Genomic DNA, 112,669 nt, shown 5'->3' on the forward strand with positions numbered 1-112,669 from the left:
TGACGAGTTGGCTTGGGAACTGACCTGGGAGCCGGTCGCAACCATCCCGCTAGCTGGCGGCTCCGACGACGCCCAGCCGTCGCAGCCTGCTCGCTGACACCGCGTTCGCCGTCTCGCCCGTCGCACGCACGGCTGGGCGGGGACAACCTTCCAGCAGGCCCCGCATCGCAACCCGTTCCCAGGAGGAAACGCATGTCTGATCCCACCGTCCCCACCCCGGACCTCACCACCGCCAGCCCCGCCGCCATCGACTGGCCAAGCCTTCTCCGGGAGGGAACCGGACCGACCCAGGCCGAGTTCCGGCGGCTCGTCGAGCACACCACGCACTACCACGGCTACAGCCCCGACCTCGTCTGGGGGAACCTGCAGACTCGCGCCTACGCCGAGGAGGTCCTGCGGCTGGTCGTCGACCTGCATGGCATTCCGCGGGACATCGAGGCCGGCGCCGCCGAGCGCGTCGCCCGCGCCCAGTACTTCGGCGTCGGCGGGCGCAGCTTCCACGTCCTGCTCGGTGAGCAGGCGCTGCTCACCGGCATCGGCGGCCCCGAGGTCATGCGCGCCCAGCTCGAACACCTCCTGGAGGCCCTGAAGTTGCCCGGCCTCACCCTCGGCATCATCCCCGCCCGGGCCCGGCTCACCGTCTATCCCGGCGACGGATTCGGGATCTTCGACGGCGCCCGCGTCGAGGTCGAGGGCTACCGAGGGGGCGAGACGATCACCGACGACCGTGTCCAGATCTTCCACCGGGCCTTCGACCGGCTCCACGAGTCCGCCGTGTACGGCGACGACGCCCGGGCCATCATCACCACGGCCCTGCACTCCTCCTGACCTCCGACCGCCGCTTCTACACCCGCGAAGGACCCCGCCGATGTCGACCACCTCCACCGTGCCCGTCGTCCGCACGGGCGAGCGCGCCGGACAGGACAACCGCCCCACCGAGGACCGGATCGTGGTGCTCGACCACGCCCTGGTCGTTCTGGACGGCGTCAGTACCGTCACCGACGAGCAGCCGCGCGGCGGCTGGTACGCCAGCGCCCTCGGTGAGCGGATCGCCAACCTGCTGACCCGCACACCCCGATCCGATCTTCGCGAGGTCCTCACCGCCGCCATCGGCGGCCTCGCCCGCGACCACCACCTGATCCCCGGGCGCTCCCCAGCCGCGACCGTCGCCATCGCCCGCCTCGCCGACCACCAGATCGACGTCGCCGTCCTCGGCGACAGCCCGATCACCGCCATCCACCGCGACGGCACCCTCCTGCAACTCCGGGACGACCGTCTCGCGCACCTCGTCGACGCCCAGCCCCAGGCGGCCCTCTACCGCTCCCGGCTCCGCGCCGGCCACGGCTTCGACCAGCAGCACCGCGAAATCCTGCGCGAACTGCGGGACTTCCAGAACACCCAGGTCAACCGCCCCGGCGGGTACTGGATCGCCGAAGCCGACCCCGACGCTGGCCAGAACGCCTTCGCCGCGACCTGGCCGGCCGAGGGGCTCACCGACCTGCTCCTGGCCACCGATGGCATCACCGAAGCCGTCGACGCCTACCGCCTCCTCACCTGGCCAGAGGTCGCCGCCCTCTCTCGCACAGTCGGGCCGGACGCCGTCATCGACACCATTCGCGACTTCGAAGCCCAGGACCCGGACGCCCGCCACCACCCCCGGTACAAGCCCTCCGACGACGCCGCCCTCGCCCACTGGCTACTCGCCGCCCCGCACCCCGACCGCCCGTGATCCGAGCAAGCCAGAATCGGAAACAGCTATGCAGCCAACCAGGGCAATCGAGGACAACAACGCAACTATGGTGGGGCAGTGACCTGGAACTTCACCACGAGCCACATCGGCCACGACGGCGCCGGCAACCTCACGATGGAGGTCTGCCACCGTCGCGCGGACTACGGCAACCGGTTCGGCGGAGTGTTCTGGCTCGGCACCCCGCCGCTGCCGGACGGAACACGAGAGCTGGACGTGTGCTGCCCGCTGTGCATGGCAGACCGCGGCCTGACCGTCTCCGGGGTCTGGGGCGGCCCCGCCCGGCTGACCTGCGTGTGCGCTCACTCCTGGACGCCCCTGCTGCCCGGCCTCTCGCCCGAGGACCTTCTGCGGAAGCTCGTGCGCCTGGCCCTCACATCAGATCCCGGTCCCGGTATGCCGTTGTGGCGGATGCGAGCCGACCACGACGCCAAGCCTCCCACGCCGCTCCAGCAGGCCGTCTACCCGTACGTCGCCGACGCCTCTCGCGCCCTCAACCGTCGGGAGTGGCAGTTCAACGACCGCGAGTGCTCCGTGGCCTCCGACCTGCTCACGCGGGCCGGCTGCCGCGTGTACTGGAGCCCCGAAGCACTGGAGGCTCTGGCGCAGGAGAGGCGGACAGCCGAGGACCACCTCAAGTGGGTCCGTGAGAACCTCCAGACGCTGGAGGGTCACAGCAGGACAACCCGCGGCCGTCTCGGGCAGTTCCTGTCGGACTGTGCCGCAGCGCTGCGACCGGCCGCCCTACTGACCATGGACGACCTGGAGCCCGGCAATACGTGGTCCCACATGCCGCCCGTGCTCGAGGACGCCCAAGGTGCCCTCGGCAGCGTCCACGTCGTACTGACCGCGGGCGCCACCGGCGACGTCGATTACTGACGCCGGCCACAACCTGCGGCACCACCCCCTGCCCCACGAGGTGTTCGGCCAGTCCTCGGCGGGCCCACCGCCTAGGATCGACGCATGGTCAGCAACGGTGGACGAGGTTGGGAGGACGCCCGGACCAAGGCCCGTGAGTTCCAGCACTTTGATCGCAACGTCCGGGATGCCCTCGCCCTCATCTACTACCTGATCGCGGCTCAGGACGGCGGCGCCATGGACCAGGTCTCCCTGCGGTCCGTCCGCTACCGCCTGGCCGATCCGCAGCGCCTGCACCGAGACCTCACCGAACTGCTGCCCGGCCCAGCACGTGAAGAGGATCGGACCAGGCCGGTCGAGACTGGCCTGGCCGACCTGACACAAGCGCGGCTGCTCGAGCACGCCCAGGACTACGGCCCGTTCACCGGCCCGCCCCCGGTGGAGGGGACGATCTGGAAGCTCTGGCACGCGCTGAACGCCCAGCACGGCGTGCCGCTGGAGGACACCCTGCCGTCCGACATGGTCACCGAGGACGTGTACGGCAGGTACCGGTCGAGCGGGATGACAGTCTTCGAGCACGCCGTAGGCGAGCTGACCAGCCACGTCGACCAGCTTCTCCTACCGGCCAGCGGAGCGTTGAGCCTTCAGGCCCACGTCCAGGTCACCGGAGGCGTCCACGCCGGACGGACCGGCCACCTCCGCGCAGTCACCTGGGGCACCGACGACGAGCAGCGCACCTGCACCGACACCCCCACGGTCTTCCGGGTCGACTTCGACGACCGCCACGAAAGTGCCGACATCGCCCCCGGCGACGTGGAGAAGCTGCCCGACTGGGACCGCCGGTTCGTCGTCGTCCACGCGGGCGAGCCGCTACCCACCGAGTGGGCTGCCGCCGTACTGCTGGCCTCCACCGGTCCCTCGCCCGCCTGGCACAACGAAGCCGTGGAACGCCTTCAGCAGTGGCAGGGCAGCGGACGCATGGTCGTCCTCGTGGCCCAGCCGCGGCACGGCCAGGCGCTGAGCGCCAAGGAAGAGCGGTGGATTGACTCGGCCGCCGCCTGGGCCGACGAGATCATCGCCCTCGAACCTGACGACTGTTCCTCCCCGCCTCGGCTTACGCCCGACCGGCCAGCCGACGCCGTCCACCACTCGGCGCGCCTGACCCTCGTAGCCTCCCCCAAACGCGCGCCGGCCCGCGTGGACGCACTCTCCTGGGCCCGGACCCACCGCGTCGGCGTTGCGCCCACGATCACCGGGGCGGTCGAGGCCGCGCTGAGCCGGATCGGCCGAGGACACCAACGGGCCGCCGGGCGTCGCCAGGTGCCGCTTCTCGTCGCCAACTCCGCAGCGTTTATCGGCTGGTCCGTGGAACAGCTGACGGCCGGCACGGTGTTGGAGGAAGCCCGGGTGGAGTGGGTGTCCCGCGAGGAGGACGCCGGTGAGCCGATCTCCTGGTGGATCCTACGCGCCCGCCTCCGGCACCAGGACGGGTCGCGCAGCGAGGAGACCGTGCTCGCGCACCCTGGCTCGCTGAGCGTGGTCGTCTACCACCCGCGGAAGCCGTGGACGGACACCGAGGTCATCCTCGTCCCCAGCCCCGCTGCCGCACGGGGGAAAACGCGCGAGTTCCTCCGCCTTCCCACCGTCATCAACAACGTGCGCACCGGCGGAGGCAACACCGACCGCGCCTGGTCGTTCCTCGTGGAAGGGCTCAGCCTGTTCCTCGACTCCGATCGCCTGCGCGGGAGCGCGTTCCGCAACGACAGCCACCTCGCCACGGCCCGCCGCAGCGTCGTCCGGGTGGCGTTGACCGATGGGGAGTTCGACGATCTCCAGGACCGACTGGAGCTGAGCCCGGCCGGCGGGCCGGAGGTGCACCGGTTGGCTGACCTCATGGCGAACCCGGTATGCGACTGGGCCACCCTGGGCGCCATCACCACCGCCGTGCAGCCCAACCCGCCGACCGCGTCCCTTGACCCGTGGGCCGCACGCCAGCGGATGCTGCAGTGGCGCGAGGCCGTTCGCCGGGCCACCACCCTCGCCGCTCCCCACCACGAGGGGTCGGACGTTGCCGCGGTCCGGGACGTCATCGCGATGACCCTCTATGCCCTCCACCTGCGCGAACGACAGCCAGTCGCCGAAGTGTCGTGGTGGACCGTGCTGTTCCACCTCCAGGACGACCAGCACGTCATCGACCTGGTGGAGCAAACGCTCCAGGACACCGGCCACGACGTGATCCCACGACTCAGCTTCAGATCGCCCGACCAGAGGAGAGCCGACCCCATCACCCGGCGGTGGGACCGGCTGAACCGCCCCCAGGACCCGCCTGCGGCCGGACCACACGACGGCCCCGCTCGCAGCCCCGATCCCGCGCCCGACGTACAGGGCAGCCACCGCAGCCACCGGCCCGACCCGATCATCAACGCGTGCGTCCCTCGCGCCGCAGCCGCCGTCCACGCAGTCCTGGAGAGCGGTTTCACCGAGCATCAGCGCATCCGCGTCACGGCCGGCCCGTACGAGGGCCGTGCCGGCTTTGCACGACGCCCCGCCTGGAGGCTGGACCGCGAGACCTTGCAGATCGTGGTGCCCCCTGCCGCATACGTCGTCGACCTCGACGGCCTCGACGGCGCGGTGGAGATCGACGCCAGCCAGCTCACTGGCCACACGGACGGGCACACCTGGCCCGGCTCCCCACCTGCCACCCCGAACGACCCGGCTGGCGACCCGACCGCGCGATAGGGTCAGACTTCGGCGTTGGCCCGACCTGGCCCGCCGGACGCCGTTCTCCGGGGTCGTCGGCTCCCAGCAGCTCGGCCGGACATCACGGCGCCACCGAAGGCTACGGGAGGGAAATACGGTGAACGATCTAATGAGCCAGCTGCCCCGTCCGCTTGTTGAGCGGATGGGCCGGATGAGCGGCATGGCGCTGCGCGGCGTCATCGCCCTGGTCGACGAGGAGCCGGACACCTTCGCCGCGCTGGTGGACCGGATCGGCACCTGGGACGACGATCCAGGACGTTCGCCGTATCCAATGCCGCGCTACAAGTTCGCGGTCACCGAGGCGCTACGCGTCGTCAACAACGGCTTCACGGCTATCCAAGAGCACGGCCCCCTCCTCAATGAGGCGGTGGTGGAAGGCGCTCGGCCGCTGATCGAGTCGTTCGCGCCCGCGGAGTTCCGCGACGCCGCCCTGCAGAAGCTGGCGACCTTCCCTCCCGGCAGGGAGCCGATGGACCTCTCCGGCGGCGATGAAGTCGGGCCGGTGGATTACGTCATCGCCGCGGCAGCGGCGGCGTGGATTGCCGGCGGCGCGGGCGGGCGCGTGGCGATGCAGCAGAACCTGCGGCTGGCCTTGTTGAAGGAGGTCCGCCGCGCGGAGAGCGTGGCCACCGGCGCGCCGGAACGCGAACAGGTCAACGACGTCAGCGACGCAGACGCGCTTTCTCTGCTCGCCACCCTGTATGGCGAGGACTATGTCCGGCTGATCCCAGGTCCCCGTGACCGGGGCCCGTGGGAGTGGGACATGCTGGCCGTCCTCAAGGCGCACCTGCTGGAGACCCCTGCCGACGCCACCACCCCCGAACAGGCCCAGGCGCTCAAGGACAAGCTCGTGACCATCCTGCAGGCCGCCGTAGCCACGGTCGAAAAGCCGAAGGCACCCATGGTGCGCCCGGTCGGCAAGCGGGCCCAGCCCAAGCGCCAGCCGAAGAGCAGGCGGAAGGGCAAGTAGCAGCCACCGGCGCAAGACAGTTGACCGCCCCGAATCCAGTGGTGACCCCTGGGGTGGCCGCCAGTCAGTCCGACCCGCTGCACGCCTACGCCGAAGGCGGTCGCGTGTCGCGAGTCCTGTCATGCTGCGCCGGCGGACCTGTACCCGATACCTGGATGTTCCCGATGCCGCGGCTCGTGGTGTCAGGAACGGGCCGAGACGTAGGAATCGCGGATCTCTGCAATCGGAACACGTCCGCTGTTGACCTCGATTTTCCAGAACTGCCAACCACTGCTGGCCTCGGCTCCCGCTGCTGCAGCGGCCGACTCGGGGCTGGCGTACGACCTGACACCGAGGACACCGACCTGAATCCGCCCGTCTGGGAGCAACGTTGCGACAACTTCACCAAGCGCCGCTTCACCGATCAGCTCCACACCAGGGCGCAAGAAGCCCGATTCGATCAAGAGGCTCAGGTTGACGTCGGTGTCGACAATAGGCTGGCCACCCGTTCGCGCATCGTCGTCAACTGCGAGTTCGTCACCGAACTTCTCGGCAATGACGGGCAGGTCCCGAGTAGTGCGAAGCGCAGCAAGGGCAGCACTGCTGTACTCCGACTCGATGGATATCAGCTCACGGATCTTTTCAGCAAATTCCGACAACCCCCGGTTTAGATATTCAGCGTTCCATACGACCGCATCCATGACCTTCTTGCGCCCGTCATCGAGGCCAGGTCGATCGAGGCTGTAGATCCGGATGCTCTCCGCGACACGATCCACGCTCTCGAGTGGCGATCGGGGCTTTCCTCGCCTTGCAGTCCCATCGGTGCTGAATGACAGCAGCTCACAGTCGGCCAAGAGGAAAGGGTCAAGCAGCACCGGCATCTCACGACTGATGTCAAGGTCGGGAGATGCCACCCTCGCCAGCTCGTTTAGCAGCGGGAAGTGATTGTGCTTGGAATTCCGTTTTCCACTTGGGTCGTCGTCTGTAGACGAGTTGCAGAATTCACACGCAAGGCGGAAGTTCAACGGGCTGTAGGCGAGCCAGTAGTACCCGGCGTGAGAGGTGCCGGCAACCTTGCCCTTTGGCCTGAAATGATCAACGGGCAGTCGACTGTGCTTGACTACTCCCTCACAGTACCAGCACTTGCGCCCGCAAAGCTTGACGAGCTGCGGACGTAGCTTGGTCCAGTGCGATTCCTTGTCGAGAATCTTTTTGATCTCGATTACGTCTCCCGCGCAGTCCTCGATTCTCTTCCTGATCTTCGCGGCTTTTTCTTCCCACTGCGTGGTGACGATCAAACCATTGGCGTCAATATGGCGCATACGTCACAGCCCCTCAGTGAGGAGCCGATCGAAGAGCTGGGAAGCTAGAGCGGAGAGCTCTTCAGAGGTCGGAGGATTGTCTCCGTCCGCCCGCATCAAGAGTTCTTTGCGGCGCCGGTCCAGTTCCGCAAGGAATAGCTCAACCGGCTTTTCTCTCCTATACGTTGAGATGCCTAGGGCCTCAAGCTCTTCCCGAAGTTCCCGAAGCCTCTTCCGATCTTCCGAGGTTAGACTAGGCCTCCTAGAGAGTTCGTACTGCTCATCAATCCGCTGCTGAGTGTGTGTATCGAGCTGGCTGGTCAGGCCATATAGTTCCGAGGTTAGAATTCCCCCGACTCCACGGCCGCGGGGATCGTCTGCTGGAGTCTCTGCACGCGTCGCACCACCCTCCGTGCGCCGCAGAATTCTGAGCTGCTCGCGGGGAATGTTGGATACCAGGGCAGGGTCATGCGTAGTGGCGATAAACTGCGACCTCTGCCCGTCTTCCAACATCTCCCGCACGGAGTCGTACCAACGTTGGCTCCATCCCGGATGGAAGTGCGAGGCAGGCTCGTCGAGGAGGAATAGGGACTCCTCTCCCCGTTGAAGGCGGAGCATTCCGAGGATCGTGAGCATTTGCTGCTCGCCTGCGCTCAGATCCTGGGGGCGAATCTGATCGCCATCTCTCGTGATCAGCCTAATATCAGCCGTCAGGATCTCTGCGGCCTGGAGGCGCTCCAGAGTTGCAAACATCGTAATATCCGATGAGAAAAGACTAAGGAAGCTCGCGAGGTCGTCAGGCGTGGCGATGGCGATTCGGAACTCGCGATATTGGCTGGGGATTGAGGCGTCGGGTATAGCGCCGAATCTTCCCATGGTTGCTACTCGGTCAAATAGGACCGGCGCATATCCCTGGAGTCCCCAGTAGGGTTGAGCGATGGCATTCGGCGAGCGCCTGAACCACTTAGGTTGCCGGATAGTCAGGTCAGCCGAAGCGAATCCCTTAACTCCGACATGAGCCTCGGCGTACCGGCGGAATCTCTCCGACCAATCGGGGAGAAGCGCAAGGAAGATCAAGGGAAGCTGTCGCACGTTGCATTGGAACAGCGGCCTCAGACCCGACTGATTGTCCAGGCGATCCACTTCCTGTCTCCGCGCGGCGTCGAGGTCGGCCTCAGCGTGGCGTCTAAATTCCTCATCCCACGCGGACTCACTGATTGCCTGGTATCCGAAGACATGGTCCGGAAGATGGTGATGCCAGTCAGAGCGATGCACCAGCTCTGAGTCTCGGCCAGCGGCCGAGACTCTCATTGTCGGCTGTGATCGCGCTGTCTTTTGGACGACATGGACGGCGAGATCGCCGCGCATGTATCTGACCTCATAGCTGAAACCGGCTGATTTGGTCCGCCAGAGGCTCCCGAAGATCTCTACCAGAGCTTGCAGGACCCTGGACTTGCCGCGCCCGTTTCGCCCGACGAGGACGCTGACGTCACGCGCGTCGCGGAGGTCGAGATGGAAGTCCCGTAGGCCGCGATAGTTCGGAAGTTCCAACTCGACCAACTGCATTGCTCACTCCCCCTATGACCAATAGCCTCGGCTCTCGCCGACGATGGAGACACCCACCGCTATCGCTTCACTCCACGTCCTGCATAGAGGGATCTGCAGGGCGCAGTGCATCAGCGAGGGACATCAGCTCCGCCAGGGCGGATTCAAGCTCCTGGGCGATCTCGTCAGCGATCACATGAGGTTCGAGCTGGTCGTCGTCACTGCTGGCTGACTCATCCTTGACGTCGGCCAAGAGTTGGAGATCCGTCAGCTCGCGCTTCAGCAACTCATCGATGTCGTAGGGCTTGAAGCGCTCAGAGCGCTGCCGTGCCTCGCGGCTCTCTCCCGGACGGTACTTCGAGACGAAGTCGTTCAGGTCTTCCTGCAGGAGGCGCTTCTGCTTCAGCGTGAAGTGCTGGTTGGTCCGGAAGTCGTAGACCCAGAGCTTCTTGGTCTGAGGCTTGCCGTCAGCCCTCGGCGGGAGCTTGTCGAAGAAGAGCACGTTGGCCTTGACGCCGCCGGCGTAGAAGATGCCCGCGGGCAGCCTCAGCAATGTGTGTACATCACACTGCTGGAGGAGGCGCCGGCGCAGGGTCACGCCAGGGCCGCCCTCGAAGAGCACGTTGTCTGGGATGACGACGGCGGCCCGGCCTCCGGTCTGGAGCAGCGTGTAGATGTGCTGGACGAAGTTCAGCTGCTTGTTGGTGGTGGTGACCCAGAAGTCGAGGCGGTGGTAGGCAAGATCCTTGCGCTCGATCTCGTCGTCCTCCCCGACGACCATGATCGAGGACTTCTTCCCGAAGGGAGGGTTGGCCAGGACCAGAGAGGCGTGCCGGGTCGGCGGCTTAGCCAGTGCGTCGCCCACGTCGATCAGCGATTCACCGTTCGGCTGTCCAATGCCGTGCAGTAGCAGGTTCATGGCTGCGAGGCGGGCGGTGCCGTCGACCAATTCGTTCCCGCGAATCGCGCCAGCGCTCAGGCGCTCGCGCTGCTCGGGTGTGAGGCCCCTGTCGTAGTGGTTCTGGATGTACTCGGATGCGCTGAGGAGGAAACCGCCGGTTCCGCAGGCCGGATCGATGATCGTGTCGTCGGGCGTCGGCTGCATGCAGTCCACGATCGCGCGGATCAGGTCGCGCGGTGTGAAGTACTGTCCAGCCCCGGACTTGACGTCCTCGGCACCCTTGGCGAGCAGCGCCTCGTAGGCATCGCCCTTGATGTCGACGCCTGTGCCCGACCAGTTCTCCTTGCCGATGAGTTCCCGGATCAGTCGCTTCAGCTTCGCCGGATCCTGGATGCGGTTCTGTGCCTTCTGGAAGATCCGGCCGAGCGTTCCATCCTTGCGGGCGAGCTGCAGCAGGATCCGCGTGTACGCCTCCTCGAGCTCCCGGCCCTCTGCGTCGAGAAGGATCTGCCACGCATCGATCCCGTCGAGGATGTCGACCGGGTTGAGCCGCCGCGTCTTCTGCTCGTGGGCCATCTTGAGGAAGAGCAGATAGGTCAGTTGCTCAACGTAGTCCGTCACCGAGACGCCGTCATCCCGGAGGACGTTGCAGTAGCTCCAGAGCTTGTTGACGAGAGCGTCGGCCTCCGCCACCCGGGGCGATACAACTGGCGTGGTCACAGCAGGGTCTCCTGAGTTACGTTCTTCGGCGTACGCCTGCTGGCAACGCGCTTAGGGGCTCGGTCCGGTGCCGTCCCAACGTCTGCCCTGGCTTTGTCCAAGAGGACAGACGCCGGCTCGTCGTCCGGATCCTGCGGCACGAGCTTGCCGGAGAGTGCGGTGTGCAGCACTGCCTTGCGCAGGGCTGAAACGCGTTCCAGACCCGCTCGTGCCGAGCTTAGGACCACGTCCGCCATCTTGAGGCGCTCCTCGATCCGGCTCACCAGCTGCTGCTGGACATCCTTCGGCGGGATAGCCACTGGCAGCATCCGGATCTTGCTCAGACTGATGGACGCAAGGTTGACGCTCTGCTTCCCGTTCCTCTCGCACCAGCGCTTACCAAAGCCGTTGGCGTGCCAGGCGAGCAGTTTGGGGTGGAGGATCTCCTGGTCGACGCGCGCGCGGAAGACATGGTTCTGGTGGATGCACTGAGAGATCTGGTCCTCCCAGATCCATCCGCGTCCGAGCTTGTCGCGGTCTCCGCCCTCGTTGAGGAGCACGTCACCGTGCTCCAGGTAGAGCTGCTCTGCCTTCGTCACTGCGACCTTGATGGTGGAGACGTCCGAGAGGTCGAGGTGCCCGCGTTGGACGTTGGCCACACGCAAGTAGGGGACCTCGATGTAGGCCGGGTCGTTCTGCTTCTTCGTGTCCTTGGTGACGCCACCAACGACTGCTGCGATCTCACCGAGCCGGGCCCAGCGCCAGTTCTCCGGGAGGGGAGGCAGTTCACCGTCGTCGATTCCAGCGGGGGCCAGGTGGGCTGCCACCCTCTCTGCCGGCGCGACGCCTCCGGTGGTTGCGAAGTCCGTGATCCTGTCACGCAGCCGGGACATCCGGGCCGCCACTGTGTTCAGGCTGGAAGCCACCGCGTCCAGTTGGGACAGGCGATCCTCCAGCTCTGCGACCAGACGCTGCTGCTCGGCGAGGGGCGGGATGTTGATCGGCCACCGTGCCAGGCGAGATGCCCCGAGGTGGTGGATTCCAACGCCGCGGGCGTCCGCAGCGAAGGCCCGACGAAGGGCCTCATACCGCAAGTAGTGCAGGAGATAGCGGGGTTCGACGCCCCGAGCCCTTACTCGGATCAGAGTGTTCTGCAGGCAGCAGTCCTCGATCTCTTCGTTCCACAGGGCTGGCTTACCAACTTCACCAGCGCTGCCCGACGCCTCGCCCACTACGATGTCGCCGCGGCGCAGGCGATAGGTCTCCGCCTCATCGTCGGTGAAGTGCATGGTCTTCACGTCATCAAGAAGGAGGCCGTGCCAGCCGACGTTGGCTGCACGGAGGTAGGGGCGCATGTTGCTGCCGGAGTGGTTCTTTGGTGATCGTTGCCGGCCGAGGCGCACCTCCGCGAAATCTGCAAGCGGTGCTCGCAGCCAGCCAGGCGGCAGTTCGCTCATGCGGTGAGTTCCTGATCCAGCTCGTCTAGGACTGCCTCGGCGCGATCGTCGCCGAAGACGCGAAGGAATCCGTCAGTGCCTCCACGCTCGGTGAAGGGTACGCGGTCGAGGTCCGCAACATCGAACCGGACACTCGTGGCCATGGTGTCGACAATCCGCTCGAGCCACCAGAGCTCGTCCCGGGTGAACACCACGCCGGCCTGGGCCTGCCGTGCGACCCAGTTAGCGAACCGCTCCTCGACGGTCTCCCTGTACGGCCGTACTTCCGTGTCCAGTCCCAGCTCGAACCGGATCAACGAGACGAGGTCTGGTGGCCCGTGCTTGACACCCGGAGTGCTCACCGCCTTACCCAGTCGCTCATACGCCTGCCAGAGGCGTTCGACAGTCCACTGATGCGGCGGCCTGGCAATTCGCGCCGCCAGGTCGCGGAGCCGCTGATACGCCTCCCTGGCCGGCACCTTCTGGCCCCCGTGGCCAGTCAACGCGACCTGAAGCGCGGCGATCTCATCGCGGTGGTCAGTGACGTACTCGCGCCAACTTGCAACGGTGGCTGGCGCATTCTCGACCGGTTCAGCAGACAGCAGCTGATCCGAGCTGACCTCGTCGTAGACGATGCGCTGATTAGTCCGAATGTAGATCAGCAGGTCTCGTAGCGCCTTGTTCTCGGCCAGCGGCCGAACTGCCGTCTGCACCGCCTCGTGCACGCCCTTTGGGCCCTTGGTACGTCGGACCTCGTCGAGGTGGTCGATGTCGACCGCTTTCATGATCCGTCCGACGATGGCGTCGAGAGGCTCACCGGCGAGGCGGCTGATCTCGCCGTGGTCGTCGGGGGTGAGCGTACGCGCGAGCCGCGACAGTCGAAGCGCCAGTTCTTCGGCCTCGTCCTCACCGATCGTGGCGCCTGCTGTCTTGCTCAGCAGCTTCCGGAGCGCGGTGCGCTTCGCGTCGTCCTTCTCGACGGCCGGGGTCTCCCGCTTGTGGCTTTCCGTGACCCCAATCGCGTCGATGACAATGAACCTCGTCTTCTGCTCAACGTCGGGGGTCACTGCACGCAACTCTGTAGGGTCGATGGTCCGCGATCCACGACCGCGCATCTGCTCGAAGTACGCCCAGCTCTTGACATCGCGCAGGAAAAGGACACATTCGATCGGGCGCACGTCAGTGCCCGTGGCAATCATGTCGACTGTCACCGCTATCCGAAGCTCCGGGGTGTTGCGGAACTCCGATAGCAGTATGTCTGGCTTGGCGACCGAACCAGTGATCTTCTTACAGAAGTCGTTTCCCTTGCCAAATACGTCGCGGACCATTTCCACGACCTCATCCGCATGGGCTTCCCGTCGCGCGAAGATCAGCGTCTTGGGTACCATCCTCTGATCCTCCGGAACTGCCAGCCGCTCGGGAAAGATCACCGGGATGTTATCGCGGAACGTTGTAAGTACGGTGCGCAACTGCCCCGTGCTGATGACGTCAGAGCCCACCTGGTTCGCACCATAAGCGAAGTCTTCGTCCAGCTCCTCATAGCGTCGTTGTCGCGTGCGCCGATCCGCGATCGGCACATGGGTGTCGACGGGGATCACCGACCCTTCCTCCGTGATCTGAGTCCGGATCCGGTAGGTCGTGTAATCCACCGCGACGCCGTCCGCCACAGCCTGCTCATACGTGTACTCGCTGACCAGGCGATGGAAGAAGCCGAACGTCTGCGCGACCGGCGTTGCAGTCAACCCGACCAAGTGCGCGTCAAAGTACTCGATGACGGCGCGCCACTTTCCATAGATGGACCGGTGGCATTCATCGATGATGATCAGGTCAAAGGATTCTGGCGGGAGTTGAGAGCTATAGGCGACAGAAGCAGGCACTCCCGGATCCGCCACCCCCTCTTCCTCTTCAAAAGGCGACACGTCACTGTAGTCATCCGATGGCCCCGGGTCCTCACCCTTCAGAAGCTTTGCCACACGATGAATCGTTGAGATGACGACCTTGGACGATTCCAGCACGGTCGAGCCGGTCAACTGGTCAACATTGTAGAGCTCAGTGAATTTCCTCCCATCATCCGGCGTAGTGTAGTTAGTGAATTCCGCATGCGCCTGCGCACCGAGGTTGTTTCGATCTACCAGGAAGAGAATTCGCTGTGCCTTGACATGCTTGAGAAGCCGATAGGAGGCGGTGACCGCGGCGTAGGTCTTGCCGGCGCCGGTTGCCATCTGGATCAGCGATCTCCGGTCGCCCCTGCGCAATGCCGTCTCTAGGCCGTGAACCGCATCAAACTGTGCGGGACGCAGGCGGCCTGTGACGACTTCCTCGTAGTCGAGCTGCGGCAGTCGCTCTCGGAGTCGGGCTCGATACGTCGGGGCATCTGGGTCCGCGTCTGCCTCCCGCATCCAGCGCGCCAGAGTCTCGGGCCGGTGGAATGAGTACACATCACGGGTTCGGGAGTCCGGGTCGTAGACGTCTCGGAATCGAACAAGTCCACCATCGCTGACATACCGGTAGGGCAGCGGGTTCTTCCAGGCTTGCAGGTCTTGGCTTGCTGTCAGGCCTACGGCATAGCGGTCCGCCTGGCGCTCGGCGACTGCCAGATCGGCGCCCTCGTGCTTGGCCTCGATCACCCCGACGAGCTTGGTGTCCAGGTACAGCAGGTAATCCGCACGCCCCGCAGCAGTCGTGACCTCACGGACGGCAACGCCACGAGCCGCGTAGAGGTTCTGGCTTCCTTGACCGTCCTGTACCGCCCATCCGGCCTTCGCGAGCATGTCGTCAATCCGGTCTCGGACCCGTGCTTCGCTGAGAGGTTCTTGGGATGCCTTCCGCGCGCTGGAGGCGAGGGACTCGCGCTGACGTGCGGACGGCCGCTTCTCCGGCTGCTCCTCATCGAAGGCTTGCTGGAGAAGCGCAGTCTCGTCCGACAGGTCGGCGAGAAGGTCAGACAGCCCGCTCTGGGCCGCCGCCGCCCGGGCCATGTCGGCGGCTGCACTGGCACGAGCCCGCTCCAGGGCTTGCTCGGGCGCCATGTCACGGATGGCATACGTGATACGAGAGGTCTCAAGATCGCGACGAGCTTCGTCGGTCTCCTCACGGATGGCCTGAACTTCAGGGCTCGCGACCTCCCCTGCCAGCAATGCGGGAGGAAGCTGAGGCGGGATGAAGGAAATCTGTTCCCGGTCCCCAGTCAGCAGACGGTGGTACCAAACAGCCAGCCGGAAGCACCGCCGGACCGTTCGCAGGGCCGCCAGCTCCACGGCGAAGTGTGCGGGTACCGCTTCATGACCCGGCCTGCGGAGATCTTCGAACGCCTCTCGGATGGCCTGATCAAGGAAGCCAGCTCGCACCAGAGCATGCAGCCGACCTGCGTGATCATTCCGACGAGGCTTGATGCCAGAACGGCGGATGAGGTCGGTGGCCAGTACTTCGCCGAACTTGCGGGCCTTCAGGAGCGCCCTGTCCGGCTCGTCGAACGCACTCGCCTCAGCGCCGGCACCATAGAGGAGCAGCAACGGTTGGTGCGACAGCAGAAAGCCAAAGTTCGCAGATCGAGCGGCCAGTTCCTGCAAGCGCCAGTCGATACGGCTAGCCGCCTGATTCAAAGGATCCTCCCCGACAATCGCACCGCATCAGACCAGACCGCACAACGCTATCCAATCGGCCATGCCCGCGGCGACGATTGCCGTCCTGGCTTTGTAGACCATCGACAGCCGTCGCTGGACTGCCGCTCCCCGGTAGCTGAGTCGGCTGTCCGCCGCCATGCACGCTCGATGCTCCATTGTCCACCCAATGTCCACCAGAAGCGATCATGAAGCGGTTTCCGCTCACGCTGGCCCTCCGCGAAAGGTCACGGATCAGCAAAAGACCCAGATCAGGGACTGTCCGACCTGGGTCTCACCTGAGCCGCCCGCGGGATTCGAACCCGCGACCTACGCATTACGGGCACATCGACGCAAGGGGGCACCGAGCACCATCACGCTCGGCCCCGGATGCCGTTCATTCGAACACCGTCCGTCGCACGAGCCAACCACCGAGCGGGAGCAGGCCCGGGCGGCGGCCCAGGCCCGGGCGGCGGACACCACCCGACGCCCAAGATCATCTTCTGGGACTTTTCTGGGACTTTCAGCGCTGTCCGAGGGACGTTCGAGGGACTTTTCGCCGCGTAACACGGCAAGCGGCCGAAAGAGCGGAAAGGGCCTCCGACGCAGGTCAGAGGCCCTTCCGGGGGCAAAGCCCCTGGTACGGCGGATGGAGTCGGCCTGTACGCCGGGTTCTGTCGCCCGTGAGCGGCAACAACGGTGGTCGGCCGGAACGCCCCCCGTTCGAACTCGGAGAAGCAGTCGAGTCGAGCCGGGTCGCGGCAAGAGGCGGGCGGGGGCGCGGGGCGCGGGGCGCGGGGGCGCAGGGCGGGCTGGGTAGTGTGCGGGGGATGTGGAGAGAAACGGCTCTTGGGGCCTATTCCGAGGTGGGGTTCCGGGAACCCGTGCAGGTGGCGGCGCTGGCTGAGGCGGAGCGGCGGCTCGGGTTCGGGTTGCCCGGTGAGCTGGGGGAGTTGTTGCTGGAGAGCGACGGGGTCGTCGGGCGCACCTGGGTGGACACCGTCTGGTCGGTCGAGCAGATCGTCGAACAGAACCTGCTGTTCCGGTCCGACCGTTCTTTCGCCGAGTTGTACATGCCCTTCGACGCCCTGCTGTTCTTCGGGGACAACGGCGGCGGGGACCAGTTCGCCTTCGTGCGGACTCCGGTGCGTCCGGACATCTTCGTCTGGGAGCACGAGTCCGACAGCCGCCGGTGGGTGGCACGGGACTTGCGGGACTACCTGGGCCGCTCGCTCGCCCAGGGCGGCGACGACTGGTACCAGTAACGCCAACAGCGGTGCGGCACAGGAAGTCGGTAGGGCCGACTTCCTGTGCCGCGGGGTGCTGCCGCGATCGGGGTCACGGCTTGGGGATGGCGGTGGTGACGGCCTTGGTCCGGGTGAGGAAGGCGATCGGCAGGACCGCGAGAGCGGACAGGCCCTGGAGGACGGCGTACCAGGGCGGGCAGATCCCGGGGATCAGGTCCACGGCGATGACGGCGATCGGCATCACGGTGGCGACCGTCCGGATCCGGTCCAGAGCCTTGTAGTCGCCACCGGCGGCCCTGGCGGTGATCCGCAGCAGCACCGGGGCGAGGGCGGGGAAGAGGACCCCGCGGACCCACATGAACGGGGTGCTCGCGTGCCCGGTGAACGCCATCACGGCCACGGTCGCGAGGGTGATCACACCGATCGCACCGAAGAGCGTAAGGCACTTCTTCGCGAGCGAGAAAACCTCGTCGGTACGGGAGTTGGTGCCGGTCGCCGATGCCGTGGTCGCCATTGTTCTGTCCTCCGTGTCGTGGTGAGAACGAATCTACGGAGACGACGGAAGACCCAGAACCCGTCCAGCCCCACACCTGGGGTGGGCCCAGACCCACCCCAGGCGCCGGCGGAGCGGAAACCTTCCCCCACACGCACACACCGAGAAACGCATCAGCGCAGAAAGTCGGCGGGTCCGACTTCCTGCGCTGGGTGGGGTTTCCGAAGAGGGTCGGACGAGGGCCAGACGAAGGGTCAGGCGAGGGCGCGCTGCAACAGGACGGTGTCGATCCAGCGGCCGTGCTTGTGGCCGACGGCGGTGAGGCGGCCCGCGTCGGTGAAGCCGTGGCGGCGGTGCAGGGCGGCCGAGGCTTCGGAGCCGGAGTCCGCGATGACGGCGACGAGTTGGCACAGGTGGGTCTCGGCGCAGGCGTCGATCAGGGCGGCCAGCAGGGCTGTGCCGAGGCCTCGCCCGGTGTGGGCGGGGGCGAGGTAGATGGAGTTCTCGCCGGTGTGCCGGTAGGCGGCCTTGGGGCGGAAGGGCCCTGCGTACGCGTAGCCGGCGACCTCGCCGTCCACCTCCGCGACCAGGAAGGGCAGCCCCTGGGCGGTGAGGTCGTCCAGCCGTTGCTGCCAGGCGGCGAGGGGCGGCGGGGTCTCGTCGAAGGTGGCCACCGTGTGGTGGACGTAGTGGGCGTAGATCTCGGCCACCGCGCCCAGGTCGGCGGGGGTCGCCGGGCGGATCACTGGCTCCATGGCTGTCATGGCGGGGAGTGTAGGAGGCCGGGCTCCGGGGTGCTGCCGCGATCGGGGTCACGGCTTGGGGATCGCGGTGGTGACGGCCTTGGTGCGGGTGAGGAAGGCGATCGGCAGGACCGCCAGGGCGGAGAGGCCCTGGAGGACGGCGTACCAGGGCGGGCAGATCCCGGGGATCAGGTCCACGGCGATGACGGCGATCGGCATCACGGTGGCGACCGTCCGGATCCGGTCCAGGGCCTTGTAGTCGCCGCCCGCAGCCCGCGCGGTGATCCGCAGGAGCACCGGGGCCAGAGCGGGGAAGATGACCCCGCGGATCCACATGAACGGGGTGCTCGCGTGCCCGGTGAACGCCATCACGACCACGGTCGCGAGGGTGATCACACCGATCGCTCCGAAGAGCGTGAGGCACTTCTTCGCGAGAGAGAAGACCTCGTCGGTACGGGAGTTGGTGAGGGTCTCCGTCGCGGTGATCGCCATTGTTCTGTCCTCCGTGTCGTGGTGAGAACGAATCTACGGAGACGGCGGAGGACGGAACACGGGTCTGGCCCCACACCTGGGGTGGGGCCAGACCCACCCCGGATCAGTCGAGGGGGCTGAGCGGGATGTCGAGGTAGGACTCGGCGCCCACGGGGGAGGTGATCTCAAGGCTGGTCGGGACGGAGTTGGCGTCCGCGAAGAACTGGTCGTGGGTGCCGATGACCAGCTGGAGCACGCGGCCCTGGGCCAGGACGTAGTGGGCCGGCTGGAGCGGGAAGGTCACCGTGCTGGCCTGGCCGGCCTGCTGGTTGGTGACGGTGTACGGGGCGTTGGTGATGATGTGGGCCTTGCCGGTAGCCGGGTCGCAGTCCAGCAGGTAGGCCACGATCGTGGCGTCCATGGCCCGCGGCTTCACGGTCACCCGCAGCTCCAGTTCGCCCTGGACGCGCATGGGCTGGGTCAGCGGCGCAGTGGTCCAGATCGCGGCGAGCTCGCGGTCGATCCTGTCGGTCTTGTAGACGTGCGGCAGGCCCATCCGCTCGGCCAGGCCGGTCTGGACCAGCTTCGGGGCGACGACGACCTCGGTGTCCCGTCCGGTGGCCTTGACGGCGCGGGTCCAGCCCGACTGCGGCTCCCCCTCGACCAGTTGGGCGTCACGCTGGCCCGCGACCGGTCCGGCGAGGTGGAAGCGCTTGCGGGGCAGGGCGTAGTCCTCCCAGCTGTCGTGGAAGAGGTCGGAGAGGAGGTTGTGCATGTACTCCGAGCGGACGCCGAACCGCGGCTCGCGTCCGTCACCGGCGTTGCCGCCGAGGTGGTGGTCGAGCCAGCGGTAGGCCATCTCGGTGGGCTTGGAGAGGAGGCCCGCCAGACCGGCCAGTTCGCCGTTTCCGTGATCGCCGACCTGGACGAGCAGCGACTTGGGGCCCGCGAGGTTGGTGAAGAGGTCGATGACGGCGGGCACCGAGAAGATCGTCTCGTGCCAGGCCGTGGTCAGCATGATCGGCGTCGCGGCATCGTTGTAGGCACTCAGGTGCGTACGGGGCGAGCGCTCGGCCGCGAACTCCCGGACCTCGTCGTCGACGTTGTTGTTCCGGATCTTCTCGATGATCCCGCGGAACTCCTTCGAGCAGCGCTCCTCACCGAAGAGCTGCACGAGCGCCTCGAAGGCCTTGAGGTGGCGGGTGCCGTTCTCGTAGAGCGACGCGAAGAGGTCGCCCCACGCGCTGGTGCCGGCCACGACCTTGATCCGGCGGTCCTTGGCAGCAGCCAACAGGCTCGTCCCGGCGCCGTAGGAGGAGCCGAAGAACCCGATCCGTTCGGCGTCGACACCGTCGATCTGGACCAGCGAGTTGATGATCTCGGTGGCATCGGACACGTCCTGCGGCCCGGCGACGTGGATCTCACCACCGGAAGCGGCCAGACCCCGCTGGCTGTAGGCGAGGACGGCGTAGCCGCCCAGGGCCAGACGCGGGAACATGCCGAGGTAGGCCCGGTGTCCGATGTTGATCAGCGGGGCGGGCAGGACGACCGCCGGAACGGTCTGTCCCGGCGCGAGGTTGCGCGGGATGCTCAGGGACGCGTCGATCATCGTCCCGTCCGCCATGGCGATCGAGAGCTCCCGGTAAGTGGCGACCTCCGCGTTGGTCTCGTAGGTGTCGGCCAGACCCCACTGGTCCAGGCGCCCGATCCGGCGCGGCGACGGGTCGAGAAGTGCCTCGCGGATCGCGTCCAGCTTGGCGAGGTCGTCGGCGTTGACGACGAACGGGTTCTCCGGGAAATCGGAAACGGGCATGGGTGTAACCGCCTTTGGTGGCAAGGATGGTGACGAACTGTCGGAGCCATGCTCGCTTCGCGGCGATCATCCCGGGGCACGTTCGAGGATGGTCACTCGAATGGGTGAACGGCGCGGTTCAAACCCCCAGAGCCGAAGGAGGGCGGAGCCCGTCACACGCCGGCGGCCTCCTGCGGGGAGCAGGAGGCCGCCGGAACGATCCGCTCAGGGGTTGGTGATCAGGTGGTCGAACTCGCCCGCCTTGGCGCCTCGGAGGAGTGCAGCGAACTTCGGAGCGGTGGTGCGGACGATGACATCGCCCTCATCGGATTCGCGAAGTTCGATCAGCCCGTCGACAGTGCGAACCTCAACGCAGTCAGCACTGGAACCTGAGTAACTGGACTTCTGCCAAACAGAGTTAGACATACTTGCTTTCCATGTCTTTCTTGATGGATCGAATGAAATCTCGCGACTCGCCTACCGTGAGGGCAGCCGAGTCAATCTGGGCAAGTAGCGACCGGAACCGAGCTGTGTGAGCTGGTGCATCGAAGAGAAAGTTACCGACGCCCGAGTCATCCTGGACCGTATCGAGTTCCTGCACCGGTCCTTCGGCGTAGGTGAAGTTCTCATTCGGGAGCGGGATCGTATCGGCGTCGAACAGGACGACTCGAACTGAGATATTGGACTGACCGGAAACGTCCACCAGAGCACCGAGTTGCTCGGCATGGATCCTGGCTCCGCCGAACTGCATGCGCAGCGCCGCCTCATGGATGTACGCGGTGAACGGGGTCGCTTCGGACCGGACGATGTGCTGACGCCGCAGGCGGAAGGCCGCTCTCAGATCGACCTCATGACTCGGAAGCGGCGGATAGGAGCGGGCGAAGACGGCCGAGGCATAGTCGTTCGTCTGGAGCAGCCCGTGGATGAAGGCCATCGTGTAGGCCGAGAGCCCCCGAACCTCCCGGACGGCCGTGCCCGGCAGTGATTCGCCGAGATCCATGGTTCCGCCCGGCAGCGCGTACAGACCGTTGTCGGTGCGCCGCTGGAGCAGGATGCGCCCTTCGGCATCCGTCACGACGGCAGACGCCGCCACGACGAGCCGGTTCGGCTCGGGGGCGTCGGGATCGTCGTAGTACTCGGTCCGTGCCACGCGATCACCTCCCTTCAACTGGTACCAGCGGCGGCCACCAGGCAGGGCCCGGGCAGCACTTCGCCCCGCTGGATGGCTCCAGCGGGGCGAAGTGGCGTCCGGCGGTACCGGGTCAGCCGCCGGACGGGCTCTTGGGGGCGCCGCCGCCGAAGCCGCCTCCGGCACCGCCACCGCCGAATCCGCCCGCTCCGGCACCGGCGGCGCCCTCGACGAGCTGGGTGGCGTTGTAGCCGCCGCTGGAGTCCGGCGTGCCGACGACGGTCACGCTCTGGCCGGGCTGGAGGTCGGCGACCTTGCCCTGCTTGTTGAGCTGGACCTTGGTCGAGTCCCCCGTCGTCACCTTGATCGTGTTGCCGTTGGCGTCGGTCAGGTACACCGTCGAGCCGTCGACGGCCTTGACGGTGCCGCGCGCGAAGCCGCCCTGGCCACCGCCCTGACCGCCCTGGCCACCCTGACCCTGGCCGCCCCGGCGCCCGCCACCCTGACCCTGACCGCCCTGTCCGTACCCGCCCGCCGCCTGGCCGCCCGCCGCGGCGGCCCGAGCCGGCGCCTTGCCACCGGAGGAGGTCCCGCCCTGCCCCTGCTGGTACCAGACCCCGCCCGCGAACGCCCCGGTGGCGATCACGCCACCGGCCAGCACCAGCGACAGCCACGGCAGCTTCCGCCGCGGCGGCGCCGCCAGCTCCGCGCTCACGTCCCGCGCGTCGGGCGCGGTGGCCAGCAGGGCGACCTGTTCGTCGTGCTCCATCGAAGAAGTGCTCCTACTCGTGCCGGAGGGCGTCGATCGGCCGCAGCGAGGCGGCCCGGTTGGCGGGGTAGCTGCCGAAGAACAGTCCGATGGCGACGGCGATGCCGAAGGCGCCCACTACGGACTCGGGGATGACCACCGGCTTGATGCCGACGATGCTGAAGTGCGAGCCGACGATCCCCGCCGCCACGCCCAGCCCGGCCCCGATCACCGACAGCAGGGTCGATTCGGTCAGGAACTGCCCGAGGATGACGGCCCGGGGCGCGCCGAGCGCCTTGCGGATGCCGATCTCGCGCGTCCGCTCGGTGACCGTCACCAGCATGATGTTGGTGATCCCGATCCCGCCGACCAGCAGCGAGATCGCGGCCACCGCGCCGAGCAGCACGGTGAAGGTCTTGGTCGTGCTCTCCCGGGCCGTCAGCAGCGAGGCCTGGTTGGTGATCCGGAAGTCGGCCTTGGTCGGGTCGGTGATCGCGTGCGTCCCGAGCAGTACCCGGGTGATCTCCGACTGCGCGGCCGTGGTCGTGTCGGCGGACGACGCCTGGACCAGGATCTGGTTGACCGCCCCGAAGCCGGTGAAGGCGTTCTGCACGGTCGGCAGCGGCGCGATCACCACGTCGTCCGGGTCGGTGAACCCGCTGCCGCCCTTGGCGGCCAGCACGCCCACCACCGTGAACGGCGTCCCGCCGAGCACGATCTTCTTCCCGACCGGGTCCTCGGCGTCGAACAGCTGCTTGGCCGTCGTGGCGCCGAGCACCGCGACCTTGCGCGAGCCGAGCACGTCGTCCTCGGTGAAGTAGTCGCCGTGGGCGACCTTCTGGTTGGAGGTCTCGAAGTACGCGGGGTAGGTGCCCACGACCGAGCCGGGGCTGTACGAGATGTTCCCGTACAGCGCCGTCGCGCTCGTCGTGACCACCGGCGCGACGGACTTGATCGCCGACGAGTCGGTGTCGCTCGCCAGCGCCTTGGCGTCGGCGACCGTCAGCTTCTTCACCGAGGAGGTGGCCCGCGAGCCACCGGCCGCCGAACCGGCACTGACGGTGAGGGAGTTGGTGCCGAGCGAGGTGATCGAGTCCTTCACCGCCTGGGAGGAGCCGTTGCCGACCGCCAGCAGCAGGATCACCGAAGCGACACCGATCAGCACCCCGAGCATGGTGAGCGCGGAGCGCACCTTGTTGGCGGCCAGGCCGCCGACCGCGAAGCGGAGCGTCTGCCAGAGGATCACGCCGACACCCCCTGTCGGCGCAGGGCGGGCGGGGGCCCGTCGACCGGCGCCTGCCGGACGTCGCTGACGATCTGCCCGTCGACCAGGCGCAGCACCCGCTTGGCGTGCAGGGCGACCTCGTCCTCGTGGGTGATCAGCACGACGGTGCGGCCGGTGGCGTTGAGCCCGTCGATCAGGCCCAGCACCTCCTCCGTCGAGCGGCTGTCCAGGTTGCCGGTCGGTTCGTCGGCGAGCAGCATCGCGGGCGCCGTGACCAGCGCCCGGGCCACCGCGACGCGCTGCTGCTGGCCGCCGGAGAGCTGGTTGGGCTTGTGCCCGGCCCGCTCGCCGAGGCCGACCAGGGACAGCGCGGCCATCGCCCGCCGCCGGCGCTCCGCCGACCGGACGCCCGCGTAGGCGAGCGGCAGCTCGACCTGGGCGAGGGCGGTGGTGCGCGGCACCAGGTTGAAGGACTGGAAGACGAAGCCGATCTTGCGGTTGCGGACCAGGGCGAGCTGCTGCTCGTCGAGGTGGCCGACGTCGGTGCCGTCCAGCAGGTAGCGGCCGGAGGTGGGGATGTCGAGGCAGCCGAGGATGTTCATCAGGGTGGACTTGCCGGAGCCCGAACTGCCCATCACGGCGACGTAGTCGCCCTGTTCGATGTCCAGGTCGACGCCGGCCGGTTCGTCCGTCCCGGGCCGGGACGGGCCGCGCAGGGCGTGCACGGTGGCGTCGCCGTGCCCGTACGACTTGGTGAGCCGGCTGATCCGGATCACCGGCACGGGTTGCGCGGGGACGCGTTTGTCGATGACGTGCTGCATGCTCAGCCCTTACCGCCGCGGCCGCCGCCACCGGCGCCACCGGCACCGCCGCCGGTACCGCCCGGGATGCCGACCGCGCCGCCGTTGCCGCCCCGGCCACCGCCGCCGCCACCGCCGCCCAGGCCCGGGAAGGAGCCGTTCGGGAAGCCGTTGGTGCCGCTGGTGGTGGGGAGTTGGACCTTGTCGCCCTCCTTGAGACCGGAGGTCACCTGCACGGTGCTGTCGCCCTCGACGCCCACGCCGACGTCGACCCGCTCGGTGGCCCCGCCCTCGTGCACCACCGTGGCGGTCCGCGAGGTGCCGGTGCCGGACAGCGCCGAGGTCGGCAGCGAGAGCGCGTTGTCCGCCTCGCCGGTGATCACCTGGACGGTCGCGCTGAGGCCGGTGCGCAGCGTGCTGGTGTCCCCGCTGAGCTGCAGGGTGGCCGCGTACTGGACGGCGGAGGAGCCGGCCGCGCCGCTGCCGCTGCTCGACGGCAGCGAACTGACGGACAGCACGGTCGCGTTGAGCTTGGTGTCGGACTGGGCGTTCAGCGTGACGGTGGCGGCCTCGCCCTTCTTCAACTTGAGCGAGTCCAGCTCGGAGAAGTTGGCGGTGACCTGCATCCCGGTCGGGTTGGTCAGCACGATGAAGCCGCTGGGCGATCCCGAACTCGCGCTGCTACCAGTGGACTTGGTGGCCGAGGAGGAGGACGCGCCGGAGGTCGTGGCGCCCACCGTGTCCCCGACCTTCGCCGAGACCGAGGCGACCGTGCCGTCCACCGAGGCGGTGAGCGTCGTCCCGGCAAGCGCCGCCTGGGCGTTGGTGAGGGTGGTCTGCGCGGTGGCGACCTGCTGCTGGGCCTGGGCGACGGCCGCGTCGTCGACCTTGGTGGTGGTGATGGTGGTGGTCTGCGGGGCGGGCGTACTGCTCCCGCCCGCCCCGCGACCCCCACCGGAGCCGCTGCCGCCGCTCGCCGGGGGTGTGGCCCCGGGCAGCGGCTCGGTGGTCGTGGTGGTGACGCCTGCCTGCGCCTTGGTGAGGTTGGCGTTCGCCGTGGTGAGCGCGGACTGGGCGGCGTCCACCTGCTGCTGGGCCGCCGTGGTGTCGACCGTCGCCAGCACCTGGCCCTTCTTGACGGCGTCGCCGACCGCGACCTTGACCGCGGTGAGCCGCCCGCCCGTGGCGAAGTCCTGGGCGGCGTCGGTCGGGGAGGCCAGGGTGCCGGTTCCGGACACCGTGGCCAGGACCGTTCCCTTGGTGACGGTCGCGGTACGGGCGACCGGCTTGGCGGCGGCCGTGCCGCCGCTGCCGTCGAGCGTGGCGTACACCAGGGCCGCACCGCCCAGCAGGGCCACGCCGAGCGCGGAGTTGACGAGGACGGCACCGCGCCGCCGTGGGAGCACCTTCATGGCGGACAGCTTCGCCGGGCGCTCTTGCGCTGCCCTGGGCGGCGGCTGGGAGAAGACTGACCGGCCGGATCCGGACATCCCTCCTATATCCACCGGCCCGCGCGGGCGGCTTGGGCGGGGCAAGGGCGATCGTTGGCCGAACTCCCAGCGCTCTCCCAGCAATCTCCGGCCATCCGGGAGGGCTTCCTCAGACGGCCCTCAGACACGCCTTGCCCCCCAGCCGGCCCCGCGCGCCCGCCCCGCGCGCCCCCGCGCCCCGGGACGCCGCAGGGGCGCACCCCGACCGGAGTGCGCCCCTGCGGGCGGAAAGGCGACCGGCCTCAGCCGTCGATCTCCTTGCGGAAGCCCTCCGCCACCGCCAGGAAGATCGAGTTGCCCTCGGTCTCGCCGATCGAGATCCGCACGCCCTCCGGGAACGGCCGGACCATCACCCCGGCCGCCGCGCAGGCCGCCGCGAAGTCCTGCGAGCGCTCGCCGAGCCCGAGCCAGACGAAGTTGGCCTGCGAGTCCGGGACGTCCCAGCCCTGGGCGCGCAGCCCGGCGACGACCCGGGTGCGCTCGGCGACCAGCGCCTCGACCCGCTCCAGCAGCGCCTCCTCGGCGCGCAGCGAGGCGACGGCGGCGTCCTGGGCGAGCTGGCTGACGCCGAACGGGACGGCGGTCTTGCGCAGCGCGTTCGCGACCGGCTCGTGGGCGATCGCGAAGCCGACCCGCAGGCCCGCCAGGCCGTACGCCTTGGAGAAGGTGCGCAGCACGCAGACGTTGGGGCGGTCGCGGTAGAGGTCGATGCCGTTGGGCACCTCGGCGTCGCGGATGAACTCGATGTACGCCTCGTCGACGACGACCAGGACGTCACCGGGGACGGCGTCCAGGAAGCGCTCCAGCTCGGCGCGGTGGATCACGTTGCCGGTGGGGTTGTTGGGGTTGCAGACGAAGACCAGCCGGGTGGCCGGGGTGACGGCGGCGAGCATCGCGTCCAGGTCGTGGTCGCCGTTGTCCTTGAGCGGGACCGGGACGGGCGTGGCGCCGGCGATCTGGGTGATGATCGGGTAGGCCTCGAAGGAGCGCCAGGCGAAGATCACCTCGTCGCCCGGGCCGGCGGTGGCGAGCACCAGCGACTGGGCGACGCCGACCGAGCCGGTGCCGAGGGCGATGTGCTCGGCGGGCACGCCGAAGCGCTCGGCGAGGACGGCGGTCAGCTCGCTGACACCCATGTCCGGGTAGCGGTTGAAGGAGCCGGCCGCCGCGACCGCCGCCTCCAGGACGCCGGGCAGCGGGTCGTTCGGGTTCTCGTTCGAGGACAGCTTGTAGGCGTCGGCGCCGGCCGGCTTGCCGGGCTTGTAGGTGGGGATGCCGTCCAGGCTCGGGCGCAGGCGCGGGCCCGGCGCTGAGGTACCACTGCTCACGGTCGTACTCCTTCGTCTTCTCTGCCGGTCCGCCCGCCCTCGCACGGCCGGGATCGCCGCCGTGCCGCGGTACCTGGCCACGTCCCCGGGAATCCCGGAACGCGCCCGGACCAACCCCGGTCGGGTGCCTTGCACGATACCGACCGCCCTCACCCGTAGGAGTGAGATGCCCGGACGGGTGACAGGCGCAGATCAGCCATTCTGCCCGGTTCCTTTGGCACATGTCAGAGGTAAGACGGCTGGATTCGGGAGGGGATCGAAGGGGTGCACCCCGGCTCACTCATGGAGAAACGTATCTCCAAAGGCTCCCGATGCGCCGGTCACAGACCCTTGTCAGGAGCCATACGATCGGTCCGCCATGACAGCAGCAGCCAACCAGAGCGGTCGGCGTCCCACCACCTCACGGCGTCTGGAGCGGGCCGGCATCCGGGATGTGGCAGCAGCCGCCGGAGTGTCGATCACCACCGTCTCCGATGCGCTGAACGGAAAGGGCCGCCTGCCCGACGAGACCCGCAGCCGGGTGCGCGAGGTCGCCGAGCGCCTCGGCTACCGCCCCTCGGCCGCAGCCCGCACCCTGCGCACCGGACGGTCCGGCCTGATCGGGCTGACCGTCACGACGTACGGCGAAGAACCCTTCACCTTCACCGAGTTCGCCTACTTCGCCGAGATGGCCCGGGCCGCCACCAGCGCCGCCCTCGGCCGCGGCTACGCGCTGGTCGTGCTGCCCGCCTCCTCCCGCCACGACGTCTGGGGCAACATCGCCCTGGACGGCACCGTGGTGATCGACCCGCCCGACCAGGACCCGCTGGTCAGCGAGCTGTACCGGTCCGGCGTGCCGGTGGTCAGCGACGGCAAGCCCGGCAACTGCCCGGTCACCGCCTGGGTCGACAACGACCACGAGGCCGCCGTGCTCGGCATCCTCGACCACCTCTCCGAGGCCGGCGCCCGCCGGATCGGCCTGCTCACCGGCACCAGCACCGACACCTACACCCGGCTCTCCACCGAGGCCTACCTCGGCTGGTGCGCCAAGGTCGGCCAGGAGCCGGTGTACGAGGCCTACCCCGCGCACGACCCGGCGGCCGGCGCCGTCGCCGCCGACCGGCTGCTCGCCCGCCCGGACCGCCCGGACGCGGTGTACGGCCTGTTCGACCCCAACGGCACCGACCTGCTGGCCGCCGCCCGCCGGTACGGCCTGCGGGTCCCGGACGACCTGCTGCTGGTCACCTGCAGCGAGAGCGACGTCTACGCGGCCACCGAACCGCCGATCACCACCCTCTCGCTCAAACCGCGCAAGATCGGCACCACCGTGGTCAACCTCCTCATCGACGCCATCGAGGGGGTCGACTCCGGGACGGGCGTGGACATCGCCCGGCTCTTCCCGCCCCGCTTCCGCACCGCCGGCAACGGCCCGCCCCCCGGCACCCTGATGCCGACCGAACTGATCGTCCGCGCCTCCTCCCAGCGCCGCAGCCCGCGCACCACCGTCAGCCCGCCGCGCCCCCCGGGCGAGGTGTAGCGCAGCGGGCGGGAAGGCGGCGAACAGCCGCCGGTACGCCCACGAAAAACCCACGAGACCCTACCGAGCCGGGGCAAAACGGACCCTGCGGGACCGCCCGGCTGACGCTCCGGAGGATTGGATACCCACCAGGTGACGACGGCGGGAGAGTGGTCTTCCTATGATGGGCGAATGACACCCGAGGACCGCTTCCCCGGACCTGAGCACCCCCACTCAGGCCCCCGCCACCAGCCGGACCTCGACGTGCTGCCGTACGGCACCTACTACGAACCCGAACCCGCCCAGGGCTACCAGGACACCCCGTACGAAGCGGAGACCTACAGCGGCTACGGCGGCGCCCGCTACCTGGAACAGCACTGGCACGACGGCCAGGGGCAGGGGCAGGGGCACACCGTGCACGCCCAGGTCGGCTACGAAGGCGGTTACGAACCCCAGGAGCGCGGCGGCTACGGGCAGCAGGACCACACCGGCTACGAGCCCACCCTGCCCGACCAGCCCTCCCCGGCCCTCCAGCTCGCGGACCAGCTCGGCGACCAGCTGACCGACCAGCTCGGCGACCAGCTCACCGACCGCGACGACCCGCCGACCATCGAGCTCGGCCCGCCGCTGCCCGACCCCTCCGCGCCGACCTACCCGTACCCGGCCCCCGGCCCCGGCGAGCCCCCCGGCCCGGTCTACGTCGTCGGCGACGTGCACGGCTACCTGGAGGAGCTGCGCGCCGAACTCCACCACCAGGGCCTGATCGACGACGGCGGCCACTGGTCCGCCGGCCGCGCCCGGATCTGGTTCCTCGGCGACTTCACCGACCGCGGCCCGGACGGCATCGGCGTCATCGACCTGGTCATGCAGCTCGCCGCGGAGGCCGCCGCGGCCGGCGGCTACTGCCGCGCCCTGATGGGCAATCACGAACTGCTCTTCCTCGGTGCCGCCAAGTACGGCGACGAGCCCGTCCAGTCCACCGCCGGCACCGCCTCCTTCCTCGCCGCCTGGCGGCTCAACGGCGGCCAGCAGAACGACCTGGACCGGCTGGAGGCCCACCACATCAGCTGGCTCTCCCGGCTGCCCGCCATGGGCCTGGAGGACGGCCACCTGCTGCTGCATTCCGACACCACGGCGTACCTGGAGTACGGCGAGTCCATCCCGGACGTCAACGACGCGGTGCACAGCCTGCTCGCCGACGGCGGCGTGGACGAGTGGTGGGACTGCTTCCGCCGCTTCACCAAGCGCTTCGCCTTCCGCGGCGACGCCGGGCCGATGGCCGTCCACGAGCTGCTCGACACCTTCGGCGGCAGCCGGGTCGTGCACGGGCACAGCCCGATCCCGTACCTCACCGGCGCCGTGCACGCGGACGACGGGCAGCCGCCGCACATCCCGGGGCCGTACGTGTACGCGGACGACCTGGCGGTGGCGATGGACGGCGGGGTCACCATGGAGGGCCGGCTGCTGGTCGCGCGGCTGCCGATCTGACGACCTGTCGACCTTCTGACCTGACGGCCTGACAGTCATCGGCATCACTGGAACAGTTGTTCCCGGCGCTCGCGCCCCCACGCGCGCGCGGGCCGGGGCGCGAAATTCCGGAAACCGACTGTCAGCACGGGCGCACCCGCCCCTACCATGAGGCACACCACACCCGGCCGCCCGTCCGGCGGCCCGCCTCCGCGCCCGCCCCGGTGCCCTGAGGATGTCCCGCGTCCTCGATGCGGTCCCGCGTCCTCGCCGCCGGGCCGGGGGTCCGCATGAACGGGGTCCCCATGTCCAACCCCCCGCCGCTGCTAGCCGAGGACCGCCCGGAGTACGAGCGCCTCCTCGCCGAAGCCCTGCGCGACCGCACCGTCCTCACCGCCCTGCGCGCCCCCGGCGCGCTCGGCACCGACCAGCTCCGCGCCCTCGCCCTGCGCGACGCCGACGCCGTCAACACCGCCGCCGCCACCGAGTACGCCCACTACACCGCGCTGCGCGAGACCCTGCGGGCCACGCCCCCGCCGCCGGCCGACGTCGAACCGTACGCCCCCGGCCTGCTCAGCCAGCTGCGCTCCGCCGACGGCGGCGCCGGGCTGTTCCCCGTCCTCACCGTGCTCACCCCGATCCTCGCCTGGGCCGCCGCCCTCGTCCTGCTGCTGGTCGGCTACCTGATGCGCGCCGCCGGCTCCGGCCTCGCGCTCGCCCGCGCGATGGTCACCGCCGGCTGGGTGGCGCTCGCCGCCGGGGTCGCCGCCATGGCCGTCGGTGTCATAGGCCTGCTGCTCACCGCCCTACGGGACGGCGCCGCCGCCGTCCCGGCCGGCACCGACCCCGAGCTGGCCGCCGAACTCGGCGCCGCCCGCGCGGAGTGGCGCACCGCCCTGCGCGAACGCGGCCTGCTGCCCTACCTCCACGGCCACCTGCCCGCCGTCGCCGGCCGCCCGGCCCCCGGCTACACCAGCCCGGACTTCTCCAGCCCGGACTTCACCGGCCCCGACGCCACCGGCCCCGACGCCACCGGCGCGGAACCCACCCGCCCCGACTTCGCCCGCCCCGACTTCTCCAGCCCCGGCTACAGCCCGCCGGCCTTCACCAGCCCCGGCCCCGACGGCATCACCGACCCCCAGGGCCGCAGCCCCCGCCCGGCCGCCTTCACCCCGCCCGACTTCACCGGCCCGGGTTACACCCCGCCGGACTTCACCGGCCCGGACGAGGTCGGCTGACCACGCCCGGAAGCCCGTCGGCAGCCGCGCCGGGCGCCCTACCTCCCTGCCGCGGCGGCCACCTCGGCTGCCGCCCGGACGAACGCGCGCACGCGCTCGGTGGTGTTGCCCGGGAGCCAGACCGGGCCGCGTTCGATCGGCGGGGCGTCGTGGATGGGGACGTAGGCGAGGTCGGGGCGCGGGTAGTAGCGGCGGCAGTGCTCGCCGACCGGCAGGACGCCCCGGCCCAGGGCGACCAGGCTGAGCATCTCGGAGAAGGTACTGCCCGACGGGCCCTTGGGCACGGCACGGCCGGACGGCGTGCGGTCGGGGGTGCGGTCCCGCTTGAAGCCGACCGAGGTGACCGCCGGGTACTGCACCACCGGGTGGTCCCCGAGGACTTCGAGCGACACCGAGGCCTCGGCGGCCAACGGGTGCCCGGCCGGCACCGCCAGGAGCCGCCGCTCGCTGAGCAGGACCGGACCGACGGCCATGCCGCCGAAGGGGTAGGAGGCCAGCAGGATGTCGATCGAGCCGTCCTCCAGGCTGGCCCGGGAGTTGGAGAGCTGCACCTCCCGCACGTCCACCCGGCACTCGGGGTGCCGCTCGCCGAACAGCGCCACCGCCCTGAACAGCACCGGCGCCGTCCACTCGCCCAGGAACGCGACCTTCAGCCCACCCGTCACCCCGCGCCCGGCGTCCACCGCCCGGCGCACCGCCTCCTCCATCGCGGCCACCACCGGGGCGAGGTCCGCGGCCAGTTGCCGCCCGACCGGGGTGAGCCGGACGGACCGGCTGGAGCGGTCGAACAACGGGACGCCGATCCGGCGTTCCAGCGCCTTGACCACCTGGCTGACCCGCCCGGTGCTGAGCCGCAGCCGCTCGGCGGTCCGCCCGAAGTGCAGCTCCTCGGTCAGGGCGAGGAAGACCTCGGTCTCCAGCCGTTCCAGCATGCCGCCCCACCCCTTCGACCCGGCATCGTTTAACCGGGCTCAACGATCGTACGGTGATCCGCCATTGATGACCGCCCCCGGGCCGGAGGATCGTTGACCCCGTCACCGCACGAGACACCACACCACCGGAGCCGATCACCATGCGCGTCGTCGCCCTCGACCACCTGGTCCTCAACGTCGCCGACATCGAGCGGTCGCTCGCCTTCTACACCGGCCTGCTCGGCCTGGCTCCCGTCCGGGTCGACGAATGGCGCGCCGGGAAGGTCTCCTTCCCCTCCGTCCGGGTCAGCGGCGAGACGATCATCGACCTCTTCCACCGCCCCCGCCACGAGTCCAACGTCGACCACATCTGCCTCACCGTCGAGCCCCTCGACTGGCAGGAGGTCGTCGACTCCGGCGTCTTCACCGTCCTCGACGGCCCCGGCCCCCGCTACGGCGCCCGCGGCACCGCCACCTCCCTCTACGTCCAGGACCCGGACGGCAACACCGTCGAACTCCGCTGGTACCCGCAGGACACCACCGGCTGAAAGAGCAGGGTGCCGCCCCGGACCCTCGGGGGAGGACCGGGTCGGCACCCGCAGTACGCCTCAGGGCCGCTCGTCCGGACCGTTGGTCCCGGGCCGCTCGTCCGGGCCGCTCGTCCGGGCCGCTCAGACGATCTTCAGATGGGGCAGCCAGTCCACCTGGACGATGACGCACACCACGCCCCCGGACCCGTCGAGGCCCAGCCACACCGGGTGGGTGCCGTCGCTGTCGGTGGCGAACGCGAGCAGGTCCGCGCCCGACTCCTCGTCCACGGTACGCAGGAAGAACCCGGAGCCGGAGTCGAGGTCCTCACCGGCCTCCTCGTCCCGGTCCACCAGGGCGCGCCGGAACCGCTTCTGGAGGACCGGCCAGGCCCCGGCGTCCGCAAAACACCCCGTCGCGCCGTCCGTGCTGAACCCGTACGCCTCGCCGTCCCGCAGCAGCCTGAGGTCGTCCCCCTCCCCGAGGGCCATCGTCCAGGAGTCGACGGGTCCGTCGCCCACCCGCAGCCGGAGCGCTGGTGTCCCAGTGCGCTCGACCCAGGCACCCTCGAACTCGCAGTGGTACCCGAACCCGATCGTCGCCACCTCCGTCGGGTAGCTGCCGGGCAGCACCTCGACCGTGATGTCCGGCCGCCCGGTGTCGAGCGGATCGGCCACCGCCAGCCGGCCGCTGGGGACCCGCAGGCGTGGGCCGGCCTTCGGCTCCAGCACCACCATGTTCTCCCGGTGATCGCTGGTGGTGAGCCGGGTGCCGGGCACGAACAGGGCGGGGAGGTCCCCCGGCCCGCCCGGGCGCGGCGGGAGCCACGGCTCCGCCGCGGCTGCGGACACCGGCTCCGTGAGCGGCGCCGCGGTGGGCCGGACCGTGCCGTCGAGCCCCCACCGGTCGGCCGAGAGGAGCGGCCAGTCGTCGAAGTCCGGCCGCCGGAGCCAACGTTCCTCCTCGGAGGCACTCGGCACGGTCACCGTCCTGGGCCCGGCGTCCCCTCGGGGCCGGTGCGACACCCGGCCCCGTCCGCCCGGGAACAGCTCGACCGCCATCCGGTCGGCGACCCGGTCGAACTCCGGTGCCTCCGGGCCCGAGTAGCCCCAGCGCTCGTGGTACCTCCGCAGCAGCCGGCCCTCCTCCAGCAGCCGCAGCTCCAGGTGCTCCACCCGTCGCCCGTGCTCGTCGTACACCCACACACCCGCGTAGTGGTCCCGCCACGACACCAGGCGCACTTCGAGCGGCACCGAACGCCCCGCGCTCCGGTACACCACGACGTACGGCAGGCCCGCCGCGTCCCGGGCCCGCGCCTCCTGCGGCCGCAACGCGCCCACCGCGGCACCCGCCGCGAAGTCCCACCCCTCGGCATGGCCCAACTCGACCACCGGACCGCTCACCCGCACGCCTCCTCGCTCATCGGTCCGAGCAAGGTACCGGAGCCCGCCGACAGCCCGGTTCAGTGCAGCAGTTCCGCGGCCGGGGTGTGGTTCCCGGTCGCCGAGGCGCCGGCCATCGCGGCGGCCGCCGTCGCCGGGGCGGTGCCGGGCGGCACCACCAGCAGCAGGAAGTGGTCCTGGAAGCCCCGGGTGATGCTGATCGTCGCATCGCTGCCGGGGAACCAGTTGATCTTGACGGTCAGGCCGTTCGCCGCGACCGACCTGGGCACGCCGTCCCAGGCCGAGGTGTCGAGGCCGACCCGGACGATCCGTCCGAAGTGGGCGCCGAGTGCGGTGATCAGGTCCGGCAGTTCGGCGAGGACACGGTCCGAACGGGGCCACCAGGCCCCGTCGAAGACGCCGTCCCGCGTCATCGTCGGCTCCAGTTCCAGCCGCGGGAGCAACGGGACGCCCGGGACCGGCCACGGCCCGGAGGGGAACGAGCTGGGGAGAGGAATCGGCATCATACGGAGCCGCCCGTCCGGTCCACGCGGGACCCATCACCACCCAGGGCGACGTCGGCGCTGCTGCCGGTGTTCGGAATGTCCTCGGTTACCCCCACGCTACTCCGCCGCAGCCTCCCCCGGAGCCCGGCCGACCGGCGCCGGCCCGCGTCCTCCCCTCCGGGACGCGGGCCGGCGCCGGTCAGCGCGTCAGTCGACCAGGGGGAGGTAGACCTTGTTGCCCTGGGCGGCGAACTCGGCGGACTTCTCGGCCATGCCGGCCAGCGCCTCGGCGTCGAAGTCCGTCGTGACGGCGGTGGAACCGTCACCGTGCTCGTCGCGGATCTTCTGGGAGATCTTCATCGAGCAGAACTTCGGGCCGCACATGGAGCAGAAGTGCGCGGTCTTGGCCGGCTCGGCGGGGAGGGTCTCGTCGTGGAAGTCGCGGGCGGTCTCCGGGTCGAGGGCCAGGTTGAACTGGTCCTCCCAGCGGAACTCGAAGCGGGCGTCGGAGAGGGCGTCGTCCCAGGCCTGGGCGCCGGGGTGGCCCTTGGCGAGGTCGGCGGCGTGGGCGGCGATCTTGTAGGTGATCACGCCGGTCTTGACGTCGTCCCGGTTCGGCAGGCCCAGGTGCTCCTTGGGCGTGACGTAGCAGAGCATCGCGGTGCCCCACCAGGCGATCATCGCGGCGCCGATGCCCGAGGTGATGTGGTCGTAGCCGGGGGCGACGTCGGTGGTGAGGGGGCCGAGGGTGTAGAACGGCGCCTCGTCGCAGATCTCCTTCTGGAGATCCATGTTCTCCTTGATCTTGTTCATCGGGACGTGGCCCGGGCCCTCGATCATCACCTGGACGTCGCGCTCGCGGGCGATCCGGCCGAGCTCGCCGAGGGTCTGCAGTTCGGCGAACTGGGCCTCGTCGTTGGCGTCGGCGATGGAGCCGGGCCGCAGGCCGTCACCGAGCGAGAAGGTGACGTCGTAGGCGGCCAGGATGTCGCAGAGTTCCTCGAAGTTGGTGTAGAGGAAGTTCTCCTGGTGGTGCGCCAGGCACCAGGCCGCCATGATCGAGCCGCCGCGGGAGACGATGCCGGTCTTGCGGCGCGCGGTGAGCGGGACGTACCGCAGCAGCACGCCCGCGTGGACGGTCATGTAGTCGACGCCCTGCTCGCACTGCTCGATGACGGTGTCGCGGTAGACCTCCCAGCTGAGCTCCTCGGCCCTGCCGTCGACCTTCTCCAGCGCCTGGTAGAGCGGCACGGTGCCGATCGGCACGGGGGAGTTGCGCAGGATCCACTCGCGGGTGGTGTGGATGTTGCGGCCGGTGGAGAGGTCCATGACGGTGTCGGCGCCCCAGCGGGTGGCCCAGGTCATCTTCTCCACCTCCTCCTCGATCGAGGAGGTGACGGCGGAGTTGCCGATGTTGGCGTTGATCTTCACCAGGAAGTTGGTGCCGATGACGGCCGGCTCCACCTCGGGGTGGTTCACGTTCACCGGGATGACGGCGCGGCCGCGGGCCACCTCGTCCCGCACGAACTCCGGCTCCAGGCCCTCGCGCAGCGCCACGAACTCCATCTCCGGCGTCACCACGCCCCGCTTGGCGTAGGCGAGTTGGGTGACGGCGACGCCGCCGCGGCCACGCAGCGGACGGCGCGGGCGGCCGGGGAAGACCGCGTCCAGGTTGCGCAGGTTCCCGCCGCGCGGGGAGGTGTGCTTGATCCCGTCGTCCTCGGGGCGCGTCTCGCGGCCGTCGTACTCCTCGACGTCGCCGCGCTGGCGGATCCAGGCGTCGCGCAGGGCGGGCAGCCCGCGCCGCACGTCGGGCTCGTACGCCGGGTCGGTGTACGGGCCGGAGGTGTCGTACAGCGGCACGGTCCGGCCGTTGGTGAGCTGCACCTCGCGGTACGGGGCCCGCAGGTCGGGGCGGGATCCGTCGCGGTAGGCCTTGCGCCAGGCCGGGGTGGGGTAGCCGGTGCGCTCGCTGCTGGGCGTGCTGCGGGCAGGCTGCGGCTGTGCTTCGAACGTGGTCATCTGACCTTCACTCCCTACGCCGGCATTACCCGGTCCAGGTTCCTGCGGTCGACGCAGCCGTCGGTCCGTCCGTCGACGGTCCGGTCAGCGTCCTCTCAGCCCGGTGCTCCGAGCTCCCGCGTCGCAGGCGGTGTTGCCTGCACATGACGCCAACACGGTAGCGAGCCGATCGCCGCAGGTCCAGACGGTCCCCGAAACGGATCCGCGGGGGGAACGGCCGAGGCCCGGCCCCCGCGAACGGGGTGCCGGGCCTCCGGAGGTGCTCCGCGCGGTGCGCGGAGCGGGGTCAGTTCTTGGCGGCCTTCTTGACCAGGATCACCACGGCGGCGGCGATGCCGACGACCACCAGCAGCTTGATCACGATGCTCAGCAGGGCGCCGACCACGCCGAACACGAAGGCGATGACGTTCCAGGCCAGCACCAGGACCAGCACCGGGATGACGATGTTGCGCACCCAGGAGGGCAGCGACTTCCAGAGCTCAGCCATGTCGGTTCCTCTTCTCCCCTCGGGTCGGCCGCCGTCCGGTAACCGCATCCCGCTTGCTTTCGATGCTTCGAGCTTACGGCGGCGGAAGCGGCGGAACGAGGGCCTTCGGCCCGGAGAGAACCCCTAGATCACCCCGATCCCACCCCCCGGGAAGACCCCCGAGAAACGGCGGGGGAACGAGTTCAGACCGGCCAGCGCTCGCCGCGCCAGGCGGCGTCCCAGAACATCCACTCGTAGCGCGAGGTGGTCGTGAAGTGCTCGACCACCCGGCGGCGTTCGGCCGCCGAGAGCTCCTCGCCGAGCCGGTCGGTGAGCGCCAGCACCCGGCGGACCACGGACTGGAAGGCCTCGTCGCCGTAGGTGGCGATCCACTTGGCGTACAGCGGGTCGGGGGAGCCCTGGGCGAGCAGTGCCTCGCCGACCCGGGCGTAGATCCAGTAGCAGGGCAGCACCGCGCCGAGCGCCTCGGCGAAGGACCCGCCGTACACGGTGGCCAGCAGGTAGCTGGTGTAGGCGCGGGTGGTCGGCAGCACCGGTTCGGCGGCGGCCTCCTCGGCGGTGCCGCCGAAGGCGGTCAGGAACTCGGCGTGCATGCCCTGCTCGGCGGCGAGCGCGCCGACCGCGTCGTCGGCGAAGGCCCGCACGTCGGCCTCGCCGGGGGCCTTGGCGGCGCAGACGGCGAGGGCGCGGGCGTAGTCGCGCAGGTAGTGCGAGTCCTGGACGACGAAGTGGCGGAAGGCCTCGCGCGGCAGGGTGCCGTCGGTGAGGCCGCCGATGAAGGGGTGGGCGAGGATCTCGGCGTAGATCGGCTCGATCGACGCCCAGAGCTCTTCGCTGAGGCTACGGGTCATGCCCACGACCCTACGACGGCTGCGCCCCCGCCCTTCGGCTCCGTCGCGTCCGCCTCCGGGACCAGGGGCGTTCGGCACCAACTCGTCCGGTGGGAGCTTCCCCCGGAGCGGGCCGCCTGTCAGGCTTGGGCGGCATGAAGGGTTTCGTCATCAAGACACTGATCAACGCGGCGGCCATCTGGGTCGCCGCCTGGATCGTCAGCGGCATCCAACTCGCCGAGGGCAAGGCCGACTGGCAGCACAAGACGCTGACGGTGCTCGGCGTCGCCGTCGTCTTCGGCCTCATCAACTGGCTGATCAAGCCGGTCGTGAAGCTGTTCTCGTTCCCGTTGTTCATCCTCACGCTGGGCCTGATCACCTTCGTGATCAACGCCCTGATGCTGCTGCTCACCTCGTGGGCCTCCACCAAGCTGGAGTTGGACTTCCACGTGTCCACCTTCGGCTCCGCGCTGGTCGGTTCACTGATCATCAGCCTGGTCTCCTGGGGTCTGCACCTGGCCCTGGACGACGACTGATCCGTCGTGCGCGGTGTCGCACGCGGCCGTGGAAGGGGCCCGTGCCCGGGTGGGTGGTCCACCGGGTACGGGCCCCTTCGTCGTCCCCGGGGGTCCCCGGCCGTCGCCCCCGGGGCGCACCGAGCACCCGGCACGACCCGCTCACCCCGCGTCGCACCCCCGCAGGATGTCCGCGAGCTCGGCGTCCAGCTCCTTCCCGATGGACTCCCCGCCCACCGGCACCAGCCGGTCCGCCCGCGCCAGGAAGGCGGTCAGCGGCGCCGCCGGGGCGTGCAGCACGGCGTGCCCGTTGGGGGAGCACAGCGCGATGCGGACCTCGGCGGGCTCCCCGCCGAGCGGCCGGACGCGCACGTCGCCCTCGCCGGACGGGCCGCCGAGGCCGTCCAGCAGCAGCTCGCGCGCGAACACCCAGGTGACCGGGGCGTCACCGGGCAGGTGGAAGGTGAACCGGACCGCGTAGGGATCGCCCGCCTCGTACGCGAGGTCCACCACGGTGCGGAAGGACAGCTCGGGCGAGACCACGAGGTTCATCGCCAGGTGTCCCTGGACAGTGCTGTGCTGCATGGCGCCGGTACCTCTCTTCTGCTCTTCTGCCGGTGTTTCGACCCTTTCCCGGGGTTTCGACCGTTTCCCTCCGCGGGGAGACTCACGCACAACGCTCCAGCCCCGGAGGTCACCATGGGCCCCGACAACCGAACCCCGCCGCCGCGCCCGGTGGTCAAACGGACCGCGCGGGCGATCCTGCTGGAGCTGGACCCGGACGATCCGCACGGTCCGGCCTCGATCGTGCTGATCCGGCGGGTCCGGCCCGGGGCGCCGCACCCGTACTGGATCACCCCGGGCGGCGGCGTCGAGCGCGAGGACCGCACCGTGGTCGAGGCGCTGCACCGCGAGGTGGACGAGGAACTGGGCGGCAAGGTCGTGGACGTGGTGCCCGCCTTCGTCGACACCATCAGCCACACCCACCACGACGACGGCACCCCGCTGCACCCGCACGGGGTCAAGGTGCAGCACTTCTTCGTCTGCCGGCTGGCCTCGATGGACCTCAGCCGACGGCACGGGCCCGAGGTGACGGACCCGAACGGCGAGTACGAGGTGGTCCGGCTGCCGTTCACCCGCGAGGGCGTGACCTCGGTGAACGTCGTCCCGCCCCGGCTCCGGGCGTACCTCGCGGCCAACATCGAGGGCATCCGCGCGCTCCTCGCGCCCGACCTCGGCTGAGCCCCGGGGCCGGTCGCCGGGGCCGGTCCCCGACACCGGCCCGGCGCTACCCGGCCGCCAGTTCGCCGACCAGGTCGTGCCGGATCCGCTCGGCCGGCAGCCCCGCCCGCAGCAGCACCCCGACCCCGCGCCGGACCATCGCGGGCGGGCCGCTGAGCACCGCCTCCCGACCGTCCCACGGGCCGAACCGGCCCACCACCTCGGGAAGTTCACCGGTCAGCGCACCCCCGGCCGGGCCGGTGCCGGACAGCACCGGCCGCACCGTCAGCCAGGGCAGCCGCCCGGCCAGCTCGCGCAGCCCGTCCAGGTCGTACAACTCGGCGGCGCTGCGGGCCCCGTAGAACACCTCGACGCTGCGGCCGGAGGCGCCGTGCTCGGCCGCCTCCTCGACCAGGGCGCGGATCGGCGCGATGCCGGTGCCGCCGCCGAGGCAGAGCAGATCGGGACCGGAGGCGTGGTCGACGGTCATCCCGCCGGCTGCCGGGCCCAGCCGCAGCACGTCCCCGGGGGCGGCCCGGCGCACCAGCGCGTTGCTCACCCAGCCCGCCTGGACGGCCTTGACGTGGAAGACCAGCAGCCCGTCCGGGCGGGGGGCGGAGGCGAAGGAGTAGTGCCGCCAGACCCGCGGCCACCAGGGCGTCTCCAGGCTGCAGTACTGGCCGGCCCGGAACGGGTACGCCTGGTCGGGGCGGACGGTGAGCACCGCGACGTCCCGGGTGCGCTGCTCGTGCCGCACCACCTCGCCCTGCCACCACGGCGGCGAGGTGCGGGCGGCCTCCTCGGCGGCCTCGATCATGATCGTGGAGATCAGCCGGTAGGCGCGGCGCCAGGCCAGTTCCGTCGCCGCGTCCCAGCGGCCGCCCGCGTACCGGGCCAGCGCCTGCACCAGGCACTCCCCCACCGGGGCGTAGTGGCCGGTCAGGGTGCCGTAACGGCGGTGGCCGCGGCCCAGTTCGCTCAGCCGGGTGCGCAGCGCGACCGGGTCCTCGGCGCCGCGGGCGGCGGCCAGCAGGGCGCGGAACAGCCGGTCGCGCTGGACGTCCATGGCGGCGGGGAAGAGCGGGCGGACCTCGGGGTGCTGCAGGAAGAGCAGGGCGTAGAAGTGCGCGGTGGCCCGGTCGGCGACCGGTTCGACGAGCGCGAGGCTGTCCCGGATCAGTGCGATGTCCTGGGCGGTGAGCGGGAGTTCGGTCGGGTCGACACCGACACCGACACCGACACCGACGGCGGGAACGGGCGCGGCGGCGGCCAGGGCCTGGGGCTGGGGCTGGAGCTGGGACGGAGGCTGGTGCTGGACCGCCCAGGCGTCGCTCCAACTGTCGCCCGGCCCGGCCCAGTTGAGGCTGGGAGCGTCGACGAACAGGGACTGGAAGGCGGGGGCGGTCCCGGTGGTCGACGACGTCTCCGGGTAGCTCGGCGCGGGGACGATCGGCGGCTCGGTGGGCGGCGGCGGCACGACCGGCCCGGTCCGCACCGGGGCCGCCACCGACGCGGACTCCGCCACAGCGACCGGCTCCACCAGCGGCACGGGCTCCGCCACCGGCGCGGGCGGCAGGTCGGGCGGGTCCAGCGGCATCGGCGGCCGCGCGGGCTCCGCCTCCGGCAGGCCCGGGACGGAGGCGGCCCCCGCCGAGCCGTGCCCGGTGCGGATCAGAAGTGTTCTGCGGGACTTCACCGCTACGTTTCGAGTAACCAAGAGAATCGTTTCGCCTCCGGCCGGCCTGCGCCACCACCTGGCTTGTCTCTGCTGACGCCTAGGCAGCGTGGCACGCCCGAACTGCTCATCCGACAAATCGCGGGAAGCCCGGACACCCGGCCGGGGAACGCGCTACTCTCACACGATCGGTGGTCGCCCTGAGTGCCGAGCAGCACACCCAGGGCGACCCCGCCCTGCTCACAGCTGCCGCAGCAGCATCCCGGGTTGCTCGACGCAGTCCGCCACGAACCGCAGGAACCCGCCCGCCGTCCCGCCGTCGCAGACCCGGTGGTCGAAGGTGAAGGACAGCTGCGTCACCTCGCGCACCGCCAACTCCCCGCCGTGCACCCAGGGTTTGGCCACGATCCGGCCGACCCCGAGCATCGCCGCCTCCGGGTGGTTGAGGATCGGGGTGGACCCGTCCACCCCGAACACCCCGTAGTTGTTCAACGTGAAGGTGCCACCGGTCAGTTCGGCCAAGGTCAGCGACCCGGCGCGCGCCGCCCCGGTCAACCGTCCCAGCTCCTCGCCGAGTTGCTCGGTGCTGCGGGTGTGCGCGTCCCGGACCACCGGGACGACCAGTCCGCGTTCGCCCTGGGCGGCGAAGCCCAGGTGCACCGCCGAGTGCCGCACGATGCCCGAACCGTCCTCCGTCACACTGGAGTTGAGCTCGGGGAAGCGGGCCAGCGCGACCGTGCAGATCCGGGCCAGCAGCGCCAGCACGCTCACCTTCGGGCCCGGGGCGGCGTTCAACTGCCGCCGCAGTGCCATCAGTTCGGTGGCGTCCGCATCCACCCAGCAGGTCGCGGCCGGGATCTCCCGGTGGCTGCGGCCGAGCTTCTCGGCCACCGCCTTGCGCAGCCCGCGCAGCGGGACGACCGTGTCCGGCCCGGCCGGTACGGGCGGGGCGACCGCCGCAGCGGCCACCGGGCCGGCCGCCTTGGCCGCGACCGCGCGTTCGACGTCCGCCCGCATGATCAGGCCGTCCGGCCCGCTCCCGGCGAGCGCGGTCAGATCGACCCCCTGCTCCCGGGCCAGCCGCCGCACCAACGGCGAGATCACCGGCACCACGACCGGAGCCACCAGCACCACCGGCGCCACCACAGCCGCAGCCGCAGCCGCAGCAACGGGAGCAGCGGGAGCAACCGCACCGACCCGGCGCCGCCGCCCGCCCTTGCTCTCGAGCACCCCGTACCCGACCAACGGCCGCTCGACCTCGGCGACAGCGGCAACGACACCGGCAGCGGCGAGCTCCTCGCCCACACCCGCCGGCGACGCCACCGCGACCGTCACCAGCGGCGCGCCCACGGCGATCTCCTCGCCCTCCGCGCCGTACCGCGCGGTGACCACCCCGCCGTACGGGCAGGGCACCTCCACCACGGCCTTGGCCGTCTCCACCTCCACCACCGGCTGGTCGACGGCGATCACCTCGCCGACCTCGACCATCCAGCGCACCACCTCAGCCCCGGTGAGTCCCTCACCGAGGTCGGGCAGCCGGAACTCCCGTACGACGGGCATCATCCTCGGTCCTCCCACTGCAGCCGGGCGACCGCGTCCAGGATCCGGTCCACCCCGGGTAGGTGGTGGTGCTCCAGCATCGGCGGCGGGTACGGGATGTCGAAGCCGGTGACCCGCAGCACGGGCGCGGCCAGGTGGTGGAAGCAGCGCTCGGTGACCCGGGCGGCGATCTCCGCGCCGGTGCCGCCGAAGCCGCTGGCCTCGTGCACCACCACGGCCCGGCCGATCGAGCGCACCACCCGGGTGACCGTCTCGTCGTCGAAGGGCACCAGGGTGCGCAGGTCGAGCACCGCGAGGTCCCAGCCCTCCGCCTGCGCGGCCTCGGCCGCCTCCAGGCAGACCGGCAGCGAGGGCCCGTAGGTGATCAGCACCGCGGAGGTGCCGGTGCGGCGCAGCGCGGCCCGGCCGATCGGCTCGACCGGCGCGGCCGGGTCGAACCCGTCCTTGCCCCAGTAGAGCCGCTTGGGCTCCAGGAAGACCACCGGGTCGTCGGAGGCGATCGAGGCGCGCAGCAGCCCGTAGGCGTCGCCGACCGTCCCGGGGGTGACCACGTGCAGGCCGGGGGTGCTGGTGTAGTACGCCTCGGAAGCGTCGCTGTGGTGCTCGACGCCGCCGATGCCGCCGCCGTACGGGATGCGTACGGTGATCGGCAACGGGAGCTTGCCGCCGGTGCGGTTGCGCATCTTGGCGACGTGCGAGAACAGCTGCTCCAGCGCCGGGTAGGCGAAGGCGTCGAACTGCATCTCGACCACCGGGCGCAGCCCGTACATCGCCATGCCGATCGCGGTGCCGAGGATGCCGGCCTCGGCGAGCGGGGTGTCCAGGCAGCGGTCGGGGCCGAACTCGGCGGTGAGCCCGTCGGTGATCCGGAAGACCCCGCCGAGCGCGCCGACGTCCTCGCCGAGCACGTGCACGGTGGGGTCCTCGCGCAGGGCGTCCCGCAGCGCGGAGTTGAGCGCCTGCGCCATCGACGCCGTGCGGGCGGTACCGGCGGCAGGGGCGGAAACAGCGGTGGACATCAGTGCTGCACCTCGGCTTCGGCGGCCAGCTCGGCGGCCAACTGGGCTGCCTGCTCGCGCAGTTGCGGGGTCGGCTCGGCGTAGACATGGGTGAACAGGGCCATCGGGTCGAGCTCCGGGTCGGCGTGGAACTCGGCCCGCATCCGGGCCGCCAGCGCCTCCGCCTCGTCGGCGGCGTCCTGCACCAGCCCGTCGTCCAGGACGCCGAGTCCGCGCAGTGCGCGGTCCAGCAGCAGGATCGGGTCGTGCTCCCGCCAGGCCTCCACCTCGGGTTCGGTGCGGTAGCGGGTGGCGTCGTCGGCGTTGGTGTGGGCCTCGATCCGGTAGGTGAGGGCCTCGATCAGGGTCGGGCCCCCGCCGGCCCGGGCCCGCTCGACGGCCTCGCCGAGCACCGCGTGCACGGCGGGCGCGTCGTTGCCGTCGACCAGCCGCCCTGGCATGCCGTAGCCGACCGCCTTGTGGGCGAGGCTGGGTGCGGCGGACTGCGCGCTGAGCGGGACGGAGATCGCGTAGCCGTTGTTCTGCACCAGGAAGACGACCGGCGCCCGCAGCACGGCGGCGAAGTTCAGCGCCTCGTGGAAGTCGCCCTCGCTGGTGCCGCCGTCGCCGAGCATGGCCAGCGCGACCACCGGTTCGCCGCGCAGCCGGGCGGCGTGCGCCAGTCCGACGGCGTGCGGGGCCTGGGTGCCGAGCGGGGTGCAGAGCGGGGCGGTCCGGCTGGCGCGGGGGTCGTAGCCGGTGTGGGCGTTGCCGCGCAGCAGGGTCAGCGCCTCCAGCGGGTCGACCCCGCGGGAGACCACGGCGAGGGTGTCGCGGTAGCTGGGGAACAGCCAGTCGCGTTCGCCGAGCACCAGGGCGGCGGCGACCTGGCAGGCCTCCTGCCCGGTGGAGGCCGGGTAGACGGCGAGGCGGCCCTGCTTGGTCAGGGTGGTGGCCTGCTGGTTGTAGCGCCGGCCGACGACGAGTCGCCGGTAGAGCTCGCGCAGCAGCGCCGGGTCCTGCTTCTCCAACGCGGGGGTGCCGAGCACCCGGACGGGGGAGACGTCCGGGAGAAGGGGGGCCGGATCCGTGCGCGGAGCGGTGGCCCCGGGCATCCAGCCGGGCACACCGGTGTGGTGTCTGTGGTCGAGAACGGTCATCTCGGGGCACCTCCAGGGGTGGCGGGGGCTCCCTACCGATTGTTCGGTCGTCTGTTCATCTTGACCAGAAGCGTGACAAGGTGGTGGACATTCGGCCCGAGCGGCGGTCGACTGGTGGCAGTGTGTCCAATCGGCGAGGGTGGGGGGTCATGTCGGCTGAACAGATGTCCAGACTCGACCGGGTCGACCGGGCGATCCTGCGGCTGCTGCAGCAGGACGGTCGAGCCTCGATCCGCTCGGTGGCCGAGCGGGTGCACGTGTCCCGGGCGAACGCCTACGCCCGGATCTCCAGGATGGTCGAGGACGGCATCATCCGCGGCTTCACCGCCCGGGTGGACCACGAACGGGCAGGTCAGGGCGCGTCCGCGTACATCACCCTGAAAATCGTCCAGAACTCCTGGCGCACCGTGCGCGAGCAGCTGCTGGCGCTGCCCGGGGTCGCCCACATCGCCCTGGTCGGCGGGGACTTCGACGTCCTGCTGCTGGTGCACACCGCCGACAACCACGCCCTGCGGGACCTGGTCCTCAACCGGATCCAGTCCATCCCGCAGGTGCTCGGTACACAAACCATGCTGGTGTTCGAGGAGACCGACCAGGTGCCCCCCGACTAGGGCCTGTCCGGCGGGTCAGCGCGCCCGCAGCCCGTCGAAGGCCAGGTGCACCACGGCGTCCGCGACCCCGTCGGCCGCCTTCAACCCCGGCCGGTACCACTCCACGATCGAGTTGATCATCCCGAACAGCAGCCGGGTGGCCAGCCGCGGCTCCACGTCCCCGCGCAGCGAGCCGTCCGCGACGGCCGCCCGCACCAGCTCCGCCACCTGGTGGTCGAAGTCCCGCCGCCGCTCCAGCGCCCACAGCTCGGTGGCCGTGTTGCCGCGCACCCGCAGCAGCAGCGTCACGTACGGCAGCTCCGCCAGCAGCACCTCCGCGGTGCGCCGCACCACGTGCTCCAGCCGCTCCACCGCCGGGCCCGCCACCGCCTCCGGCTCGGCCAGGATCGCGAACAGCCCGTCCAGCGCCCGCCCGACGGCCAGCCGCAGCAGCTCCTCCTTGCCGCGGACGTGGTGGTAGATCGAGGACTTGGAGATCCCGGCCGCCCGGGAGAGGTCCTCCATCGACGTGCCGTCGTATCCGCGCTCGTTGAACACGTCGACGGTCACCGCGAGCAGTGACTCGACGGTGTAGGCGGTGCGCGTGGTGTGATCGGCCATCCTCCGAGTATCCCCGGCCGCCGGGCGGGGTACGCGATCGGGTCCGGCCGGTCCGCTCCGGAGGGAGCCGGTCCGCACCGTCCGGAGCCGGTCCACACCGGCCGGAGCTGGTCCACACCATCCGGAGGGGGGACCGCCTAGAATCTGCGGACGATCGTCCACGTCCAGCAGGCTGGGGTCCGCAGCTGATGAACGCAATACCGGCAGTCTCCTCCGACCTGCCCGAGGACGTGCCCGACCAGCGCGGCGAGGACCCGGCGGGCGTCACCCCCACCTGGCAGGACCGCGCCCGGGCCCTGGTGGTGCGGTTCGGACCGGCCGTGTGGTGCTACGCCGTGCTCAAGCTGGTCGGCTTCACCGTCTTCATGAAGCTGCTCTCCTTCTCCGGCGACTACGCGAAGAAGCCGGCCCGTTTCGGCGGCGGCACCAACCCCTGGGACGTGCTGGCCAGCTGGGACGGCTGGTGGTACCAGCAGGTCGCCCAGTTCGGCTACCACCCGGCGCTGGTCCCGATCCCGGGCGGCCAGCCGGGCTTCACCATCGAGCAGAACTCGGCGGCCTTCTTCCCGCTCTACCCCGGCCTGATGCGGCTCACCTCGGACGTCACCGGCCTCGGCCTGTACGGCGCCGGGATGCTGGTCTCGGTGCTGGCCTCGCTGTTCGCGGCGGCCGGGATCTACGCCGTGGTGGAGAAGCTGTCCGGCCCCCGGGCGGGCGTGATCGCGGCCGGGATCTGGGCGATCGCCCCCGGCTCGGGCGCCGAGTGGGCCGTCTACTCGGACTCGCTGTTCGTCGCGCTGGCCGCCTGGGCCTGCTACTTCACGATGACCAAGCAGTGGGTCGCGGCCGGGGCGGTCACCCTGGTCGCCGGGCTCAACCGGCCGACCTCGGCGGCGCTGATCGGCGCCGTCGGCCTGGCCGCGCTGGTCGAGCTGTACCGCCGGGAGAGCGGGGTGCTGCGCCCGCTGGCGGCGATGCTGCTGGCCCCGCTGGGCCTGCTCGGCTACGTGGCCTGGGTGGGCTGGCGGACCGGCGAGTGGGGCGGCTACTTCCGGATCCAGCACGACGCCTGGCTGCACTACTTCGACGGCGGCCAGGGCACCTGGCAGGCGATCCGCGGCGTGCTGCTGGGGCGGGGCGACTACCCCTTCGCGTTCCCGGTGCCGGACCTGCTGGCCACCCTGATCGTGTTCAGCCTGCCGGTGCTGATCGTGCTGCTGGTCCGGCTGCGCCCGCCGCTGGTGCTGACCGCCTACACCCTGGCCACGATCGTCTCGGTGCTCGGCAGCCTGGGCATCTTCGGCAACGTCTCGCGCTACCTGCTGCCGGCGTTCCCGCTGTTCATCGCGCTGGCGGTGGGGATGCGCAAACTCAGCTGGCCGGTGCTGGCGACGGTCCTGGGGACGGGTGCGATCGCCTCGGGCTGGTACGCCGGGTTCGTGATCTTCGAGCTGGGCGTGCCGTAGACCGGTCCACCCGGTCGCACGACCGGTCCACCCGAGCGCACGGGGGCGGTGTCCTACGGGACCCGCCCCTTCCCCGTTCCCGGCGGAATCCGTCCCCCACGCCCTCTTGAGCCGACCGATCGTTCGGTTACCCTGTGACGTGTCCCGTCCTCCCCTCTGAGGAGCGCACAGATGCCCGCAGCGGTCACCCACCCCCTCGTCGGCGAGCTGGTCGAGCGCCACCAGGCCACCCTGGACGCCGCGCTCGCCGCCGCCGCGACGCGCGACTACTGGTCCGCCTACCCCGAGTTCCCGAAGGCCTACGGCGAGAGCGGCCCGGCCGACGGCAAGGCCGCCTTCGACGCCCTCCTCGGCCGGCCCTTCGTCCTCGACGGCCACCCCGGCGACGGCGACCAGGTCGGCGGCGAGGTCTCGCCGTACGGCATCGAGCTGGGCATCACCTACCCGCACGCCGGCCCGGACGCCCTGGTCGCCGCGCTCGACGCCGCCCGGCCCGGGTGGGCCGCCGCCTCCCCGCTGGAGCGCGCCGCCGTCTGCCTGGAGATCCTGCGGCGGATCAACGCCCGCTCCCACGAGTTCGCCCAGGCCGTCATGCACACCACCGGCCAGGCCTACGGGATGGCCTTCCAGGCCGGCGGGCCGCACGCCCAGGACCGCGGCCTGGAGGCCGTCGCCTACGCGTACGCCGAGCAGACCCGGCTGCCGCGGCAGGCCGGCTGGACCAAGCCCCAGGGCAAGCGCGAGCCGCTGGTGATGACCAAGGACTTCACCGTCGTCCCGCGCGGCCTCGCGCTGCTGATCGGCTGCAACACCTTCCCCACCTGGAACGGCTACCCGGGCCTGTTCGCCTCGCTGGCCACCGGCAACCCGGTGCTGGTCAAGCCGCACCCGCGGGCCGTGCTGCCGCTCGCGCTGACCGTCGCGATCGCCCGCGAGGTGCTCGCCGAGGCCGGCTTCGACGCCAACCTGGTCTGCCTGGCCGCCGAGCACGAGGGCGGCACCGTCGCCGCGACCCTCGCGGTCCGCCCCGAGATCCGGATGATCGACTACACCGGCTCCACCGCCTTCGGCGACTGGCTGGAGGAGAACGCCAAGCAGGCCCAGGTCTACACCGAGAAGGCCGGCGTCAACGCGGTCGTCATCGACTCCACCGACGACTACAAGGGCATGCTGGGCAACCTGGCCTTCGCCCTCTCGCTGTACAGCGGCCAGATGTGCACCACCCCGCAGAACGTGCTGATCCCGCGCGGCGGCATCGGCACCGACCAGGGCGACAAGTCCTACGACCAGGTCGTCACCGACCTCGCCGCCGCCATCGAGGGCCTGCTCTCCGACGACGCCCGCGCCGCCGCCATCCTCGGCGCCGTGGTCAACCCGGGCGTGCTCCAGCGCTCGGCCGCCGCGGCCGGCGGCGAGTACGGCGAACTCGCCCTCGCCCCGCGCGCGGTGGTCTCGCCCGACTTCCCCGGCGCGACCGTCCGCACCCCGGCGCTGGTCAAGCTCGACGCCGACAAGCCGGACGACCGCGCGGTGTTCCGCACCGAGTGCTTCGGCCCGGTCTCCTTCGCCGTCGCCGTCGAATCCACCCCCGCCGCCGTGGAGTTGCTGCGCACCACGGTCCGTGAGAAGGGCGCCATGACGGCCTCCGGCTACACCACCTCGCCCGAGGTGGAGGCCCTGCTGGTCGAGGCCGCGCTGGACTCCGGCGTCTCGCTCTCGCTCAACCTCACCGGCGGCGTCTACCCCAACCAGACCGCCGCCTTCTCCGACCTCCACGGCACCGGCGCCAACCCGGCCGCGAACTCCGCGTACTGCGACGGCGCCTTCGTCGCCAACCGGTTCCGCACCGTGGAGATCCGCCGCCACAGCTGAGCCGGCGGGGCCGTCCCGCCCCCGCCCGCACCCCCGGTCCCCCGGTCGGCCACCCGCCACCGGGGGACCGGCGGTTCACAGCTCCACCGGCGCCCGCGATGATGGAGGCTGGGAGAACGCCGGGGACGGCGTAACCGCCCTCCGAACAACGGGAGCTGATACATGGCCGTGAAGCCGACCGAAACCGATGTCGTCATCGTCGGCGCCGGACCGACCGGACTGCTGCTGGCCGGCGACCTCGCCGCCGCCGGGGTCGGCGTCACCGTCCTGGAGAAGCGCGGCACGGAGTCCAACCTCACCCGGGCCTTCGCCGTGCACGCCCGCACCCTGGAGCTGCTGGACGCCCGGGGCCTGGCCGACGAGCTGATCGCCACCGGCCGCCCGCTCAGCGGGCTCAGGATGCTGAACAAGGTCGGCATCGACCTCAGCACGCTGCCCAGCCGCTTCCCGTTCGTCCTGATCACCCCGCAGTACAACGTCGAGCGGGTGCTCCAGGAGCGCGCCGAACGGGCCGGCGCCGTGATCCTGCGCGGCGCCGAGGTCACCGGGCTGCGCCAGGACGCCGAGGCGGTCACCCTGGAGACGGCCGACGGGCAGAGCCACCGGGCCCGCTACGCGGTCGGCACCGACGGCGTCCGCTCCGCCGTGCGCGAGCTGCTCGGCATCGAGTTCCCCGGCGAGTCCGTGGTCGACTCCGTGATGCTCGCCGACGTCCGGCTGGAGCGCGAGCCCGCCGACGCGATCGCCGTCGGCGCCAACAAGGCCGGCTTCTCCTTCGTCGCCCCGTTCGGCGACGGCTGGTACCGGGTCATCGCCTGGGACCGCAACGAGCAGCAGGCCGACGGCGCCACCCCCACCCCCGAGCAGCTCACCGCGATCGTCCAGGCCACCCAGGGCGAGGACTACGGCCTGCACGACGTGCGCTGGAGCTCCACCTTCCACAGCGACGAGCGCCAGGCCCCCCACTACCGCTCCGGCCGGGTCTTCCTGGCCGGCGACGCCGCCCACTGCCACTCCCCGGCCGGCGGCCAGGGCATGAACACCGGCCTCCAGGACGCCGCCAACCTCTCCTGGAAGCTCGCCGCCGCCGTCCGCGGCCGGGCCACCGACGCGCTGCTGGACACCTACCAGGCCGAGCGGCACCCGGTCGGCAGGACGGTGCTGCGCACCTCCGGCGCACTGATCCGGATCGCCCTCGCCGAGTCCGCCCCCACCCGCGCCCTGCGCGGGGCGCTCACCGCGATCGGCGGCCACCTCGACCTGCTCACCGAGCGCGGCGCCCGGATGGTCTCCGGCATCGAGATCGCCTACCCCGCCCCCAAGGGCGCCCACCCCCAGGTCGGCAAGCGCGTCCCCGACCTCCGGCTGACCTCCCTCAGCAAGCCCGCCGACGGCGAGCCGGCCGGGCCCGAGCGGCTCTACGAGGCGCTGCGCGCCGGGAAGTTCGTCCTGGTGAGCAATGACGAGCTGGCCGCCACCGCGCCCTGGGCGGACCGCCTGGTCTGCGCCGCCCCGGCCGACCCGCACGGCAAGCTGGCCGACACCGTGCTGCTGATCCGCCCGGACGGCTACGTCGCCTGGGGTGCCGTGGACCCCGGCCAGCGCGAGCTGCGCGAGGCCCTCGCGGACTGGCTGGGCGCCCCCGCCGAGGACTGACCGGGGCACCGCGACGAAGGGTCGGCGGGCGCGGCACGGACGCCGCCCCCGCCGACCCTTCGTTCGGTCGTCGGTTAGGGCCTGTCCGGCGGATCTTGCCAGGCGCGCGACGCCGGGCATCCCGCCTGGACGCACGCCCGAATCGCCCAAGTACGTCCAGTACGAGGCCGACTCGGGCGCACGCCCAGCCGGGCGCCCAACGCCGCGCGCTGATCTGCCAAGATCCGCCGGACAGGCCCTAACCCCGCGCCTTCACGTAGTGCCGCGCCGCCTTCGCCCGGTTCCCGCAGACCGCCATCCGGCACCACCGCCGGCGCCCGTTCTGCGAGGCGTCGAAGAAATGCAGAATGCACGCCTCGTGTGCGCACTGCTTCACCCGGTGGGCGCCCTGTCCGAGCAGCGCGAGGAAGTCGTCGGCCGCCAGCCAGGGTGCCAGCCACTCCGGCCGGTCGGCCTCGACCCGCTCCTCGGCCCCGCCCGGCCCGGCCGTCCGCCGGATCCGTCCGTGCGCCAGCACCGCGTCCAGCCCGGCCCGCGCCCGCTCGCCCAACTCGCCCCGCTCGCGGGCGTCCTGGGCCGCGAGCAGGACCGCCTCGCGGGTCTGCCGGATCGCCGCCAGTCCGGCCGCGTCGGCCGGGCAGCGCTCGGTCAGCCCGTTCGAGGAGAGCCAGATCCCGTACTGCTCCACGTCGGTGAGCGCGTCGTTGACGGGCGTTCCGGACCAGCGGGTGTTGAGCAGGTCGAGGGCGAGCGGCTCGCCGGTCAGCGGTCGGTGGTCCCTCGGGTCCGGCATCAGGTCAGTCATCGCTCTCCCTCGGCTCGGCCCGATTCTACGTCCGCTCCCGCACCGGGAATTGGTGTGGACCGTTCCCGGAACAGCGGCCATTCACTGTATGGAACGCCCGGATTTCCGGCCCTCCACAGTTGACTGTTTTTTAGCAACGAATTGCCGGACCATGATCCACCGCACCGATCCGCTCTGACATGTTCTAGCCAGCGTTCCTGAACCCCTCGGGACGCCTTGCCCCTTGCCGGCTCCCCACAGCCGGCCGGAGGAGGATCCGTTGCGTCACCGTTCCCTCGCCATCGCCGCGGCGATAGCCGTCCTGCCGCTGACCGCCGTCTCCCTCGGCGTCGCCACCGCACAGGCCGCCACCCCGCACGCCGCCCCGCGCGTCGCCCTGCCGAACACCGTGAACCCCGCGGTGGCCCACTCGGAGAAGAAGGGTGACGTCCCGGCCGAGCAGCAGATCTCGGTGGCCGTCAGCCTCAAGCTGCGCGACTCCGCCGGGCTGGACCGCTTCCTCGCCGCCGTCGCCACCCCCGGCACCCCGGAGTACGGCACGTACCTGACGCCGGAGCAGTTCAGCGCGCGGTACGCGCCCACCCAGCAGGCCGTCGACCAGGTCAAGGCCTACCTGACCGCCCAGGGCCTGACCGTCGGCGACGTCAGCGCCAACCGCCAGGTGGTCAACGCCCACGGCACCGCCGCGCAGGTCTCGCAGGCCTTCGGCACCCACGAGAGCTCGTACCTCGACCCGCAGCAGCAGCGCACCTTCTTCGCCAACGACGGCGCCGCCTCGATCCCCGCCGAACTGGCCTCCGTGGTCCAGGGCCTGAGCGGCCTGGACAACCACGCGGTGCGCAAGGGCCGGATCGCCGCCCCGCACTCGGTGACCCCGAACGCCGCCACCGCCACCCCGAAGGGCATGGCCCCGGCCCAGTACCGGGGCGCGTACAACCTGGACAAGACCGGCGCCGACGGCACCGGCACCACGGTCGCCCTCTGGGAGTTCGACGGCTACAAGTCCTCGGACCTGACCACCTACGACTCCCAGTACGGCCTGACCGGCCCGGCCGTCACCACCGTTCCGGTGGACGGCGCGAACTACGACTCCTCGCCCGGCCAGGGCGAGGGCGAGGTCGAGCTGGACAGCGAGATCGTCCGCGGCGCGGCCCCCAAGGCCACCCAGCTGCTCTACGAGGCCCCGAACAGCGACCAGGGCGAGATCGACATGGCCAACAAGATCGTGGCCGACAACAAGGTCTCGGTCATCTCGATCTCCTGGGGCACCTGCGAGCCGGACACCACCGCCTCCTCGATGACCGCCGTCGACAACGCCTTCAAGCAGGCCGCCGCCCAGGGCATCTCGGTCTTCTCCGCCTCCGGCGACGACGGCTCCAAGGACTGCACCCGCTCCGCCAGCGGCGCGAGCGTCACCTCGGTCGACTTCCCGGCCTCCAGCCCGCACCAGACCGGCGTCGGCGGCACCAACCTCCAGGTCACCGGTGGCAACGGCTACTCCTCGGAGAGCGCCTGGAGCACCGCCGGCGGCGGCGTCTCCACCGTGTTCGGCAAGCCGAGCTGGCAGACCGGCACCGGCATCGGCGGCACCATGCGCACCGTCCCGGACGTCGCCTCCAACGCCGACCCGCAGAGCGGCTTCGCGATCTACACCGGCGGCGGCTGGAACGTCTACGGCGGCACCAGCGCGGCCGCGCCGCTGTGGGCCGGCTACGCCGCCCAGGTCAACCAGAAGGCCAAGGCCGCCGGGCAGCCCGCCCTCGGCGAGGCGAACCCCAAGCTGTACGCGGTCGCCAACAGCAGCAGCTACGGCAGCACCTTCCACGACGTGACCACCGGCGCCAACCAGGACTTCTCGGCCGGCACCGGCTACGACCAGGTCACCGGCTGGGGCACCCCGGTCGCCGACGCCCTGACCACCGCCCTGCTCGGCGGCGGCAGCACCGGCGGCACCACCCCGCCGACCGGCGGGGGCTGCACCGCCGCCCAGCTGATCGGCAACGGCGGCTTCGAGACCGGCACCGCCGCCCCGTGGAGCACCTCCTCGGGCGTCGTCGACAACGGCACCTCCGAGCCGGCCCACTCCGGCAGCTGGAAGGCCTGGCTGGACGGCTACGGCAGCGCCCACACCGACACCCTGTCGCAGACCGTCACCGTCCCGGCCGGCTGCGCCTCGGCGACCCTCACCTTCGCGCTGCACATCGACACCGCGGAGACCGGCTCCACCCCGTACGACACGCTGACCCTCCAGGCGAACGGCACCACCGTGAAGACCTGGTCCAACGTGGACGCGGCCGCCGGCTACGTGCAGCAGACCGTGGACCTGACCTCCTTCGCCGGCCGTAGCGTGACCCTCAAGTTCACCGGCACCGAGGACGGCTCCAACCAGACCAGCTTCGTGATCGACGACGTCGCCCTGAACGTCAAGTGATCACCGGCCGGTAGCACCACGTAGACCCCCGCCGGGGCGGCGCCGTCAGGGCCCGCCCCGGCGGTGTCCGTTTGCGCCCGGTTCCGCACCGTTCCCGACGTCGCGTTCCGGCCGTGTTTCCGAACTGTTTCAAGATCGCTAACCATCCGGTCCACCTGCTGTGACCACTGTCATCCGCACGACTGATGACGTAGCCTCTCGACGGTGCATAGGGTTCCCCAAAGCTCGGTGAAGCCGCTCACAGCGCGCCCCGGCGCCGGTCCGGTGCCACCGAATCCACCTGGTGGGGAGGTTCACCGCATGGCCGCACAGCAGCCTCAGGACGCCGCGCGGCTGCGGCTGGTCGGATCGCGTACGGAGCGCCCCGACCCGCCCGTCCAGGCGCCCGCCCCGACCCCGGGGCCCCCGGCGCCGTCCGCCGGCCGACCGGCCCCGGCCGGCGGCTTCGCGGACGCCCTGCACCTGGCGATCGAGGCCAGCGGCCTCAGCCTGGACCGGATCCGCGCCGCACTCGCCCAACGCGGCGTCAGGGTCAGTGTCACAACGCTCAGTTACTGGCGCCGCGGCCGCAGCCAGCCCGAACGGGCCAGCTCGCTGCGCGCCGTCCACCTGCTGGAGGAACTGCTCGGCCTGCCGCACAGCGCGCTCTCCTCACTGCTCGGCCCGCCCCGCCCGCGCGGCCGCTGGGCCGCCGCCGCCAACACCCTCCACCTCGGACTGGAGGACGTCTGGCCGGGCGAGCAGGAGATCGCCGAGATCTTCGCCGAACTGGACGCCCCGCCGGCCGGCGAGCTGGAGCGGCTCAGCATCCACGACTCGTACTACGTGGACGCCGAGCGGCGCGCCAACCTGCTGCGGATGCGCCAGGTGGTGCGCGCCACCGTCGGCGGCGTCGGCCGCTGCCTGGTCGTGCACAAGGCCGACGAGGAGGCCACCGGCTGCCCGGAGATCACCTCGGTGCGGCACGGCCGGCTGGGCCGGGTCCGCCGCCGCCCGGAGGTCGGCCTGACCGTCGCCGAGCTGATGCTGGACCGCCCGCTCGGGCTCGGCGACAGCACGGTCTTCGAGTACGAGGTGGAGATCCCGCCCGGCGGCCCGACCATGGAGTACAGCCGCCGCTTCGCCACCACGGTGCGCGAGTACGTGCTCCAGGTGCACTTCGACCCGGCGGCCGTCCCGGTGCACTGCGAGCGCTACGACCGCGAGCCGGGCGCGGACGTCGACCACCGCCGCGAGCAACTGTGGATCGGCGCCTCGGCGAGCGCCCACGTCCTGGCCCCGGACCAGCAGCCCGGCCACATCGGCATCCGCTGGGAATGGCCCTAGGCACCACCGCACCACCGAAGCCCACCGGAGCCCCGTCGGACCACCAGGTCCGGCGGGGCTTCCGCGTCCCCTCCCGGAAACCTGACCCCTTCAAGCCACTCCATCGGTTGACGCTCCATCATCTAACCCATAACCTCATTAGTACCGGTTAGGCAGTCGCCCCGCCGGAACCCACCGGGAGGGACCAGGCATGTCCGGCACCACCGCACTCCGCACCCTGCAGACCGGCCACGTGGGCCTCAACGTCACCGACCTCGACCGCTCGGTCGACTTCTACCGGACCGTCCTCGGCCTCGAACTCACCCACCGGGGCACCGACCCCGAACGCCGCTACGCCCTGCTCGGCCGCGACGGCCGCCTGGTGGTCACCCTCTGGCAGCAGAGCACCGGCACCTTCCCCACCACCACCCCCGGCCTGCACCACCTCTCCTTCGAGGTGGCGGACCTCGACGAGGTCCGCGCCACCGAGGAACTGCTGCGCACCCTGGGCGCCGAGTTCGCCTACGACGGCGTCGTCCCGCACAGCGAGGGCTCCGCCTCCGGCGGCGTCTTCTTCACGGACCCGGACGGCATCCGGCTGGAGGTCTACACCCGCACCGGGCTGGCCGACACCGCCGCCGAGGCCCCCCACGCCGACGCCCCGACCTGCGGCTTCTTCTAGGCAACGGGATGACCGCCACCAGCACCCCCTACCACCCCGGCGAGCGCAGGGCCCAGGCCCGCGCCGGAGTGACCGAGCGGGCCGACCACGCGGGCCGGTCGATCCGCAGCACCGTCCCGGCCGTGGCCGCCCGCTTCCTCACCGAGCGCCGGACGCTGGTGGTCGGCGCCGCCGACCAGGACGGCCGGGTCTGGGCCACCCAGCTCTCCGGCCCGGCCGGCTTCCTGCGGGCCCCGGACGAGCACACCGTGACGATCGCCGCCCACCCGTCCGAGGCCGACCCGCTGGCCGCGGCCCTGGCCCGCCCCGCCCAGCTCGGCACCATCGCCCTGGACCCGGCCGGCCGCCGCCGGATGCGGCTCAACGGCCGTTCGGTGCCGGACGGCCGGGGCGGGCTGGTGGTCCGTGCCGAGGAGGTGGTGTCCAACTGCCCGAAGTACATCCAGCGCCGCAGCCCGCTGGACCGCCCGGGCGCGGGCGCGCCCCGCACGGTCGCCGACGGGCCGGTCCTGACCACGGCCCAGCGGCTGACCGCGGCCACCGCCGACACCTTCTTCATCGCCACCTGTGGACCCGACGGCCGGGTGGACGCCTCGCACCGCGGCGGCTTCCCCGGCTTCCTGGAGGCGGTGGCGCCGGACACCGTCCGCTGGCCCGAGTACCGCGGCAACAGCATGTTCCTGACCCTCGGGAACCTGGAGCTGGACCCGCGGGCCGGACTGCTGCTGCCCGACTGGGAGACCGGCGGGGCCCTGCTGATCACCGGCGAGGCCCGCACCGACTGGTCCGAGGAGGCCCGGCGGGCCGCCCCCGGCGCCGAGCGGATGGTCGAACTGACCGTCACCGGGGTCCGGGAGATCGCCGACGCCACCCCGCTGACCTGGACCGATCCCGAGTACTCGCCCGCCAACCCGCACTGACCACGGGTCAGTTCCGTACGGGCCCCCGACCGAAGGCCGGGGGAGGGGCCTCACCCGTCCGGCGCAATCCGCCGCGCCGCACCCAGCCCGCTCTGGGACCTTTGGTTCCCGATGACACGCGGTCGGACCGGGACGGGCACTCCTGTCCCGCCGTCAGGCGCGCCGACCAGGAAAGAGGCGGGGCATGACCCTCACCGACGGCCCCTCACCGCTGATGGAGTTCACCGAGGTCGACCCCGAGGAGGACTGCATATGCGGCGGCTGCAACGCCCGCCGCCGTGCCCGGCTGCACGCCGCCCCGGTCCACGAGGGCGGGCACGCCGCGGCCCGCAGCACCCGCCGCCGGGCCGCCGTCCTGGTGGCCGCCGTCGGCACCGCGATAGGCGGCGGCACCGCCGCCGCGGCACCCGCCCCCGGCCCCACCCCGGGCGGCAGCAGCACCGCCCAGCCCCCGCGGACCCCGCAGGGCGAGGTCAGCGGCCTCTACGGCCAGGACCCCGGCGCCCGCTCCGCCGCCCCGCAGCCCGCCGCCCAGCCCGTCACCCGGGCCCGGATCATCCAGCGCGCCCAGGCCTGGGTCGACCAGGCCGTGCCGTACGGCATGGGCCGCTACTGGTCGGACGGCTACCGCCAGGACTGCTCCGGCTTCGTCTCGATGGCCTGGGGCCTCGGCAGCAGCCAGACCACCTGGACCCTGCCGAACTTCGCCGAACGGATCGACCGCAACGACCTCCAGCCCGGCGACGCGCTGATCTACAACAACCCGGCCAACCCCCAGGCCGGCTCGCACGTGACGATCTTCGGCGGCTGGACGGACTCCTCCCGCACCCGGTACGTCGCCTACGAGCAGACCTCCCCGGGCACCAGGAAGCGCTCCACCCCGTACGCCTACTGGAACAACTCCGGCTCCTACCTCCCGTACCGCTACACCGGCCTGTCCGGCGGCAGCAGCGACGGCACCGGCAGCACCGACGCCTTCCCCGGCGCGCAGGAGTTCGGCCCCGGCGCGGACAACGGCTACGTCACCAGGCTCGGGCAGCTGCTGGCGCAGCGCGGCGGCGCCCGCTTCTACGCCGAGGGCCCCGGCCCCCGCTGGGGCGAGGCCGACCGCAGGGCCACCCAGGCCTTCCAGCTCGCCCAGGGCTGGCGCGGCGGCGAGGCCGACGGCATCCCGGGCAAGGACACCTGGGACTTCCTGGTCCACCACAAGGGCCACGACATCGACGCCGGCACCCCGCCGCCGTCCCCCTGAGGCCCCCGCGGTCGCGGCACCGCCCGGGCGCCGCGCCTCAGCGCCGGCCCGACATCCAGTGGAACAGCCCCATCGCCACGCTGGTCGCCAGGTTGAAGCTGGACACCCCCGCCTGCATCGGCACCGCGACCAGCCGGTCGGCCCGCTCCTTGAGCTCCGCCGACACCCCGTGCCGCTCGGTGCCGAAGGCGAGCAGCGCGTCGTCCGGGAACGGCAGGTCCCGGATGTCCGTGCCCTCCGGGTCCAGCACGTACAACGGCCCGGCCGGCAGCTCCGGCAGGTCCACCCGCTCCACCGCGGTGGCGAAGTGCAGTCCCGCGCTCCCGCGCAGCACCGTCGGGTGCCAGGGGTCCAACTCGCCCGTGGTCACCACCCCGGTCGCCCCGAACCCGGCCGCCAGCCGGATCACCGCCCCGACGTTCCCCAGGTTCCGCGGATTCTCCAGCACGACCACCGGCGCCCGCCGCGGCAGCCGCCCCAACGCCTCCCGGTTCGCGGCCACCGACGGCCGCGCCGCCAACCCGACCACCCCGGTCGGATGCAGCCGCGGCGCCAGCCCCCGCAGCCGCTCCTCGGCCACCTCCACCGCCAGCGCGTCCAGCGCCGGGACCACGTCCGGCGCCAACTCCCCGGCCAGTGCCAGCAGGGCCCCCCGGTCGGCCGTCAGCACCCGCCGGACCTCGCCCCCGAACCGCAGCGCGTGCTTCAGCGGGTGGAACCCGTCCAGCAGCACCGCGCCCCGCTCGGCCGCCCGCCAGTCCCGCACCAGCTCGTCGTCCATGCCGCTCACTCTCCCACCCCCGGCTCCCCGGGCCGCCCGGCGGCGGCGATCACCTCGTCGAACCCGAGCGGCACCCCCACCGGGCCGCCCTCGGCGGCCAACCCGGCCAACGCGAGATCCAGATGCCGGTGCACCAACGCCCCGTCCGCGTCCAGCGCGGCCAACGCCCCCGGCAGCGGCCGGGAGACCCGGACGCAGAGCAGCACCAGATCCCCCATCCCCACGTCCGCCCGGATCTTGCCGGCGTCCCGGGCCGCCCGCAGCAGTCCCTCCACCGCCATCACCGCACCCCGCCGGGCGGCCACCAACTCCCCGTCCACCACCAGCCGTTCGAGCAGCACCACGATCGCCGCCCCCATCCGCAGATCGGCGGCCGCGTGCACGAACCGGCGCAGCGCCCGGTACGGATCGTCCTCCGCCCGCCGCGCCTCCTCCGCCGCCCCGGTGAGCCGGCCCAGCAGATCGGTGACCAGTGCCCGCACCAAGGCCTCCCGGTCGGGGAAACGCCGGTAGAGCGTGCCCGGCCCGACGCCCGCCCGCCGGACCACCGCGTCCAACGGGGCGTCCGGCCCGCGCTCCAGGAACACCTCGCAGGCGGCGTCCAGGATCCTGCGCCGGCTGCGTTCCGCGTCGGCCCTCATCCACCACTCCCTAACCGGAGAACTTCTCTCCCCCTATGCTAGCGTCCAGCCAAACGGAGAAAAACTCTCCGCCTATCGCCCTCCCCGAGGAGCGCCACCATGCCCACCACCACCCCCCTCACCGTCCACACCGCACTCGACGGCGTCCCCCAGCCCCGCGAAGCCGTCCTCGCCTGGGAGCTCGACCGCGCCCGCGCCGCCCTGCACCTGCTCAAGCAGCGCCTCGGCGACGACCGGATGCGCGAACTCCTCACCCCCGACACCGCCGAGGCCGACGCCGCCCTCACCACCTGGGCCCACGCCTCCCGGGGCCGCTGGCGCACCGCCGTCACCGAACTCACCGCCACCGGCATCGACGCCACCCGGTTCCTCGCCTGGTGGCAGGGCCGCCTCCGGGCCGGCGACCGCACCGCCCTGCTCGCCGCCAACCCCGAGCACTACCTCGCCGACTCCACCGCCGACCGCGTCGAGATCATCGAAACCCTCGGCACCACCCCGACCCGCTTCTTCCTCCGCTTCCACGACGACGTCCCCGTCCCCACCACCTTCCCCACCCACATCGCCGGCACCGGCACCCTCGCCGACGGCACCGAGATCCTCCGCGTCCTCCACGAGTTCGCCGACACCCCCGCCGGCCTCCGGATCCGCCTCACCGTCCAGTTCCCCGAGGCCGCCCCCGACCACCTCCCCACCGGCCACCAGTGGCACTTCGCCTGCGAGTTCACCAACTGGCTCCGCGCCGCCCACACCGCCGCCTGACCCCGGACCCCGAGCGGGCGCGCAGGGCCGGAGCCCGCGCGCCCGCACGAGGAAACCCACCCCGCCCCCGGCCCCCTACCGCTTCTCCTTCTCCGAACTCCCCCGCAGATTCTCCGAACTCCCCCGCAGAGCCCGCTCCAGATCCCGCAGGGCCACCCCCACCAACCGGGTCCCGGCCCGCACCACGTCCCCCTGCACCCCCGCCCCCGCTCCCTCCCCCAGGCCCTCCTCCAACCGCACCTGCGCCTGTCGCACCGCCCCGAACTCCACCGCCCGCCCCGTCAGCAACGCCCCCGCCGCCAAGGCCGTCGCCAACCGCAGCTCCTCCGCGTACTCCGCCGCCCCCGGCACGGGCTCCGCGTCGGCCGCCGGCAGATGGGCCTCCAGCAGCACCGCCGCCCGCCCCAGGTGCCCCACCGCGGCCCGCGCCCGGTCGATCTGGCGCCGGGTCACCCCGCTGAGCCCCGACTCGTGCCGCCCCGGCTCCGCATCGGCCCGCTGCATCGCCTGCAACAGCTCCGACCGCGCCTCCCGCGAGTCCAGCAGCGCCGCCCGCACCGCCCGCCCCCGCGGCGCCGCCGGATCCTCGTAGCAGTCGACCACCGCCGCCGCGTACCGCCCGGCCGCCGCCAGCCACTCGGCGAGCCGCTCCCCGAGCCGCGCGGTCTGCCAGGTCGGGAACAGCGCGTACGTCAGCAGCGCCAGCGACCCCCCGAGCAGCGTCAGTCCGACCCGCTCGAAGGCCGTGACCAGCGGATCCCCGGCCTGCAGCCCGAGCAGGAACACCACGTACGAGGAGATCCCGACCGTCGTCAGCGCGTACCCCGTCCGGAACGCCAGGTACGCCCCGCCGATGCACAGCACCGCCAGCGAGGCCAGCACCCACTCCCCGGGATGGGCCAACTGCACCACCAGCGTCGAAACGGCGACCCCGACCACCGTCCCCGCCAGCCGGGCGACCCCCCGGCTGTAGGTCTGGGCGAAGTCGGGCCGCATCACCATCGCCGCGGTCATCGGCGCCCAGTACCCGTGGTGGAACCCGGCCAGCCGGGCCAGCAGGTAGGCGGCGGTGACCACCCCGGCGAGCCGGACGGCGTGCTGGAAGATCGCCGACCGCGGCCGCAGCTGCCGCCGTACGGCCCGCAGCGCGACCGGCAGCATCCGCGAGATCGACGGCTTGTGCAGCGCCCCGCCGGCGCCGACCACGGGCGTGGTGATGGTGTCCTCGTCGTTGCGGTCCAGGGTGTCCGCGGCCTTGCGCAGCAGCCCGCCGAGCCGCCGGGCGGAGCGCCGGGCCGCCCCCTGCAACTGCGCCCCCTGGTCCGGCCGGACCAGGGTCAGCGCGGGCGCCGACCGGGGGAGCCGGACGGGGTCGCCGGTGCGGACGGCCCGGGCGAGGGCGTCCATCACCTCGGCGGCGGCCGCCAGCACCTCCCGGGCCCGGTCGCGTTCCGGCCCCTCCTCGGGGGCGCCGACCTTGGGGTCGGCGAGCGCGGCGAGAGTGGGGCGGATGCGCTCGGCGATGCCGCGCAGGCCGCGCAGTTCGGGCGGCCGGTGGCGGTCCTGCCAGGGGGTGACGGCGGAGGCGTGCCGGGCGGTCATGAACGGTTCCGGGTCCACGTGCGCGGTCGGGTCCTGGCGCAACCGGCGCGCGTAGTCGGCGAGTTCGGCGAAGGTGTCGGCGAGCGCGGCCCGTTGGGCGCTCCAACTGCCGATCGGCCACAGGGTGATGACGACGGCCTGGGCGACGCCGCCGAGCGCGGCGACCAGTCCGTGGCCGAGCGCGGCGGCCGCGCTGACCGGGAGTTGGACCACGATCAGCATCACCGAGAGGGTGTTCGCGGTGACCACTCCGGCGGTGGGGCCGATCGCCCAGGCGAGTCCCGCGCCGAAGGCCCACACCGCGAGCAGCACCGGGAACAGCCCGTACACCCCGGCGGCGAGGTAGCCGAGGAAGGTGCTGATCCCGAGCCCGACGCCGGCCGCGACGGCCAGACTGGCGCGGGGCCGGAAGCTGCGCTGGAAGGTGGCCGAACCGGCGATGAACGCGCCCATCGCGGCCGAGGTGGCGAGCCCGACCCCGCCGAGGGCGAGCGTGGGGAAGAGCACCAGCGCCACGGCGACCGCCCCGCGCAGCGCGCGCTTGGGATCGGTGAGCGCCCGGTCGAGGGTGAGTCCGGTCCGCGCGGTGTCACGAAGGGCGGCGAACCAGGACATACCGCCATCCTAGGCTGCCGTCGGCCCCGACCTCCGCCACCGCTGCCCGAGCCGCCCCAGCCGCGCCGCCGCCCACAGCAGGGCCCCCGTCGGCAGGAACACCGCGTCCGCCGCGACCATCGCGAGCGAGAACACCGGCAGCCCGAGCACCACCGCGATCCCCAGGTGTTCCAGCATCAGGACCGCCAGCAGCGCGTTCTTGACCCGCCGGTTGAGCAGCGTGAACGGGAACGCGACCTGGAGGACCACCGTGCCGTACGAGATCAGGAAGACCGGCAGCAGCGCCGAGCCGACCAGCGCCGACAGCCCCGGCCAGGGCGCGAAGTAGTCCAGGTGCAGCGGGTAGTACAGCGCCGTGCCGTCCTGCCAGCGCGAGCCCTGCACCTTGTACCAGCCGGCCGTGGCGTAGACCAGCACCACCTCGGTGGCGATGACCAGCATCGCGCAGTTGTGCACCATGTTCGCCAGCGCGTCGAGCACGGCCCGCGGCTCGCCCGCCGGCCGCAGCCGGCCGAGCGTCCACCAGATCCCGGCGACCGCCCAGAGCCCCCAGAACAGCGGCGCCCAGCCGAGGTACGGGAAGGCCGGCCCGGTCCAGGTGAGGCTGTCCCCGGAGAAGTCGCCGGCCTGACAGACGGCCAGCACCGCGCCGAGCAGGGCCCAGAGCACCACCCCGCCCCGCCCGGGCCGGGCCCGGCGCGCGTCCAGCGACCAGACCTCGGCGCAGCGGGTGAAGACCAGGTAGACGGCCATCAGGTGAACGACGTTGTCGCCGCCGTCGCCGAGCAGGACGTCGCGGTTCTGCAGCGACAGCACGGTGACCAGGAACAGGACGGTGCTCGCCCTGGTCCGCCAGCCCAGCAGCACCGCCAGGGCGGCCAGCAGGGCCAGGTGGTAGACCAGTTCGAACCAGAGCCGCCCGCCGAACCAGGGCAGCACGGTGAACGCCCCGTCGTCGGCCAGCAGCCGCTGGGCGAGCTCCATCGACCAGGGCGAGCGGTCGCCGTACAGCACCCGCCGGTTGGGCCACTCGCGCAGCAGGTAGGCGAGCCAGACCAGCCCGAAGCCGATCCGCACCGCCGCGGCCTGGTGCCGTCCGAGCGCCCGCCCGGTGAAGGCCTCCATCGCCCGCCCGAGGGCGGCGACCGGCCGGCGCGGCGCCGCGCCCGGCCCGGGGACCGCCGGGGCGACGGACGGTCCGCCCTGCCGCGGCACGCCGTCCAGCAGCGGCACGCCGTCCAGCGGCCGCGGCACCACCGGCCCGCCCGCCACGGTCGGCGCCGCAGGGTCCACGCCCGACGCCACGGGCTCCACCGCCCCCTCGTTCACCCCAGCCCCCGGTAGTCCTCGTCCCCGACCGGCCACCACGGCAGCTCCCGCACCCTGGGCGCGGGCGGCGCGGCCTCGCCGCTCCAGGACGGCGGCGGCACGGTCGCCGTGGTCGCCCGGAACTGGATCTCCAGCACCCGCTCGCCGTCCACCTCCCGGCCGATCCGCTGCAACGCGATCCGCTTGAGGTACTGCTCGGCGAGCCGGCCGCGCGAGTTGGTCGGCTTCCCGTCCTGGGCGTCGTGGGAACCGTCGTAGAAGTCCCAGGCCCGGCGCAGCAGGTTCTGGTCGACGTGGCTGGGCGCCGGGTTGCCCCGGATCGCCGCGATGTCCTGCGCGGTCAGCCCGGTCCAGTCATGGGTGCGGGTGGCGCCGCCGTCCGCGACGGTGCGCACCCGGGCGTCCACGTCGACGTTCTGCTGCAAGGGGTTGGGGGCGAACAGCTTCCAGTTCTGCTCGAACTCCGGGTAGACGATCCCGTCGACCTCGTCCCGGTACTGCCGGGACAGCGTGTTGGCGGGGGCGACGTGCAGGAACACCGCGGCGAGGAACAGCCCGGTGGCGCTGACCAGCACCGCGGCGGCCAGGCCGAGGACGAGCTGCGCGGGCGTCGACCAGACCCTCCCCGGGGCGGCCCGGTCCGTGCTGCCCGTCATGGCCTCCCCGCCCGGTCGGCGCGCCGCCGGCCGGTACCGGCGCGTCGCGCGCCCATCCTGCCCTACCCGTCCCCGGGCGGGCACCGCGAGGTTCCGGAGGTCCTACAGGACGAAGGCGGCCTGGCCGGTGCTGCTGACCATCGGACGGCCGGCCCCCTCCCAGGCGTACATCCCGCCGTCCACGTTCACCGCTTCCCGGCCCTGCTGCACCAGGTACTGGACGACCTGCGCCGAGCGGCCGCCGACCCGGCAGAGCACGTACAGCTTCTCCTCCGGCAGCTCGCCGATCCGGGCGATCACCTCGCCGATCGGGATGTGCAGCGCGCCGTCCACGTGGCCGGCGTCCCACTCGTCCTGCTCGCGCACGTCCAGCAGGGCGGCATCGGCCGGCACGGAGGCGGCGTCGGTGGAGGGGATCTGCGCGAACATCGTGGGGCTCTCCTGGGCTCGGTGCGGGTCGGTGGAGTCGGTGGGGCCGGTGCCATTGTCGCCCACCGCCGTCGGCCGGTGGGCCGGATCCGGGGTGCCGAGCAGCCGCTCCAGCTCGGCCTGCTGTGCGGCGGCCTTGGCGAGCAGCTCCTCGGCGAGCTGCTCCAGCAGCCGGTCCGGGTCCTGCGGGGCGAGGGCGAGCAGCTGGCCCATCGGGGTCTGCTCCAGCCGGACCTGCTCGGTGGCGGTCTCGGTGATCTTGGCGGTCAGCCAGTCCAGCCGGCGGCGCAGCCAGCCCAGCCGGTCGGGGGAGTCGACGGCGGGCGCGGCCTCCGGCGCGGTGGACCACTCGGCGGCGAGGCCCTCCAGCACGGCGGCGTCCCCGTAGGCGTAGGCCTCGTTCACCCGGACCAGGAAGTCCGCCCGGCGCTGCTGCTCGCCGGGGTCGGTGGTGAGGTCGGGGTGGGCGCGGCGGACCAGCTCGCGGTAGATCCGCTGGGCCTCCTTCCCGGGCCGCACCCGGGCGGGCGCGGCGGGCGGCGGCGGGACGGCCTCCTCCGCGCCCTCCGCGGACTTCTCCCGTACGGAGTCGAACAGCGCGTCCAGGTCCGGCAGCTCCTCGACCCGCTGCCGGGCCTCGGTGGCCCGCCGCCGGTCCTCCGGGTCCCCGGTGCGGGCCGCGACGGCCTCGGCGACCAGCGCGTCGAGCTCGTCCAGCCGGGCGTAGAGCGGGCCGAGCAGCTGGTGGTGGATCAGGGCGAAGTTGTCGATCTCGACCCGCAGCGTCTGGACGTCCACGTCCATGCTGAGCCAGGCCAGCTCGGCGGCGGCGACCCGCTCCTCCAGCTCCTGCTGCTCCGGGTCCGTCCAGCGGGCGGGGCTCTGCGCGGTCACGATCTCGCCTCTGTCTCGTCCGTCCGGCCGGCTTCCTGCGGAGCCGCCGCGCGGGCGGCCCGGCCTGCCACCCTACCGCCGCGTTCCGGGCCGCCGTCCGGGTGAAGCGGGCGTGCGGACCGGCGCGCGGCACGTGACACGCAACCGATCCTGATGAATCTCCCCGTTTCGGTGTCGGGCCCGGCCCGGTCCGTGCTTCGCTGGTATCCGCACAGCGTGCCTTCCTCCGGAGAAACGGCCGCCCCGGGCGCGGTGGCCAGGCGGGAGCAGACCGAATCCATGGTGGCCGAGTCCAACTCCACACCGCTTCCGGCGGGCGCCGAGACCGCGCCGGGCGACCACCCGACCGGAGTGGCCGCCCTGGTCCGGCTCGCCCTCGTCGTGGTCGACCGGGCCGGCCGGATCGCCCAGTGGAGCCGGGCCGCCGAGGAGCTGTTCGGGCACCGCGCCGAGGCCGCCACCGACCGCCCGGCCTCGGGCCTGCTGCCCGCCCTGGAGGCACGGGTGCTCGGCCGCTGCGCGGTGCGCCGCCGCTGCGACGCCCTCGACACCCTGGCCGGGCTGACCGCCGCCGGGCGCCCCTGGGCCGGGCGGCTCACCGTGACCGACCGGGAGGAGCACCAGCGCGACGTGCTCTGGTGGGCCTACCCGCTGCCCGGCCCGGCCGGCGGACTGCTCGCGCTCGCCGCCGACGCCCGCCCGCTGCGCAGCTCCGGACCGCGGCTCGCCCTCGGCGAGCGCCTGCTGCCCTTCGTCGCGACGCCCGGCGCCCGGGGCGGCTTCCACGGGCTGACCGCCGCCCTCACCCCGCCGGCCGCCGAGCTGCCCGAGCCGCTGGCCCGGCTGCTGCCCGCCGCCCTCCGGGCCCCGCTGCGCGCGGCCGCCGCCCTGGGCGGGCTGCCCGCGCTGCGGCTGGACGCGACCACCGTGCTGCCGGTGCTGCCCTCCGATCCGCAGGCCGGCACCGCCCACGTGGCCGCCGGCCTGGGCCGCCGCTACCCGACGCCCCAGCAGCGCGCGGCCCGGCTCGGTCCGCCGCCGCAGGCCGACCAGTCCGCGCCGGGCCGCCGTCCCCAGGGCCCGCTGCCCGCCCAACGCGAACCGGCACCCCGCGAACCGGCCCGGCGCGACCCCGCCCCGCACGCCCCCGGCGAGCGGCCCACCGCGGTCGTCGGTGCCCCGCCCGCCCCGCTCCCGGCCCCCGGCCGCGAGACACCCCCACGCACCGGAGGAGGAGCCACCATCGAGCCGCAGGCCGCCGTCGAGTCGTCCGCCCACGGCCTCCCGCCGCGCCGCCCCGCCCAGGCCCCGCCCGGCGCCGTCCCCGCCCCCACCGGCGCCGAGGGACCGCCGAGCGGCCGACTGGGCCCGTTCCTCACCAACGGCCAGGCCGGCGAACAGCTGGCCCTGCTGAACGAGGTCGGCGGCAAGGTCGGCACCACCCTGGACCTCGGCTTCACCGCCCACGAGCTGTGCCAGGTGCTGGTCCCCCGGGTCGCCGACTTCGCCTGCGTGGACCTCGTGGACGGCCTGATCTCGGACTCCGAGCTACCGGTCTCCCGCCCCGACGACGACACCATGCTGCGCCGGGTCGCCCTGGTCTTCAACCAGACCGGCGGCGCCTGGGACCACGTGCTCTCCGAGGGCTCGCTGGTCAGCATGCCGCGCCGGACCCCGCCCGGGCTGGCCCTGCAACTGAACCAGCCGGTGCTGGTCCCGGTGGTCAGCGCGGACGTCGCGGTGGACTACGCGATCGCGCTCGGCGGCGCCCGGCTGGCCCCGGTGGTCTCCGGCCGCTCGATGCTGGTGGTCCCGCTGTCCGCCCGGGGCACCGTGCTGGGCATCCTCAAGCTGCTCCGGCTGCCGGACCGCGCCCCCTTCGACGAGAGCGACGCCGCCACCCTCAAGGAGCTGGCGGTACGGGCCGCGCTGTCGCTGGACAACGCCCGGCTGCACCGCGCCGAGGCCAGGGTCGCCACCACCCTCCAGCGCTCGATGATCCCGACCCGCCCGCCGCAGATCCCCGGGGTGCAGATCGCCCACCGCTACCTGCCCGGCGATCCGAAGGCCGAGGTCGGCGGCGACTGGTTCGACGCGATCCAGCTGCCCGGCAGCCGGGTCGCCCTGGTGGTCGGCGACGTGATGGGCCACGGCATCCACTCGGCCGCCGCGATGGGCCGCTTCCGCACCGCGATGCAGACCCTCGCCGCCCTGGACCTGCCGCCCGGCCAGCTGCTGCGGCACCTGGACAACCTGGCCCAGAAGCTCGGCGACGACCACCTCGCCACCTGCCTGTACGCGGTCTACGACCCGATCAACCGGACCTGCGAGCTGGCCAGCGCCGGCCACGTCCCACCCGTCCTGGTGCACCCGGACGGCAGCGGGGAACTGCTGGAGATCCCGGCCGGCGCGCCGATCGGCGTCGGCGGGGTGCCGTTCGTCGCCAAGACCATCGACGTCTCGGACGGCTCGATGCTGGTGCTGTGCACCGACGGACTGGTCGAGGTCCGGGGCGGGGACATAGGGGCGGGCCTGGCCGCGCTGTGCGGCAACCTGATCGACCCGCAGCAGAGCCCCGAGCAGGCCTGCGACGAGGTGCTGCGCCGGCTGCACTCGGACGACCGCAAGGACGACGTCGCCCTGCTGGTGGCCCGTTTCGACGGGGTCGCCCCGTCCGAGGTGGCCACCTGGAACCTCACCGTGGACCAGCGCGAGGTGCGCCGGGCCCGTTCCCTGGTCCGCGAGCAGCTGGCCGCCTGGCACCTGGAGGCGCTCAGCGACACCACCGAGCTGCTGGTCAGCGAACTGGTCACGAACGCCGTCCGGGTCGCCCGGGACCGGGTGCAGCTCCAGCTGATCCGGGTGGACAAGCTGCTGGTCGAGGTCAGCGACGACAACCACAACCTGCCCTCGCTGGAACCGGCCGAGCAGCTCGGCGAGACCGGCCGCGGCCTCACCCTGGTCACCAAGCTCGCCGAACACTGGGGCACCGCCCGCAAGGCGGTGGGCAAGGTCGTCTGGTTCGAGCTGCCCCTCCCGCACGCATGACGGCCGCGTACGGGCAACGCCCCGTACGCGGCCGACAAGGAAGGTGAAGGGTCACTCAGGGGATGACGGCCCCCGCCGAACGGCGCCGGGCCTCCGCCGCGACCTCCCGGGAGGCCGCGGTGGCCACCGAGGTGGCGGCGCCGACCCCGGCCAGCACCCGCGGCCAGAAGTCCCCGAAGACCTCGACCGAGACGGCGATCAGCAGCGCGGTGACCACCGCGACCACGTGCTCCAGGCCCGCCAGGTTCGGCAGCACGACCGCCTCGCCGACCATCAGCACCACCACCGTGGCGGCGGTGAACCAGGCCCGGGTGCGGAACGCGATGCAGATGGCCAGCGCCACCACCGCGGCCGAGGGCCCGGTGTCCCGCACGAAGGCGACCCACTTCGGGAAGCCGAACAGGTGGTGCGGCCCCATCGCCACGCCGACCCGGGCGAACAGCGTGCCCGCCAGGGTGCACGCGTAGGCGACCACCAGCGTCATCCGCCGGCCGAGCACGACCTCGGCGATCGCGAAGACCACGAAGACCTGGGCCAGTGCTCCCCACACCGGCAGGTCCAGGGCCGGCACGTACAACGACAGCGGGGTCCGCAGCAGCGAGACCTCCAGCGGCAGCGAGGCCCGCACCACCCCGATGTGGTTGACGAACCGCTCACCGCCCGGCAGGTGCTGGACGATGCTGAACAGCAGGATCAGAAACGTCGCCGTCGTGGCCAGCGGAAAGGCGGCGAACTTCTTGCGCACCACCGCGTCGCGGACCGTCAGGTACAACGTCCCCCACTCTGCGACAGCGGCCTTTCTGGCTCGCGCCAGCAGCCCCTTTCGCACGCCCCCCGCGTGGGTCCTGTGAATCACAACCGTTTCTCCCGAATCCCCGAACTTGTCAGCTACTCCCACATTAGAAGCCTGTTAACAAATCCACATCGGCATGGATGGGGATCGAGGTCATCCTCAGGAGGGAGACGAATCCCCCCTCCGGACCCCCCGTACGACCGATGGCCTTCTCCGCCCCCGGCCGCCCGGCCCCCCTCCGCCCCCCGACGGAGGGCTACCCCTTCCCGTCCCGGGCCGCCACCGGCACCCGGGGCGCCACCACGGCGGGCCCGGCGTGCCGGCGCCGGAACAGGGCGGGCAGGCTCGGCGCGACGATGAAGCCCTCGGCGCGGGCGCTGGCGATGCCGATCCGGGGAATCTCGCTGCTCTTCTCGAACAGCAGGTAGCGCGGCTCCCAGATCGGCCGGTACTTGGCGTTCGCGCGGTACAGCGACTCGATCTGCCACCAGCGCGAGAAGAAGCCGAGGACGGAGCGCCACAGCCGCAGCACCGGACCGGCACCGAGCTTGGAACCGCGCTCGAAGACCGAGCGGAACATCGCGAAGTTCAGCGACACCCGCTTGAGCCCGACCTCCTCCGCACGCTGCAGCAGCTCGATGACCATGAACTCCATCAGGCCGTTCTCGGTGTCCCGGGCCCGGCGCATCAGGTCCAGCGAGAGCCCGTCCGGGCCCCACGGCACGAAGCTCAGCAGCGCCTTGAGCTCGCCGTCCCCGTCACTGCACTCCAGCATCACGCAGCGGCCGTCGCCCGGGTCGCCGAGCCGCCCCAGCGCCATCGAGAAGCCGCGCTCGGTCGCCCCGTCGCGCCACTCGTCGGCCTTGGACACCAGCCGCGCCATCTCCTCCTCGGAGATGTCCTCGTGCCGGCGGATCCGCACCGTGTACCCGGCCCGCTTGACCCGGTTGTACGCCTGCCGGACCACCCGCATCGCCCGGCCGTCCAGCGAGAACTCGTCCAGCTCGACGATCGCCTCGTCACCCAGCTCCAGCGCGTCCAGCCCGTGCCGGGCGTAGATCACCCCGGCCTCCTCGGAGGCGCCCATCACGGCCGGCGCCCAGGCGTGCTCGCGCGCCTCGGACAGCCAGGCCTCGATCGCGCCCGGCCAGGCCTCCGGGTCGCCGATCGGGTCGCCCGAGGCCAGCGAGACCCCGCCGATCACCCGGTACGTCACCGCCGCCTTGCCGCTGGGGGAGAAGACCACCGCCTTGTCCCGGCGCAGCGCGAAGTAGCCGAGCGAGTCGCGCTCGCCCTGCTTGTCCAGCAGGCCGCGCAGCTTCGCCTCGTCCTCGGGGTTGAGCAGCTCCTTGCCGCGCGGGCTGCGGAACGCCACGTACAGCACCAGCAGGAACAGCACCGCGCCCATCGCGTTGATCGCCGCGTTCACCCAGGTCGGGGCCGCGATCACGGAGCGCAGGTGCTCGGACGGGGTGATGGTGATCATCCGGCCGACCGAGTAGCGGAAGAGGTCCCACCAGCCGGCCCCGTTCAGCTCGTTGGTGATCCAGACCAGCAGCGCGCCGACGGCACCGCCGAAGAACAGCCCGCCGACGAAGGTGGCCGCCGCGGTCTTTGGGTTGGAGCGGTCGCCCTTGGAGGTGAACTCCTTGCGCCCGATCAGCAGCGCCAACACGAACAGGCAGGTCAGCACCGTGGAGATGTAGTTGAGCGGGTGCTTGTTGAAGCGCTCGCCGGGCAGCACCATGACCGCCAGGTACAGCAGGGCGAAGACGCTGCTGAGCGCCGCGTTGAAGATCCACGCGGCCCGCTTGCGCCGCCGCATCGCGACCGCCAGGAAGACCGACAGCACCGCGGCCGCCAGGCCGGAGGTCATCAGGTACGGGGTGAAGTACTCGCCCTCGTTGTGCTCGTTGACCTGGTTCCCCCAGGGCACCAGCAGCACGGTCGCCACGTTCAGCAGCGCCAGCAGCCGGAGGTACCAGACCGAGGCGGCCGCGGCCCGCGGGCGCCAGCGGTCGAGCGGTCCGGCGGGCCGGGGCTCGGCGGAGGTGGCGGACGGCTCCGACTTCACAGTGGACGACACAGCTCAATTCCAAACGATCAGATGGTGGGGCGCATCCGCACGCGGCCCGGCGCCGGGCGCCGGCACGGGCCCGACGGGCTGACCGGCCACCGACCGCCCGCGTCGAGCGACCGGCCGGAAAAGGCAGCCAACTCCATGGTTCCGCACCATTCCTGAAAATTGCGTGAACCGGGTAGCGGATTCCCACCCCCGCCGAACGGCGGGGGTTCTTACCCCTCATGGGTTCGGCACCCCGCCCCGGCTACCCCTACTCTCAAAGCGACCCCCGCGGACCGACCGAACCCGGCCGCCCGAACCGAGGAGGCCCCCCATCACCACCACCCGCGTGCTGATCGTCGACGACGAGATCCTGGTCCGCTCCGGCCTCGGCCTGATCGTCGGTTCCGCCCCCGACCTGGAGGTGGTCGGCGACTGCTCCGGCGGACAGGCCGAGGAGCACGTCCAGCGCCTGCGCCCGCACGTGGTGCTGCTCGACATCCGGATGCCCGACCTCGACGGCATCTCGGTGCTGCGCCGCCTGCGCGCCCTGCCCGACCCGCCGGCCGTCGCGATGCTCACCACCTTCGACACCGACGAGTACATCGGCACCGCGCTGCGGGCCGGCGCGACCGGGTTCCTGCTCAAGGACACCGCCCCCGAGCAGCTGGTGCACGCCGTCCGGGTACTCGCCGCGGGCGGCAACATCCTCTCCCCGACCGTCACCCGCACCGTGATCGGCGGCTACGTGGACGGCGGCGGCCCGGACGCCGAGGCCACCGCGCTGGCCCGCACCCTGACCGGCCGCGAGCTGGACGTGCTGGCCCTGCTCGGCGAGGGCCTGTCCAACGCCGAGATCGCCGACCGGCTCTTCCTCGGCACCGGCACGGTCAAGGACCACATCAGCGCGATCCTCGGCAAGCTCGGCGCCGCCAACCGGGTGCAGGCCGCCGTGCTCGCCCACCGGGCCGGCCTGGTGCGGCCCAAGCCCGGCGACGGGGCATGACGGCCGCCGACCAGCTGCCGTCCCGACGGCTGCCGGCCTGGTGCACCGCCCCCTGGCCGATGGTGCTGCTGCCCGTCCTGTACTCCCTGATGGACGCCGCCCTGGTGTCCCGGGACTCCACCTGGTGGCAGGTGACGCTCTCCGTGCTGGCCGCCGTGGCGCTGTTCTGGCGGCGCCGCTTCCCGGTGACGGTGCTGCTGCTCACCATGCCCGGCACCTGGGTGGAGGCGATCTGGCTGGCCCCGATCACCGCCGTCTACACGGTCGCCACCGAGCGCCCCAGGGCCGCGGTGCTGTTCCCCTGCGCGGCCCTGTTCACCCTGGTCGACTTCTTCCACTGGCCGCTGCCGAACCCGCTGGTCGAGCTCAGCCGGAACACCGCCCTGGACGCCATCCAGGCCGTGATGCTCTCCGCCGGCCCGGCCGCCACCGGACTGCTCTCCCGCACCCGGCGGGAGCTGGCCGCCCGGCTGGACGAACTGACCCGCGGCCAGGAGCGGGAGAGCCGGCTGCTCGCCGAACGGGTGCTGATCAGCGAGCGCGGCCGGCTGGCCCGGGAGATGCACGACGTGGTCTCGCACCAGGTCAGCCTGATCAGCATCCAGGCCGGCGCGCTCCAGGTGAGCACAACCGACCCGGCCGCCGCGACCACCGCCCGCACCATCCGCGAGCTGTCCGTCCGGACCCTGGAGGAGCTGCGCCAGATGGTCGGGGTGCTGCGCAGCACCGGCGGCCCCCGCCCGGACGCCCCGCTCGCCCCGCAGCCCCGGCTGGCCGACCTGCCCCGGCTGATCGCGGAGAGCGGGCTGGCCGCCGACTCCGAGCTGAACCCCGGTGACCGCCCGTGGCCGGAGGCGGTCGAACGGGCCGCCTACCGCACCGTCCAGGAGGCGCTCACCAACATCACCAAGTACGCCCCGGAGGCGGTGGTGCACGTGCGGGTCCGGGCGAAGGGCCGCCGGCTGCGGGTCGAGGTCCGCAACGAGGCGCCGCCGGTCCGCCCGGCCGAGACCCTGCCGGGCGGCGGCCACGGCCTGGTCGGGCTGCGCGAGCGCGCCCAGCTGCTGGGCGGCACCCTCACCGCCGGTCCGACCCAGGACGGCGGCTTCGAGGTCCGTGCCGACCTCCCGGCCGGCCAGTCCTGACCCGCCCGCTCCGGCCCGGCCCTCCGGGGCGGGGCCGGCGGCGCGGGACAACGAGAAAGCCCCGCAGATCCGAAGATCTGCGGGGCTTCGCTGTGCGCGAGGGGGGAGTTGAACCCCCACGCCCTTTCGGGCACTGGAACCTGAATCCAGCGCGTCTGCCTATTCCGCCACCCGCGCATGGGTGTCGTCTTCACTGCCGTCCGTTCCGCGGAGCCGCTCGGTACCATGTGGTCTTCGCGTTTCCCCGGTCCGGCTCCCTTTCGGGCGGCCCTTCCGACGTGGAAAACAGTAGCACGACCTGGGGGGCTGCTCCGAATCCGTTTCCCGGGGAGACCGACCACGTCCGAACGGCCGCGCGACGAACGGACGGGCGGAGCGCGGTGCACCGCTCCGACGGGCAGACCTGGCGTGCCGCACCCGGAATGCGTCACCCTGTGTGTCCGAGCCCACCCCCCGGCACCACGCGGTCCGGGAACCGTACGGAAGGGCCCGGCGTGGATACGATCAGTACGGAAGTACCGCAAGTAGGCACGACCGACTCCCCCGAGGACACCTCCGCGGCGGACCCCGGTCGGCAGGCAGGCGAACGAACCCTGGAAGGGGGTGCCCATGGGGATGATGAAGAAGTTCGAGCAGCGGCTGGAGGGTCTCGTCAACGGCACCTTCGCCAAGGTGTTCAAGTCCGAGGTCCAGCCCGTGGAGATCGCCGGCGCTCTGCAGCGCGAGTGCGACAACAACGCGAGCATCTGGAACCGCGACCGCACCGTCGTGCCGAACGACTTCATCGTCGAGCTCAGCCCGCACGACCACGAGCGGCTCAGCCCCTACTCGGGGCAGCTCGGCGCCGAGCTGGCCGGCATGGTCCGCGAGTACGCCGAGGCCCAGCGGTACTCCTTCATGGGCCCGCTCCAGGTGAACCTGGAGAAGGCCGACGACCTGGACACCGGCCTCTACCGGGTGCGCAGCCGCACCCTGGCCTCCGAGGAACCCCAGCAGTTCGCCCCGCAGCAGCAGCCCGGCTACGACCGCCAGCCGGCCGCACCGGCCCCCGGCGCACCGTGGCAGCAGGGCGGCGCCGGGCAGTACAGCGCGCCCCCGCCGCCGGCCGCGCCCCCCGCGATGCCCCCGGGCCCTCCGGCCGGCAGCAACGTCCGCGCCTTCCCCGGAGCCGGCCACGGCACCTCGGTCCGCCGCTGGATCGAGGTGAACGGCGCCCGCCACCAGATCACCGGCGCGGCCTGCGTCCTCGGCCGCTCGACCGAGGCGGACGTCCGGATCGACGACCCCGGGGTCTCCCGCAAGCACGCCGAGATCCGCCCGGGCACCCCTTCGATGGTCCTCGACCTGGGCTCCACCAACGGCATCGTGGTGGACGGGCAGCACACCCAGCGCGCTACGCTCCGCGACGGCTCCCGAATCGTCGTGGGCTCCACCACCATCGTCTACCGGCAGGTCGAAGGGTAGTGTCCGAGTTGTTCGCGCGCCTCGCTCACCGACTGGCGGGACGGCCATGTCAGAACTGACCCTCACGGTCATGCGGCTGGGCTTCCTGGCCGTGCTGTGGCTGTTCGTCATCGTCGCGATCCAGGTGATCCGCAGCGACCTGTTCGGCACCAAGGTGAACCCCCGCAGCTCCCGTCGCGGCGGCGGTGCCGCCACCGCGTCCGGAGCCGCCGCGGCGCCCTCCTCGGCACCCGGACGTCCCGCGGCCCCCGCCCCCGGCAACAGCGCCCCGGCGGCCCAGACCCAGGGCGGCGGCGGCCGCCGCCGCGGCGCCCCGACCCAGCTGGTGGTCGTCCAGGGCTCGCTGGCCGGAACGACGGTCGCCCTCCAGGGCCAGACCATCACGCTGGGCCGGGCGCACGACTCGACCATCGTGCTGGACGACGACTACGCGTCCTCCCGGCATGCCAGGATCTATCCGGATCAGACTGGGCAGTGGACGGTCGAGGATCTAGGCTCCACCAACGGCACCTATCTGGACCGGCAGCGCCTGACCGCGCCCACTCCGCTCCAGCCGGGCACGCCGATCCGTATCGGCAGGACCGTCATCGAACTGCGGAAGTAGTAGCGCATGAGGGACAGCATCCCGTCCAAGACCCAGAGGGGGGCACAGGTCGCATGACCCTGGTGCTGCGCTTCGCCGCCGGCTCCCACAAGGGACTGATCCGGGAGGGGAACGAGGACTCCGGCTACGCCGGGCCGCGGCTGCTGGCCGTGGCCGACGGCATGGGCGGCGCCGCGGCCGGCGAGGTCGCTTCCTCCGAGGTGCTCGGCTCGATCGTCCGGCTGGACGAGGACGTGCCGGGCGCGGACCTGCTGACCCTGCTGGGCGACGCCGTCCAGGGCGCCAACGACCGGCTCCGGCAGATGGTCGAGGAGGACCCGCAGCTGGAGGGCATGGGCTGCACCCTGACGGCCATGCTCTGGACCGGCCAGCGGATGGGCCTGGTGCACGTCGGCGACTCCCGCGCCTACCTGCTGCGCGACGGCTCGCTGGTGCAGATCACCCAGGACCACACCTGGGTGCAGCGCCTGGTCGACGAGGGCCGGATCACACCCGAGGAGGCCGAGACCCACCCGCAGCGCTCGCTGCTGATGCGGGCCCTTGACGGCCGCGGCCAGGTCGAGCCGGACCTCTCGATCCGCGAGGTCCGGGCCGGCGACCGCTACCTGATCTGCTCGGACGGCCTCTCCGGCCCGGTCAGCCACCAGACCCTCCAGGACACCCTGGGCAGCTACTACTCGCCCGAGCAGACCGTGCAGGAGCTGATCCAGCTCGCGCTGCGCGGCGGCGGTCCGGACAACATCACCTGCATCGTGGCGGACGTCATCGACGTCGGCGCCACGGACACCATGAGCGGCCAGTTCAACGACGTCCCGGTGGTCGTCGGCGCGGTCGCCGAGACCCCGCCGTCCTCGACCGCCGCCGACCGCTCGATCGCGGACACCCCGGCCGGCCGCGCCGCCGGCCTGGGCCGCGGCCCGCAGGGCGCCTTCGGCCCGGCCGAGGGCTACGACGCGGCCGGGAACGCCTTCGGCCCCGCCGAGGGCTACGAGGGCGACGGCGGCTACGGCTACCCGGCCGAGCCCTCGGTGTACGGCACCGAGGAGTTCGACGGGGAGCAGCCCTCCCGGCGCAAGCGCCGGGGCCTGACCGTCCCGCTGGCCGTCCTGGTCACGCTCGGCCTGCTCGGCGGCGCCGGGTACTTCGGCTACCGGTGGACCCAGGACCAGTACTACATCGGCGAGGACGGCGACCACGTCGCCATCTACCAGGGCGTCAACCAGAACCTGGCCGGGCTGAGCCTGTCCTCGGTGCACGAGTCGCACAGCGACGCGCCGTTGAAGTGGCTGCCGCAGGACCAGCGCGCCCAGGTGAACCGGACCATCTCGGTCGGCAGCCTGTCGGACGCCCAGAAGACCATGGGCACCCTGGTGGACTGGGCCAAGCTGTGCCAGAAGGCCGCCACCGTGAACACCGCGGCCCCGCAGGGCACCCAGGGCACCACGGCCACCAGGACCGCGTTCGTGGCCGCCACCCCGACCACCCCCGGCGAGCGGGAGAAGCCCCGCTCCCCGGGCGCGGCCGCGCCGTCCGCGACGACGACCCCGTCCGCCCCCGGCACCGCCGCCCCGACGCCGAACGCCACCCCCCCGGCGGCCGCCCCGAGCGAGCAGGCCCAGCCGCCCCAGCAACCCGCACTGTCCGACGACGAGCGCAGCCGGGCCGAAGCCTGCCCGAAGCCGTGACGTCCTTGATCCGACATAGGTCCGCCCGGAACGGGCCCGCCGGCCGTCAGGGAGCGGTCACCACGTGAGCAGCTACGACCTGAGCGGCGACACCGCCCGCACCGGCTCCCGACGCCGGGCGGCGGGCGGGCGTGTCGTGCCGCGACGCCGCGGCAACACCACCATCTCGCTCCAGGGCGCACCGAACCGCCGCAACACCGAACTGGCCCTGCTGGTCTTCGCCGTGCTGCTGCCGATCCTGGCGTACGCCAACGTGGGCCTGGCGATGGACTCCCGGCTCCCGACCGGGATGCTCGGCTACGGCCTCGGGATGGGCTCGCTGGCCCTGGTCGCGCACCTGCTGGTGCGCCGCTTCGCGCCGTACGCGGACCCGCTGATGCTGCCGATCGCCACCCTGCTGAACGGGCTGGGCGTGGTGATGATCTGGCGCCTGGACAAGGCGGGCCACCTGCTCAGCGGCAACTTCCCGGCGGCCCGCAACCAGCTGATGTGGTCGGCCCTCGGGGTCACCCTGTTCATCGGTGTGATGGTCTTCCTGAAGGACCACCGGGTGCTGCAGCGCTACACCTACATCTCGATGGTGGTGGCGCTGGTGCTGCTGGCCGCACCGGCCTTCTTCCCGGCCCGGGCGGAGGACTTCGGCGCGAAGATCTGGATCCGGATGGGCAGCTTCTCCATCCAGCCCGGCGAGTTCGCCAAGATCGTCCTGACCGTGTTCTTCGCCGGCTACCTGATGGTCAAGCGGGACGCCCTGGCACTGGCCAGCCGCCGCTTCATGGGCCTGTACCTGCCGCGCGGCCGCGACCTCGGCCCGATCGTCGTGATCTGGCTGCTCAGCCTGCTGATCCTGGTCTTCGAGAACGACCTCGGCACGTCCTTCCTGTTCTTCGGCCTGTTCGTGGTGATGCTCTACGTCGCCACCGAGCGGACCAGCTGGATCCTGTTCGGCCTGCTGATGTCGGTCGGCGGCGCGGTCGCGGTGGCCATGACCACCAGCCACGTCAAGGTCCGCATCGACGCCTGGCTCGACCCGATGGCCGCCTTCGCGCCGACCCCGCCCAAGGGCGCCACCGAGCAGATCGGCCAGTCGCTGATGGCGCTCGGCTCCGGCGGGGTGACCGGCTCCGGCCTCGGCCAGGGCCGCTCCTGGCTGATCAACTTCGCCGCCAAGAGCGACTTCATCCTGGGCTCCTTCGGCGAGGAGCTCGGACTGACCGGCCTGATGGCGATCTTCCTGCTGTACGCCCTGCTGGTGCAGCGCGGCCTGCGCACCGCCCTCGCCGCCCGCGACCCCTTCGGCAAGCTGTTCGCCGTCGGGCTCGCCTCGGCGATGGCGCTGCAGGTCTTCGTGGTGGCCGGCGGGGTCACCGGGCTGATCCCACTGACCGGTATGACCATGCCGTTCCTCGCGCAGGGCGGTTCGTCCGTGGTCGCCAACTGGGCGCTGGTCGCGATCCTGCTCAAGATCAGCGACAGCGCCCGACGTCCCGGGGTCGAACCGGCCCCGGTCCCCGAGGGCCAGGGAGGACCCGCCCGATGAACAAGCCGATCCGACGGGTCTCGATCTTCTGCCTGGTGCTGATCCTGGCGCTGATGGTGCGCACCAACTGGGTGCAGGGCGTCCAGGCCGACGCGCTGGCCTCCAACAAGAACAACAAGCGCCAGCTGTACGACCGCTACGCCCACCCGCGCGGCAACATCATCGTCAGCGGCCAGCCGGTCACCAACTCCGACTTCGTGAACGGCCTGCGCTACAAGTACAAGCGCTCCTGGAAGGACGGCGCGATGTACGCGCCGGTCACCGGCTACTCCTCGCAGGCCTACGGCTCCAGCGGGCTGGAGAACCTGGAGGACGGCATCCTCTCGGGCACCGACGACCGGCTGTTCTTCCGCAACACCCTGGACATGCTGACCGGCGAGCAGAAGCGCGGCGGCGACGTCGTCACGACGATCAACGCCAAGGTGCAGAAGGCGGCCTTCGACGGCCTGGGCGACAAGAAGGGCGCGGTGGTCGCGCTCGACCCGAAGACCGGTGCGATCCTGGCCCTGGTCTCCACCCCGTCCTACGACCCGGGCACCTTCGCCGGCGGCGAGAGCGGCGACACCAAGTCCTGGCAGGACCTCAACGCGGACCCGAACAAGCCGATGCTCAACCGGGCGCTGCGCGAGACCTACCCGCCCGGCTCGACCTTCAAGCTGGTCACCGCCACCGCCGCGTTCGAGAACGGCCTCTACCAGGGCGTCAACGACGCCACGAAGACGCCGGACCCGTACACCCTGCCCAACACCCAGACGGTGCTCAAGAACGAGAGCCCCAACGAGCGCTGCGAGAACGCCACCATCGAGTCCGGGATGGACCAGTCCTGCAACACGGTCTTCGCCAAGATGGGCGCCGACCTCGGCAAGGACAAGATGCGGGCGCAGGCCGAGAAGTTCGGCTTCAACAGCACGGTGGACACCCCGGTCCGCTCGGAGAAGAGCATCTTCCCGGACAGCCCCAGCCTGGACGGCACCGCCCAGGACTCGATCGGCCAGCACGACACCCGCGCCACCCCGCTGCAGATGGCCATGGTCTCCGCGGCGATCGCCAACAACGGCAGCCTGATGCAGCCGTACCTGGTCGACCAGGAGCGCTCGGCCTCGCTGACCACCATCTCCAAGCACACCGAGAAGCAGTTCTCCCAGGCGATGAGCCCGGCCACCGCGCAGAAGATGCAGGACCTGATGGTCTCGGTGGTCGAGAACGGCACCGGCACCAACGCCAAGATCCCCGGCCTCCAGGTCGGCGGCAAGACCGGCACCGCCCAGCACGGCGAGGACAACGCCGGCCTGCCGTTCGCCTGGTTCACCTCCTGGGCCAAGACCTCGGACGGCCAGTCGGTCGCGGTCGCGGTGGTGGTCGAGGACGGCTCCCAGAACCGCGACGGCATCAGCGGCGGCCGCCTCGCGGCCCCGATCGCCAAGGCGGTGATGCAGGCCGCGCTCGGCAAGTAGGGCGACGGTGAGGCGAAAGTCACGATCGGCACCCCCGTCCGGATACCGGTCTGATATCGGCCGACGGCTGACTCCGGTCCGGTGCGGTGCGACCGGTAGCGTATCCGCCAGCAGCGGGTGTGCCCGTTGCCGCCCGCGAGGCGGTGCACGGCCCGGCCGGAGAACCGGTCTCGGCCCGCGCGGCGTCACCCAGAGCGTGCGGGGACATCTACGTCACAACCTCACCGGCGGGTGAAGGAGAGGGTCGGAACTATGGAAGAGCCTCGTCGCCTCGGCGGCAGGTACGAGCTCGGCGGCGTCCTCGGACGCGGCGGCATGGCCGAGGTGTACCTCGGCCATGACACCCGGCTCGGCCGTTCCGTCGCAGTGAAGACGCTCCGGGCCGACATGGCGCGGGATCCGTCGTTCCAGGCCCGTTTCCGCCGCGAGGCACAGTCGGCGGCGTCCCTGAACCACCCCGCGATCGTCGCCGTGTACGACACCGGCGAGGACTACATCGACGGGATCTCCATCCCGTACATCGTGATGGAGTACGTCGAGGGGTCCACGCTGCGCGAGCTGCTGCACTCCGGCCGCCGGCTGCTGCCCGAGCGGGCGCTGGAGATGACCATCGGCATCCTCCAGGCCCTGGAGTACTCGCACCGGGCCGGGATCGTGCACCGGGACATCAAGCCGGCCAACGTGATGCTGACCCGGCAGGGCAACGTCAAGGTCATGGACTTCGGCATCGCCCGCGCGATGGGCGACGCCGGGATGACCATGACCCAGACCTCGGCCGTGATCGGCACCGCCCAGTACCTCTCCCCCGAGCAGGCCAAGGGCGAGCAGGTCGACGCCCGCTCCGACCTCTACTCCACCGGCTGCCTGCTCTACGAGCTGCTGACCGTCCGGCCGCCGTTCGTCGGCGACTCCCCGGTCGCGGTGGCCTACCAGCACGTCCGGGAGGAGCCGCAGCCGCCGTCGGTCTTCGACCCCGAGGTGCGGCCGGAGATCGACGCGATCGTGCTCAAGGCGCTCGCCAAGGAGCGCGACTACCGGTACCAGAGCGCCGACGAGATGCGCGACGACATCGAGCGCTTCCTCGACGGCCTCCCGGTCGCCGCCGCCCAGCAGGCCGCCTACGGCATGGGCGCCGCCGGGTACGGCTACGACCAGAACGGCTACCCGCAGCAGCACGACCCGTACGGCCAGACCAACGTGCTGCCGCAGCAGCCCGGCGGCCCGACCACCATGCTGCCGCAGGCCTCCGGCTACCAGGACGACGGCTACGGCCAGACCTCCGCCGGCGGCGCGGGCGGCCACGACGGCTACGACGACGGCTACGGCCGGGGCGGCCGGCGCGGCGACGACCGGCAGAAGAAGAGCAACACCTCCTGGATCGTCCTGGCGGTGGCCGCCGTGCTGGTCCTGGTCGGCACCTTCTTCGTGGCCCAGGCGATGTTCAGCGACAAGGGCACCAAGGACGCCCCGAAGGTCACGGCGCCGAACCTGGTCGGCAAGAGCCTGGCGGACGCCAGGACCGCCGCGGCCGCGGCCGGCTCCAAGCTGGTGGTCACCGAGGGCGACAAGATCGCCTGCCCGGACACCAACGTCAAGAAGGACCAGGTCTGCACCCAGACCCCGACGGCGGGCACCTCGGTCGCCGAGGACGCCCACCTCACCGTCCAGGTCTCCTCCGGTCCGGCCAAGACCCAGATGCCGACCGTGACCGGCAAGACCAAGGACCAGGCGATGCAGGCCCTGACGGCGGCCGGCTTCACCAACATCGCCACGCCGGACTACAAGGACGACGACACCGCGCCGCAGGACACCGTGCTCTCCCAGGACCCCCCGGCCGGCACCTCCGCGGACCCGAGCGCCCCGGTCAAGCTCACGGTCTCCCAGGGCAAGACCAAGCAGACCGTCCCGAACGTGGTCGGCGCGCAGAAGGACGACGCGACGAACACGCTGCAGGCCGCCGGCTTCCAGGTGGACGCCTCGAAGACCACGACCACCAACGACCCGACCAAGGCCAACACCGTGGCCCAGCAGTCGGTCCAGGCCAACACCAAGGTCCCGGCCAACACCAAGATCATCTTGACGATCTTCAAGGCGCCGGACAAGCCGCAGATCCCGCCGCTGCAGAACGTCAAGCTCTCGGACGCCGGCGACAAGCTGGCGAAGCTCGGCCTGACCTACACCGTGATCGCCGGTCCGCAGGACCCGAACGCGGTCGTGGTGCAGAGCAACCCGGGCGCCGGCAGCCAGGTGGACCCGAACACCCAGGTGCAGCTGATCACCCGGCCGGCCGATCCGGCCAAAGGGGGGGACCCCAACACCACACCCCCCGGCAAAGGGGGCAACAACTAAGCCGCCCCTCTTCCCCTGGTTCTGACACCGGGGAGCGGGAGCGGTGAGAACGCCCGAGGGCCCGTCGCGGAGTTCGCGACGGGCCCTCGGGCGTTCCGTTCCGGCATGGTCTTCCGGCGTTGCGTTCGGCGTTGCGTTCGGCCGGCCGGCCGGCCGGCCGGGCCCTCGGATCAGCGCAGCTCCGGCGGCGGGGTGCGCTTGGCGTCCATGGGGTCCACCCGGACCAGGCTCCCCCAGACGGCCATCCGGTAGCGCGAGGTGTACACCGGCGTGCAGGTGGTCAGGGTGATGTACCGGCCGGGGCCGGCGTACCCGGAACTCACCGGGACGGGCGCGACGATGCCGGTGTCGTACTTGGAGGTCTCCGGGAGGGTGTTGTCGACCTTGTAGACGTACCACTTGTCCTTGGTCTCCACCACGATCGCGGCGCCCCGCTGGACGGCGTCCAGGTCGTGGAACTTGGCACCGTGGCCGTCCCGGTGGGCGGCCAGCGCGAAGTTGCCCGTCTCGTCCCAGGGCATCGCGGACTTGTAGGGCTGCTCGTAGACGCCCGCCACGCCCTCGTCCAGGACGGCGGTGGAGGTACCCATCCGGATCAGCACCTGGAAGTCCCGGCCCATCGCCGGGACGTGCAGGAAGCCCACGTCGTCCCCGATCGCGGGCACCGCGGCGGGCGCGGGCGCCGTGCCGCTCCCGCCCGGCGGGCCGGCGGTCGGACCGGCCGCCCAGGAGCCGCGCAGCCGGTCCGCGGCGTGCGCGGCGGAGGCGTCCGCCTGCACGTTGGTCCACCAGAGCGAGTAGGCCACGAACAGGCCGAGCACCAGGCCCAGGGTGATCAGCAGCTCGCCGAACACCCCGAGCGCGGCCAGCGCCCGGCCACGGCCCTTGCGGCCCTCCCGTCCCGGTGGGGGGAAGGCCTCCTCCGCCGTACCGGCCGGCCGCGTGGTCCCGTCGTCCTGCATCTGCGGTGCTCCCCCTCCGAAACCGGTACCGGGCGGCTATCCGCCCGTGATCGCGGCCGGTTTGCCCTGACTGCGCGGCCGCTCCTCGATCATCTTGCCAAAGACAATGAGGCGGAACTTGGAGGTGAACTCCGGGGTGCAGGTGGTCAGCGTGATGTAGCGGCCCGGCCCGGCGTACCCGGAGCCGTTCGGCACCGGCTTGATCACGCTCACGTTGCTGGGGGAGGTCTGCGGGATCCCCCCGGTGATCTCGTACGTGTAGTACCCGGTCGCGGTCTCCACCACGACCTTGTCGCCCTTGCCCAGCTCGTTGATGTACCGGAACGGCTCGCCGTGGGTGTTGCGGTGCGCGGCCAGCGCGAAGTTGCCCGCCGGGTCGCCCGGCATCCCGGTGCCGGGGTAGTGGCCGACCAGGCCCTTGTCGAGCACCGCCGCCTTGTCGGTGCCCTCGGCGATCGGGAACTTCAACCCCAGCTTGGGCAGGTAGACGATGGCGAAGCCCTTGCCGGGCGCGAACGCCTCGGGCTTGTTCGGGTCAGCGGCGGGCTGCCCCGCACCGGGCGGCTGGGCGTCGAACTGCTGCTCCAGCTGGTCCCGGGCACTGTTGGCGGCCGCGTCGGCCTGCACGTTGGTCCACCAGAGCTGGTAGGCGACGAACAGCAGCATCACCGCGCCGAGGGTGATGCACAGCTCGCCGACGAGGCGGGCCGCCACCACGACCGCGGACTCCTTGGGGCGGGGCCCCGCGGCTCCCCGGCCCTTGGCGCGGCGCCGGCCGCCGCCGGTGCGGACGGCGGTCCGGCCCTGGGCGGCCCGCCGGCGCTCGGCCCGGCCGCCGGTGGGCGCGACGGGCTCGGCCGCCGGGTCGCCGCCCTCGACGGGCAGCCGCAGTTGGAGGGTCTGGTCGGGCAGCCACGGGTACTCGGGCCCGCCCTCGACGGGCCGCTCGGCCTGCTCGTAGACGCCCCAGCCGTCCTCGGGCTCGCCCGCAGCGGCCGGCTCCCCCGGGTACGGCCGGGCCTGCACGGCCCCGCCGTACTGCGGGGCGCCGTACTGCGGGGCGCCGTACTGCGGGGCGCCGTACTGCGGGGCACCGGGCTCCGCGCCCTGGTACGGACCGCCGGCGTACTGCGGCGGGCCGCCGTACGGGCCCTGCTCCTGCTCCGACTGGTAACGCCCCTCCGGACGTACCGCGGTCACGCGGCTCAGCCCCGGCCGATCACCGGGGCGAGCCCGGCCGACCGGTCCACGGCCTGCGGGAAGCCGCACTCCGCCAGCCAGTTGGCGAGCATCCGGTGCCCGCCCTCGGTCAGCACCGACTCGGGGTGGAACTGCACGCCCTCGACCGGCAGTTCACGGTGCCGCAGGCCCATGATCACGCCGCTGCCGGTCCGGGCGGTGACCACCAGCTCGTCCGGCACGGTGGCCGGGTCGACGGCCAGCGAGTGGTAGCGGGTCGCGGTCAGCGGCGAGGGCAGGCCCTCGAACACCCCGCCGTCCTGGTGCTCGACCGGCGAGGTCTTGCCGTGCAGCAGTTCGGGCGCCCGGCCGACCACCGCGCCGTACGCCACCGCGATCGACTGGAGGCCCAGGCAGACGCCGAACACCGGCAGCCCGATCGCCGCGCAGTGGTGCACCATCGAGATGCAGACCCCGGCCTCCTCGGGCGATCCGGGCCCGGGGGAGAGCAGCACCCCGTCGAAGCCCTCCTCCCCCGCCCGGCGGACGGCGTGCTCGACGGTCACCTCGTCGTTGCGCACCACCTCGCAGGTGGCGCCGAGCTGGTACAGGTACTGGACCAGGTTGAACACGAAGCTGTCGTAGTTGTCCACGACCAGGATGCGGGGCGGGGTCGACTGGGTGGTCATGCGCGCGTGCTCTCCGTGGGATGCGGTACTGGGGGGAAGTTCCGGGCCGGCCGGGTCAGCCGGCCGGGGCGCCGTCGCCGCCGTCCACTGTGACGTCGCCGAAGGGGAGCAGCGGTTCCGCCCACGGGAAGACGTAGGTGAAGAGGAGGTAGACGATCCCCAGGATCAGGAGCACCGAGATGACGGCCTTGACCAGGGCGTTCCCCGGGAGGTGACGCCAGATGAAGCCGTACATGGTGCTCCCTCTAGGTAGCGGACTGGGCTCAAGAGTAGACCCGGTATCCACGGCCGTGAGGCCGGTCCACCCCTACTGCCGCCGCGTTACGGCTGGCCGCCCGCGGACCGGAGCTCGGTCGTGCCGGAGTACCCGGGCAGCGTGAGGTCCCCGCTCTCCTGGACCTTCCAGCCCAGGCCGTACGCCTGGACGTACTGCAGGTAGTTGCGGATCGTCGGGTCCCCCTCGACGGCCGACCGCAGGGCGTCGGTCCGGCCCACCGCCTTGACCACGTACGGCGGGGAGTAGACCCGGCCCTGGAGCAGCAGGGTGTTGCCGACGCAGCGGACGGCGCTGGTGGAGATCAGCCGCTGGTCCATCACCTGGACGCCGGCCGCGCCGCCCCGCCACAGCGCGTTGACCACGGCCTGGATGTCCTGCTGGTGGATGACCAGGTCGTTGACGCCGGGCTCCGGGACCCCGGGGATGCGCGCGGTGGCGTTCGGCGGGGCGTCGTTGAGGGTGACGGTCAACCCGCCGCCCTGGAGCGGCTCCAGGGCCGCGCCGAGCCGCAGGCCGTCCAGCCGGGCCGTGTCGGCGGGGTCGTGGCCCTGCTGCTCGGTGAGCTCCTGCGCCCGGGACTGGAGGTCGGCCAGCTGGGACTGCGCCTGCTGGTTCTGCCCGCTGCGCTGGCGGATGACGTCGCCGAGGCTCAGCAGCGAGTTGTCGGTCCGCAGGTCGGTGCCGCGGGCGGTCTGCGCGCTGATGTAGAAGAGCAGACCGGCGAGCGCGAACACGGTGCAGGTCAGGGCACGTCCGACAATTCGGGTGCCGGAACGGGGGGTGACGGCCTTCCCGGGGGGAATCGACAAATTAGTCACCGTACCCTTATCTCCTTGAGACCCGCCGAGCCACTACGCTAACGGACGCCGGTGGCAGGCGTGGGAGTGGTCCCAGAGCACTCTCCTCGACCGTCCGTCGGCGTCTCGCCCGCTGCACCCCTGCGCGGTCTCACAGCGCATCGACAGGAGAGCTCCTCGTGCCGAAGTCTCGACTCCGCAAGAAGTCCGACTACACCCCGCCGGCTACGACCGCGGTGAAGATCAGCTCGGGCCGTAGTTGGGTCGCACCGCTGATGCTGGCACTGTTCCTGATCGGCCTGGTGTGGATCGTCACCTACTACGTGACCAGCGGCAGCTACCCGGTGGAGAGCTGGCGGAACTGGAACATCCTGGTCGGCTTCGGCTTCATCGCGGCCGGGTTCGGCGTCTCCACCCAGTGGAAGTGACGCTCCGCGCGTCCTGAGGCTCGATCCCGAGTCCTGACCGCCGCTCCGGACCCCGGTCCCGGAGTGGCGCTCAGGCGTGCCCGCGACCGGTCGCGGTGTCATCGGCACGCCCATCATCGGACCGTCCCACCATCGGACGGTCGGGCTTATCCACATGGTTATCCACACTGGGGAAAAGTCCCCACGGCCTGTGGATAACTTCGCGCCGCACCACCGTCTACAGCTGTGCACAACTCCCGGGACGCGGACGAACCGCACAGCAGGACACGCGTAGAACAACAGTCCACAGCCCGATCACCGCACGGCCTGTGCACAACTCCGCACCCGCTGTGGACAAATGTCCGGGGCGTCACGCGCCGTACAGGGCCATCCCGGTCAGCAGCAGCACCGCTTCCAGGGCCACCGCGCCGGCCAGCGTCAGCCACTGGACCAGGGCGCGCCGCTCGCGCGGGGCGTACATCAGGCCGAAGGCGACCAGGCCGCCGACCACCAGGCCGCCGATGTGCGCCCGCCAGTCGATGGTCGGGCGGGCGAAGGTCACCACCAGGCTGAAGACCAGGAAGGCCACCGCCGGGGCGACCGGGCCCCGGTCCCGCAGCTGCATCAGGATCGTGGCGGAGATCAGGCCGAAGACGGCCCCGGAGGCCCCCACCGAGTTCATCCAGCCCCCCGCCACCAGGAAGGCGAAGGTGCTGCCGCCCAGCCCGGCGAGCAGGTAGAGGGCCAGGAAGCGCAGCCGCCCGAGCGCCTCCTCCAGCGGGGGGCCGAGCCACAGCAGCACCAGCATGTTCAGCCCGATGTGCCACCACTCCAGGTGCAGGAAGGTGGCGGTCAGCAGCCGGTACCACTGGCCCGGGCCGTCGGCGACACCGTACGGCCCCCCGTCGTGCGCCCGGCCGGCGCTGGCCAGCGACCAGACCTCGCCCAGGCGCGGGTTGAGGACGTACGCGGCCAGCACCCAGACCACCACGTTGATCCCGACCAGCGTCCGGGTCACCAGTCCGCCGTCCAGGGTCGGCGCCCCGCCGAAGCGGGTGGTGGCCCGCCGCGCCCCGGCGTGCCCGTCGCCGACGCACTCGGGGCACTGGAAGCCCACCGCGGCGGCCACCATGCACTGCGGGCAGATCGGCCGCTCGCAGCGGGTGCAGGAGATCCCGGTGGGCGTCCCCGGGTGCCGGTGGCAGTCGGGCTGCCCGGCCCCGGGGGACCGGTCCGTGGACCCTCGCGGCTCGTCCGGGAGCATCAGCGGCTACCCCTTCCCCTGGCCGACCACCGAAGCCGCCAGCCTACTGCGGCGGTGCCCCGCAGGGCCCCCGAACGGCCCCGCAGGGGCCCGCGTACGGCCCACCCCGGCGTGCCGGTGAACAAATCCGGATGCATGATCAGCATTCAGGTGGATATGTGCATAAAGGACGCCACCAGGAGGAGAGACTCGTGAGCTTTTCGGACTCGGCCCGTGACACCGCCACCAGGACCCGGGACTCCGCCGCACAGTTCGCGGACGGCGCCAAGCAGCGCCTCGGGCCCGCCCTGGACGCCCTCGGCCCCAAGGCCGCCCAGGCCGCCCACACCCTCCGTGTCCAGTACGACCGGCACCTCGCCCCGCAGTTCGGCCAGGCCTTCGCCAACCTGCCGCCCGAGGCCCAGCAGAACACACTGCGGGCCCTCCACCGGGCCCAGGAGGCCGCTCTGGCGGCCCGCCTATCCGCCGCCCGCGCCGCCGACCAGGCGCGCGGCACGGTCGGCCCCAGGGTCGCCCAGGCCGTCGAGGAGGCCCGGGCCGCGGTCTCCCCGGTCGCCCACGAGGCCCAGTCCCGCGGCGCCGCCGCGCTGACCGCCCTCCAGGGCCACGTCAGCTCGGCCGAGATCAACGAGCTGGCCGCCCGGAACGCGAAGCGGCAGCAGCGGTGCGGCGGCCGGACGACGGCCGGGCTGCTGCTGGCCGGGGTGCTGGCGGTCGGCGGCGGGCTGGTCGCCTGGCAGTGGTGGCGCCGGCACAGCAACCCGGAGTGGCTGGTCGAGCCCCCGGCCCCGCAGTCCCACCGGCCGGCCGGTGCGACCGCCGCCACCTCCCCGGTGAACGGCCTCACCCCCGAGGAGGCGGCCGGAGCCGCCGAGCCCACCGAGGACGACACGCCCTAGGACCCCGGGAACGCCGAACGGCGGCCGACCCGGAAGGGTCGACCGCCGTTCAGGCGCTGTGGAGCATAGGAGACTCGAACTCCTGACATCTGCCTTGCAAAGGCAGCGCTCTACCAACTGAGCTAATGCCCCTCGACGGCACGGCGCGTGCCGACGGGCACTAGCGTACCGGGTTCCGGCGTGTTTCCGAGAGCCGTCCCCCTGGGGGAACCGGCCGGTCCGATCGAGTGAGCGGGCCGACCGGTTCGGGAGGCGCCGGTCAGCGCCTCCGAAGACCGTCGATCGTCAGATCGTCCGGGGCTCAGCGACCGGCCGGAACCGGGTCGGTGGCCTCGGTCCACAGGTCCTGCTCGGCGCGGTCCGCCTGGACCTGACGGTAGACAAAGAAGCCGCCGAGGGCGACCAGGGCGACCAGGAGGAGCTTCTTCACCGCGGGACCTCGTCCTTCTAGCGTTGGCGGACTCAGGAGCCGGTGCTCCGGCCGGACCGACCGGGCCGACGAGTCCAGATGTGTTTCGAGCGCGAACGGGCTGTCGGGTGCCGGACTGCCCTTGCGGCCGATGATACACACCGGTGTCCCAATCGTGACCAGCCACCGGCACCGTCAACCCGGCGGTCCGGTCCGAGGATTGACGCCGCACCTCATGTCGTACGGATCGTCCGCACCCGGCCCGCCCGGGAAGCCCTCGTCAGGGGCGGTCCGCCGGGGAACGTCGAAGGGCCCGGAGTGGATCACTCCGGGCCCTTCGGGGCGGTGGGCCTAACAGGACTTGAACCTGTGGCCTCTTCCTTATCAGGGAAGCGCTCTAACCGTCTGAGCTATAGGCCCTCGCTGCACACAGAGCGTACCGGAAGCCGCCCGATCTGCGAAAACGTCGAAGGGCCCGGAGTGGATCACTCCGGGCCCTTCGCGGTGGTGGGCCTAACAGGACTTGAACCTGTGGCCTCTTCCTTATCAGGGAAGCGCTCTAACCGTCTGAGCTATAGGCCCTTGCCGCACTGAAAGATTAGCGGACCGACCGCCGATCCCCCAAATCCGTTCCGACCGGGGTCGCGGCAGTGACCTCGGCGGCCGGGCGCACCAGCCATTCCTCACGGGTCGGCGGCAGGCCCGAGCCGCCCTCCTCGGTGCTGCGGACGGCGAGGATCTGGTTCACCCCGATCCGGTTCTGCTCGAAGGCCAGCGCGGAGGCCGCCATGTACAGCCGCCAGACCCGGGCGCGGCCGAGGCCGACCAGCCGGACCGCCTCCGTCCAGTGCGCCTCCAGGTTGGCCACCCACTCGCGCAGGGTCAGCGCGTAGTGCTCGCGCAGCGCCTCGACGTCCCGGACCTCGAAGCCGGCCTCCTCCAGCCGGGCCACGGTGGAACCGACCGGGGAGAGCTCGCCGTCCGGAAAGACGTAGCGGTCGATGAAGGGGCTGGTGCGGTGCGGTTCGCCGGGGTGGTCGGGGCGCCGGGCGATCTGGTGGTTGAGCAGCCGGCCGCCGGGCGCCAGCAGCCGGAACAGGCCGTCGGCGTACACCCGGTACTGCTCCGCGCCGACGTGCTCGGCCATCCCGACGCTGGAGATCGCGTCGAAGGGGCCGTCGGTGATCTCCCGGTAGTCCTGGAGCCGGACCTCCACCCGGTCGGCCAGGCCGGCCTCCTCGACCCGGGCGCGGGCCAGCGCGACCTGCTCGGTGGAGATCGAGACGCCGACCGCGGTGACCCCGTAGTGCTCGGCCGCGTGCAGCAGCAGCGAGCCCCAGCCGCAGCCGACGTCCAGCAGCCGCATCCCGGGCCGCAGGCCGAGCTTGCGGCAGATCAGGTCGAGCTTGGCCTCCTGGGCGGCCTCCAGGCTCTTCGCCTCGGGCGTCCAGTAGGCGCACGAGTAGACCATCGAGGAGCCCAGCACGAGGCCGTAGAAGTCGTTCCCGACGTCGTAGTGGTGGCTGATGGCGGCGCGGTCCCGGCCGCGGCTGTGCAGCCGCCCCTGGGCCCGGCGGACCTCCTCCGGGGGCGGGGTGGGCTCCGGGCCGACCGCCCCGGCCCGGAGGGCCGCGGCGACCGCCCGGCGGCCCGCGGCGCCGAGGACGTCGCGCGGCCCGAGGGCCATGGTGCGGATCTCGGGGAGTTCGGCGAAGCGGGCGACCTCGGAGAGCGTCTCGTAGAGGTCGGTGCCGGGGGCGAGGTCGAGGTCCCCCGAGACGTAGGCCCGGGCCAGGCCCAGCTCGCCCGGCTGCCACATCAGCCGGCGTAGCGCCCTGCGGTTGCGCAGCACCAGGGTGGGTGCTCCGGGCGGCCCGGCGACACTGCCGTCCCAGGCCTGCACCCGCAAGGGGATCGGGATGCCCAACAGCCCGTCCAGGGCCTCGACCAGTTGATCTGCGAGCTTCGCCACCGCGCGCCTCCGTCCAGCCTTCCTGCGGAAACCCTCCTGACCCGGTCGACCGACCGGGGCGGCCTGCGGCACTCCCACGGGTGGGAACGGGCGGCGTCCAGCTAATCCCACCGCGGCCGGCCCGTTTCCGGGCGGCACGCCGCGGGAGCCGGCTGTCACCCGAAATGCCGACGGGCCCCGCAGGCTGCAACAGCCTGCGGGGCCCGTACATTCCGTCCGCGGACGGTGAATTGACCAGGGGTCAGGATCCGGCCGGATCAGTCCTCTTCGGCCAGGGTGAGCTCGACGCCGCCGGTGAATCCGGCCGCCGCGTTGTAGATGAAGGCCGACAGCGTGGAGAGCGCGGTCAGCAGCACCACGTCGACCACCGCGATCAGCGTGGTGAACATCATGACCTTGCCGAAGCCGATGTAGTCCATCAGGTTCAGCTGGCTGCTGGCGTTGTCCGCGCCGCCGCCGGTGACGTCCTTGAGGGTCTTGGTCAGCGAGTCGAAGACACCGAGCGAGTCCAGGGTCATCCACAGCACGGCCGAGGCCACGATGATGATGATGCCGACGGCCAGCGACAGCAGGAAGCTGACCTTCATCACGGACCACGGGTCGACCTTGGTCACCCGCAGCCGGGCCTTGCGGGTCCGGCCGAGGCCGCCCCCGACGGTCGCCGGGGCGGCGGCGGGGCGACGCGCCGCACCGGGCACCGGGGTGCCTCCGGGCGGGGTGTTGCCGCCGGTCCGGGTGCCCCGGGCCGGGGTCGGCTGCCCCTTGGTGTACGTCGTCGGCTGCGAGAAGCCGCTCTGTCCGGCCTGGCCCGCTCCGCCGACCGGCGGCATCAGCGAGGTGGACGCGGCCGAGTGCTCGGTCGGCGGCTGCCCCGGAACGCCGTACGACCCCCCGCCCTGCGCGCCCGGACGGCCGCCGGCGGGTCCTCCCGCAGCACCCGTGGCTCCACTCACCTGGTCCTCCCGCACTTCCCACCAGGGCGGCGCCCTGATCCGTCACTCGTCATCCAGCGCCCGGCGGGATTGCCCGGAACTGGTCGGCGTCCGGTGACGCCGCGTCCACTCTTCTGGACGCGGCGGCACCGGTCTGCGGTTCGGTTCAGACCTCGGCGTCGCCGCCGACCGCCGTCCCCGCACCTTCGGTCGTCTCGGTGGACTCGGTGCCGGCGACCTCGTCCTCCGCCGTCTCCTCGTCCTCGGCCTCCGCGTTGCGGGCCATGCCCACCACCGCGTCGCGCTTTCCGAGGTTGATCAGTTGGACGCCCATGGTGTCACGTCCGGTTTCACGAACCTCGGAAACCCTCGTGCGGATCACGCCGCCCGAGAGGGTGATCGCCATGATCTCGTCGGTGTCGTCGACCACCAGTGCGCCGACCAGCGAGCCCCGGCCCTCGACGATCTTCGCCGCCTTGGTGCCGTAGCCGCCGCGTCCCTGGACACGGTACTCGTCCACACCGGTCCGCTTGGCGTAGCCGCCGTCCGTGGCGGTGAAGACGTACGTCCCCGGGCGGACGACGTTCATCGAGAGCAGCTCGTCGTCCTCGCGGAAGGCCATGCCCTTGACGCCGGAGGTGGCGCGGCCGGTGGGCCGCAGGGCGTCGTCGGTCGCGGTGAAGCGGATCGACTGGGCCTTCTTGGAGACCAGCAGCAGGTCGTCCTCGGAGGAGACCAGCTCGGCGCCGATCAGCTCGTCGTCCCGGCCCTCGTCGTCCTGGCGCAGGTTGATCGCGATCAGGCCGCCGGAGCGCGGGGAGTCGTAGTCCTTGAGCGGGGACTTCTTCACCAGGCCGGCCCGGGTGGCCAGGACCAGGTACGGCTTGTCCTCGTAGGTGCGGACGGCCATCACCTGGGCGATGTGCTCCCCCGGCTGGAAGGCCAGCAGGTTGGCCACGTGCTGGCCGCGGGCGTCGCGGCCGGCGTCCGGCAGCTCGTAGCCCTTGGCGCGGTAGACCCGGCCCTTGTTGGTGAAGAACAGGATCCAGTTGTGGGTCGTCGTCACGAAGAAGTGGTCGACGATGTCGTCCTGCTTGAGCTGGGCACCGCGCACGCCCTTGCCGCCGCGCTTCTGCGAGCGGTAGAGGTCGGAGCGGGTCCGCTTGACGTAGCCGCCACGGGTGATCGTGACGACGATGTCCTCCTCGGCGATGAGGTCCTCGATGGAGAGGTCGCCGTCCGAGGGGATCAGGGTCGAGCGGCGCTCGTCGCCGTACTTCTCGACGATCGCGCCGAGCTCCTCGGAGATGATCTCGCGCTGGCGGGTCGGCGAGGCCAGGATGGCGTTGTACTCGTCGATCTTGCGCTGCAGCTCGTCGTGCTCGTCCATGATCCGCTGGCGCTCCAGGGCGGCCAGCCGGCGCAGCTGCATCTCCAGGATCGCGTTGGCCTGGAGCTCGTCGATGTCCAGCAGGCCCATCAGGCCGGTGCGGGCGGCGTCGGCGCTGGCCGAGGCCCGGATCAGCGCGATGACCTCGTCGATCAGGTCGAGGGCCTTGAGCAGCGCGCGCAGGATGTGGGCGCGCTCCTCGGCCTTGCGCAGGCGGAACCTGGTGCGCCGGACGATGACCTCGACCTGGTGGTTGACCCAGTGCCGGATGAAGGCGTCGAGCGACAGCGTGCGCGGCACGCCGTCGACCAGGGCCAGCATGTTGGCGCCGAAGTTGGTCTGCAGCTCGGTGTGCTTGTACAGGTTGTTCAGCACGACCTTGGCGACCGCGTCGCGCTTGAGCACGACCACCAGGCGCTGGCCGGTGCGGGACGAGGACTCGTCCCGGACGTCGGCGATGCCGGCGATCTTGCCGTCCTTGACCAGGTCGGCGATCTTGAGGGCGAGGTTGTCCGGGTTGACCTGGAACGGCAGCTCGGTGATCACCAGGCACTGGCGGCCCTGGATCTCCTCGACCTCGACCACGGCGCGCATGGTGACCGAGCCGCGGCCGGTGCGGTAGTAGTCGTCGATCCCGCGGCGGCCGACGATCAGCGCGCCGGTCGGGAAGTCGGGGCCCTTGATCCGCTCGATCAGGGCCTCCAGCAGCTCCTCGGCGGAGGCCTCGGGGTTCTCCAGGTACCAGAGCGCGCCGGAGGCGACCTCGCGGAGGTTGTGCGGCGGGATGTTGGTGGCCATGCCGACCGCGATGCCGGTGGAGCCGTTGACCAGCAGGTTGGGGATGCGCGCGGGCAGGACGGTCGGCTCCTGGGAGCGGCCGTCGTAGTTGGCCGCGAAGTCGACGGTCTCCTCGTCGATGTCGCGCATCATCTCCATGGCCAGCGGCATCATCTTGCACTCGGTGTAGCGCATGGCCGCGGCCGGGTCGTTGCCCGGGGAGCCGAAGTTGCCGTTGCCGTCCACCAGCGGCATCCGCATCGACCACGGCTGGGCCAGGCGGACCACGGTGTCGTAGATCGAGGTGTCACCGTGCGGGTGGTAGTTGCCCATCACGTCGCCGACGACGCGGGCGCACTTGTAGTAGCCCTTCTCGGGCCGGTACCCGCCGTCGTACATCGCGTAGAGCACGCGGCGGTGCACCGGCTTGAGGCCGTCGCGGACCTCGGGGAGCGCCCGGCTGACGATCACGCTCATCGCGTAGTCGAGGTACGAGCGCTGCATCTCGGTCTCGAGCTCGACCGGCTCGATCCGCATGGTCACCTGGGTGGCGGCCTCGGCTGCGGGGGTCTCGGGAGTCTCGGGCTGGTCGCCTTCGGGACGGTTGTCGTCGACCACTGGTGGTCAGTTTCCTTTCACGCGGACTGGTACGTGCGGGGCCTGGTTCGCAGGCGTCACACGTCCAGGAAGCGGACGTCCTTGGCGTTGCGCTGGATGAAGGAGCGGCGCGCCTCGACGTCCTCGCCCATCAGCACGGAGAACAGCTCGTCGGCACGGGCGGCGTCCTCCAGGGTGACCTGGAGCAGCAGGCGGTGCTCGGCGTCCATGGTGGTGACCCGGAGCTCCTCGGCGTTCATCTCGCCGAGACCCTTGAAGCGCTGGATCGCGTCGTCCTTGGGCAGTCGGCGGCCGGCCTCGACGCCCGCCGCGATCACGGCGTCGCGCTCGCGGTCGGAGTAGGCGTACTCGAAGTCGTCCTTGCCCCACTTGATCTTGTACAGCGGGGGCATGGCGAGGTAGACGTACCCGGACTCGACCAGCGGCCGCATGAAGCGGAACAGCAGGGTGAGCAGCAGGGTGCGGATGTGCTGTCCGTCGACGTCGGCGTCGGCCATCAGGACGATCTTGTGGTACCGCAGCTTGGACTCGTCGTAGTCCTCCTGGATGCCGCAGCCGAAGGCCGAGATCAGTGCCTGGACCTCGGTGTTCTGCAGCACCTTGTCGATCCGGGCCTTCTCGACGTTCAGGATCTTGCCGCGGATCGGCAGGATGGCCTGGGTGCGCGGGTCGCGGCCCTGCTTGGCCGAGCCGCCGGCGGAGTCACCCTCGACGATGAAGATCTCGCACTCGGAGGGGTCCTTGGACTGGCAGTCCGAGAGCTTGCCCGGCAGCGAGGCGGACTCCAGCAGGCCCTTGCGGCGGGTCAGGTCGCGGGCCTTGCGGGCGGCGACGCGCGCGGTGGCGGCCTGGATGGACTTGCGGATGATGTCCGAAGCCTCGGTGGGGTTGCGGTCCAGCCAGTCGTTGAGCTGCTCGTGGACGACCTTCTGGACGAAGGTCTTCGCCTCGGTGTTGCCGAGCTTGTCCTTGGTCTGGCCCTCGAACTGCGGCTCGCCGAGCTTGACCGAGATGATCGCGGTCAGGCCCTCGCGGATGTCCTCGCCGGAGAGGTTGTCGTCCTTCTCGCGGAGCAGCTTCTTGTCCCGCGCGTAGCGGTTGACCAGGCCGGTCAGCGCGGCGCGGAAGCCCTCCTCGTGGGTGCCGCCGCCGTGGGTGTGGATGGTGTTGGCGAAGCTGTAGACCCCCTCGGTGTAGGAGGAGTTCCACTGCATCGCGATCTCCACCGAGATCGCCTTGTCCTTGTCCTCCGCCTCGAAGTCGATCACCGAGGGGTGGATGACCTCGCCCTTGCGGGAGTTGAGGTGGGCGACGAAGTCGGCGATGCCGCCGTCGTACTTGTACGTGACGGAGAGCGGCTTGCCCTCCTCGTCCACGTGCTCGGGGCGCTCGTCGGTCAGCGAGATCGACAGGCCCTTGTTGAGGAAGGCCATCTCCTGGAAGCGCCGCGACAGCGTCTCGAAGGAGTAGACGGTGGTCTCGAAGATGTCCGGGTCGGCCCAGAAGGTCACCGTGGTGCCGGTGCGGTCGGTCTCGGCACCCTTGACCAGGGGGGCGGTCGGCGCGCCCATCTTGTAGTCCTGGGTCCAGATGTGGCCGTCCTTGTGGATCTCCACCGAGAGCCGGGTGGACAGCGCGTTCACCACCGAGACGCCGACACCGTGCAGACCGCCGGAGACGGCGTAGCCGCCGCCGCCGAACTTGCCGCCCGCGTGCAGGACGGTGAGCACGACCTCGACGGCCGGCTTGTCCTGGCCGGGGACGATGTCCACCGGGATGCCTCGGCCGTTGTCGACGCAGCGGATGGCGCCGTCGGGCATGATCGTGACGTCGATGGTGTCGGCGTACCCCGCCATCGCCTCGTCGACGGAGTTGTCCACGACCTCCTGCACCAGGTGGTGCAGGCCACGCTCACCGGTGGAACCGATGTACATGCCGGGGCGCTTGCGGACGGCGTCGAGGCCTTCCAGCACCTGGATGTTGCTACCGGTGTAGGAAGCCTGGTCGTTCTGGTCTGGGGTCTGGCTGGGGTTGCCGGAATCGGCCACGAAGCGCCCTCTCTGGCACAGCGCGGGCCGCATTCCAGCCCCGTGCGGGCGGGCGTGCGACCACGGCGTTTCGACTCGGTTGCCACTAGCAACAGTGTTTGGCTCTCAGTCTACCGGTACGACTGACATAGATGGGCGTTTGGCAGCCCTTGAAGGCAGATATGCCGCCCTGAATCCCCTCTGGACGTGTCCCGATACTCGACCGGGGGGCCGGAGGCGCCTGGAAGGGCCGTCAGGGGTTCCGGAAGATCGTGGTCCGATCCCGGCCGGGGGCGATCCCCGCCGGCCGGGCTCAGCCCCAGGTGTCGCCCGGGCCCTTGCTCCCCGGCGCGCGCAGCCGGCCGTAGCCGCGGGCCGGCGCGGCCGGGCCGAGCACCTTGATGGTGCGGACCGTGCCGTGGCCCAGTTCGTGGTTCAGACGGGCCACCAACTGGCGTGCCAGCCAGCGCAGTTGGGTCGCCCACGCGGTGGAGTCGCACTGCACGGTGAGCACCGCGGCGGCCTCGTCGTAGGAAGAGGGGTGGCAGTGCGCGGCGATGTCCGGGCCGACGATCTGCGGCCAACGGCCCATCACCCCGCCGACCGCGGCGGAGGACTCCCAGCCGCGCTCGGTCAGCAGCCGGTTCAGTGCCGCCCCCAGCGGCACCGGGTCGCGGCCGTCCGAGCGGGCGCCGCTGCGCAGCCCGTGCCGCTTCGCCTCGCGCTTCTGCTGGACCTGCTCACCGCGCTGGCGGGCCTGGGCCCGGGCCGCCCTCAGCGCGGAGCGGGCGAGGTCGGCACCGGTGGGCCCGGCGGCGCCGGGGCCGGGGGAGGTCTCCGCCGAATCGCTCACGGCGATCTCCTTTCCCCAGCCTGTGGACAACCCGATGAGCCGTCCAGCCTACGGGAGCGCACGCACGCCGGACGTCGGCACCCACCGCGGTGCGGGTGCCGACGGCAAAGCTTCGGTACGGGGCAGGTCAGGCCGCGACGGATCCGGTCGGACCGGGTCGTTACGGCTCGGGTCGTTACGGCTCGGGGGCTCAGGCGTCGACCCGGCGCACGGCGCCGTCGGAGACCGCGAAACGGGCGCCGGCCAGCGCCTTCGGCACGTCCTCGGCCACCGCCGCGGTCACCAGCACCTGCTCGCCGTCGGCCACCAGCTCGGCCAGCCGGTCCCGGCGGGCGGCGTCCAGCTCGGCGAACACGTCGTCCAGGACCAGCACCGGCTCGCCGCCGTCGGCGCGCAGCAGCTCGTACGAGGCCAGCCGGAGCGCCAGCGCGAACGACCAGGACTCGCCGTGGCTGGCGTAGCCCTTGGCCGGCAGCGGGCCCAGCTTGAGCACCAGCTCGTCGCGGTGCGGGCCGACCAGGGTGATCCCCCGCTCGACCTCCTGCTTGCGGACCGCCTGCAACGCCGCCAGCAGCTGCTCCTCGGCCTGCTCCCGGCTGCTCGGCAGCTCGCCCTCGAAGGAGCTGCGGTACTCCAGGACGGTCTCCCCGCCGCCCGGGGCCACCCGGCCGTACGCCCCCGTCACCAGTGGTTGCAGGGCGGCCACCAACTGGATCCGGAAGGCCGTCAGCTCGGCCCCGGCGCGGGCCAGGTGGCCGTCCCAGACCTCCAGGGTGGACAGGTCGGCGCCCTTGCCGCCGCCGGCCCGGCGGGCCATCGCGGCGGTCTTCAACAGGGCGTTGCGCTGCTTGAGCACCCGCTCGTAGTCCTGCCGGACCCCGGCCAGCCGGGGCGCCCGGGCGGTCAGCAGCTCGTCCAGGAAGCGCCGGCGCTCACCCGGATCGCCCTTGACCAGGCTGAGGTCCTCGGGGGCGAACAGCACGGTGCGCAACAGGCCCAGCACGTCGCGCGGGCGGACGTTGTCGGAGCGGTTGATCCGGGCCCGGTTGGCCTTGCCCGCCGTGAGCTCCAGCTCGATCAGGGTGGAGCGGCCGCGGTCCACCACCGAGGTGCGGACGACCGCCCGCTCGGCGCCCAGCCGGATCAGCGGGGCGTCCGTGGCCACCCGGTGGCTGCCCAGGGTGGCGACGTAGCCGATCGCCTCGACCAGGTTGGTCTTGCCCTGGCCGTTGGGCCCGACGAAGGCCGTCACGCCCGGGTCGAGGGGAACCTCGACCCGGGCGTACGACCGGAAGTCGGCGAGCGACAGGTGCGCGACGTGCATGGCTGTGGACTGCGCCCGCCTTCTGTGTGTGGGGCTACCCGGGGAACGGCCCCCGGGGCCCCGACCGGTTCTCGGTTACTTGGACTCGACCGCGTGGCCGCCGAACTGGTTGCGCAGCGCGGCGATCATCTTCATCTGCGGCGAGTCGTCCTGGCGCGAGGCGAAGCGGGCGAACAGCGAGGCGGTGATCGCCGGCAGCGGAACGGCGTGGTCGATCGCGGCCTCGACGGTCCAGCGGCCCTCGCCGGAGTCGGCGGCCCAGCCGCGCAGCTTGTCCAGGTGCTCGTCGCTGTCCAGGGCGCGGACGGCCAGGTCCAGCAGCCAGGAGCGGATGACCGTGCCCTCCTGCCAGCTGCGGAAGACCTCGCGCACGTCGGTGACCTCGGGGGCGGCCTCCAGCAGCTCCCAGCCCTCGGCGAAGGCCTGCATCATCGCGTACTCGATGCCGTTGTGGACCATCTTGGCGAAGTGGCCGGCGCCGACCGCGCCCGCGTGCACCGAGCCGAAGTCGCCCTCGGGCTTGAGCGCGTCGAAGACCGGCTGGACCAGGGCGACGTGCTCGGCGTCGCCGCCGTACATCAGCGCGTAGCCGTTCTCCAGGCCCCAGACGCCACCGGAGACGCCGCAGTCGACGAAGCCGATGCCCTTGGCCGCCAGCGCCTCGGCGTGCTTGATGTCGTCGGTCCAGCGGGAGTTGCCGCCGTCCACCACGACGTCGCCGGGGGAGAGCAGCTCGGCGAGCTCGTCGACGGTCGCCTGGGTCGCGGCACCGGCCGGGACCATCACCCAGACCACGCGCGGGCCCTGGAGCTTGGAGACGAGCTCCTGCAGGGTCTCGACGTCGGAGATCTCCGGGTTGCGGTCGTATCCGATGACGGTGTGGCCGGCGCGGCGGATCCGCTCGCGCATGTTGCCGCCCATCTTGCCGAGACCGATGAGGCCGAGCTCCATGACCAAATCCTTACTGTGGGGACGTGCCTGGCGGCGGCGCCGTTGCCGCATCCCCGAGCCTACGCTTCCGGGGCATCCGGACTCCGCGCGGTCGGGCCGACCGGGTCGACGGGGTCGGGACGTCCACAGGCTGTGCACAACGGGTGTGCACAGCCTGTGGGTGACCGGACCGGCCGGGGTCGGCCGGAGCCGTCGTCAGCCGGAAGCGGTCGTCAGCCGGAGAGGCGGACCGGCATGATCAGGTACTGGTAGGCCTTGTCCTCCTCGGCGTCCACCGAGACCTTGCCGCTGAGCAGGGCCGGCTTGGTCGGGGTGGTGAAGCTCAGCTGGGCGAACGGGGAGTCGATGGCCTTGAGGCCCTCCTCCAGGTAGCCCGGGTTGAAGGCGATCGAGATGTCGTCGCCCTCCAGGTCGGCCTCGATCCGCTCGGTGGCCTGGGCGTCGTCGCCCGAGCCGGCCTCCAGGGTCAGCACGCCCTGCTCGAAGTTGAGCCGGACCGGGGTGTTGCGCTCGGCGACCAGCGAGACGCGCTTGAGCGCCTCCAGGAAGGGCTGGGTCTGGATCGCGGCGACCGCGCTGAACTCGGTCGGGAAGAGGCTGCGGAACTTGGGGAACTCGCCCTCCAGCAGCCGGGTGGTGGTGCGGCGGCCGGCGCCCTCGAAGCCGATCAGGCCCTCGCCCGCGCCGCCCGAGGAGAGCGCGATGGAGACCGTGTCACCGCTGCCCAGGGACTTGGCGATGTCCTGGAGGGTCTTGGCGGGGACCAGGGCGACCGCGGAGATGTCCGACTGCTCGGGCTTCCACAGCAGGTCGCGGACGGCGAAGCGGTAGCGGTCGGTGGCGGCCAGGGTGATCCGGTCGCCCTCGATCTCGACCCGGACGCCGGTGAGCACCGGCAGGGTGTCGTCCCGGCCGGCCGCGACGGCGGCCTGGCTGACCGCGGAGGCGAAGACGTCCCCGGAGACGGTGCCGGTGGCGGTCGGCATCTGGGGCAGCGCCGGGTACTCGTCCACCGGGAGGGTGGGGAGGGTGAAGCGGGAGCTGCCGCAGACCACGCTGACCCGCTGGCCGTCGGTGGAGATCTCCACAGGCCTGTTGGGAAGGTTGCGCGAGATGTCGTTGAGCAGGCGACCGGAGACCAGGACGGTGCCGGCCTCCTCGACGTCCGCCTCGAGCTCGACCCGGGCCGAGACCTCGTAGTCGAAGCCGGACAGCGCCAGGCTGCCCTCCTGCGCGGTCAGCAGCAGGCCGGCCAGCACCGGCACCGGCGGCCGTGCCGGGAGGCTGCGGGCAGCCCAGGCCACCGCCTCCGCGAGGACGTCACGCTCCACCCGGAACTTCACCGGTAACCGCCTCCTGGATCGAGCGCTCCCGCTCGCACTCTGGTTCGTCTGATCTTGATCGTCGGTCCGCCTGTCCGCCGAGCTCTACCACTCCGCTTCCAGTCGCAGAGGACAGTCTGACGTACTCCGCCGACAGACGGGGCAGACGGGCGGAAGCGAGGCCGAACAGATGTCGGGGCGCGGTTGTCCACAGATTTCGGGACCACCCACTTTGAAAGCAGGTTCACGGTCTAACTGTGTAGCGGTAGTAGTAGGGCCTGTGGAAACCGTGGATAACCCTGTTTCCGCAGGTCAGCGCCCGGATTTTGTCCACAGCGGGTGTGGACGGCGGCTGTGGACGGGCAGGCCGCGCTGTGGACAGCCGAGCGTTACCCACAGGGCACGCAGGGTATCCACAGGTTATCCCCAGGACTGTCCCCAGATCCGGGCCCGGTTATCCACGGGCCCCGGTCAACTTTACGTGACGCCTTTCACACCAGGGTATGAACGGCTGCCCAAGGTTGTCGAACTGTGGACCCCGTTGTGGACAACCTGGGGATAACCGCCCGCTCCCTGGGGACAACCGGTGGATAACCCGGACGGCCCACTGGTGGCCCGTCAATTGTCCACACCCTGTGGACAACGGTTGTGCACAAGTCCACAGGCACCTGACCTGCGCGGAAGAGCGTAGCGGCGCCGGGCCTGTGGACGAATTCTGGATAACTCCGGGCTCCCGGGCCTGTGGACCGCGCGGAAGGGGTCCGGCCTGTGGACAACTGCCCTGCGCGCCCCCGGTTTTCGAATCACCGGTCAGTTGTTCGGCGCGGGCTGTGGACCGGCGGGACGTCCGTCGTGCGGATACCTGCCCGGCGGCGGCCCGGTACACACCTGTGGAAACGGCGGAAGGGCGCCAGGATCGCTCCTGACGCCCTTCCGGGGTACTCCGGTGTCCGCCCCCAACTCGCGGGGGACGGCTAGCTCTTGATGCGGTTGGTCAGTTCGGTGACCTGGTTGTAGATGGAGCGCCGCTCGGCCATCAGCGAGCGGATCTTCCGGTCCGCGTGCATCACCGTGGTGTGGTCGCGGCCGCCGAACTGGGCGCCGATCTTCGGCAGTGAGAGATCGGTGAGCTCCCGGCAGAGGTACATGGCGATCTGCCGGGCCGTCACCAGCACCCGGCTGCGCGAGGAGCCGCAGAGGTCGTCCACACCGAGGCCGAAGTAGGCGGCGGTCTGCTGCATGATGACCTGCGCGGTGATCTCCGGGCCGGCGTCCTCGTCCCCGCCGGGGATCAGGTCCTTGAGGACGATCCCCGCCAACTCCAGGTCCACCGGTGCCCGGTTGAGGTTGGCGAAGGCGGTCACCCGGATCAGCGCGCCCTCCAACTCCCGGATGTTGCGGGTGATCCGGGACGCGATGAACTCCAACACGTCGGCAGGGGCGTTGAGTTGTTCCTGGATCGCCTTCTTGCGCAGGATCGCGATCCTGGTCTCCAGCTCCGGCGGGGTGACGTCGGTGATCAGGCCCCACTCGAAGCGGTTGCGCAGCCGGTCCTCCAGCGTGGTCAGCAGTTTGGGCGGCCGGTCCGAGGACAGCACGATCTGCTTGTTCGCGTTGTGGAGGGTGTTGAAGGTGTGGAAGAACTCCTCCTGGGTGGACTCCTTGCTCGCCAGGAACTGGATGTCGTCCACCAGCAGGATGTCCATGTCCCGGTAGCGGCGGCGGAAGGTGTCCGCCTTGCCGTCCCGGATCGAGTTGATGAACTCGTTGGTGAACTCCTCCGAGGACACGTAGCGCACCCGGGTGCCCGGGAAGAGGCTGCGCGAGTAGTGCCCGATGGCGTGCAGCAGGTGGGTCTTGCCCAGCCCGGACTCGCCGTAGATGAAGAGCGGGTTGTACGCCTTGGCCGGGGCCTCGGCGACGGCCACCGCCGCGGCGTGCGCGAAGCGGTTGCTGGCGCCGATGACGAAGGTGTCGAACAGGTACTTGGGGTTCAGCCGGGCGGCCGGCTCGTCCTTGCGGGAGCCGCCGGCCGGGGGAGCGCCGGGCGGGGCGGGCACCCCGGGGACGGCGGGGCGCTCGGTCGGCGGCTCCGCGCCCGACTTCTCGGCCGGGCGTCCGCCGGAGGGCCGGGAGCCGTGTCCGCGGCGCCCGGCGCCGGTGCGGGGCTGCTCGCCGGGGCCGGGGCCGTACGCGCCGCCGAAGAGGTCGCCCTGGGTCGTGGAGGGCGGACCGGGGAGGTGCCGCGGCGCGGGGCGGGCCGAGGGCTCCTCGGGCTCGTGGTACGGCGCCTGCGGCTCCTGGTAGCCGGGCCACGGCTGGGCGGGCTGGCCGCCGCCGTAGGGCGCGGGGCGCTGCTCGTAGCCGCCGGTGTCGTAGCGGGGGCGCTCGTAGTCCTGCTCGTACGGCTGCTGGTAGTTCTGGTCGCCGTAGCCGGAGTCCTCCTCGGCCGGGCCCGGGTAGGGCTCGACGGGGGCCTGGGCGGCCGGTGCGGGGGTGGTGGGCACCGCGTTGGCGTCGACCATCACGGCGATCCGGACGGGTCGGCTGAGCTCGCGGCTGAGCGCGTCGGTCAGCTGGGGCAGCAGCCGGCCCTCCAGCACCTGCTTGGCCCGCTCGTTCGGGGTCGCCAGCAGGGCGGTGTCGTGCATCATCCACATGGGCTGGGTGCGCTGCACCCACTGTTTGTCCATCTCCCCGACATCGGGGTCGCTGACCAGCCGCTCGACGACCCTCGCCCAGACCGGGACGAGGTCGCTGTTGACATCAGCCACTGGTGCACGCTTTCCAAGAACAAAACCAGACAAGTCCTGCAACGGTAGTCAGCGAACAGGGACGGATCAAGTCGTTGTCCACAGCCTGTGGGTAAACGGCCTCCGGACGGCTGGTTTGACCCTCGTGCCCCGTCCCGCGTACCGTAACCAGGTCGAGTTGTCGATGGCCGCTGCCGCATGTCCGCGGGTCCACCCGCTCCATAAGGCGCGCAGCACGGGCGCCGTGGATTGCCTCAGACCCCAGCCGAACTGGGGCGATGGGCCGGATTTCCGAATTCCAGGGAGATCACGCGGACGCACGGTGACGGCCAAGCGACTCCCCGTCATCCTACGATTCACCTCAGGAGCCCCCGAGTGAGCAAGCGCACCTTCCAGCCGAACAACCGTCGTCGCGCGAAGACCCACGGCTTCCGGCTGCGTATGCGTACCCGCGCCGGCCGCGCCATCCTGGCTGCCCGCCGTGGCAAGGGCCGCGCCAGCCTGTCCGCCTGATCCGCACCCAGAGTCTCTTGTGCTGCCCTCCGAGAATCGGCTGCGGCGGCGCCAGGACTTCGCGACCGCGGTGAAACGCGGTCGCCGGGCCGGTCGGCCCCTTCTGGTCGTCCATCTCAGCAGAGAAGGCGACCCGCAGGGGCAGACCGACCGGACCAGCGACATCCGCCCGCACGTCGCCGAGGGGACTCCTTCGGCGCGTGCGGGTTTCGTCGTGAGCAAGGCCGTTGGCCCGGCGGTCGTCCGCAACCTGGTGAAGCGCCGGTTGCGCCATCTCGTTCGTGATCGTCTGTCCAGGCTGCCCGCCGGTAGCCTGATAGTGGTGCGTGCGCTGCCCCAGGCCGCGACCGCCTCGTACCAGGAGCTGGAACGCGACCTGGACGCGGCGCTCAAGCGGTTGCTGAGGGTCGAGCCCGCCGCCACGGCGCCGACGGGAGCAGGGCGATGAAGTACCTGCTGATGGGACTGATCAGGGTCTACCAGTGGACGATCAGCCCACTGCTCGGTCCGGTCTGCCGCTACTACCCCTCGTGCTCGCACTACGGCTTCGAAGCCGTGAAGGTGCACGGGGCGGTCAAGGGCGGCGGACTGACCGTGTGGCGCATCCTCCGTTGCAATCCCTGGTCACCTGGCGGGGTGGACCACGTACCGCCCCGCAAGCACCCGGTGTGGCACCGCCGGCTGCGTGATCTGCTGAGCCCCAAGAGCGGGACCGCCGAGCCGGAGCCGGTGGCGAAGCCCGATGCCCAAGGAGTCTGACCGGTGACCTTCGGTTTTCTGAGTCCCCTCTACACAGCGGTGTCCTGGATCATCGTCCAGTTCCACTCGCTGTACAGCAACGTCTTCGACCCGGACGGTGGCTGGGCCTGGGGTCTGGCCATCGCCTCGATGGTGGTCGTCATCCGGATCTGCCTGATCCCGCTCTTCGTGAAGCAGATCAAGGCGACCCGGGCCATGCAGGCGATCCAGCCGAAGATGAAGGCCATCCAGGAGCGCTACAAGAACGACCGGCAGCGCCAGTCCGAAGAGATGATGAAGCTGTACAAGGATGCGGGTACCAACCCGTTCTCCAGCTGCCTTCCCATCATCGTTCAGGCCCCGTTCTTCACCGCCCTCTACGGCGTGCTGTCCAACGTCGCCAAGGGCCACGACATCGGCGTCATCCACGGCTCCCTGCTGGTGAGCGCCGGCAAGGCGCACATCTTCGGTGCCCCGCTGTCCGCGACCTTCCTCGGCAGCCCGGAGACCAGCGTCAAGATCGTCACCGCAGTGATGATCGTGATGATGTCGCTGTCGCAGTTCGTCACCCAGCGCCAGCTGATGACCAAGAACGTCGACCTCACGGTCAAGACGCCGTTCATGCAGCAGCAGAAGATGCTGATGTACGTCTTCCCGGTCATGTTCGCCGTGATGGGCATCAACTTCCCGGTCGGTGTCCTGGTCTACTGGCTGACCACCAACGTCTGGTCGATGGGCCAGCAGCTGGTCGTCATCCACAACAACCCGACCCCGGGCAGCCAGGCCTTCTCGGAGCGCCAGGCGCGGCTGAAGAAGGCCGGCCGACTGCGCTCGGACGGTACGGAGATCAAGGGCGCGCTCTGGGGCATGCTGCCCCCCTCCAAGGCGGCCATCGCCGAGGCGGCCTCCGCCGCCGCCGTGGTCGAGGAGTCGGTCCGGGCGAGCCGCCAGCAGCCCCGGCGCCAGAGCAAGGCCCAGCGCCAGCAGGGCGCCGGCCAGGCGGTCGAGTCGAGCGAGGACACCCAGGTCGAGCAGCCCGCCGAGGACGCCGTCCCGGCGGACTCCGCCGCCAAGACGACGGCTGCCAAGCAGACCGCGGCCAAGCCCGGCGGCACCAAGCAGGGCACCCGGCAGCAGCCCAAGCGCGGCGGCCAGCGGCCGAAGAAGAAGTCCTGACCGACTTCTGCGAAGAGCTTCGTTCCCCGCCCGCCAGCCGGGCCCATCTCCGAAGGAGTCCATCAGTGACGGAAGGCACCACCTCCGCCGTCGAGGCCGAGGACGTCGCCAGCACCGACGAGAGCGTCATCACCCGCCTGGAGCAGGAGGGCGACATCGCGGCGGACTACCTGGAGGGTCTGCTCGACATCGCGGACCTCGACGGTGACATCGACATGGACGTCGAGGGTGACCGTGCCCTGGTGTCCATCGTCAGCGACGGCAACGACCGCGCGCTGCAGCGCCTGGTCGGCCAGGACGGCGAGGTGCTGGAGGCCCTGCAGGAGCTGACCCGGTTGGCCGTCCACCGGGAGACCGGCGAGCGCAGCCGTCTCATGCTGGACATCGCCGGCTTCCGCGCCCGCAAGCGCGAGGAGCTGGCCGCCCTCGGTGCCGAGGCCGCGGAGCAGGCGAAGAGCAGCGGCGAGCAGGTCAAGCTGCGGCCGATGACGCCGTTCGAGCGCAAGGTCGTCCACGACGCGGTCGCGGCCGCCGGTCTGCGCAGCGAGTCGGAGGGCGAGGAGCCCCAGCGGTGCGTGGTCGTGCTGCCGGCCTGAGGCCGTCGGAACGATGACCGGTCACCGCGGTGACCGGTGAGTCTTGCCGAACGCGACCCCGTCCGCCTCGTGCGGGCGGGGTCGTTGTTTCCTTCTGGGATGTTTCACGTGAAACAGTGCGTTGAGCGGGTCGGTGGATCCGGAGATCGGAGAGGTCGAGATGGACACGGAGAACGCGGCCACCGGCCGTCCGGGGGCGGACGTGAACCCTGACGCGGAGGAGCGGGCCGAGCTGCCCGAGCTGGACGTGTTGGCCGAGGCGCCGGCCGCCGCCCGGGAGGTCTTCGGCGACCGCTTCGACGCCGCCGTCCGCTACACCGAGCTGCTGGCCACGGCCGGCGTCCGGCGCGGGCTGATCGGGCCCCGCGAGGTGCCCCGGCTGTGGGACCGGCACGTCCTCAACTGCGCGGTGCTGGCCGAGCTGCTGCCCGCCGGCTCCACCCTGTGCGACGTCGGCTCCGGCGCCGGTCTGCCGGGCATCCCGGTGGCGCTGGCCCGGCCGGACGTCTCGGTGACCCTGCTGGAGCCGCTGCTGCGCCGGACCACCTTCCTGGAGGAGGTCGTCCGGGAGCTGGGGCTGGAGAACGTCACGGTGCTGCGCGGCCGCGCCGAGGAGATGATCGGCAAGCTCGCGGTGGACGTGGTGACCGCCCGGGCCGTGGCGCCGCTGGACCGGCTGGCCGGCTGGGGCATGCCGCTGCTGCGTCCGCACGGGCAGATGCTGGCGCTCAAGGGGGACAGCGCCGAGCAGGAGCTGGCCGACTCGCGCGCCGGGCTGGCCAAGCTGGGCGCCGTCGAGTGGACCGTCATCTCGGTCGGCGAGGGCACCCTGGAGACCTCCACCCGGGTGGTCCAGGTCAAGGCGGGGGAGAGCCCCGGTGGCGTGAAGGCCGCGACCAAGCGGGCCAAGGCGGCCCGGGCCGGTCGTAACGCCGGCGCCAAGACCGGTGACCGCGCCCGGGGCGGGCGCCGTCGCGGCACCCGCTGAGGTCCTCGGTTCGCCACGACGGGCGGACGGCTCCCCTCGCGAGGGGGAACCGTCCGCCCGTCGTCGTTCAGGTGACGGGTGGGCCTCCGGCGGGACACCGGAGTGTCGCAACGTCAGATTTCCGGCATAGCGGGCATGGTGTTTCACGTGAAACGTCGCTCTCTGCTCTCCGGAATCCTCAGCCGCGGCCGGGCTGCGACTGTTGCCGCTCCGGTTTCACGTGAAACACTGAGCCCCATGCAGGACTCGGAGACCATCGACCAGATCGATGACACGCCCATCGCACGGGCTGCCCAGGCTGCGGTTCAGGCGATCGGCCGGGCGGGGGAGGGGCTACCGCGGCCCGCCGCCACCCGGGTGATCGTGGTCGCCAACCAGAAGGGCGGGGTGGGCAAGACCACCACCACCGTGAACATGGCCGCCTCGCTGGCCATGCACGGACTGCGCGTCCTGGTGGTCGACCTGGACCCCCAGGGCAACGCCTCCACCGCCCTCGGCATCGACCACCACGCCGAGGTGCCGTCCATCTACGACGTCCTGGTCGAGGGCAAGCCGCTGGCCGACGTGGTCCAGCCGGTGGTGGACGTCGAGGGGCTCTTCTGCGTCCCCGCCACCATCGACCTGGCCGGCGCCGAGATCGAGCTGGTCTCGCTGGTCGCCCGGGAGAGCCGGCTGCAGCGCGCCATCGCCGCCTACGAGCAGCCGCTGGACTACATCCTGATCGACTGTCCGCCCTCGCTGGGCCTGCTGACGGTCAACGCCCTGGTGGCCGGTCAGGAGGTGCTGATCCCGATCCAGTGCGAGTACTACGCGCTGGAGGGCCTCGGCCAGCTGCTGCGCAACGTCGAGCTGGTGCGCGCGCACCTCAACCCCACGCTGCACGTCTCGACCATCCTGCTCACCATGTACGACGCCCGGACCAGGCTGGCCGCCCAGGTGGCCGAGGAGGTCCGGACCCACTTCCAGGCCGAGGTGCTGAGCACGGCGATCCCGCGTTCGGTCCGCATCTCGGAGGCGCCCAGCTACGGGCAGACGGTGCTGACCTACGACCCGGGTTCCACCGGGGCGCTCTCGTACCTGGAGGCCGCCCGCGAGCTCGCGCTGCGCGCGGTGGGCCAGGGCGGCGGTTCGTCGGTCGGTCAGCAGCGGGACGGCAGCGGTACGGGGCACGGCGCCCCGATGGCACAGCACGGTACGACGGAGGGTCATCAGTGAGTGGTCGCAGGGGTCTGGGACGAGGGCTCGGGGCGCTGATCGGCCCCGCAGTGCCGACCGACGGCGGGGCGGCGCAGCCCGCTGCCGCCACGTCCGCGCCGACCTCGGTGGTGGCGACCGGCACGACGTCACCGGCCTCGGTGCCGGTGCTGCCGGGCGGCCGCGCCACGGTGGCGGCCCGCGCGGCCGTCGGGCGCCAGGCGGAGCAGTCGACGCCGGCGCCGGTGCCCGGTGCCTCCTTCGCCGAGCTGCCGCTGGACGCGATCACCCCCAACCCGCGCCAGCCGCGCGAGGTGTTCGACGAGGACAAGCTGGTCGAGCTGGTGACCTCCATCAAGGAGGTCGGCCTGCTGCAGCCGATCGTGGTGCGCCAGGTCGCCGCCGAGCGCTACGAGCTGATCATGGGCGAGCGCCGCTGGCGGGCCTCCCGGGAGGCGGGGCTGGAGCGGATCCCGGCGATCGTCCGGGCCACCGAGGACGACAAGCTGCTGCTGGACGCCCTCCTGGAGAACCTGCACCGGGCCGAGCTGAACCCGCTGGAGGAGGCGGCCGCCTACGACCAGCTGATGCGGGACTTCTCCTGCACCCACGAGGAGCTGGCCGACCGGATCGGCCGCTCGCGTCCGCACGTCTCCAACACCCTGCGGCTGCTGCGGCTCCCGGCGGCCGTCCAGCGCCGGCTGGCGGCCGGCACGCTGACGGCCGGGCACGCCCGGGCGCTGCTGCCGCTGACGGATCCCGAGGCGCAGGAGAAGCTGGCCGCGCGGATCATCGCCGAGGGCCTCACGGTGCGCAACGTCGAGGAACTCGTCGTCCTGATGCGCTCGGAGGAGCCGAAGGGGGAGAAGCGCCAGGCCCCGAAGGCGGGCAGGATCATCTCCCCGGCGTTCAACGACCTGGCGAGCCGGCTGTCGGACCGCTTCGACACCCGGGTCAAGGTCGAGGTGTCGCAGCGCGGCGGGAAGCTGGGCAAGGGCAAGGTGGTGCTGGAGTTCGGATCGGTCGAGGACCTGAACCGGATCCTGGACAGCATGGCCCCGGGCGAGGACGGTCTGCGGCTGTCGCAGGGCTGAGCCGGTCGGCCGGCCCGGGGGCGACGACCCGATGGGTGCATGTGCCACGTGAGCGCTGTTTCACGTGAAACATGCACCCATCGGCATTCGTGGGGGCATGCTCGACCGTGAGAGGGAGGAGGAGGTGCGGGCCATGGGACGCCGGATCGTTCCGCTGACGCTGGACAACCTCGCGGACCTGCCGACGGGCTGCCGTTCCTGTGTGTTCTGGGAGCTGGACCCGGTCAGCGCGAAGGAGGCGGTGGAGTCCGGGAAGCCGGAGCTGGAGAAGGAGGGGTGGATCTCCGCGGTGCTGCTGGAGTGGGGGTCCTGCGGTCGGATCGTCTACGTGGACGATCAGCCGGCCGGCTTCGTGCTTTACGCGCCGCCCGCCTACGTCCCCCGCTCGCAGTCCTTCCCGACCAGCCCGGTCGCGCCGGACGCCGTTCAGCTGATGGTCAGCCGGGTGCTGCCGGGCTACCAGCACCAGGGGCTGGGCCGGGTGCTGGTGCAGACCGTCGCCAAGGACCTGCTGGGGCGCGGGGTGCGGGCGATCGAGGCCTTCGGAGCGGCGGGCCGGGTGCCCACCAGCTGCGTGCTGCCGGCCGACCACCTGCTCGCGGTCGGCTTCAAGACCGTACGACCGCACCCGCGCTACCCGAGGCTGCGGCTGGAGGCGCGCACCACGCTCTCCTGGCGCGGTGACGTGGAGGGGGCGTTGGAGCGGCTGCTCGGCGGCGCGCGGAAGGAGCCGGCCCTGCGGCCGTTCTGAGCGGGTACGACGGCGGCGGGGGGGCCCCCCCCCGGGGGGGCCCCCCCCCCCCCCCGGCGGGGGGCCGGGGGCATGACCCGCGGGCGAAAAAAAGCCCGCCCACAC

Annotated in this window: 96 protein-coding genes, 4 tRNA genes and 1 riboswitch (1 of these 101 cut by a window edge); of the genes, 43 read left to right on the forward strand and 57 right to left on the reverse strand. The window is 71.6% G+C overall.

All coding sequences use genetic code 11. The annotated features are described in order from the left end of the window. From ACFY2K_RS08160 to ACFY2K_RS08185, 6 genes are all read left to right on the forward strand, one after another. A protein-coding gene (locus tag ACFY2K_RS08160; RefSeq protein WP_387710309.1) for a hypothetical protein crosses the window boundary here: on the forward strand, window positions 1-97 show its end. 584 nt of this gene lie to the left of the window's left edge; only the last 97 of its 681 coding nucleotides appear in the window; its start codon lies beyond the left edge, outside the window; its stop codon occupies window positions 95-97. A gap of 95 nt (window positions 98-192) precedes the next feature. Next, window positions 193-828, forward strand: a complete 636-nt coding sequence (locus ACFY2K_RS08165; protein WP_387710311.1) for a DUF5753 domain-containing protein — start codon at window positions 193-195, stop codon at window positions 826-828. Between the two features lie 40 nt (window positions 829-868). After that, on the forward strand, window positions 869-1,729 hold the full coding sequence (locus ACFY2K_RS08170; RefSeq protein ID WP_387710313.1) for a PP2C family serine/threonine-protein phosphatase: 861 nt from the start codon (window positions 869-871) through the stop codon (window positions 1,727-1,729). 78 nt (window positions 1,730-1,807) lie between these two features. Beyond that, the gene (locus ACFY2K_RS08175) at window positions 1,808-2,626 is read left to right on the forward strand and encodes a hypothetical protein (RefSeq protein WP_387710315.1); all 819 of its coding nucleotides are present in this window, start codon (window positions 1,808-1,810) and stop codon (window positions 2,624-2,626) included. Between the two features lie 84 nt (window positions 2,627-2,710). Continuing rightward, window positions 2,711-5,344 (forward strand): hypothetical protein, encoded by a 2,634-nt coding sequence (locus ACFY2K_RS08180; RefSeq protein WP_387710317.1) that lies wholly within the window; start codon window positions 2,711-2,713, stop codon window positions 5,342-5,344. A 130-nt stretch (window positions 5,345-5,474) separates the two neighbouring features. After that, window positions 5,475-6,335 (forward strand): hypothetical protein, encoded by an 861-nt coding sequence (locus ACFY2K_RS08185; protein WP_387710318.1) that lies wholly within the window; start codon window positions 5,475-5,477, stop codon window positions 6,333-6,335. A gap of 182 nt (window positions 6,336-6,517) precedes the next feature. On the opposite strand, the gene ACFY2K_RS08190 is transcribed toward ACFY2K_RS08185, so the two are convergent. The 5 genes from ACFY2K_RS08190 to ACFY2K_RS08210 form a co-directional block, all read right to left on the reverse strand. After that, complete coding sequence (locus ACFY2K_RS08190) at window positions 6,518-7,636, reverse strand: hypothetical protein (RefSeq protein ID WP_387710320.1); 1,119 nt, start codon at window positions 7,634-7,636, stop codon at window positions 6,518-6,520. A gap of 3 nt (window positions 7,637-7,639) precedes the next feature. After that, complete coding sequence (locus ACFY2K_RS08195) at window positions 7,640-9,181, reverse strand: AAA family ATPase (RefSeq protein WP_387710322.1); 1,542 nt, start codon at window positions 9,179-9,181, stop codon at window positions 7,640-7,642. A 67-nt stretch (window positions 9,182-9,248) separates the two neighbouring features. After that, entirely contained in the window at window positions 9,249-10,781 is a 1,533-nt protein-coding gene (locus ACFY2K_RS08200) for an N-6 DNA methylase (protein WP_387710324.1), read from the reverse strand. Further along, window positions 10,778-12,217 (reverse strand): restriction endonuclease subunit S, encoded by a 1,440-nt coding sequence (locus ACFY2K_RS08205; RefSeq protein ID WP_387710326.1) that lies wholly within the window; start codon window positions 12,215-12,217, stop codon window positions 10,778-10,780. The genes ACFY2K_RS08200 and ACFY2K_RS08205 overlap by 4 nt, the downstream gene beginning before the upstream one ends. Continuing rightward, window positions 12,214-15,765 (reverse strand): DEAD/DEAH box helicase family protein, encoded by a 3,552-nt coding sequence (locus ACFY2K_RS08210; protein WP_387710328.1) that lies wholly within the window; start codon window positions 15,763-15,765, stop codon window positions 12,214-12,216. Before ACFY2K_RS08210 ends, ACFY2K_RS08205 begins: the two co-directional genes overlap by 4 nt. Before the next feature lie 920 nt (window positions 15,766-16,685). Between ACFY2K_RS08210 and ACFY2K_RS08215 the strand changes: the two genes are divergently transcribed. Next, on the forward strand, window positions 16,686-17,060 hold the full coding sequence (locus ACFY2K_RS08215) for an SMI1/KNR4 family protein (RefSeq protein ID WP_380401026.1): 375 nt from the start codon (window positions 16,686-16,688) through the stop codon (window positions 17,058-17,060). A gap of 73 nt (window positions 17,061-17,133) precedes the next feature. Here ACFY2K_RS08215 and ACFY2K_RS08220 read toward each other — a convergent pair whose 3' ends face one another. The 11 genes from ACFY2K_RS08220 to hisC all read right to left on the reverse strand — a co-directional run bounded on the left by ACFY2K_RS08220 (window position 17,134) and on the right by hisC (window position 27,261). After that, window positions 17,134-17,556 (reverse strand): hypothetical protein, encoded by a 423-nt coding sequence (locus tag ACFY2K_RS08220; RefSeq protein WP_380592927.1) that lies wholly within the window; start codon window positions 17,554-17,556, stop codon window positions 17,134-17,136. Between the two features lie 233 nt (window positions 17,557-17,789). After that, window positions 17,790-18,299, reverse strand: a complete 510-nt coding sequence (locus ACFY2K_RS08225; RefSeq protein WP_380592929.1) for a GNAT family N-acetyltransferase — start codon at window positions 18,297-18,299, stop codon at window positions 17,790-17,792. A gap of 48 nt (window positions 18,300-18,347) precedes the next feature. Next, window positions 18,348-18,770, reverse strand: a complete 423-nt coding sequence (locus ACFY2K_RS08230; protein ID WP_380592931.1) for a hypothetical protein — start codon at window positions 18,768-18,770, stop codon at window positions 18,348-18,350. 103 nt (window positions 18,771-18,873) lie between these two features. Continuing rightward, window positions 18,874-20,562: a CocE/NonD family hydrolase gene (locus ACFY2K_RS08235; protein WP_380592933.1), complete on the reverse strand. Its 1,689-nt coding sequence runs from the start codon at window positions 20,560-20,562 to the stop codon at window positions 18,874-18,876. A gap of 204 nt (window positions 20,563-20,766) precedes the next feature. Beyond that, a complete protein-coding gene (locus ACFY2K_RS08240) occupies window positions 20,767-20,967 on the reverse strand; it encodes a DUF397 domain-containing protein (RefSeq protein ID WP_387710331.1) in 201 nt (66 codons plus the stop codon). After that, window positions 20,960-21,691 (reverse strand): Scr1 family TA system antitoxin-like transcriptional regulator, encoded by a 732-nt coding sequence (locus tag ACFY2K_RS08245; protein WP_380592937.1) that lies wholly within the window; start codon window positions 21,689-21,691, stop codon window positions 20,960-20,962. Before ACFY2K_RS08245 ends, ACFY2K_RS08240 begins: the two co-directional genes overlap by 8 nt. 112 nt (window positions 21,692-21,803) lie before the next feature. After that, window positions 21,804-22,439, reverse strand: coding sequence for a hypothetical protein (locus ACFY2K_RS08250; protein WP_387710334.1), 636 nt, complete (start codon window positions 22,437-22,439; stop codon window positions 21,804-21,806). Between the two features lie 13 nt (window positions 22,440-22,452). Further along, window positions 22,453-23,664: an ABC transporter permease gene (locus ACFY2K_RS08255; protein ID WP_375891940.1), complete on the reverse strand. Its 1,212-nt coding sequence runs from the start codon at window positions 23,662-23,664 to the stop codon at window positions 22,453-22,455. Further along, complete coding sequence (locus tag ACFY2K_RS08260) at window positions 23,661-24,464, reverse strand: ABC transporter ATP-binding protein (protein WP_375891938.1); 804 nt, start codon at window positions 24,462-24,464, stop codon at window positions 23,661-23,663. Before ACFY2K_RS08260 ends, ACFY2K_RS08255 begins: the two co-directional genes overlap by 4 nt. Window positions 24,465-24,466: 2 nt before the next feature. Further along, the gene (locus ACFY2K_RS08265; RefSeq protein ID WP_380526156.1) at window positions 24,467-25,855 is read right to left on the reverse strand and encodes an efflux RND transporter periplasmic adaptor subunit; all 1,389 of its coding nucleotides are present in this window, start codon (window positions 25,853-25,855) and stop codon (window positions 24,467-24,469) included. A 320-nt stretch (window positions 25,856-26,175) separates the two neighbouring features. After that, window positions 26,176-27,261, reverse strand: coding sequence for a histidinol-phosphate transaminase (hisC, locus tag ACFY2K_RS08270; protein WP_380526154.1), 1,086 nt, complete (start codon window positions 27,259-27,261; stop codon window positions 26,176-26,178). Between the two features lie 358 nt (window positions 27,262-27,619). Between hisC and ACFY2K_RS08275 the strand changes: the two genes are divergently transcribed. The 3 genes from ACFY2K_RS08275 to ACFY2K_RS08285 all read left to right on the forward strand — a co-directional run bounded on the left by ACFY2K_RS08275 (window position 27,620) and on the right by ACFY2K_RS08285 (window position 31,461). After that, window positions 27,620-28,777, forward strand: a complete 1,158-nt coding sequence (locus ACFY2K_RS08275; RefSeq protein WP_360243017.1) for a LacI family DNA-binding transcriptional regulator — start codon at window positions 27,620-27,622, stop codon at window positions 28,775-28,777. 171 nt (window positions 28,778-28,948) lie between these two features. After that, window positions 28,949-30,244 (forward strand): metallophosphoesterase, encoded by a 1,296-nt coding sequence (locus ACFY2K_RS08280; RefSeq protein ID WP_380526151.1) that lies wholly within the window; start codon window positions 28,949-28,951, stop codon window positions 30,242-30,244. A gap of 284 nt (window positions 30,245-30,528) precedes the next feature. Then, a complete protein-coding gene (locus ACFY2K_RS08285) occupies window positions 30,529-31,461 on the forward strand; it encodes a hypothetical protein (RefSeq protein WP_387710337.1) in 933 nt (310 codons plus the stop codon). 38 nt (window positions 31,462-31,499) lie between these two features. Here the strand turns inward: ACFY2K_RS08285 and ACFY2K_RS08290 are convergent, their stop codons facing one another. Then, window positions 31,500-32,393: a LysR family transcriptional regulator gene (locus tag ACFY2K_RS08290; protein WP_387710339.1), complete on the reverse strand. Its 894-nt coding sequence runs from the start codon at window positions 32,391-32,393 to the stop codon at window positions 31,500-31,502. Between the two features lie 140 nt (window positions 32,394-32,533). Between ACFY2K_RS08290 and ACFY2K_RS08295 the strand changes: the two genes are divergently transcribed. Continuing rightward, a complete protein-coding gene (locus ACFY2K_RS08295) occupies window positions 32,534-32,920 on the forward strand; it encodes a VOC family protein (protein WP_375891928.1) in 387 nt (128 codons plus the stop codon). Window positions 32,921-33,043: 123 nt separating this feature from the next. On the opposite strand, the gene ACFY2K_RS08300 is transcribed toward ACFY2K_RS08295, so the two are convergent. From ACFY2K_RS08300 to tenA, 5 genes are all read right to left on the reverse strand, one after another. Then, window positions 33,044-34,303 (reverse strand): DUF4241 domain-containing protein, encoded by a 1,260-nt coding sequence (locus ACFY2K_RS08300; protein ID WP_380641008.1) that lies wholly within the window; start codon window positions 34,301-34,303, stop codon window positions 33,044-33,046. 59 nt (window positions 34,304-34,362) lie between these two features. Then, a complete protein-coding gene (locus ACFY2K_RS08305) occupies window positions 34,363-34,809 on the reverse strand; it encodes a DUF5994 family protein (RefSeq protein ID WP_387710341.1) in 447 nt (148 codons plus the stop codon). A 186-nt stretch (window positions 34,810-34,995) separates the two neighbouring features. Further along, window positions 34,996-36,810, reverse strand: coding sequence for a phosphomethylpyrimidine synthase ThiC (gene thiC, locus ACFY2K_RS08310; RefSeq protein ID WP_387710343.1), 1,815 nt, complete (start codon window positions 36,808-36,810; stop codon window positions 34,996-34,998). Continuing rightward, window positions 36,805-36,940, reverse strand: a riboswitch (TPP riboswitch). Its footprint overlaps the gene before it by 6 nt. A gap of 156 nt (window positions 36,941-37,096) precedes the next feature. Continuing rightward, window positions 37,097-37,297, reverse strand: coding sequence for a DUF5326 family protein (locus ACFY2K_RS08315; RefSeq protein WP_375891922.1), 201 nt, complete (start codon window positions 37,295-37,297; stop codon window positions 37,097-37,099). 182 nt (window positions 37,298-37,479) lie between these two features. Continuing rightward, the gene (gene tenA, locus ACFY2K_RS08320; protein ID WP_380526142.1) at window positions 37,480-38,148 is read right to left on the reverse strand and encodes a thiaminase II; all 669 of its coding nucleotides are present in this window, start codon (window positions 38,146-38,148) and stop codon (window positions 37,480-37,482) included. A gap of 134 nt (window positions 38,149-38,282) precedes the next feature. Between tenA and ACFY2K_RS08325 the strand changes: the two genes are divergently transcribed. Then, entirely contained in the window at window positions 38,283-38,663 is a 381-nt protein-coding gene (locus ACFY2K_RS08325) for a phage holin family protein (RefSeq protein WP_360242972.1), read from the forward strand. A 141-nt stretch (window positions 38,664-38,804) separates the two neighbouring features. Here the strand turns inward: ACFY2K_RS08325 and ACFY2K_RS08330 are convergent, their stop codons facing one another. Next, the gene (locus ACFY2K_RS08330) at window positions 38,805-39,227 is read right to left on the reverse strand and encodes an SsgA family sporulation/cell division regulator (RefSeq protein ID WP_375891919.1); all 423 of its coding nucleotides are present in this window, start codon (window positions 39,225-39,227) and stop codon (window positions 38,805-38,807) included. Between the two features lie 114 nt (window positions 39,228-39,341). Between ACFY2K_RS08330 and ACFY2K_RS08335 the strand changes: the two genes are divergently transcribed. Continuing rightward, window positions 39,342-39,884, forward strand: coding sequence for an NUDIX domain-containing protein (locus tag ACFY2K_RS08335; protein WP_375891918.1), 543 nt, complete (start codon window positions 39,342-39,344; stop codon window positions 39,882-39,884). Between the two features lie 46 nt (window positions 39,885-39,930). On the opposite strand, the gene ACFY2K_RS08340 is transcribed toward ACFY2K_RS08335, so the two are convergent. The 4 genes from ACFY2K_RS08340 to pdhA form a co-directional block, all read right to left on the reverse strand. Then, complete coding sequence (locus ACFY2K_RS08340) at window positions 39,931-41,559, reverse strand: globin domain-containing protein (RefSeq protein ID WP_387710345.1); 1,629 nt, start codon at window positions 41,557-41,559, stop codon at window positions 39,931-39,933. A gap of 219 nt (window positions 41,560-41,778) precedes the next feature. Next, window positions 41,779-43,098 (reverse strand): dihydrolipoamide acetyltransferase family protein, encoded by a 1,320-nt coding sequence (locus ACFY2K_RS08345; RefSeq protein WP_387710435.1) that lies wholly within the window; start codon window positions 43,096-43,098, stop codon window positions 41,779-41,781. Beyond that, window positions 43,098-44,117, reverse strand: coding sequence for an alpha-ketoacid dehydrogenase subunit beta (locus ACFY2K_RS08350; protein ID WP_380526137.1), 1,020 nt, complete (start codon window positions 44,115-44,117; stop codon window positions 43,098-43,100). Before ACFY2K_RS08350 ends, ACFY2K_RS08345 begins: the two co-directional genes overlap by 1 nt. After that, window positions 44,117-45,256, reverse strand: a complete 1,140-nt coding sequence (gene pdhA, locus ACFY2K_RS08355; protein WP_375891913.1) for a pyruvate dehydrogenase (acetyl-transferring) E1 component subunit alpha — start codon at window positions 45,254-45,256, stop codon at window positions 44,117-44,119. The genes ACFY2K_RS08350 and pdhA overlap by 1 nt, the downstream gene beginning before the upstream one ends. Before the next feature lie 149 nt (window positions 45,257-45,405). Between pdhA and ACFY2K_RS08360 the strand changes: the two genes are divergently transcribed. Then, complete coding sequence (locus ACFY2K_RS08360) at window positions 45,406-45,867, forward strand: Lrp/AsnC family transcriptional regulator (RefSeq protein ID WP_375891912.1); 462 nt, start codon at window positions 45,406-45,408, stop codon at window positions 45,865-45,867. A gap of 15 nt (window positions 45,868-45,882) precedes the next feature. On the opposite strand, the gene ACFY2K_RS08365 is transcribed toward ACFY2K_RS08360, so the two are convergent. Further along, a complete protein-coding gene (locus ACFY2K_RS08365; RefSeq protein WP_375891910.1) occupies window positions 45,883-46,467 on the reverse strand; it encodes a TetR/AcrR family transcriptional regulator in 585 nt (194 codons plus the stop codon). A gap of 188 nt (window positions 46,468-46,655) precedes the next feature. On the opposite strand from ACFY2K_RS08365, the gene ACFY2K_RS08370 reads away from it, so the two are divergent. From ACFY2K_RS08370 to ACFY2K_RS08380, 3 genes are all read left to right on the forward strand, one after another. Beyond that, window positions 46,656-47,933, forward strand: a complete 1,278-nt coding sequence (locus tag ACFY2K_RS08370; RefSeq protein WP_380592959.1) for a glycosyltransferase family 39 protein — start codon at window positions 46,656-46,658, stop codon at window positions 47,931-47,933. 171 nt (window positions 47,934-48,104) lie between these two features. After that, window positions 48,105-49,805 carry a phenylacetic acid degradation protein PaaN gene (gene paaN, locus ACFY2K_RS08375; protein ID WP_375891907.1) on the forward strand — a complete coding sequence of 567 codons (1,701 nt, stop codon included), beginning with the start codon at window positions 48,105-48,107 and terminating at the stop codon, window positions 49,803-49,805. 162 nt (window positions 49,806-49,967) lie between these two features. Continuing rightward, a complete protein-coding gene (locus ACFY2K_RS08380) occupies window positions 49,968-51,461 on the forward strand; it encodes an FAD-dependent monooxygenase (RefSeq protein ID WP_375891905.1) in 1,494 nt (497 codons plus the stop codon). 238 nt (window positions 51,462-51,699) lie between these two features. Here ACFY2K_RS08380 and ACFY2K_RS08385 read toward each other — a convergent pair whose 3' ends face one another. Then, on the reverse strand, window positions 51,700-52,266 hold the full coding sequence (locus tag ACFY2K_RS08385) for a CGNR zinc finger domain-containing protein (RefSeq protein WP_375891903.1): 567 nt from the start codon (window positions 52,264-52,266) through the stop codon (window positions 51,700-51,702). Window positions 52,267-52,525: 259 nt separating this feature from the next. On the opposite strand from ACFY2K_RS08385, the gene ACFY2K_RS08390 reads away from it, so the two are divergent. The 5 genes from ACFY2K_RS08390 (at window position 52,526) to ACFY2K_RS08410 (ending at window position 58,856) form a co-directional block, all read left to right on the forward strand. Continuing rightward, window positions 52,526-54,697 (forward strand): protease pro-enzyme activation domain-containing protein, encoded by a 2,172-nt coding sequence (locus ACFY2K_RS08390; protein WP_387710349.1) that lies wholly within the window; start codon window positions 52,526-52,528, stop codon window positions 54,695-54,697. Between the two features lie 300 nt (window positions 54,698-54,997). After that, window positions 54,998-56,023 (forward strand): XRE family transcriptional regulator, encoded by a 1,026-nt coding sequence (locus ACFY2K_RS08395; RefSeq protein ID WP_375891899.1) that lies wholly within the window; start codon window positions 54,998-55,000, stop codon window positions 56,021-56,023. 190 nt (window positions 56,024-56,213) lie between these two features. Continuing rightward, a complete protein-coding gene (locus ACFY2K_RS08400) occupies window positions 56,214-56,684 on the forward strand; it encodes a VOC family protein (RefSeq protein ID WP_380592967.1) in 471 nt (156 codons plus the stop codon). 8 nt (window positions 56,685-56,692) lie between these two features. Beyond that, entirely contained in the window at window positions 56,693-57,604 is a 912-nt protein-coding gene (locus ACFY2K_RS08405) for a pyridoxamine 5'-phosphate oxidase family protein (RefSeq protein WP_380592969.1), read from the forward strand. A 184-nt stretch (window positions 57,605-57,788) separates the two neighbouring features. Beyond that, window positions 57,789-58,856 (forward strand): peptidoglycan-binding protein, encoded by a 1,068-nt coding sequence (locus ACFY2K_RS08410; RefSeq protein ID WP_380532289.1) that lies wholly within the window; start codon window positions 57,789-57,791, stop codon window positions 58,854-58,856. A gap of 37 nt (window positions 58,857-58,893) precedes the next feature. Here ACFY2K_RS08410 and ACFY2K_RS08415 read toward each other — a convergent pair whose 3' ends face one another. Next, window positions 58,894-59,637, reverse strand: a complete 744-nt coding sequence (locus ACFY2K_RS08415) for a TrmH family RNA methyltransferase (protein WP_387710352.1) — start codon at window positions 59,635-59,637, stop codon at window positions 58,894-58,896. 5 nt (window positions 59,638-59,642) lie between these two features. After that, on the reverse strand, window positions 59,643-60,278 hold the full coding sequence (locus ACFY2K_RS08420) for a TetR family transcriptional regulator (RefSeq protein ID WP_387710354.1): 636 nt from the start codon (window positions 60,276-60,278) through the stop codon (window positions 59,643-59,645). 99 nt (window positions 60,279-60,377) lie between these two features. On the opposite strand from ACFY2K_RS08420, the gene ACFY2K_RS08425 reads away from it, so the two are divergent. Then, window positions 60,378-61,037 (forward strand): hypothetical protein, encoded by a 660-nt coding sequence (locus ACFY2K_RS08425; protein ID WP_380532296.1) that lies wholly within the window; start codon window positions 60,378-60,380, stop codon window positions 61,035-61,037. A gap of 75 nt (window positions 61,038-61,112) precedes the next feature. On the opposite strand, the gene ACFY2K_RS08430 is transcribed toward ACFY2K_RS08425, so the two are convergent. The 4 genes from ACFY2K_RS08430 to ACFY2K_RS08445 form a co-directional block, all read right to left on the reverse strand. Beyond that, window positions 61,113-63,254 (reverse strand): FUSC family protein, encoded by a 2,142-nt coding sequence (locus ACFY2K_RS08430; protein ID WP_375891888.1) that lies wholly within the window; start codon window positions 63,252-63,254, stop codon window positions 61,113-61,115. 9 nt (window positions 63,255-63,263) lie between these two features. Next, window positions 63,264-64,568, reverse strand: coding sequence for an HTTM domain-containing protein (locus tag ACFY2K_RS08435; RefSeq protein ID WP_387710356.1), 1,305 nt, complete (start codon window positions 64,566-64,568; stop codon window positions 63,264-63,266). Window positions 64,569-64,579: 11 nt separating this feature from the next. After that, window positions 64,580-65,239 carry a DUF5819 family protein gene (locus ACFY2K_RS08440; protein ID WP_380593205.1) on the reverse strand — a complete coding sequence of 220 codons (660 nt, stop codon included), beginning with the start codon at window positions 65,237-65,239 and terminating at the stop codon, window positions 64,580-64,582. 102 nt (window positions 65,240-65,341) lie between these two features. Then, window positions 65,342-66,562: a rhodanese-like domain-containing protein gene (locus ACFY2K_RS08445; protein WP_375891884.1), complete on the reverse strand. Its 1,221-nt coding sequence runs from the start codon at window positions 66,560-66,562 to the stop codon at window positions 65,342-65,344. Window positions 66,563-66,778: 216 nt separating this feature from the next. Between ACFY2K_RS08445 and ACFY2K_RS08450 the strand changes: the two genes are divergently transcribed. Further along, complete coding sequence (locus ACFY2K_RS08450; protein ID WP_387710358.1) at window positions 66,779-69,610, forward strand: SpoIIE family protein phosphatase; 2,832 nt, start codon at window positions 66,779-66,781, stop codon at window positions 69,608-69,610. A 55-nt stretch (window positions 69,611-69,665) separates the two neighbouring features. Here ACFY2K_RS08450 and ACFY2K_RS08455 read toward each other — a convergent pair whose 3' ends face one another. After that, complete coding sequence (locus ACFY2K_RS08455) at window positions 69,666-70,382, reverse strand: hypothetical protein (RefSeq protein ID WP_380525517.1); 717 nt, start codon at window positions 70,380-70,382, stop codon at window positions 69,666-69,668. Window positions 70,383-70,659: 277 nt separating this feature from the next. Further along, window positions 70,660-72,489 carry a phosphatidylglycerol lysyltransferase domain-containing protein gene (locus tag ACFY2K_RS08460; RefSeq protein ID WP_380525516.1) on the reverse strand — a complete coding sequence of 610 codons (1,830 nt, stop codon included), beginning with the start codon at window positions 72,487-72,489 and terminating at the stop codon, window positions 70,660-70,662. A 331-nt stretch (window positions 72,490-72,820) separates the two neighbouring features. Here ACFY2K_RS08460 and ACFY2K_RS08465 point away from each other — a divergent pair, with 331 nt between their 5' ends. After that, window positions 72,821-73,471 carry a response regulator transcription factor gene (locus ACFY2K_RS08465; RefSeq protein ID WP_229928260.1) on the forward strand — a complete coding sequence of 217 codons (651 nt, stop codon included), beginning with the start codon at window positions 72,821-72,823 and terminating at the stop codon, window positions 73,469-73,471. Further along, the gene (locus ACFY2K_RS08470; protein WP_375891878.1) at window positions 73,468-74,616 is read left to right on the forward strand and encodes a sensor histidine kinase; all 1,149 of its coding nucleotides are present in this window, start codon (window positions 73,468-73,470) and stop codon (window positions 74,614-74,616) included. The genes ACFY2K_RS08465 and ACFY2K_RS08470 overlap by 4 nt, the downstream gene beginning before the upstream one ends. A gap of 93 nt (window positions 74,617-74,709) precedes the next feature. Here the strand turns inward: ACFY2K_RS08470 and ACFY2K_RS08475 are convergent. After that, a tRNA-Leu gene (locus ACFY2K_RS08475) sits at window positions 74,710-74,793 on the reverse strand. Window positions 74,794-75,225: 432 nt separating this feature from the next. On the opposite strand from ACFY2K_RS08475, the gene ACFY2K_RS08480 reads away from it, so the two are divergent. The 6 genes from ACFY2K_RS08480 to pknB all read left to right on the forward strand — a co-directional run bounded on the left by ACFY2K_RS08480 (window position 75,226) and on the right by pknB (window position 83,712). Further along, complete coding sequence (locus tag ACFY2K_RS08480) at window positions 75,226-76,080, forward strand: FhaA domain-containing protein (protein WP_387710361.1); 855 nt, start codon at window positions 75,226-75,228, stop codon at window positions 76,078-76,080. Between the two features lie 46 nt (window positions 76,081-76,126). Beyond that, a complete protein-coding gene (locus ACFY2K_RS08485) occupies window positions 76,127-76,684 on the forward strand; it encodes an FHA domain-containing protein (protein WP_380525515.1) in 558 nt (185 codons plus the stop codon). Between the two features lie 53 nt (window positions 76,685-76,737). Next, complete coding sequence (locus ACFY2K_RS08490; protein ID WP_380525514.1) at window positions 76,738-78,369, forward strand: PP2C family protein-serine/threonine phosphatase; 1,632 nt, start codon at window positions 76,738-76,740, stop codon at window positions 78,367-78,369. A 136-nt stretch (window positions 78,370-78,505) separates the two neighbouring features. After that, window positions 78,506-79,909: an FtsW/RodA/SpoVE family cell cycle protein gene (locus tag ACFY2K_RS08495; RefSeq protein WP_375891974.1), complete on the forward strand. Its 1,404-nt coding sequence runs from the start codon at window positions 78,506-78,508 to the stop codon at window positions 79,907-79,909. After that, a complete protein-coding gene (locus ACFY2K_RS08500; RefSeq protein WP_375891870.1) occupies window positions 79,906-81,363 on the forward strand; it encodes a peptidoglycan D,D-transpeptidase FtsI family protein in 1,458 nt (485 codons plus the stop codon). The genes ACFY2K_RS08495 and ACFY2K_RS08500 overlap by 4 nt, the downstream gene beginning before the upstream one ends. Window positions 81,364-81,615: 252 nt before the next feature. Next, on the forward strand, window positions 81,616-83,712 hold the full coding sequence (pknB, locus tag ACFY2K_RS08505; RefSeq protein ID WP_380593202.1) for a Stk1 family PASTA domain-containing Ser/Thr kinase: 2,097 nt from the start codon (window positions 81,616-81,618) through the stop codon (window positions 83,710-83,712). 170 nt (window positions 83,713-83,882) lie between these two features. Here pknB and ACFY2K_RS08510 read toward each other — a convergent pair whose 3' ends face one another. From ACFY2K_RS08510 to ACFY2K_RS08530, 5 genes are all read right to left on the reverse strand, one after another. Further along, window positions 83,883-84,674 carry a class E sortase gene (locus tag ACFY2K_RS08510; RefSeq protein WP_380400921.1) on the reverse strand — a complete coding sequence of 264 codons (792 nt, stop codon included), beginning with the start codon at window positions 84,672-84,674 and terminating at the stop codon, window positions 83,883-83,885. A 36-nt stretch (window positions 84,675-84,710) separates the two neighbouring features. Further along, window positions 84,711-85,874 (reverse strand): class E sortase, encoded by a 1,164-nt coding sequence (locus ACFY2K_RS08515; protein WP_387710364.1) that lies wholly within the window; start codon window positions 85,872-85,874, stop codon window positions 84,711-84,713. Window positions 85,875-85,879: 5 nt separating this feature from the next. After that, window positions 85,880-86,542 carry an aminodeoxychorismate/anthranilate synthase component II gene (locus ACFY2K_RS08520; RefSeq protein ID WP_387710365.1) on the reverse strand — a complete coding sequence of 221 codons (663 nt, stop codon included), beginning with the start codon at window positions 86,540-86,542 and terminating at the stop codon, window positions 85,880-85,882. A gap of 55 nt (window positions 86,543-86,597) precedes the next feature. Next, window positions 86,598-86,777, reverse strand: coding sequence for a hypothetical protein (locus ACFY2K_RS08525; RefSeq protein WP_375891861.1), 180 nt, complete (start codon window positions 86,775-86,777; stop codon window positions 86,598-86,600). Between the two features lie 86 nt (window positions 86,778-86,863). Continuing rightward, complete coding sequence (locus tag ACFY2K_RS08530) at window positions 86,864-87,628, reverse strand: DUF881 domain-containing protein (protein WP_375891859.1); 765 nt, start codon at window positions 87,626-87,628, stop codon at window positions 86,864-86,866. 167 nt (window positions 87,629-87,795) lie between these two features. Between ACFY2K_RS08530 and crgA the strand changes: the two genes are divergently transcribed. Next, window positions 87,796-88,044 (forward strand): cell division protein CrgA, encoded by a 249-nt coding sequence (gene crgA / locus ACFY2K_RS08535; protein ID WP_360242861.1) that lies wholly within the window; start codon window positions 87,796-87,798, stop codon window positions 88,042-88,044. A 349-nt stretch (window positions 88,045-88,393) separates the two neighbouring features. Here crgA and ACFY2K_RS08540 read toward each other — a convergent pair whose 3' ends face one another. Then, window positions 88,394-89,287: a rhomboid family intramembrane serine protease gene (locus ACFY2K_RS08540; protein WP_380525510.1), complete on the reverse strand. Its 894-nt coding sequence runs from the start codon at window positions 89,285-89,287 to the stop codon at window positions 88,394-88,396. A 191-nt stretch (window positions 89,288-89,478) separates the two neighbouring features. On the opposite strand from ACFY2K_RS08540, the gene ACFY2K_RS08545 reads away from it, so the two are divergent. Continuing rightward, window positions 89,479-90,186: a DUF5324 family protein gene (locus ACFY2K_RS08545; RefSeq protein ID WP_375891855.1), complete on the forward strand. Its 708-nt coding sequence runs from the start codon at window positions 89,479-89,481 to the stop codon at window positions 90,184-90,186. Window positions 90,187-90,245: 59 nt separating this feature from the next. On the opposite strand, the gene ACFY2K_RS08550 is transcribed toward ACFY2K_RS08545, so the two are convergent. The 13 genes from ACFY2K_RS08550 to dnaA all read right to left on the reverse strand — a co-directional run bounded on the left by ACFY2K_RS08550 (window position 90,246) and on the right by dnaA (window position 105,535). Beyond that, a tRNA-Ala gene (locus ACFY2K_RS08550) sits at window positions 90,246-90,318 on the reverse strand. 169 nt (window positions 90,319-90,487) lie between these two features. Further along, on the reverse strand, window positions 90,488-90,616 hold the full coding sequence (locus ACFY2K_RS08555) for a DLW-39 family protein (protein ID WP_014137031.1): 129 nt from the start codon (window positions 90,614-90,616) through the stop codon (window positions 90,488-90,490). A 325-nt stretch (window positions 90,617-90,941) separates the two neighbouring features. Then, a tRNA-Ile gene (locus ACFY2K_RS08560) sits at window positions 90,942-91,015 on the reverse strand. An 85-nt stretch (window positions 91,016-91,100) separates the two neighbouring features. After that, window positions 91,101-91,177, reverse strand: a tRNA-Ile gene (locus tag ACFY2K_RS08565). Between the two features lie 16 nt (window positions 91,178-91,193). After that, window positions 91,194-92,567: a class I SAM-dependent methyltransferase gene (locus ACFY2K_RS08570; protein ID WP_380525509.1), complete on the reverse strand. Its 1,374-nt coding sequence runs from the start codon at window positions 92,565-92,567 to the stop codon at window positions 91,194-91,196. A gap of 257 nt (window positions 92,568-92,824) precedes the next feature. Then, window positions 92,825-93,520, reverse strand: coding sequence for a DUF3566 domain-containing protein (locus tag ACFY2K_RS08575; protein WP_375891852.1), 696 nt, complete (start codon window positions 93,518-93,520; stop codon window positions 92,825-92,827). 145 nt (window positions 93,521-93,665) lie between these two features. Further along, window positions 93,666-96,203, reverse strand: a complete 2,538-nt coding sequence (gene gyrA, locus ACFY2K_RS08580; protein WP_380401041.1) for a DNA gyrase subunit A — start codon at window positions 96,201-96,203, stop codon at window positions 93,666-93,668. A 137-nt stretch (window positions 96,204-96,340) separates the two neighbouring features. After that, entirely contained in the window at window positions 96,341-98,365 is a 2,025-nt protein-coding gene (gene gyrB / locus ACFY2K_RS08585) for a DNA topoisomerase (ATP-hydrolyzing) subunit B (protein WP_375891851.1), read from the reverse strand. A gap of 259 nt (window positions 98,366-98,624) precedes the next feature. Beyond that, complete coding sequence (locus ACFY2K_RS08590; RefSeq protein WP_375891849.1) at window positions 98,625-99,164, reverse strand: DUF721 domain-containing protein; 540 nt, start codon at window positions 99,162-99,164, stop codon at window positions 98,625-98,627. A 190-nt stretch (window positions 99,165-99,354) separates the two neighbouring features. Then, a complete protein-coding gene (gene recF, locus ACFY2K_RS08595) occupies window positions 99,355-100,488 on the reverse strand; it encodes a DNA replication/repair protein RecF (protein WP_375891847.1) in 1,134 nt (377 codons plus the stop codon). A gap of 75 nt (window positions 100,489-100,563) precedes the next feature. Continuing rightward, on the reverse strand, window positions 100,564-101,439 hold the full coding sequence (gnd, locus tag ACFY2K_RS08600; protein ID WP_375891846.1) for a phosphogluconate dehydrogenase (NAD(+)-dependent, decarboxylating): 876 nt from the start codon (window positions 101,437-101,439) through the stop codon (window positions 100,564-100,566). A 212-nt stretch (window positions 101,440-101,651) separates the two neighbouring features. Next, the gene (dnaN, locus tag ACFY2K_RS08605) at window positions 101,652-102,782 is read right to left on the reverse strand and encodes a DNA polymerase III subunit beta (protein WP_360242831.1); all 1,131 of its coding nucleotides are present in this window, start codon (window positions 102,780-102,782) and stop codon (window positions 101,652-101,654) included. A gap of 953 nt (window positions 102,783-103,735) precedes the next feature. Further along, window positions 103,736-105,535, reverse strand: a complete 1,800-nt coding sequence (dnaA, locus tag ACFY2K_RS08610; protein ID WP_375891844.1) for a chromosomal replication initiator protein DnaA — start codon at window positions 105,533-105,535, stop codon at window positions 103,736-103,738. Between the two features lie 354 nt (window positions 105,536-105,889). On the opposite strand from dnaA, the gene rpmH reads away from it, so the two are divergent. The 9 genes from rpmH (at window position 105,890) to ACFY2K_RS08655 (ending at window position 112,564) form a co-directional block, all read left to right on the forward strand. Further along, window positions 105,890-106,027, forward strand: coding sequence for a 50S ribosomal protein L34 (gene rpmH, locus ACFY2K_RS08615; protein ID WP_030059672.1), 138 nt, complete (start codon window positions 105,890-105,892; stop codon window positions 106,025-106,027). Between the two features lie 19 nt (window positions 106,028-106,046). Further along, complete coding sequence (gene rnpA, locus ACFY2K_RS08620; protein ID WP_375891842.1) at window positions 106,047-106,475, forward strand: ribonuclease P protein component; 429 nt, start codon at window positions 106,047-106,049, stop codon at window positions 106,473-106,475. After that, window positions 106,472-106,786: a membrane protein insertion efficiency factor YidD gene (gene yidD, locus ACFY2K_RS08625; RefSeq protein ID WP_375891840.1), complete on the forward strand. Its 315-nt coding sequence runs from the start codon at window positions 106,472-106,474 to the stop codon at window positions 106,784-106,786. The genes rnpA and yidD overlap by 4 nt, the downstream gene beginning before the upstream one ends. Before the next feature lie 3 nt (window positions 106,787-106,789). Beyond that, entirely contained in the window at window positions 106,790-107,941 is a 1,152-nt protein-coding gene (yidC, locus tag ACFY2K_RS08630) for a membrane protein insertase YidC (protein ID WP_375891839.1), read from the forward strand. 65 nt (window positions 107,942-108,006) lie between these two features. Beyond that, window positions 108,007-108,537 (forward strand): protein jag, encoded by a 531-nt coding sequence (locus tag ACFY2K_RS08635; RefSeq protein ID WP_375891838.1) that lies wholly within the window; start codon window positions 108,007-108,009, stop codon window positions 108,535-108,537. A 160-nt stretch (window positions 108,538-108,697) separates the two neighbouring features. Beyond that, window positions 108,698-109,525 carry a 16S rRNA (guanine(527)-N(7))-methyltransferase RsmG gene (gene rsmG, locus ACFY2K_RS08640; RefSeq protein ID WP_375891836.1) on the forward strand — a complete coding sequence of 276 codons (828 nt, stop codon included), beginning with the start codon at window positions 108,698-108,700 and terminating at the stop codon, window positions 109,523-109,525. Window positions 109,526-109,762: 237 nt separating this feature from the next. Then, window positions 109,763-110,740, forward strand: coding sequence for a ParA family protein (locus tag ACFY2K_RS08645; protein WP_360242813.1), 978 nt, complete (start codon window positions 109,763-109,765; stop codon window positions 110,738-110,740). Next, complete coding sequence (locus ACFY2K_RS08650) at window positions 110,737-111,813, forward strand: ParB/RepB/Spo0J family partition protein (protein WP_380593197.1); 1,077 nt, start codon at window positions 110,737-110,739, stop codon at window positions 111,811-111,813. Before ACFY2K_RS08645 ends, ACFY2K_RS08650 begins: the two co-directional genes overlap by 4 nt. A 133-nt stretch (window positions 111,814-111,946) precedes the next feature. Further along, a complete protein-coding gene (locus ACFY2K_RS08655; protein ID WP_380525519.1) occupies window positions 111,947-112,564 on the forward strand; it encodes a GNAT family N-acetyltransferase in 618 nt (205 codons plus the stop codon). The last annotated feature ends 105 nt before the right edge of the window (window positions 112,565-112,669 follow it).

The sequence above is a fragment of the Kitasatospora sp. NPDC001309 genome, assembly GCF_042896295.1.
Lineage (GTDB): Bacteria > Actinomycetota > Actinomycetes > Streptomycetales > Streptomycetaceae > Kitasatospora.

What these genes read in the sequence shown, in the direction of transcription:
- ACFY2K_RS08165 (WP_387710311.1), top strand. Translation starts at nt 193, where the DNA reads ATGTCTGATCCCACCGTCCCCACCCCGGACCTCACCACCGCCAGCCCC.
- ACFY2K_RS08170 (WP_387710313.1), top strand. Translation starts at nt 869, where the DNA reads ATGTCGACCACCTCCACCGTGCCCGTCGTCCGCACGGGCGAGCGCGCC.
- ACFY2K_RS08180 (WP_387710317.1), top strand. Translation starts at nt 2,711, where the DNA reads ATGGTCAGCAACGGTGGACGAGGTTGGGAGGACGCCCGGACCAAGGCC.
- ACFY2K_RS08185 (WP_387710318.1), top strand. Translation starts at nt 5,475, where the DNA reads ATGAGCCAGCTGCCCCGTCCGCTTGTTGAGCGGATGGGCCGGATGAGC.
- ACFY2K_RS08190 (WP_387710320.1), bottom strand. Translation starts at nt 7,636, where the DNA reads ATGCGCCATATTGACGCCAATGGTTTGATCGTCACCACGCAGTGGGAA.
- ACFY2K_RS08195 (WP_387710322.1), bottom strand. Translation starts at nt 9,181, where the DNA reads ATGCAGTTGGTCGAGTTGGAACTTCCGAACTATCGCGGCCTACGGGAC.
- ACFY2K_RS08205 (WP_387710326.1), bottom strand. Translation starts at nt 12,217, where the DNA reads ATGAGCGAACTGCCGCCTGGCTGGCTGCGAGCACCGCTTGCAGATTTC.
- ACFY2K_RS08220 (WP_380592927.1), bottom strand. Translation starts at nt 17,556, where the DNA reads ATGGCGACCACGGCATCGGCGACCGGCACCAACTCCCGTACCGACGAG.
- ACFY2K_RS08225 (WP_380592929.1), bottom strand. Translation starts at nt 18,299, where the DNA reads ATGACAGCCATGGAGCCAGTGATCCGCCCGGCGACCCCCGCCGACCTG.
- ACFY2K_RS08230 (WP_380592931.1), bottom strand. Translation starts at nt 18,770, where the DNA reads ATGGCGATCACCGCGACGGAGACCCTCACCAACTCCCGTACCGACGAG.
- ACFY2K_RS08235 (WP_380592933.1), bottom strand. Translation starts at nt 20,562, where the DNA reads ATGCCCGTTTCCGATTTCCCGGAGAACCCGTTCGTCGTCAACGCCGAC.
- ACFY2K_RS08240 (WP_387710331.1), bottom strand. Translation starts at nt 20,967, where the DNA reads ATGTCTAACTCTGTTTGGCAGAAGTCCAGTTACTCAGGTTCCAGTGCT.
- ACFY2K_RS08250 (WP_387710334.1), bottom strand. Translation starts at nt 22,439, where the DNA reads ATGGAGCACGACGAACAGGTCGCCCTGCTGGCCACCGCGCCCGACGCG.
- ACFY2K_RS08260 (WP_375891938.1), bottom strand. Translation starts at nt 24,464, where the DNA reads ATGCAGCACGTCATCGACAAACGCGTCCCCGCGCAACCCGTGCCGGTG.
- ACFY2K_RS08265 (WP_380526156.1), bottom strand. Translation starts at nt 25,855, where the DNA reads ATGAAGGTGCTCCCACGGCGGCGCGGTGCCGTCCTCGTCAACTCCGCG.
- ACFY2K_RS08275 (WP_360243017.1), top strand. Translation starts at nt 27,620, where the DNA reads ATGACAGCAGCAGCCAACCAGAGCGGTCGGCGTCCCACCACCTCACGG.
- ACFY2K_RS08280 (WP_380526151.1), top strand. Translation starts at nt 28,949, where the DNA reads ATGACACCCGAGGACCGCTTCCCCGGACCTGAGCACCCCCACTCAGGC.
- ACFY2K_RS08285 (WP_387710337.1), top strand. Translation starts at nt 30,529, where the DNA reads ATGTCCAACCCCCCGCCGCTGCTAGCCGAGGACCGCCCGGAGTACGAG.
- ACFY2K_RS08290 (WP_387710339.1), bottom strand. Translation starts at nt 32,393, where the DNA reads ATGCTGGAACGGCTGGAGACCGAGGTCTTCCTCGCCCTGACCGAGGAG.
- ACFY2K_RS08295 (WP_375891928.1), top strand. Translation starts at nt 32,534, where the DNA reads ATGCGCGTCGTCGCCCTCGACCACCTGGTCCTCAACGTCGCCGACATC.
- ACFY2K_RS08305 (WP_387710341.1), bottom strand. Translation starts at nt 34,809, where the DNA reads ATGATGCCGATTCCTCTCCCCAGCTCGTTCCCCTCCGGGCCGTGGCCG.
- thiC (WP_387710343.1), bottom strand. Translation starts at nt 36,810, where the DNA reads ATGACCACGTTCGAAGCACAGCCGCAGCCTGCCCGCAGCACGCCCAGC.
- ACFY2K_RS08315 (WP_375891922.1), bottom strand. Translation starts at nt 37,297, where the DNA reads ATGGCTGAGCTCTGGAAGTCGCTGCCCTCCTGGGTGCGCAACATCGTC.
- tenA (WP_380526142.1), bottom strand. Translation starts at nt 38,148, where the DNA reads ATGACCCGTAGCCTCAGCGAAGAGCTCTGGGCGTCGATCGAGCCGATC.
- ACFY2K_RS08325 (WP_360242972.1), top strand. Translation starts at nt 38,283, where the DNA reads ATGAAGGGTTTCGTCATCAAGACACTGATCAACGCGGCGGCCATCTGG.
- ACFY2K_RS08330 (WP_375891919.1), bottom strand. Translation starts at nt 39,227, where the DNA reads ATGCAGCACAGCACTGTCCAGGGACACCTGGCGATGAACCTCGTGGTC.
- ACFY2K_RS08335 (WP_375891918.1), top strand. Translation starts at nt 39,342, where the DNA reads ATGGGCCCCGACAACCGAACCCCGCCGCCGCGCCCGGTGGTCAAACGG.
- ACFY2K_RS08345 (WP_387710435.1), bottom strand. Translation starts at nt 43,098, where the DNA reads ATGCCCGTCGTACGGGAGTTCCGGCTGCCCGACCTCGGTGAGGGACTC.
- ACFY2K_RS08350 (WP_380526137.1), bottom strand. Translation starts at nt 44,117, where the DNA reads ATGTCCACCGCTGTTTCCGCCCCTGCCGCCGGTACCGCCCGCACGGCG.
- pdhA (WP_375891913.1), bottom strand. Translation starts at nt 45,256, where the DNA reads ATGACCGTTCTCGACCACAGACACCACACCGGTGTGCCCGGCTGGATG.
- ACFY2K_RS08360 (WP_375891912.1), top strand. Translation starts at nt 45,406, where the DNA reads ATGTCGGCTGAACAGATGTCCAGACTCGACCGGGTCGACCGGGCGATC.
- ACFY2K_RS08365 (WP_375891910.1), bottom strand. Translation starts at nt 46,467, where the DNA reads ATGGCCGATCACACCACGCGCACCGCCTACACCGTCGAGTCACTGCTC.
- ACFY2K_RS08370 (WP_380592959.1), top strand. Translation starts at nt 46,656, where the DNA reads ATGAACGCAATACCGGCAGTCTCCTCCGACCTGCCCGAGGACGTGCCC.
- paaN (WP_375891907.1), top strand. Translation starts at nt 48,105, where the DNA reads ATGCCCGCAGCGGTCACCCACCCCCTCGTCGGCGAGCTGGTCGAGCGC.
- ACFY2K_RS08380 (WP_375891905.1), top strand. Translation starts at nt 49,968, where the DNA reads ATGGCCGTGAAGCCGACCGAAACCGATGTCGTCATCGTCGGCGCCGGA.
- ACFY2K_RS08385 (WP_375891903.1), bottom strand. Translation starts at nt 52,266, where the DNA reads ATGACTGACCTGATGCCGGACCCGAGGGACCACCGACCGCTGACCGGC.
- ACFY2K_RS08395 (WP_375891899.1), top strand. Translation starts at nt 54,998, where the DNA reads ATGGCCGCACAGCAGCCTCAGGACGCCGCGCGGCTGCGGCTGGTCGGA.
- ACFY2K_RS08400 (WP_380592967.1), top strand. Translation starts at nt 56,214, where the DNA reads ATGTCCGGCACCACCGCACTCCGCACCCTGCAGACCGGCCACGTGGGC.
- ACFY2K_RS08405 (WP_380592969.1), top strand. Translation starts at nt 56,693, where the DNA reads ATGACCGCCACCAGCACCCCCTACCACCCCGGCGAGCGCAGGGCCCAG.
- ACFY2K_RS08410 (WP_380532289.1), top strand. Translation starts at nt 57,789, where the DNA reads ATGACCCTCACCGACGGCCCCTCACCGCTGATGGAGTTCACCGAGGTC.
- ACFY2K_RS08415 (WP_387710352.1), bottom strand. Translation starts at nt 59,637, where the DNA reads ATGGACGACGAGCTGGTGCGGGACTGGCGGGCGGCCGAGCGGGGCGCG.
- ACFY2K_RS08420 (WP_387710354.1), bottom strand. Translation starts at nt 60,278, where the DNA reads ATGAGGGCCGACGCGGAACGCAGCCGGCGCAGGATCCTGGACGCCGCC.
- ACFY2K_RS08425 (WP_380532296.1), top strand. Translation starts at nt 60,378, where the DNA reads ATGCCCACCACCACCCCCCTCACCGTCCACACCGCACTCGACGGCGTC.
- ACFY2K_RS08430 (WP_375891888.1), bottom strand. Translation starts at nt 63,254, where the DNA reads ATGTCCTGGTTCGCCGCCCTTCGTGACACCGCGCGGACCGGACTCACC.
- ACFY2K_RS08440 (WP_380593205.1), bottom strand. Translation starts at nt 65,239, where the DNA reads ATGACGGGCAGCACGGACCGGGCCGCCCCGGGGAGGGTCTGGTCGACG.
- ACFY2K_RS08470 (WP_375891878.1), top strand. Translation starts at nt 73,468, where the DNA reads ATGACGGCCGCCGACCAGCTGCCGTCCCGACGGCTGCCGGCCTGGTGC.
- ACFY2K_RS08480 (WP_387710361.1), top strand. Translation starts at nt 75,226, where the DNA reads ATGGGGATGATGAAGAAGTTCGAGCAGCGGCTGGAGGGTCTCGTCAAC.
- ACFY2K_RS08485 (WP_380525515.1), top strand. Translation starts at nt 76,127, where the DNA reads ATGTCAGAACTGACCCTCACGGTCATGCGGCTGGGCTTCCTGGCCGTG.
- ACFY2K_RS08490 (WP_380525514.1), top strand. Translation starts at nt 76,738, where the DNA reads ATGACCCTGGTGCTGCGCTTCGCCGCCGGCTCCCACAAGGGACTGATC.
- ACFY2K_RS08500 (WP_375891870.1), top strand. Translation starts at nt 79,906, where the DNA reads ATGAACAAGCCGATCCGACGGGTCTCGATCTTCTGCCTGGTGCTGATC.
- pknB (WP_380593202.1), top strand. Translation starts at nt 81,616, where the DNA reads ATGGAAGAGCCTCGTCGCCTCGGCGGCAGGTACGAGCTCGGCGGCGTC.
- ACFY2K_RS08510 (WP_380400921.1), bottom strand. Translation starts at nt 84,674, where the DNA reads ATGCAGGACGACGGGACCACGCGGCCGGCCGGTACGGCGGAGGAGGCC.
- ACFY2K_RS08520 (WP_387710365.1), bottom strand. Translation starts at nt 86,542, where the DNA reads ATGACCACCCAGTCGACCCCGCCCCGCATCCTGGTCGTGGACAACTAC.
- ACFY2K_RS08525 (WP_375891861.1), bottom strand. Translation starts at nt 86,777, where the DNA reads ATGTACGGCTTCATCTGGCGTCACCTCCCGGGGAACGCCCTGGTCAAG.
- ACFY2K_RS08540 (WP_380525510.1), bottom strand. Translation starts at nt 89,287, where the DNA reads ATGCTCCCGGACGAGCCGCGAGGGTCCACGGACCGGTCCCCCGGGGCC.
- gyrA (WP_380401041.1), bottom strand. Translation starts at nt 96,203, where the DNA reads ATGCGGATCGAGCCGGTCGAGCTCGAGACCGAGATGCAGCGCTCGTAC.
- gyrB (WP_375891851.1), bottom strand. Translation starts at nt 98,365, where the DNA reads ATGCGGCCCGCGCTGTGCCAGAGAGGGCGCTTCGTGGCCGATTCCGGC.
- recF (WP_375891847.1), bottom strand. Translation starts at nt 100,488, where the DNA reads ATGCACGTCGCGCACCTGTCGCTCGCCGACTTCCGGTCGTACGCCCGG.
- gnd (WP_375891846.1), bottom strand. Translation starts at nt 101,439, where the DNA reads ATGGAGCTCGGCCTCATCGGTCTCGGCAAGATGGGCGGCAACATGCGC.
- yidD (WP_375891840.1), top strand. Translation starts at nt 106,472, where the DNA reads ATGAAGTACCTGCTGATGGGACTGATCAGGGTCTACCAGTGGACGATC.
- rsmG (WP_375891836.1), top strand. Translation starts at nt 108,698, where the DNA reads ATGGACACGGAGAACGCGGCCACCGGCCGTCCGGGGGCGGACGTGAAC.
- ACFY2K_RS08645 (WP_360242813.1), top strand. Translation starts at nt 109,763, where the DNA reads ATGCAGGACTCGGAGACCATCGACCAGATCGATGACACGCCCATCGCA.
- ACFY2K_RS08655 (WP_380525519.1), top strand. Translation starts at nt 111,947, where the DNA reads ATGGGACGCCGGATCGTTCCGCTGACGCTGGACAACCTCGCGGACCTG.